Raw genomic sequence first — 115,343 nt, forward strand, 5'->3', positions numbered from 1 at the left:
GATGTCAGGCTGAAATTGGAGTATCTTCTGCAATGGCAGCGGCCGGACTTACGGAGATTCTGGGTGGAAGTGTCGGACAGGTATTGATGGCAGCAGAAATTGCTATGGAACATCACCTTGGATTAACATGTGATCCCATCAAAGGACTGGTACAGATCCCATGTATTGAAAGAAATACCATGGGAGCTATGAAAGCCATTACTGCCGCAAATATTGCCTTGGAAAGTGATCCTACCAAAGCAAAAGTAACATTGGATGAGGTGATTCTGACGATGTGGGAAACCGCTCAGTCGATGAGTGACCGTTTTAAAGAAACTTCGGAAGGTGGATTAGCCATTGCGGTGAACGTTCCGGAATGTTAATAGAAATAACACTGTTTTAAAAATATAAAAACCCTTAGACATTACTGACTAAGGGTTTCTTAATAAAATAAAAGTAAAAACCACTGGGCTTTTAGTATCATATAAAGAGATTTTATCTTAAAATTCCTCTGATCCTGTTGGCATTGGTGATCAGTTCTTCAAGGTATTCATAGTTCTCTTTTTCAAGGGCAGATTTGAATTTTCTAAGCTGGGAGATATGTTCGTTCAACACATCCAATACATTTTCTTTGTTTTGCTTAAAAATAGGAACCCACATTTCAGGATGCGACTTGGCAAGACGTACCGTACTTGAGAAACCGGAACTGGCAAGCTGGAAAATAGTTTCCTCTTCACGTTCTTTTTCCAATACGGTATTGGCAAGGGCATAAGATGTAATATGGGAGATATGAGAGATATAAGCCGTGTGAACATCGTGATCTTTTGCATCCATGTAAATCATGTGCATGTCAAGGGCATTGACTACCTTTTCAACAGTACTCAATGCATCGTCCGCAGATTCTTCTTTGTTGCATATCACGCCTGCTTTTCCGGAGAAACTTTCTGCAATGGCAGATTTTGGACCATTGTTTTCTGTTCCCCACATCGGGTGAAATGCCACAAACCTTGAACGTTTCGGATGGTCTTTCACAGCATTTACAATTCCTGCTTTGGTAGAGCCTGCATCCATTACGGTCTGCTGATCAGACACAAGGTCTAAAACAGTAGGCAGTAATTTTCTGGCAGCATCTACAGGAATGGCAAGAATAATCAGATCCGAATTTTTAATTCCATGTTCCAGATCTACTCCGGCATCAATTATTTTCAGGTCTAATGCGTCACTGATATGCTGTGTATTGTTATCGATTCCATAGATGAAGCTGGCGATGTTTTTCTCCTTTAATTTCAAGGCCATCGAACCACCAATTAACCCTACTCCAATAATACTTATTTTCATCTTTCTCTATTTTTTAAAATAAAAAAACCTCGTCCCTAGGACGAGGTTTTAAATTATATTCATAAGAATCCCTATCCCAGAGCTGAGGTAAAAATTCTATAATAATATGTTCCGTTGTTAAAATTCACAAGGCAAAGGTAAAAATATTTTTCAAATGAAACGAAATTTCTTTTCTAAATTATATATAGATGATGTTAATTGATGTTTTGGGAGTTAAAAAAAACAGAATTACATTAGGATTGGAAGAGGCTTCATCATTTGCTAGTATATTTATTCTGATTTTATTCTGCTTTTGTGAACATATCCCTTTTTACCTTCTTTAGAAACTACCAGCCACCAATCACCACTTTGGTCTAAAACCTCGACTTGTTCACCTGTGTTTATTTTTTGTAGAATTTGAGATGATGTATTTTTATCTTTTCTTAGATTGGTAAATCCATCGGGGTCTACTATTCTTGAATATACTTTTTCTTGATTATCTTCTTGAATAAGTCCATAATCTTTTGAGTACTTTTCAAGAGAAGGATAACCATAATATTTATTTTTTTGAAAAGAGTCTTTTAATTCCGGGTGAGAAACATAGACGTTGTTTAATAATAAATATGTTTTATCTGATTGTATATCAATATTTTCTTTGCCTTCGAATCCAAGTTGTAAAAGATAAGCAATAGCTTTTTGTAATGTTGAATCTGGAATATCATTCTTTTTGGTGATATTGTCTTTATTATCGGCAAGATAAGTTGTCAGTGCATATAAAAATGAATCTTTTGATTTTAGTTTTTCCAATAGCTTTTCTCTAATCTTAAATACATCCGTTGTACTATTGTAGAATATAAATGATAGTCTCGAACTTTGCTCAATATCATCCCAATTTTGAATATTTCTAATTGCAGAATTAAAAAGAGCTTCATTCTTTTCATAATTAAATAGAGTTACCAAATCAATTGCAAGATCAGGATTTTTAGATGCTACGTTCAAAATGGATGTTAAATCATCCTGATAAATAATTTTGTTCAGAGTTAATAATTCCTCAAAATAAGGATGTTTTTGATTACTATTTATACTTGCTTTGACATTATCTAAATCAGGTAAAATATCATTACCTATTTTAATATATTTTCCTTCCTTTGATATCTGATAATTAGTAGCTTCATTGAATATTAAGAGATTATTATATCCGTTTTGAAGCTTATCAGGTTTAATACCAAGTAGACCTTTGTTGATTTTATCAAAATTTTCCTCAGTATTATTGAATTTATGATGGGTGAAATAACTTTCGATTATTTCAGTTTCTTTTTCAGTTATCTTTTCCTTTTGTTTATATGAACATGAAAAAAATATGAGTGATAATGAAATTAAAAAAGGCTTTATCATTTGGTGTTTATTAATATTGACTTTCAAACGGTAAAAAAAGAGAATTATTTATTTTTTAATTTTTGTAAAGGCATTTCATTATTTCCAGGATTGATAAAATATATTGGATTCCCCGAAATAAAATAACTGTCATCAGATTTCTCAATATAAATAATTCCCATATCTTCAGAAGAATTATCATATTTTATTTTAATTTTTTGATTATTGACTTCTTCAGCTTTTAATTGGGAATATGTATTTTTGATTCCTTCTTCAGTAACATCTACAGAAATATCTTCAAGAGAATTTATTGTGATGTTAAAAATTGTTTTTGCTTCATCTCTATTTGATGCTTCAAAATGATATTCCCCTTTCCAGAAATTAATATCTGTTTTCGTAATATTATTATCTTTCGAGAAAGTTTTTTGTTGTACTAACGATATTTTGCCTAAAGAATTTATTTTATAATGTTCCCATTTTTCAACATTTGTTCCAGATTCATCTTCTACTATATCTAATAAGTGAATTTCACTTTTATCAAGGTAATAATACTTTGTTTTTACAGTTAATGCTTCTGAAAAATTAAAAGATTGGTAAATAACAATCGAGTCAGTTGTTGTTTTATTTTTTTCAATATACAATGTCGTTTGGTAACTTAAATCTGCATTATCACTTTTAGGGACAGTATTTTTAATAAATAATTCTATATTAGAAGCAATTTTTCCAATATTGCTTTTTTTATTTAAAGAGTTTAACTTTTCGTAATCGAATTTAATTTTAGATAAGGCACATTTAGAATCATCCTCTTCAACTTGTTTTTCCGATCTATTAAAAAAAGTAGTTTTTAATTTACAAGTAGGGTTTATAGATTTTACAAAATTCAAATCTGAAATTAACGCATCACCATTCCAATTTTTATCAATGGAAATTTCTTGGGAGAAAGATGGTTTTGAAATTTTTTCTTGCGCTTTTTTGCAAGAAAAAATACTTAAGAATGATAATAAAATAATTAGGTTTTTCATTTTTCTTTAATTGTTTTTATAACACTACTATTAAAATTTCCAGAATGTAAATGACTATTGTGAAGGGAACCTCCATTACCAGCTCTTTTTAGTTTTTGGCAGTAAGCATTTACTCCCTTTAAAACTTCTGTAAAATGGAAAAATATTGCACTGTCGATTACCTTTTGATCCTGTTCAACTATACTTAAATAAAGTGTATCTACACTTCTTCCATTACAATGTTCTTGACTGGGAAAGCTTGATCCTTCAGAAAAACAACTACCCGTTGTGGTTAGTTTGTATCCAGATTTAGCTAAATATCCAATAAATCCAGCAAAAGAATCAGCTCCAGTATATCTTCTTTGAGTTTTTGAAAAGCTATAAGCAATATAAACTCCATCTTTTTTATAATTTAAACTATCTGGCATTTTAATTAATTCAACATTATTTTTTCCTGCTTTATATAATAACCAAATAATTCCTTTTTTAGGATGAGTTCCATATTCTGCAATATCTCCGTTTTCATATTTTACACGTCTAGATGTATTTCCTTCAGAAACATTTTGATCAGAAAGAACTTTTGCATGAGTTGGTTTAGTTTTATAAACTTGTCCAACACCTTTTTCTCTAGTTGTATGCCAATCTACAGTAGTTATTTCATGCTCATTTCCTTTTGAATCGTGATAGACATATTTATATTTAGTTTCATTACCTTCTTTTATTTTTTTAGGTATATGTTTTTCAATTTTGTTATCATGATATATATGATAAGTGACAATATCTTTTGCACTAATATTATCATTTTTTGTACTATTATTGTCGCATGTGAAAGTCTTTGTTTTATTAGATTGTCCTAATTCCTCTACTTCTTTTAATGCCTCTTCGAATTCCCAAACATAAGATTTCCCTTCCTTACCCTTATAGTATTGTTTTTTACCAGCTTTATCAATCCAAAACTCGTGTGTCTCTCTTTTAAACATTGGGTTGTCATCATATGCATCTTTTGTGTTATCATAAACAACATAGTTTCTTTCAGATGCATGAGATGTAGAGTTTGGGTAATTTACAGCTAAGTAAAGTGCAGTTCTATTTTTTAATAAATTTTGATATATTTTCTTCTTAAAATGTTTTTCAACATAGTCTAATTGTTGCTCTGCAGTTAATGACATTAAATGGGTTCTTGTTGTTCCTATTTCCTCTGCAGCCGCTTTTCCAAATTGTATTAACCCAATATATTTATATTTACTATTTTCATCAGGATTTTTTCCAAAAGTTCCACATTTAGGGCTGAATGAATATGCCGATTCTAGAGCCATAATTGTCATTAACCAATTAGCCCCTTCATAATTTTTCTGTGGCAATTCCAAGTTTTTTGCGATTTGTATCACTTTCTTCCTAAACTCACAACTCACTTTTCCTCCCCAAACTAAGTCTTTATATTGTTCCTGGCAAATACAACTTCCTTGTTTTTCAGGTTTTTCCGTTTTCTGCACCCCCGCCGCACTCTTCACCTTCTCCACTTCCATCAAGCCCTCCGAATTTACCCCAAATTTCTGAGATTCAGCGGATAGTTCTTTAGAGATAATTTCTATAAAATAGTTTTGTTTATTTGCATCCGGATCGCCGATACGAGAGTCTATTCCTTTTCCAAAAATATCTTTGCTAATGACAAATCCTGAAGTGTCACATACATCGGCAGGAATTTTAATATTTCCACTTCTGTAGACTTCATCGTTGGAAGTAGTGTCATATTCCCAAACTACATACTGGATGTGTTTCCCCACCATATTTTTAGAGTGAATTCTTACCCTCACTTTATCTCCTACAGCGACTTTGGAAAGCTCTTTTCCGGTATCATCAATAAAAACAGCTTCTATAATATTTCCCTTAGGATCGGACTGTTTGGGTGCGCCTCCTTGTCCGGACGGGAATTTTGGAGTGTCTTTTTGAGGCTGAGGTTTAGGCTTTGGATTATTTTGAGGTTGTCCTTTATAATCCGGATTGGCAACATCTACATTCACCTGGCTGGCTCCCTGAATTTTCCCTGAGTAAGTTGCTGTAACATAGTATTCGTGATGGGCTCCTTCATTTTTATCACCTCTCATCATAAACTGATTGGCTATCTGACGAAGGATTTTTTCATCAGACATCAAAGGTATTTGTACTTCTGCAATCCCTTTTTCATTAACCCGGGCCTTATAACTTCGGGTATGGCGGTTATTTTTATTGATAACAGGGTCATGACCTTTTCCAGGCGCATCATCCTCCCAAAGATGGAATTCAATCTCTTTATTAAACATGGCGATGCAGTGAGCCTGAGCAACCAGAGTATCACGATAACTGGCTTTATTAACATTCGTTCCTTCTCTGTTAAAGAGCACTACTTTATCTATTTTTGAAACTTTATTACTGGTAGGTATTAATATGATGCTGGCAACCAATTCTTTAGTTGTGGAAAGTCCAGGTAAAATTCCTTTCTTAGTCTCGTAGACTTTCATTTGAAATTCTATTCCCAGTGCTATTTCTCCAAAGTTGTAGGTTACTTTTTCACCGGTTTTGGGTTGGTTGGTGATATCTTTCCAGGCTCCGTTTTTTTGTTTTTTATAAAGATGCCATTCATATTCTCCTTTCAACCCGAATGAGAGGCCGGAAGGTTGTATTTCGTAGGGATAGGTTTTTCCTACCATAGGATTCTGATTCCCGATAATATTTCCTGTCATGGCTTAGCTGTAATAAAGTTCGTCTATACCTTTTGTATCCTCCTTGAATGCATCAAAATCTACAACAGGGTTGTAGACTTGCTGTTCCTGCGTATTCGCTTTCCCCACCTGGCTTTTGCTGGTTTCACTTTGCTGCCCGTGCTTGAGAATCGTTATTTTTCCTCCTGTGCTGCACATCAGTTCTGAAATCTCCGTAAGGCAGCTTTTTCCCATGACTTTTACTTTTTCATACGTTTTCTGCCATTTTCCGGCAGGAGCGTAAGCACAGGGAAGATATCCTCCGGAAGTAGGCTTAAGTTTACACTGTCCGAATGGTTGTGCAGCAGGATCAAGCTGAAGATCATCTTCCGTTACAGCGAGATAGTCTACCTGTCCTTCCTCATCATTCCAGTAATGTTTCTGATGGCTGGTTACTTTAAATTTTGGAAATTTAAATCCCTGATTGCATTGCACTGTCCCTTTCTGCACGATGAAATATTTTCCTTCGTGAGGACTGGATCCACTGTCTTCTTTTTTATCTTTTTTTTCCTCTTTATCAGATTGCTGTTCCGTATTTTCAGATGTCTGTTCTCCGTCTTCAGGCTTCTCTTCTGTAGGGTTTTCTTCACTTGCGGACATTTCCTCTGCAGATTCCTGCTGTGAAGAGTTAGACGTGTTTTGAGGTTCCATTTCTTCAGCCATAAGCTGAGGATCTTCCGGAATTAAAATCGTTTTTCCTGGAACAGCTTCCTGCATAACGTCTTCCGGTGGGCAGTGAAGATTATGATAGGTTTTCAAAATGTCCTCATTTTTCAGCTTAAACTGCCGGGTCAGAGAACTGAATGTATCGCCTTTCTGTGTGACATAATTTTTCATATTATCCTTGTGTTATATTGATGTGATGTTGGTGTATCAACCCTTCTTCATGACTGAGTACAACAGATGCTTTCGCCTGAAGTAGGGTCTTATTTTTGGTGTGTGTGGTGTATTCTAATATAGTAGTTCCTGAAGCCGCTTCAGCCACAGAATCTTTAAACTTAATGCCGCGTATAATCTCCTGTGAAGTGCATCGTTCTGTGATTTTACCGTTTAAAATAGTCAAAGCAGAGTTTTCATCATCGTTTGACTGTTCAATATTAAGTTCACATTGTACAGGAAAAGAGTTTTGTATTAAATAGAAAGATTCTTTCCAGCTTGCCTTCTTCTGAAACCATTCTATCTTTGGAAACAGGGTCTGAAACAGGAGTGTACTCTGAAACTGCTTTAATAAAAACATTTCATCGTTGATATTTCTTTCAAACGTATTCATATAGTTTTGAAAAATTTCACCTACATAAAATTCCTCAAGTTCTTTACGTTGTTCGAAAAAAGTGTCTGTCATTTTCTTATGGTCTGCAAATCCGGTGATCTTACCCTGTTCATTGATGACAAATTCAAGAGGCATAATACTTTGCATGCATACAATGGAAATACTGCTTACCTTATCATCAGGTGTATTTCCGTCAGATTTAAAATCGCTTTGAAGATAACTCAGAATATACCGACCTGTATTTTTATCTTTGCGAAGATTGAGCTCAATGGTATAACTGATGTTGACCGAAGATTCATACGGACTTTCAAAAGTTTCGTTTACTGTATATCTTTTAGCAAAAAAAGAATCAGACCACAGAGAAGGAAAAGTATTTTTTCTTTCCTGCTCTTTTTGTTCCTTGGTTTTAAAATTTGTAGGAACAAAGATGTTTTTCACTTCATTGAGGCTTTCAAACCAGACTGTATCCATCTTTTGACAATGGGAATTGTGAAAGAGTTTTAGCTCCTCACTGGTCATGCCAAGCCGGGAAGCGATAGAGGTCAGCGTGTCTCCATTTCGTACCTGATATTGTAAGAAATCAATTTCCATCCAATGTGAATTATCTGATAAAGCTATTAAAAAACTCTATTGGAAATTCATTTTTGAGGTTAAATTTTAGAAATTGTCGTAGAATTACGACACGAGATTGATGTTGTACAGAAAACCACCCCGTCAAAAATTCTTTGAATTTTTGCCACCCCTCCGGAGGAGGGGAATTATAACGTCTTCAGTTGTGGTTTTAGTCAGGATTGGAGTTTTTGTTGAGGCTTTTCTTGTTGTTTTAATGCGGCTGGATTCCTACGGAATGATAAACTGTAGGGATAAACCATCATTCAATTATGTCATTCCATAGGAATCTAAGCGCTTATAATAGTTTTCAAAGCTTGAGTTGTAACTTAAAATAAGCAAATAAGAAACTTTTGTGACTTTTGTGGTTTCATGATATACAATACAAACAAAAGTTATTATTAATTTTAAAGCTATAAAAAAGCAAATATGAAGAATAGATTTTTATACGGAGTTTTCATTGTATTGACTGGTTTAAGTTTGGGAAATGCTCAGGAATTTAGAGAGAAGTCTTCTGTTTTTTTCACCACTAAAGCAAAAGATACGGTAAAGATTAAAGAAACATTCAACGAAAAAGATACTGCCAAAACTGAAGATTTAAAAGACCGGTTGAAACCTATTCAGGCTAATTTTAAAAGAATCAATTCCATGACAAAATGGACTTCTGTCAAAAAGAAGGATATTGAAGGGGAATCAGCAGAAGGTGGGGAAGCTGTATTTTATTACACCCATAAAAAGCTGGAAAAAGTGATTGCCAGACATTACGGAGAAATGGGGCAGGTACTGATCGAATATTATCTGTTAAATGGACAACTATCTTTTGTTTTCGAGAAAGAATACAGGTATAACCGACCGCTTTTTTATGATACCAAAGCAATGAAAGAGAATAAGGATACGGAAGCCTTTGATTTTAAAAAGTCAGAAATTACTTTAACCCGGAATTATTTTGAAAACGGGAATATTATTTTCATCAATAATACTGCTGGGCGCGGATTTACTATCAGTGCGGATTATCCGGCTGAACAGGAAAAAAAAATAAAAGAGGATTTTAAAAGGCTTTTGAAGTTGGCCGAATAATATGCAGATTATTTCTGTTGATCTGCCTTGATAATGTTAAGTCTTTCTTCCACTTCATTAATCCTTTTAAGCCAATAATTAATTCCTTCCTGATTGGTTACCGTTTCTTTAAAAGCATTATGATTGACCGTCCATAGATGACCTCTGTTTTTTTGATAATCCAGTTCGCGTTCTTTTTTATTTTCGGGTTCTATGCGGTATCTCCAGAATACCAATGCATGCATATATTCTGAGCGGATTTTTTCAAGATAATTAATAATAGCTTTCCTGTCCTGAGGAATATACCCTGGTCCGGAACATCCACAGGAATGGAAGGTGATTCCAACCGTATACAGATCTTTGATGTGCGCCCATTGTTTATCATCATTTTTTGCCGGCGATTTAAAGTCCAGTCCCATATTAGCCATCAGACTTCCACATTCCGGGCATTTGGCTTCTACAGAAACCTGAGCATCACGGTCCACATCTTTCAGATGGCGTCGTTTGAATGTTTTCTGGCAGTTGAAACAGGCATAATGACCTTTGTAAACCATCATGGAGTATCGGCACATAGTATTATCTTATTCTTTGGTTATAAGTTATTTTTTATTTGTTTTTTCCTCTTCATTAAAACTGATTCCCATAAAGCTGCTGGCACTTCGCGGATCGTAGACCGACCATACATTTCCCCAGGGAAAGTTGAAGGTGCAGCTTGGGTAAGGTGTTTTCTTTTTTTGGGTGGGTGATATTCCAAGGACTTTGGTCAGAAAAGTATTATTCCGACGGAAAACATTCATTTCTTTTTCCTCTGTCCATTCATTCCAGTCTTTTGCATCAGCCTTTTCAGAGGTGTTCATATGGATGATATCCAATTGATCTCCAAAAAAGCACAAACTGAAAGCTAGCTGGTAGCCCGATATTTCTATATTCTTAAAATAATACCAATAAAATCCGGTTTTTACATCCCAGAGAGTATGATACTTTTCTTTATAAAAATCAGACTGTTTCAGCTGATCAAGACTCATTCCTTTATAAAGTGTGGTAGCAAAGGCTTCCAGCTCTATAACTCCATTTTCACTGTTAATCAGCATGTCCCAAAAAATTGAAGCTATAAATATACCCGTTTTTTCTTTACAGACAACGAATAATATTTACAGCTTCAATAGAAATAGAAATATCGGTGTGTGTTATTGTGTTATGGATTTGATATTATTAGTGTTGATGGGATATCAGACAGCCAAAGACTCTTGGTATCGATCAGATTTTTCCAGCTTTTACTACTGATCAGCATCAGGTCCTGAGAGTTCAGAAACTCTTTTTCAATCTTTTTCTCATTATACAGCGTAATATGATTAGGAGCTACCTGTTCAATACTTCTGATGAGTTCTTTCACCTCAATATTATTTCTGATCTGTCCTGCAGCATCTAAAATAATAACCTGAGAATTATTATTGTTGATCAGCCTTTTCGCATATTCAAGAAGGTAAAAGTCACTTAGATTAAAAATCGGAACAAAGATCTTGTCTGCTGTTTTAAATTCTTTATCAACAAGGATTCCCACAGGAATGGTTGCTTTATCTAAAACCTGAAGCGTAAGATCATCAAAAGGAGAGTTGTTGAAAATATTACCTTTTCCTTTTACGGTGTTTAATAATTTTTCAGGATTAATAATTTTCGTGGTAAATCCAAGAAGTCTTCCCAGCAAACTTCCTTCATACATAGATTTTCCAAGCATGATAAGTAGAAGATCATAGTTTCCTTTATTGGTAATATTCGTGAGGTCACTTTCAACATCGGTAGAAGCTTTGAAAAGAGTAGTCACTTCAAGCTGAAGCTCATGGGAGGTTTCAATAACATTTTTAAACTGTTCTTTTTCAAAATTTTCAATATCAAAGGCATGTAGTTCATCCACAGGGGCAATGTTCATGGCTGTTACGCTTTTATTACCATTCATTTTATGGGTGAAATTGTCTGCAAGTTTCAATAGTTTGCTTCCTGCTTTTGCTGTTTCGAAAGAGAGAAGAACTCTGTATTTCGTATCGTTATCTTCATGTTCATCTTCTTCTATCATTGACTTCTTTCCTTTGAAAAGATAATTGATAAGATCCAAGCACGGCCCTGTCATAAACGTTGTAAATAAAGCCATGATCACGAGCATTGCAAAAAGTTCAGGCCCCAGTACTCCTAAGTCATAACCAATATTAAGAACGATAAGTTCTGTAAGCCCTCTGGTGTTCATTAAAGCACCAATGGTGAGGCTGTCCTTCCAGCTTATTCTCAAAAACCTTGCAGTAAGGGCGCTTCCAACGAATTTCCCTGTAACAGCTGTTAAAATAATCAATCCTCCGATTTTCCAAAGATGAGGGTCATTCAATAGCCCGATCTGGGTTCTTAATCCTGTAAACACAAAGAATAAAGGTAATAATAAAACCAGGGCAACATCTTCTACTTTTTCTATAAACAGGTTTCTGAATTTAATGTTTTCCGGCATGATCGCTCCGGCCATGAATGCTCCAAAAAGAGCGTGGATACCAATAACCTCAGTGGCATAAGAAGAAATAATCAGAATCAGGAAAAAGATAGCCACCAGCGATTTGTTGATAAAACCTTTACCTTTCTGAGACTCTGCAATTCTGTTCAGGAATGGTCTTACCGCTTTGATCATAATGAAAACATACAGAATAGCCATTAGGATTACGAATACTGATCCTGAGAAAGACCCTGCTTTCACCACCGCAATTACTGCTGCTAAAATACACCATGCCGTAATATCATCAGCGGCTGCACAGGTAATAACAACTGTTCCTATTTTTGTTTTATGAAGATTTCGCTCCTGAACGATTCTTGCCAGAACCGGAAATGCGGTAATACTCATCGCAATGGCTATAAATAAGGCAAAGGAACTGAATTGAATTCCTTCCGGTGCAAATTCTTTATAAATAAAATAAGAAAGCCCAACTCCCAGTGCAAAAGGAAAAATAATACTCGCGTGGCTGATCACCACGGCATCATGTGCTTTTTTTCTCAAAACGCTCAGGTCAAGCTCCATTCCCACAATATACATGAAGAGAATCAGACCGATCTGGCTCAAAAACTGCAGATTGGGAAGTGATTCTTTAGGAAAGATAAAAGCAGAAAGTTCCGGGAAATACAATCCGAAAAGTGACGGCCCTAAAACAATACCTGCAATCATTTCACCAATTACGGAAGGTTGTTTCAGTTTTATACAGATCCATCCGAAAAGTTTAGCGACGAGTATAATGGTTACAATTTGGGCAAGAAGAAGTGCTAGAGGATGATGAAGATTGGTAAGAAAAGAGTCCTCAAAATTTTCCCACATTGTAGTCCCTGTAGCTTTGCTCGGAGTAATGTTTTCCCCAATTTCCAGTGTTTTTCCCTGGATAAAAAACCAGTACATCAGGCAAGAAAAGAAGGCGATGGTACTGATGTAAAAAATAATATTTTTGTATTTCCCCAAATTCATGATTCCAATATTTTATGCAAATTTGATAAGAATATAGTTATGTTAAATACTCTTTTTTTTTAAATGTAATGAATGTTCTAAAAAATGTAATAAAATCTATTTGAATGAATAACCCATTCCAAAACCTATTTTCCAGTTCCCATTCTGATCCGCTGTCTTGGTATTGTAATAGGCAGGGATCTGGAAGGCTATCTTTTTATATACTACTGTAAGACCTGCTCCCAGCGTAGGCATAATAGGGCTGTTTTTGGTTCCGGAAGAGTGGTCTTCTTTAATTCTCAGGGAAGGAAGCATTCCTAGAATGAATTTTAGATTTTTGTGGGTAATATTTACATTAGGACCTGTAAAGTTGAGGTAAGCACCATGATCTAAATATCCGCCTACTGCTATTCCGTCAAAAAAAGAGACCTTCAATTTTGAAGAGGTTTCCTGGGAAAAACACAAGCCGGATATGAGAAGTCCTGCAGCATAGAAAAAGTTTTTCATTATAAAATCAATTAATTCCATACAAAATTAACGGGATTCAATACTGAAAAAGGGGAGTTGTAATGAAGGACTTATATTCTGTAACGAAACCGGAAAGATTTGAAAAAGATCTATTTTCCGAAGAGCTCCATCAGGGAATTTTTATAAGCATCTCCAATCTGAAGTTTCAGAAAAGAGTGATCTTCCGTAGGAATTGTAGTGATAATTTCGTTGGTTGAAAATATCTTAATGGATGACAGTGCAATAATCTCTTTTTTGTTGACCTGAGCAAAATCTTTTGCAGGAAGCATTTCCAGAAGGTTTTTAAAATTCAGATTTTTTAGTACAATAGTAGTTCCGTCACTGAGGATAATATCTTTGTCTCTGCTATCAATTTCAGAGGTTTTGATGTAGGAAATCTGTTCTGTGAATATAACCGTTTTTCCAATATTCGTATTCCACTCGATAAAAGTTTTTTTAGGGGTGTTTTCTACCAGTTCTTTAGCTTTTTCGAAGGCTTGAATCAATCTTTCTTTTTTGATGGGTTTTCTCACATAATCCACTACATTCAAATCGAAAGCTTCGGCTGCATATTCTTTATAAGCTGTTGTAAAAATGATTTTTTTAGAACCTGAGATAATCTCAGCCACCTGAAGACCTGTCATTCCGGGCATTTCAATATCCAGAATACACAGATTACAGTCGAGGCTGTCTATTTCATTCAGAAAGATTTTAGGATCATTGAATGCTTTTACCACTTCTACATTCTCAATCTGCTCGCATAGAAGTTTTAAATAGCTGATGGCCAGCAATTCATCATCCAGAATAACGCATTTTATCATAGAATTCTCCTAAATTGATTTTTAATTCTGCAGTAAAGATTCCATTTTTTGAGCTTCTTTCCAGCTGATAATAGGTGCTGTAGATCATTTTAAGCCTTTGATCAAAAGACTGGCTTCCAAAACCGCTTTTCTCTTTTTCCAGAATATTTTTCAGAGAAGCTTTATTGCTGACTTTCATAGTGAAAATTCCACCTTCAAGCTCCATATAAATAGAAATGAAAGAGTCCTGAGCAAGGAAATCTGTATGTTTGAAGGCATTTTCAATAAGATCCACAGAGATCAGCGGAGCAAATACCTTCTCTTCATACAAAGCATCCAATTTATTAATCTTTGATTTGATTCTGAAGTCAAAAAGTGGATTGATCTTGATTTTATTAATCTCAATAAGGCTTAAAGCAAAACTAAGCTCTTCTTTCGGGCTTACATACTTATTGTTGCTTTCGTATAAAATATAATCCAGCACATTCGCCAGCTTATCCAGTGACATATAGGTCTGATAGGCATGAGACTGTACTGAATTCAGAATGTTTTTAAACAAATGAGGATTCAGCTTTGTGCCAATATGTTCCAGACGAACTTCATTCAGACGCTGCTCAATAAGTTTATTGGTTTCTGTTAGTTTAGTATTTCTCTGTTTCAGCTTTTGATTCTGGCTAAAAAGATAAATGCTGACTGTCAGAAACAGGAAAATGGCAAAAACTCCGATGAATATCAGATAATCATGAATCATGTAGTAATTGCCGTCCATAGCTTGTGGTTATTGAAAACTATTTAAGTTTTTTAAGACCGTTTACCGTCACGGCTTCTTCACACTTTTCAAAAGTGATTTCGTAAGACGGATTTTTTTCAGGATAAGTGATAAGATAATCCGGACATGGTTTTTTCTGTGCATGGCTACGGTCAAAGTCTACTTTTCCGTTGGTAATGATGCTGTCTTTTATAAATTTCTCATCAATCTTGTAGGTCGTCATTGCATTTTTAGCCTCTTCAGAATATTTGAATTCTTTGGAAAGACTTTCAGCAATCACACGGCTGTTCGGTAAATATCCGCTGCAACTTGCCCCTTTTTTGTTTAAAATAAAAAATACGATCAAAAGCCCCGGAACGAAGCCTATTGCATAAAATTTCAGTTTTTTCATTAGAAAATTAAAAGATTGATATCGTGGTACGTAAGTCCGAAACGGTCGCAGATGATCTTTTTGGTATGTCTTCCTTTGTACATATATAAGCTCTGCTTCATTTCGTTTTTGCGGATCAGCATGTTTTCAAAGCCGCCCTCTTCGTCATAATTTAAAATATAGGAAAGGAAGAAATTCGAGATGGCCTTGGTGGTGGTTCTCGGCATTCTTGAGGTAAGGTTTGGAAGTCCGCAATGGATAACACCGTGTTTGATGATGTAAGGATCTTCCATGGTTGTTAATTCGGAAGTTTCAATCACTTTACCATTATCTATCGTGATATCAATGATGACACTGCCTTTTTTCATTTTCATGACCATATCTTCAGTAACGATAGGCGTCATGTTTAATCTTGGAAGAGCTCCGATTACTACATCAGCACGTCTTAAACTTTTGCTGAGTTCTTTAGGATCAATAATAGAAGTGGGTACACGGCTGTCAACAATCGTATGAAGCCTTCTAAGCTTTGATAAAGAGTTATCGAAAACCTTTACACTGGCTCCTAAACCAATGGCTGCTTTTGTAGCAAATTCTCCCACAATTCCAGCGCCAAGGATCACAACTTCTGCAGGTCTTACTCCTGTAATTCCTCCAAGCATTAAACCATTTGATAAGGCTAATAATTCAGAGGCATATAAAATAGAAACGGTTCCTGCAATTTCACCGACTAATCTTACCAAAGCCAATTGCTTGTATTCATCAACGATAAATTCAAAAGCGATGGCATTTATTTTTTTCTCTGCAAGCTTTAAGAAATAATCTTTATCTCTGAGATTAATCTGAAGTGCAGAAACCAGATATGTATTCGGTTTCATGTACTCAATTTCATCTTCTGTAGGAGGATTCACCTTCAGGATAAGATCCTGCCCGAAAGCTTCTTTAGGATCATTGGTGATCTTCGCTCCAGATTCCGAATATTGTAAATCTGTAAAGAATGAACCTTCTCCGGCCCCTGCTTCAATTATGATCTCATGGCCGTGCTCTACCAACACCTGTACGGCGTCGGGAGTAATGCAGGTTCTCCTTTCGTTGAGACAGGTTTCTTTAGGAATTCCAATACTGAATTGTTTTCCTTTTTTTATAACATCCAATTTTTCCTCTTTCGGCATTAATTCTTCTTCTGTGAAAGGAGTAAAAATATTTGTACTCATCCTTAAATTAAATTATGTCTTACAGATTGTTTTTTACACTCAATTAATGAGCAAAGATACATAATATTTAATCGAATGAAATTTCTCTGTTTTCACCCGTATTCACTATGCTCATTGTATGGTAGTTAAGGCCGTAAAGCTCCTCTTCATAGACTTCCGGCCATTCGATGATGCACAAATAAGAGTTATCCAGGTATTCTTCAATTCCGATATCATACACTTCTTCAATGTTTTTCAGACGGTAAAGATCAAAATGATAAACTTTTCCTTTTTCTGTATTGTATTCATTCACAATAGAATACGTAGGAGAGTTTACTTCATCTTTGCTGCCCATGTTTTTAAGCAGAAATTGTGTGAAAGTAGTTTTACCTGCTCCCAGATTTCCTTTTAATAAAAGAATATTATGTTTTAATTGAGGAATGATGCTGTCAACAACTTCCTGCCAGTCTTCGATTGTATTGATAGTGAACTGCATATACTAATTTGTTTTGCAAAAATAATGATTTATGAGTTTTTAATGAGAGATTAGAAGATAGAAATTAATAATTATAGGCTGGAAGCCAGACGCCAGAAGTTGGATTCTAAATGAGCCCTTTTAAACCTCAAATACTCTCTAACCCTCAAACCTCCCGACTCTCAAACTCCGAAACTCTTCCAACTTCTCCATAAAATTACTTAATTTTACAGCATGATTTCCAAACAGACCATTGATAAGATATTCTCCACAATCCGCGTTGAAGAGATTGTGGGTGAATACGTGCAGTTGAAAAGAGCAGGGTCTAACTTTAAAGGACTCAGTCCGTTTCATGAAGAAAAGTCTCCAAGTTTTGTTGTTTCACCAAGCAAACAGATCTGGAAAGACTTTTCAACAGGAAAAGGGGGAACAGCGATCTCTTTCCTTATGGAAATTGAAAATTTCACTTACCCTGAGGCACTTCGCCACGCTGCCAAAAAGTACGGAATTGAAATTGAAGAAGATCAGCGTGAAATTTCTGAGGAAGCAAAAAATGCCCAGACAGAAAAAGATCTTTTATATAAGATTCATGAGGTTGCCAACACTTATTTCCAGGAGATTCTTTGGGATGATCATGAAGGGAGGAGCATTGGACTTTCTTATTTCAAAGAAAGAGAGTTGAAAGATGATATTATCAAGAAGTTTCAGCTTGGGTATTCTCCTGAGAAAAAGAATGCTTTTACAACTTATGCTCTGGAAAAAGGATATACGAAAGAAATTCTTGAAAGGTCGGGGCTTTCTATTTTTCCTGAAAATACTCCGGCAGGTGTTGACCGTTTTAGAGAAAGGGTAATTTTCCCTATTCATAGTTTTTCCGGCAGAGTTTTAGGTTTTGGAGCAAGGATTCTGAAGAATAATGTCAAAACTGCGAAATATCTCAACTCACCGGAAACGGAGATTTATCATAAATCCAATGTTCTTTACGGATTAAACCAGAGTAAGCAGGCTATTTCCAGAAAAAATGGCTGTCTTTTGGTGGAAGGGTATATGGATGTGATTTCACTTCATATGTCCGGAATTGAAAATGTAGTAGCAAGTTCCGGAACGTCTTTGACAACAGAGCAGATCAAGCTGATTAAAAGGCTTACAGAAAACGTAACCATTCTTTTTGATGGTGATAATGCCGGGATTAAAGCCAGTTTCCGAAGTATTGATATGCTTCTGACCGAAGGAATGAATATCCGTGTTTTACTTTTTCCTGATGGAGACGACCCGGATTCCTTTGCCAGAAAACATCCGCAGGAATACGTTGAAAAGTACATCGAAAATGAAGCGATGGATTTCATCGACTTTAAGGCGGAAATTCTGTTAAGAGATATCGGAAATGATCCTATCAAAAAGGCAGAAGCCATAAGGGACATTGTAAAATCGGTTTCCTTTGTACAGAATGCCCTGAAAAGAGAGGTTTATCTTAAAGAAGTTTCCAACAAGTTCGGACTTTCCGAGCAGAGTCTATTCAATGAACTGGATGTTCAGAAACAGATCACACAGAATCAGACCCATCATGTTCAGCAGCAGCAGAAGGAAAAAACAGCTGCTCCCAAGATGGAGGTTGTACCTTTGGATCAGGAAAAAGAAGATCCTTTTCTCTATGATGTATTGTTCATGGAGAACAAACTTGTTGAACACATGCTGGCATTTGGAGATATTATTCTGAAACGTAGAAATGAACAGGGGGAAGAATATCAGATTACAGTCATTGAGGAAATTCTTCATCATTTTGAAGAAGAACAATATGCATTTTTAGTCAAAGGTAATGAAATCATTATCACTCAGGTAAGGGAAGGGATTCAGAAAGATGAGCTGAGAAGTGGAAACTTTTTTGTATCTTTTATGGACGAAGAAATTACTACTAAGGTTGTAGATGCTCTGATCCCGTTGGATGAGCTTGAAAACTGGGCTTCCAGAAATATTTATCCTCCCAATTATGGTGATAAAGTGGCAGATCAGATTAAGGGAGATGTTTTGCTGCATAAATACAGATATATTGACTATCTGATTAAGGAAACGGCTAAAGAGCTTGATCATTACAGCAATACGGATGAGGTAAAATATTATGAGCTGATCAAAAAGATTACATTGTTAAAGCAGGCTTCTATCCGATTGAATAATATTATCGAGTATTCACCTATTAAAGGGATTTATGTAGATAGGAAAAGATAATTTGACGTCAGATTTTTGGGTATTCTGTGACAAAAAGTCCTATAAAATTTTAGGAATAAATATTGTAATTTAAACTTCGAGAATATTTAAAAAATAATACATAATAGAAATATGGACATTAAAAAAGAATTCAGAGATTTCTCTGTAAAACATTTAGGAAACAACGGTTTGGTTACCGATCAGTATATGGGAATGTATGGGCCTACGAATCTTACTCCGTACATCATGGAAGAAAGAAGATTAAACGTTGCTCAAATGGACGTATTCTCCCGTCTGATGATGGACAGAATTATCTTCCTTGGAACAGGTATTGATGATCAGGTAGCAAATATTGTTACGGCACAGCTTTTATTCCTAGAAAGTGCTGATCCTTCAAAAGATATTCAGATCTATATCAACTCTCCTGGTGGAAGTGTATATGCAGGTTTAGGTATTTATGATACCATGCAGATCATTAAGCCGGACGTAGCAACAATCTGTACAGGTATGGCTGCTTCAATGGGAGCGGTATTATTGGTTGCCGGAGAAAAAGGAAAACGTTCTGCGCTTAAGCACTCAAGAGTAATGATTCACCAGCCTTCAGGAGGTGCTCAGGGAGTTGCTTCTGATATGGAGATCAACTTGAGAGAGATGTTGAAATTGAAGCAGGAGCTTTATGAAATCATCGGTCATCACTCAGGACAAACATATGAGTGGGTAGAAAAATCTTCTGACAGAGATTACTGGATGACTTCTGAAGAAGCTAAAGGTTACGGAATGGTAGATGAGGTTTTACAAAGATCTACTGAGAAAAAATAATTGATGGTAACATCATCAGAAACCGCACCAGATAGGTGCGGTTTTTTTTGTTGGATTATAATATTGTAATCACTCATTTTAATTTATTTACCATATGCTTAGATTCCTACGGAATGAGACAATTGGAATGATGGTTTATGCATGCAGTTTGTCATTCCTCAGAAATCCACCCATAATAATCCAAGAATAGATGTGAGAGAAAAATTACAATCCCAATCAAAGTTTCAACTGAAGACGTAAGAATTCCCCTCCTCTGGAGGGGTGTTAAAAATTCTTTGAATTTTTGACGGGGTGGTCTTCAACAGTATATTTTACCCACATCCTCACAAAAAAGCGCCTCATGGCACTTTTTCTATTTCTTAACAATCTTATGGATCGTCGTATTTTCAGATGTTTTAATCTCCACAAAATAAACTCCTGAGTTTAAAGAATGAATATCAATCTTAGTAACCTGAGAAGTCATTATCTTCTGTCCTGTCACAGAATAAATATTCACTTCTTTCAGTTTCTCAGTCGTTTCAATCTGAATAAAATCACTTGCCGGGTTTGGATAAACACTGAATTTTTTCTTTGTAACTGAAGACACTCCTAACGTTAGCTGTGCTTCGGTTGGAGTAAATGGCCTTCTTTGTCCAAAGCTCAATCCAAGCCAGTCATTATTGTTTAGTTGGATCTGAGAAAGATTGGTTTTCGCTTGCCAGCTTGACAAATCTTTTCCCTTATACAATTTCCAGCTGTCTGATCCCGAAGTATTTCCAGTAAATGAATTCAATGCTAAATTAGCAATCTGATTGTTTGCTGATGTGAAGTTAAAATAAGAAGCTTGAGACTGAATCAGTTGTAACGCCTGTTCAGCTGTTATATTTCCGTTATATTTAATTCCAAAAACAAAAGAATTGGCATTTCCGTTGGCATTATCAGTTCCGAAATCAATAACGACAAGACTTTTATTAGTTCCGTTTCCCAACCAGTTAGTAACCTGAGATGGAGTAAGCCAAGCAGAACTGTAGGCTGGAACGGGAGGAGAGGGAGGAATATCATAATGATCAAGGCCGTATGTAACCCCATACCATTTTCCGTCCACCAAAGGAGTATAGCCTACACCATTGTTCCATGTCATGTTTGATGAACTGGATCCAGACCATGTTATCCAGCTGTCATCAGTAGTGGATGTGTGATGATTATAATTCAGAATAGAAAGATATCCTGTAGGAATGTCAACCTGCATTTTGGATTCTGCTGCCACAATTGCATTGATAAGATCTTCCATCATCAGGCCATCGCCGTCAAAACGATATCCCCATGCATAAGAATTGGGAGTGCTGTCATCATTAAAATCTGCAATGAAATACGCTTTTTTAGAACCTGTTCCTACCCAAAATTTAATGTCGTTTTCTGTGAATTGGGCTGACAATAGCTGCATGCAAAGCAGTAAGAAAAAAAGATAGATTTTCCTCATGATATAATTAATTTAAAGTTTTATTCCCGAAACTTATCTTCAGAGGAGAAATAATTCTTTCTCTGAATCTGGTGCTTTACGGCAGGTCTCCTGGCTCACATCTTACAGCTTCCTTCCCGGATTTTCAGGTCCAGTGGTATTTTTTGCGGTAAGTTTGAATAGTTTACAGTTGCGGGTACAGCTCAAGATTTGAATGGTATTCTCACCTGATTCCCTATTAATGAACATTGTTCAGCCCTAAAACGCTGCAAATATATCATATAAATTGGTGAGTCCGTTTTGCGAATTATTATTTTTTAAATATTCTTAAAAAGTTGATTTTCATATTGATTGGTTATTTAATCGGATTGTTGGTTTTTTATTTTTAAATCTGTTGTTTTTCTGTTTATCTTCTAATTATATTACCTGTTCCATTGTTAAAAAACAATTATCATTCTATTCAAGATCAGTTTACAATCAAGTTCTATTTTCGCAGCCATAAAATAGCATATGAAAAAATTACTATGGTCTGTGGGTATACTGGCTGTATTGGCATCATGTAAAAGTGATGACGATACCACAATGATTAATCAGGATATCAATTATTCCAAACTCCCTCAGGAATTTCCATTTACAAAACTGGCTACAATAAACGGTGTGGATGTTATTAACGGTGGCTTTGGTTCCGGAGCTGCGGCTCATCCTACCAGAAAAGGCGAATTCTATGTCATTACGGATAGAGGTCCTAATACTGACTTCCAGAATGGGAAAAAGTTTCTTGCTCCTAATTTTACTCCAACCATTATGCATTTTAAAATCAATGCTGACGGAAATGTAGAGGTAATCAAATATATTAAACTTAAAAATCCATCCGGACAACCTATTACAGGACTGCCAAATCCTGTAGGAATGGGAAGTACAGGAGAAATTGCTTATGATGCTTCCGGGAATGTCTTAGGTACTGATCAGTATGGCCTTGACAGTGAAAGTATTGTTGCAGCTGCTGACGGCACATTCTGGGTTTCTGATGAATATGGCCCACACATCGTACATTATAGTGCTGATGGAATGGAGATGGAAAGAATAAGCCCTGTTGGCATAAATACAGGACCAAGAAAACTGCCTGCTGTTTTAGCCAAAAGAAGAGCAAACAGAGGAATGGAAGGACTTTGTATCACTCCGGATGGAAGAACATTGGTAGGTACTATACAATCCATGATGTTTGTTCCTAGTAAAGCGTTGGCTACCAATACTACTTTAACGAGAATTGTCACTTTTGATATTATTACAGGGCAAACCAAGCAGTTTTTATACAAGCAGGATGGTGGAGCTTCTGACTCGGTATGTGATATTACAGCCATTAACAACAATGAATTTCTGGTGATAGAAAGAGATGGAAATTTCGGTTCTCAGGGAGGAATCAAAAAAGTATACAGAATCAACCTGAGCAATGCTTCCGATGTGAACGGAGCAGATATTACAGCGGTGGACGGGATGAAAATTAACGGAAAAGCTTTAGAACAATGTTCATGGGATGAAATTACCAATGCCGGAATAAAAGCTGTTACCAAAATATTAGCAGTAGACCTGGTAGCAAAACTGGGTTATGAACATGATAAATTTGAGGGAATTGTTTATTTGGGAAATAATAAACTGGCTGTTTTCAATGATGATGACTTTGGAGTAGTGGATGATGGAAACGGAAATCCCAAAGCTAAAATTTTACCTAAAACGGGTAAAGTAGACAAAGGAACAATGTATGTAGTTGATATTCAATAATTAGATTTTTTTTAACGAAAAAAGCGGCGGAATCGAAGATTCCGCCGCTTTTTATTGAATGATATAAAAATCCTTTATATTAATTAAAAGCTTCAATAATCTTAGAGAAATCCTCTAATTTCAAAGCTGCTCCTCCGATAAGACCACCGTCGATATCCGGCTGAGAGAAAATTTCTTTAGCATTGTCTGGTTTTACAGAACCTCCGTAAAGGATTGAAACCTCGTCAGCAACTTCCTGTCCGTATTTTGAAGCGATAATATTTCTGATGTGAGCGTGGATTTCCTGAGCCTGCTCCGGACTTGCGGTTTCTCCTGTTCCGATAGCCCAAACCGGTTCGTAAGCAATTACTACTTTTTTGATCTCTTCAGCAGAAAGCGTGAAAAGAGCTACTTCAGTCTGATTTTTTACTACCTCAAGGTGTTGTCCTGCTTTTCTCTGCTCAAGAGTTTCTCCATTACAGTAAACAGGAATAAGACCTTTATCAAGAGCTAATTTGATTTTTCTGTTACAGTGAGAATCTGTTTCTCCGTGATATTGTCTTCTTTCAGAATGTCCGATTAGTGAACCGGTTGCATCAATAGATTCCAGCATATCTGCAGAAATTTCACCAGTATAGGCGCCGCTTTCATACTCGCTCATATCCTGAGAAAATACTCCGATTTCATCCTTTTCAAAAACATCTTTTGCCATCATCAAATACAATGCAGGTGGAGCAATCCAAACCTCACAGTTCGTAGCATTGTTGTTTTTATAGCTTAGTAACTGAATCATTAATTGTTGTGCATCAATTACATTTTTGTTCATTTTCCAGTTTCCTGCAACTATTTTTCTTCTCATAAGATTTAAATATAGATTTATTTATTTTTTAATTTTTCTTTTTGGATAATCTGCGAGACTCCTTATTTAGTAATTCCTTCCAGTTTAAACATGAAAGCATATACCAACGCTACATCCTTCAGATAATCAAACCTTCCGGAAGCACCACCATGCCCATAGTCCATATCTGTTTTTAATAACAGTACATTTTTGTCCGTTTTCATATCTCTTAGCTTGGCAACCCATTTCGCAGGCTCAAAATATTGTACCTGAGAGTCGTGTAATCCTGTTGTTACCAAAAGATTCGGATAGTTTTTCTTCTCTATATTTTCATATGGAGAATAAGATTTCATATAAAAATAAGCTTCCTTATTATTGGGATTTCCCCATTCATCATACTCATTGGTAGTGAGTGGAATACTAGTATCTAACATTGTATTCACCACGTCTACAAATGGAACCTGTGAAATAACTCCATTCCATAAATTAGGACTCATATTAGCTATGGCACCCATCAATAAACCACCCGCACTTCCTCCCTGAGCGTAAAGATGCTTAGGTGAAGTATATTTTTCTTTAACCAGATATTCCCCGGAATCGATGAAGTCGGTAAATGTGTTTTTCTTTTTCATCATTTTTCCGTCTTCATACCACTGTCTTCCCATTTCCTGACCTCCGCGGATATGGGCAATTGCAAAAGCAAAGCCTCTGTTCAAAAGGCTCAGTCTGGTGCTGCTGAAACTGGCATCCATAGAACTTCCGTAAGAACCGTAAGCGTAGAGTAGAAGTGGGTTGTTTCCATCTTTTTTGAACCCTTTTTTATAAACAATGGAGATTGGAATTTTCGTTCCGTCTTTTGCTGTGGCAAAAAGTCTTTCCGTTGTATAATTGTCTTTATTGTAACCTCCCAAAACTTCCTGTTGTTTTAAAAGAACTCGTTTTCCGGTTTTTAAATCCTGCTCATACTGAGAACTTGGTGTAATCATAGAAGTATACCCAAAACGGAAATTATCCGTATTATATTCGGGGTTATCCAGTGAATAAACAGTATAAGTTGGTTCATCAAATTTTAGAAACTCCTTTTTTCCTGTTTTTCTATCATAAATTACCAGTTGGGAAAGTCCGTTTTGTCTTTCACTGAATATCAGATAATTTTTAAATGCAGTAACATCCTCCATCAGAACATCTTTTCTGTGCGGAATAAAATCCTTCCAGTTTTCAACTCCCGTTTTATCTAAAGGAGTTTCTACAATCTTAAAGTTAAGAGCATCTTTATTGGTTGTTACCAAAAATTTATCTTCAAGTGAAGTTACATCATAAAGTACATTATTTATTCTAGGCTGAAAAATTTTGAAATTTCCGTTAGGATCATTAGCATCCAGATATCTGGTTTCAGAAGAGGTCGTAGCACGGGAATCGATCAGGATAAACTTATTGTTTTTTGTTCTTCCTACACTGATATAGTTGGTTTTATCTTTTTCTTCATATACCAGAATATCTTTACTGGAATCTGTTCCCAGAGCGTGTCTGAAAATTTTTTCTGTTAAAAGAGTCTCAGGATTTTTTGAAGTATAGAAAATAGTTTTGTTATCATTGGCCCATGTTGCAGAACCTGTTGTATTTTTAATACCAAGATCCGTGATTTTCCCTGTAGAAAGATCTTTTAAGAATAGCTTGTACTGCCTTCTGGAAACATCATCCACTCCGTAGATCATTTTGGTATTGTCCAGGCTGATGCTGAAACCTGCAGCCGAATAGTATGGATGACCTTCTGCCATTTTATCTACATCCAGAAGAACTTCTTCCGGAGCAGTAAGGCTGCCTTTCTTTCTGCAGTATTTAAAATACTGTTTCCCGGCCTCTGTACGGCTGTAATAGTAATATCCGTTCCTAAAAACAGGTACAGATTCGTCCTTTTCCTTGATTCTGGCTTTCATTTCCTGGAAAAGCTTTTCTCTGAAGGGTTCTGTGTCCTTCATCATACCTTCCCAATAGGCGTTTTCAGCCTTTAAATAATCAACAACTTTGGTGGAATCTTTTCCTTTTTTAAAATAATCAATCATCCAGTAATAAGGATCATTAACCTTATCACCATGGATTTCTCTGATATGTTCCTGCTTTTCTGCAACAGGAGTCTTCATATTGGGAAATGTCTGAGATTGAAATGTAGATGCACTCATTACTAATAGTCCTAGATAAATTTTTTTCATGGTATTTTTTTTGGCTTGGATCTGTTCTTAGGTTATAGTCCCCAAAGGTTTTTCAACAGTACGTAGAACGTATGTTCCTCTTCCGTTACTTTATTGTCAGCTTTGATCAGTGATTTTGCAAACTGAACAAATTTCACACGCTCGTCCTCTGTAGAATCTTCGTGGAAACATCTTGCATGGAATTCAAAATGATCTTTCCATTCTTCAGGCTGCAAAAGAGCCAATGTTTCAAGCTCGTTGTCAAGATTCATTCTGAAAGGAAATTCCTCCGCCATGTATTGCTGTACCAGCATTCCTTCTTCAGGAGCAAACTCTCCGTCTACAGAAGAAAGGATCATAAGTAAATGATAACCGGCGATTGATTTATTTGATTTTTGCATGAGTTGTTGTATGTTTAAGTTTAGTGTTTAGATTTGATAATTGATAATTAATTCACGATTATTTCTGGTCAAAGAAAGATCATTTATAATTAATTAACGTAGTCCTTTGCAGGCTGTTTGTCTATAATTTTTCCGTTTTCAAGAATCAGTACAAATGGGTTACTTCTCGCTATTGTTTTGATAGCAGTTCCATCCATCAGTACATTTTTGATGGTTTTAAAAGTATTAGGTTCTGTAGAAATTCCGTAGATAAGAGCACCTTTCTGTGCATTTATCTTCGTTTCCACTTTCTGAAGCAGGTCTGCAGGAACATCTTTTGGATGATATGAGAAAACAAGAACGGCTTTTGGAGCGTTGATGATTTCCTGGGTAACTTCCATACCTGTAGGATCTTCAATCTTGAACTTTACAATTTCAGATTTATAGCCTTCTTTGATCAGGACAGATTCATTCTTTCCGTCTTCAATTTTCCATGGAGAGCCTTCTGCCCAGTATTCTGTTTTTTTGATATAATCATCCTGATTTACTTTTACAACAGCTCCTGTCTTCTGATTTTTCAGCGTGTAGAAAGTCTTATATTCTGAAGGATTTTTATCAATTTTTGCTTTTTCAGCTTTAATGTCTGTTCCTATTTTATAATCACGGAAATCTATGATTGGTTCGTGCATAATTCCTTGAGCCATAACATAAATCATCCCTAAAGAAAAGACTGTTAAAAGGATATATTTAAATGTATTGGACGACTCTTTCTGAGTAATTCCGTACTCATCTTTTTTACGGAAATCTTTTCTGTACAGAACAAAAAGGATAATCAATCCCACAAGCAGTATAACATCCTTAAGGAAGCTCTGCCAAGGAGTGAATTTGATAGCATCTCCAAAACATCCACAGTCTGTTACAACATTGAAATACGCGGAATAAAACGTGAGAAATCCGAAGAAAATACAAAGCGCAATTAATATGGATAAGGTAAATTTGAGCTTTAATTTAAGCAGCAGCATAAATCCTAAGAAAAGCTCCAGTACCACTACAATAATGGAGAATAACAGGGCAAACTTTTCTAAAAAAGGCATGTTGAAAACCGGCGGTGCAAAATATTCTTCCATTTTGAAAGAAAAACCTACCAGATCCACGGCTTTTACAAAGCCTGAAAGGATAAAAATAACAGCAATAATAAAGCGTAATAAACCTTTGAGCATATTAAATATTTTTGGGTTCGAATTGATTTTCTTTTTCTGAGAATTTGATCAGACAGAAGACTGCATAATTCAGCATATCGAAATAGTTGGCATCAAGCCCTTCCGAAACGATTGTTTTTCCCTGATTGTCCTCAATCTGTTTAGTTCTTAATACTTTCTGATAAATAAGATCTGTAATTGAAGAGATTCTCATATCTCTCCATGCCTCACCATAATCATGGTTTTTTCTCTCCATCAAAGCCTTTGCTTCATTGGCATATTTGTCATAAAGTCCTAAAATTTCTTCTTTGTTTTCGTTGAAATCATTGGAAAGACCCTTCTCTAGCTGAATAAGCCCAATGATAGAATAGTTCACAATGGCGATAAATTCATCTTCCTCACTTTCATCCACCATTTTTTTATCAGTCATCTGCAGCGTACGGATCCTGTTGACTTTGATATAAATCTGATCGGTAATGGAACTCGGTCTTAAAACCCTCCATGCTGCACCATAATCCTGTAATTTTTTACCGAAAAGATCACGGCACTGACTGATAATTTTTTCGAACTGTACTGATGTTTTTAGCATAAATTTTCTTAATCTTCCAAATATACGAATTCAGTTTTAGATTTTTGAATTTGATGACCTGAGTTTGTGTGTGAGAAGGTTTGAAAGTGGGAGAGTTTGAGAGTTTCGGGATTCGAGTTATTGGGTTTGAGAGTAAGAGGGGGTTAGGGTTGTAGAGTAGGAGAGTGTGAAAGTGTAGGAGTTAAACTCATAATTTATAATTTCTTCTCATTAAAAACCCATAAATCACTAATTTTGCACTACAGAAATCATTCATCAATTATCAACTATCATTAATCCGTCATCATCCAACTCATGCTCTCAAACCCTCCAACTCTCCAACCCTCTGACGCTCCAACCTACTCTATCAACTGCAACGGCCGTTTAGTACAACTGGACACCCCAAAAATCATGGGAATCCTCAATATGACACCGGATTCTTTCTCTGACGGCGGAAAATTCAATAATGAAAAATCAGCATTGAAACATGCAGAAAAACTTTTGAAGGACGGAGCTGAAATATTGGATATTGGTCCTCAGTCTACACGTCCCAATGCTGAATTTTTAAGCACCGAAGAGGAAATAAACAGAATAGGAAATCTGATTTCTCTGATCAAAAAAGAATTTACGGAAGCATTGATTTCTCTGGATACTTTTTATGCAGAAACAGTAAGATTCGGATTCAATGAAGGAATTGATCTGATCAATGATATCTCTGGCGGCCAGTATGATGCCAATATGTTTGATACCGCTGCTGCAACGAAACTTCCTTATATCCTGATGCATGTAAACCCTTCCTACGAAACCATGCATGATAAGATAAAGTTCGAAGATATTACACTGGAAGTGAATCATTATTTTGCTAAAAAAACAATAGAACTTTTAGAAAAAGGAGTGAATGATATCATTCTTGATCCTGGTTTTGGTTTTGGAAAAACAGTAGAAGATCAGATGAAAATGATCCATGAAGTTGAATATCTGGGATTTGGAAAATTTCCTCTTTTAATAGGTATCTCCAGAAAATCATTTATCTATAAACCTCTTGGGAAATCCCCTTTGGATATTAATGAAGAAACACAAAAACTTCACATGAAAGTTTTGGAACAGGGTGCAAAGATTTTAAGAGTTCATGATGTGGCTGAAGCAAAGAAAACATTGAACCAATTTTTACAAAAAAAATAAAAAGTGCAAAAAAACTTGTGAGTAATTAAAAAGTTTATACATTTGCAGTATGAATTTTACGAATCAGAAAAATATTATTGTCATTTCTATTATTGCTGTTGTCATTAACAACAGGAAGGAAACGGCATTTTAAATAGATTTTAATTTAAATTATATATAAAACCGTTTCAGATTATGAAACGGTTTTTTTTGTTTTTAATTTTTTATAGTATAAGAATATGTATCAGTTATTATCAGTAATTATTATCGTCATTATTATTCCCTTGCGTCTGTGAGAAGGAAGGTGTATGACTGTACATATATTGAGCCCTCTCACACTGTGAGAGGGCTTTTTTTATTCTCATTTGTTAATTTTTTAAACCTCTATAACATGTATTACAACGACGACACGACCATCTATTTTGACGGAAAATTTATGAAAGCTAAAGATGCCGGAACCGATCTGTATGGACAATCTCTTCACTATGGTTACTCTGTTTTTGAAGGAATTAAATCCTACAGCACAGATCATGGAACTCAGATTTTTAAAGCAAAAGAACACTATGAAAGACTGAAAAGATCAGCAGAGCTCATGCATATTCCTTTCGATTATTCGGTAAATCAGCTTACAGAACTTACCTATGAACTTCTGGATCGTAATGGATTTACAGATGCTTATATCCGTCCATTGGTTACGTGTTCTCCCAATATGTCTCTCTCAAAAGGACAAAAATCTTACCTGTCACTTCTTGCCTGGGAATGGAATAACGGCTATCTGGCAGATAAAATGAAAATTATGACTTCCCCTTTTCAACGTCCTAATCCTAAAGCTTTCAAGGTGGAAGCCAAAGTAGGAGGACATTATGTAAACTCAATATTAGCCTGTCAGGATGCCAAAGATAAAGGTTATGATGAAGCGTTGGTTCTGGATGAAAACGGAAATGTTGCTGAGAGTTCAGGTGCTAATGTTTTCTATGAAAAAGCCGGGGTTTTATATACCCCGGCCAAAGGAAGTATCCTTCCGGGAATTACAAGACAAACCGTGATGGAGATCTGCGGCGAGCTTGACATTCCTGTAAAAGAAACCTTTTTTAAACCTGAGGAAATGCGGGGTGCAGATGCAGGTTTTTTCTGTGGTACAGCAGCAGAAATTGTTGCCCTGGATTCACTTGATGATGTTCCTTTTACCAAAGACTGGGAAAACACTGCAAGTGGGAGAGTACAACAGGCATATTTAAAATTAGTAAGAGTTCTGTCATTGTAAATATTTTGAATTTAAATATTTGATTATCAGTTAAATGATTCTGTTTTCTTAATAATTGAATATTGTAATTTTTAGAAAAAACAAAAATGAAAAGAATATTACAAAATGTAGTTTTGGATCAAAATTTAGTAAAGAACTCTATTTGAAGAAGATGAAAAGAATAGAAAATGTAGGAAAAGTATGTTAAATAAATATTCAAAAACATTCACGCAAAATAGCGAACAACCCGCAGCCAAAGCCATGTTGTACGGGATAGGATTTACAGAAGAAGATATGCATAAGGCTCAGGTCGGAATTGCCAGCATGGGCTATGACGGTAACACTTGTAATATGCATTTGAATGATCTGGCTCAGGTGGTAAAAAAAGGGACATGGAATCATGGATTAGCCGGATTGATTTTTAACACCATCGGAGTAAGTGACGGAATGAGCAACGGAACAGATGGAATGCGCTATTCTCTGGTAAGTCGTGATGTAATTGCAGACAGTATTGAAGCCATCTGTGGAGCACAATACTACGACGGATTGATCGCATTACCAGGCTGCGACAAAAATATGCCGGGAACCATCATCGCAATGGGAAGGCTGAACAGACCATCCATCATGGTATACGGAGGAACTATTGCTCCCGGCTGCTATAAGGGTGAACAGCTTAACATTGTTTCTGCTTTTGAAGCATTGGGGAAAAAGATAGCCGGAGAAATCACTGAAGAAGATTTTGATGGAGTTGTGAAAAATTCTTGTCCCGGAGCAGGCGCATGTGGCGGAATGTATACAGCCAATACAATGGCTTCTGCCATAGAAGCATTAGGAATGAGTCTTCCGTATTCTTCTTCCAATCCTGCTTTAAGCAAAGAAAAACAGGAAGAATGCCTTGAAGCAGGAAAATATCTGAAAGTGTTACTGGAAAAAGACATTAAACCTTCGGATATCATGACCCGAAAAGCTTTTGAAAATGCGCTGCGAATGATTGTTATTCTTGGAGGAAGTACCAATGCCGTTCTGCATTTTATAGCCATGGCAAAAAGTGTAGGAGTGCCGCTTACTCAGGATGATTTCCAGAAGATGAGTGATAAAACTCCGGTGTTGGCAGATTTAAAACCAAGTGGAAAATACCTGATGCAGGATCTGTATGAGCATGGAGGAATACCATCAGTCATGAAGTATCTTTTAAACCAAGGATTATTACACGGTGATTGTTTAACAGTAACCGGAAAGACTTTAGCTGAAAATTTAGAAAATGTTCCGGATCTGGATTTCAATACTCAAAAAATTATTAAACCATTATCAGAACCTGTAAAAGAAACAGGACATCTGAGAATATTATACGGAAACCTCGCTGAAAAGGGAAGTGTAGCCAAAATTACAGGAAAGGAAGGCGAACGTTTCGTAGGTAAAGCCCGTGTATTTGATGGTGAAAAAAATCTGATCAGAGGAATTCAGGATGGAACCGTACAACATGGTGATGTTATCGTTATCCGTCATGAAGGTCCGAAAGGAGCTCCAGGAATGCCGGAAATGCTGAAACCCACCAGCGCACTGATAGGAGCAGGACTAGGAAGCAGTGTAGCCTTGATTACAGACGGAAGATTCAGCGGAGGAACCCATGGTTTCGTAGTAGGACATATCACTCCTGAAGCTCATGAAGGAGGTCTGATTGCTTTTGTAAACGATGATGACCTGATTGAAATTGATGCTGTCAACAATACCATACAGCTCAAAGTTTCAGAAGAAGAAATAGAAAGAAGAAAGAAAGGATGGCAAAAACCAGCCCTTAAAGTACAGAAAGGATTGCTTTATAAATATGCATTAACAGTATCATCAGCCGCAGAAGGCTGTGTAACAGACGAAATCACTCAATAAAAATATGGAAAACCTTAATCTATCAACAGAAATACAATTGAGCGGAAGTCGCATTATTCTTGAAGCATTTCTTCAGGAAGGGGTGAAAACCGTTTTCGGATATCCGGGAGGTGCTATTATTCCTATTTATGATGCCCTTTATGATTATAAAGAAAATCTGAAACATATACTTGTACGTCATGAGCAGGCAGCAGTACATGCAGCACAAGGTCTGGCAAGAGTCTCAGGAGAAGTCGGGGTTGTATTGGCAACAAGCGGCCCCGGAGCTACCAATCTTGTAACAGGTTTAGCGGATGCGTTATTGGATAATACACCTTTGGTCTGTATTACAGGACAGGTTTTTGAACACCTTCTCGGAACCGATGCCTTTCAGGAAATAGATGTAATGAATGTCACAAGCCCGGTTACCAAATGGAATTATCAGGTAACCGATGCCAATGAGCTTCCTGAAGTATTGGCAAAAGCATTTTACATTGCAAAATCTGGTCGTCCCGGTCCCGTACTGATTGATGTGACTAAAAATGCCCAGCTGCAGTCTGTTGATTATAAAGGATATTCTCCATGCCATTCATTGAGAAGTTATAAACCCGATCCTGATCCATGTTTTGATAGCATCGAAAAAGCGGCAGAGCTGATCAATAATGCAGTAAAACCATTTATCATCGCAGGACAGGGGATTATGCTGGGGAAAGCAGAAAAAGAGTTTCTGCAGTTTGCTGAAAAGTCAGGAATTCCGGTAGCATGGACTGTTTTAGGGATGAGTGCTATTCCTACTAACCACCCGCAAGCAGTAGGAATGGTAGGAATGCACGGAAACTATGGACCGAATATATTAACCAATGAATGCGATGTCTTAATTGCGATCGGAATGAGGTTCGATGACCGAGTGACCGGTAGACTGGATCAGTATGCAAAACAGGCCAGAATTATTCATCTGGATATTGATAATGCAGAGATCAATAAAAATGTAAAAGTAGACGTTCCGGTTCTTGGAAACTGTAAGCATACGCTTCCTCTGCTTACAGAAAAAATTATAGAGAGAGAATATCACCACTGGCATGAACGATTTAAAAAATGTCATGAAATTGAAAGCATCAATCTGATCCATACAGAACTGTATCCTGAGGAAGGTGAGATCACGATGGGAGAAGTTATCCGCCATTTGAATGAGATGACAGCAGGTGAGGCAATTATTGTAACCGATGTAGGACAGCATCAGATGGCGACGTGCCGCTATTCGCAATTTAAACATTCCCGAACCAACGTTACAAGTGGAGGATTGGGTACGATGGGATTCTGTCTTCCCGCGGCAATAGGAGCGTCTTATGCAGAAACCAACCGCCCTGTGATAGCAGTGATGGGCGATGGAGGAGCTCAGATGAATATTCAGGAACTGGGAACTATTATGCAGTATCATCCGGAAGTGAAGATTTTAATCCTGAATAATTGCTATCTGGGAATGGTAAGGCAGTGGCAGGAATTGTTTCATGAAGAAAGATATTCCTCAGTAGATATTCAGAGCCCTGATTTTGTTCAGGTAGCTAAGGGATATAATATAGCTGGGAAGAAAGTATCCGAGAGAGAAGAACTTAAGTGGGCACTTCGTGAAATGCTTGATCATAAAGGATCTTTCCTCCTTGAAGTGATGACAGGAAAAGAACACAATGTATTTCCGATGATTCCCCAGGGAAAAAGTGTTTCGGAGATTGTATTAAATAATAAAGTTTAAAAATATAAAAGATGAAAACAGATCATAAAGAATATACCATTACAGCGTATACAGAAGATTATTTAGGATTGATCAGCCGCATCAATGCTATTTTTTCAAGAAGAAGAATTTCTATGGTGACCTTCAATGTAGGACCCTCAGAAATAGAAAAAGTAAAAAAGTTTGTCATTGTAATCCGGGAAACAGAAGATTCTGTTCAGAAGATCAGCAGACAAATGGAAAAACAGGTTGACGTTCTGGAAGTACATTACCACAGAAATCCATACCTGAAGGCAGTAGAATATGCCAGCTAAATGTAAAAATTAAACATCACAATCAATAATAAATAAAATCAAAAAAAATGGCAAAATTGAATTTTGGAGGAGTAGAGGAGAACGTAGTAACAAGAGAAGAATTTCCGTTGGAAAAAGCTCAGGAAGTATTAAAGAATGAAGTCGTAGCGGTAATTGGATATGGAGTACAGGGACCGGGGCAGGCTTTAAACCAGAAAGATAATGGAATTAATGTAATTGTAGGACAGAGAAAAAACTCCAAATCATGGGATAAAGCAGTTGCAGACGGATTTGTACCAGGGGAAACTTTATTTGAAATCGAAGAAGCACTGGAAAAAGGAACTGTCATCTGCTATCTTTTGAGTGATGCCGCACAGATAGAATATTGGCCGAAAGTAAAACAGCATCTTACCCCAGGAAAAGCATTATATTTTTCTCATGGTTTCGGAATTACTTTCAGTGAGCGTACAGGAATTGTTCCTCCTGCCGATGTAGATGTATTTCTGGTAGCACCAAAAGGTTCAGGAACTTCATTGAGAAGAATGTTTCTGCAGGACAGAGGTTTGAACAGCAGTTTTGCCGTATATCAGGATGCTACAGGAAAAGCCAGAGAAAGAGTAACCGCATTAGGAATTGCGATAGGAAGCGGATATCTGTTCGAAACTGACTTTAAAAAAGAAGTATACAGCGATCTTGCCGGAGAGCGTGGAACATTGATGGGAGCTGTTCAGGGAATATTTGCAGCCCAGTATGATGTATTGAGAAAAAACGGACACAGCCCTTCCGAAGCATTTAACGAAACCGTAGAAGAATTAACCCAGTCATTAATGCCGTTGGTAGCAGAAAACGGAATGGACTGGATGTATGCCAATTGCAGTACAACCGCTCAAAGAGGAGCTTTGGATTGGTGGAAGCGTTTCAGAGATGCTACCTCGCCTTTGTTTGAAGAACTATATGACAACGTAGCTAAAGGAAACGAAGCACAACGTTCTATCGACAGCAACAGTAAACCGGATTATCGTGAAAAATTAGAAGCTGAACTTACAGAGCTGAGAGAAAGCGAAATGTGGAAGGCTGGTAAGACGGTACGAAGCCTGAGACCCGAAAACAATTAATTACTAAACAGATAATGAAAGAGGAAGTAAGTTCCTTCGTTTTAGAGAATGTTTATAAAGCGGAGGAACGATTAAAAGATGTAGTGGTAAAAACACCTTTAGCTGTCAATAATAATCTGTCAGCCATTTATGAATCGAATATCCGTTTTAAAAGAGAAGATCTTCAGAGAGTAAGATCCTATAAAATAAGAGGAGCCTATAATAAGATGGCTACCATGTCTGAGGAAGAACTTTCAAAAGGTGTTGTTTGTGCCAGTGCAGGAAATCATGCTCAGGGTGTTGCTTTTGCATGTCAGAGCATGAAGATTAAAGGAACTATTTTCATGCCTTTGCCAACTCCCGGACAAAAGCTTGAACAGGTAAAAATGTTTGGTGGAGAATACATAGACGTTATTCTTTTCGGAGATACTTTTGATGCTGCGAAAGATGCTGCGATGAGGTTTTGTAAAGATCACAACAGTGTATTTATTCATCCATTTGATGATCCTGCTATTATTGAAGGACAGGCTACAACGGCACTTGAGATTCTGGAACAGTCAGAAGGTCTAGTTGATTATCTTTTTGTTCCGATAGGTGGTGGTGGACTGGCAGCAGGAGTCTGTACTGTATTTCAGCATCTGTCTCCGCAAACAAAAATTATTGGTGTAGAACCCTCCGCAGCAGCAAGCATGAAAAAAGCCCTTGAAAAAGGGGAACCTGTTCTTCTCGAAAAGATAAGCCGTTTTGTAGACGGTGCAGCCGTACAACAAGTGGGAGATCTTACTTTTGAACGCTGTAAAAATATCCTGTATGATATGGCTACTGTAGATGAAGGACTGGTCTGCGAAACCATATTGTCGTTATACAATAAAGACGCTATTGTGGTGGAACCGGCGGGAGCCCTTTCAGTGGCTGTATTGGAAAAATACAGAGAGGAAATAAAAGGTAAAAATGTAGTGTGCATCATCAGCGGAAGCAATAATGACATTACCCGTATGGAAGAGATCAAAGAGAAAGCATTATTACATGCAGGATTAAAGCACTATTTCCTGGTCAGATTTCCACAGCGTCCCGGGGCATTGAAAGCTTTTGTAATGAATGTACTCGGTCCTGATGACGATATTACTTATTTCGAGTATACCCAGAAAAACTCAAAAGAAAAAGGAATTGCAGTCGTAGGAATTGCTCTGAAACAAAATAAAGATTTCACGACATTGATCGATAAGATGAAGCAGCATGATTTCTTTGTCAACTATCTGAACAATGATCCTTCTCTGATGAATTTGCTTATCTAAAATTTTTTTAATAGTTCCAAATCATATTCAATATTAAAGTATTTCGTATTTCAGATTCTAAAAACACAATGATGAAAAAAGCTTCACACTCTGTGAAGCTTTTTTGTTTTTAGCACTGTCAAATGACATAAGAAACTGAAGCGTTAAGAAAATGAATCCTGTGAACGTTAAAAAAATCTATTGTTTGAGTATGGGGCAACCTGTAATTCTAAACATAGACCGTTTCCGCACGAGTTTAGAGTTTTTAGAAAACAGATTTCATTTTTAGCTGAAGTTTCTAAATCTTGAATTTTTGATTCTTTTTATAGATTATCTTTCAAGCGAAAAATTCGAAATTACTTTCGGACGTTCGGCTTCATTAGCCACTTTCCAGGATGTTCTATACATCCATTCAGTCATTTTATAAAGCTTTTTATAATTGATATTTTCAGATTCATCCTGTGGAGTATGATACTGATCGTGCAATACACTGGTGAAGAATATGGCAGGAATCCCTATTTTAGCATACGGAAGGTGATCACTCCTGAAATAAAAATATTCAGCATGGCTTGGAGAATCCCAATCTTTCAGATATTTGAATTTTGTACTTTCATTATTGGCATCTTCAGCCATTTTTACCAGCTCTTCAGAATTTTTGTGAGGAGCATTTCCTCCTAATAAGGCAGCTTCATTATTGTCATTTCTTCCAATCATATCACCATTCAGAACAGCTACTATTTTCTCTTTTGGAACTACAGGGTGTGCTGCATGCCATCTTGAGCCCAGCAATCCTCTCTCTTCAGCGCCATGGAAAACAAACAGGATACTTCTTTTTCCCGGTTGTTTTTTATAAGCTCTGGCCATTGCTAACATAGCAACGCAAGTACTTGCATTATCATCAGCACCGTTGTAGATGGTATCGTTCTTTACAGGATGTCTGATCCCGTCATGATCCTGATGTCCGCTCAGCAAAACATATTCATTTTTAAGAACAGGATCTGTTCCTTCTATTTTTCCGATAATATTTACTGAAGGATATTTATAAGTTTCAGTGATCAGGTTCAGAGAAGCTTTAGGATTGTTTTTTACCCAGCCTGAATTTTCTCTTTTGATCCACAAAACAGGGATATTATTTGTGATTTTCTCTCTTAATCCTTCTACGCCGTAGCTTCCTCTTGTCATTTGAGGCAATACTTCTACCCAGCTTTGTTCGGAAGTATCATCGGTGATGAAAATAATTGCTTTTGCTCCCAGCTGAAAAGCTTTATCGTAATATTTATTTCTTACAAATCCGGGATATCTTCTTACAAAAAGGGTCATATCTTTTGAAATGTTTTTGTCAGAAGCATTTACTGCAAGAACTTTTCCTTTGATATCCAGTTTTGCAAGATCTTCAGGTTCTGCGTTTCCGGCATATACAATTTCAGCATCTAATGAAGCGTTTACAGGTTCAGCGACAAGGAAATCTTTCCATAATTTCAAACTGGTATTTCCAATTTTCAGATTACTTTGTGGAATCACCTGATGTCTGTACATATCGAAGAACTGGAAAAAAGTTCCGTTATCTCCGGCGGGTTTCATTCCTGCTTCTTTGGCTTTGTCAGCCAACCACATAGAAACTTTCAATTCATCCAGAGTTCCGGCTTCACGGCCCCAGAACTGATCGGCAGCAAGCTGATACATATCGGTACGAAGATCAGATTCTTTGATGGCAGAAACCAAAGGTTTTTTATAATTCTGAGCATTTCCAAAGGCAAATAAAAAAAGCCCAAGGAGAGAGAGAACGTAATTTTTATTCATAAGAACTCTTAATTGAAGTTAGCTAATTTCTCTGAAAATTGTTTTGAAAACTCCTTTCTGTCTTCTTCCAGTTTTTCCTGTGTAGAAGGTAAAATATAATTAAAAAGGATTTTGTCTTCATTGTCCAAAAAGATAATTTCCTTTTCATTTCCATCAATCATCTGTGAGAAAATCTCCCACATCGGAGTGTCTTTTAATTTTAATAATTCAAAAAACTGTTCTGCTTTGATTTCGATTTTCTGCATGTTCTTTTTATATATTGTCGTTGAATATTTCTGAATTCTGATTCAAAAATAAAGATTTTGTATGGTAAAGAGCATTAAAACTCAAGAAACTTCAGCTTAAACTGGATGGCAAAGTTTTCTTTGAAATGCGGAGTTGCATAATAACCCACTCTGTAGAATAAGCCCAGATTAAAATAACTGGAAAGGAAATTGTTCCACTCCAGCCCAACTTCCTGATAGAGATGATCTAATTTTCTGAACTTAAACTGGTGGTATTCCGGATGTTTCATATCTCCGATAGTTCCTCTTAAGACAAAATCAAAACTGGAAACATTGTGTCCGAAACTTTTGAAATACCAGGGAAGTTTGTGCGTAAAGTAGTACGCGACGAATCTGTCGTTATAATATTTTCCTCCCTCCAGGGTTGCAAACCCAAGGTAAGAAGTAAGGTTAAAATTAAAATCTTTACCCGGAGAAGCCAGTCCGTTCATCGTAAAGTTTTTCCAGATAGGTGCTCCACCCAGAACAAGACCTCCGTACAATCTGAAACCTGTAGTCCCGATTGGTGTTTTAAAATTATGAACAAATAAGGCGTCAAAACGGGAGTAATTAAAATCTCCCTGCAGTATTTTGTAACTCTGCTCATAATTAAAATACAGCTCAGGATATTTCTGATCAATCAGAGATTTCCCCTGCGGAGTCATAATATTGGTAGAATTCGGGGAATATTTTAAGGTAAAAAGGGTATTGAAATTTCGGTACGAAGTTCCTCTGTCTCTGAACTGATAATCGAATTCAGCCTCTTCTGTATTTCTTCTTACAGCAAGGGCCACGGTAAGTCCGTTGGTGACATCGTTCAGATAAGATAATGACATTCCTTTAAAGTGAAAATATCGGTCATTATTTAAATTATTCCCGAAGTTCATCATTCTCATCTTAAAATTCCACAGCTTTCGGTTGAATTCTCCTGAAGCCGTTACATCATCATACACCTCAAATCTGAAAAATGAGTTTTTCTCCAGAGTGGTTTTCATGTCAAGACCCATTCCATACTTCCATTTTCTGTCTTTCATACCGTATGCAAAATAGTAGTCTGGTGAAAAATAAGGGTTGAAATTTTCATTCAGCTTGGCTTTTAAACCTAATCTGAAACCTTCGTAGGAGTTATAGTTTACAATTTCATCTACAGCAAAGTCTACAGAACCTACTCTGATCTGTCCGTTCAGTAATCCCGATAAAATCTGGGCTTTGCTGTCTATTTTATATTTTTTTCCTAAACTGTCGATCGTTGTATAGGTATTTTTTTCCCTTTCGGTAAGAGGATCGGTTCTATATTGGTCCAGAGAATGTCCGTCAATATTTTTTACAGAGAAAGTATAGCCTTTGAAGTCTTTTGGGTTCTCTTCAATAGGAGCCTCGAAATCAAAATATTTTGAGGTAAGAAAAGCGTAGGTGCCAAAACTTTTTTTGTCTTTCTTATCATCAGCATGCACTTTGTCGTCCATAGCCATTTTACCCATTTTAAGCTTGGCTTTTTCGTGGGCAAGGAACCATTTGTTATTATAAAATACCCAGGTACTGGTGATAATTCCGTCGTTTTTGTTTTTACTGAAATTTTCAATTTTTTTGAGCCCGTACGTTTCGGTATCTACATAAATAGCACCGTTGTACTTTCGTTTTCTGTCTGGTTTTTTGTAATTCACCTCACGAAAACGGATCACAAAGTTTTTTCTCCCGTCCAGAGTAACAGTATCTGAAAGAAAAAATCTGTACAGTCCTCTGTTTTCTGGTTTTATCTGTTCCGGAACAACATCCCTGTTACTTTGCTGAAGAGCGATCATTTCATAGATAGGCTGCTTCAGTCCGGAAATTCTGTTGTCCAGAATATTGATCTTTTCCCCATACTTTTTGGAATATAAAAACTCCTGGGCTCTTTCCCAAAGGAAGAGCTTACTTTTTGAAAATATCTTTCTTGCAGTGATGTTATTCAGAGAGTCTTTTTCTCTTTTTTTCTTGAAAATATTAAGATCATTAAAATACTGATTAAACTGAGAAAGACTGTCTTCATCAATATCCAAAGAAATTTTTTCGTAGGATTTATAAGAATAAGATCCTAAGCTTTTGGGTGAGTTTTCGTTAAATAGTTTATTGACTTTTCTTAGAATTTCCAGAGCTCTGGGATCACTTTTATCTTCAATAACAACGGCTTCAATATTGGTGGTCTTTGAAGTTTTTTTAAGCAGGGAAACCTCCATACTGCTTTCCACGGTAATGGTTTCTTTCTGATAAGAATCAGCATCTATATCAATATTTTTACATCCTGTTTTAAACTCCAGAATACCTTGTTCATTGGTATATCCGATAACTGTATTGTCACAGGATACTTTTGCTTTAAAGACAGGTTTTTGACTGGCGTCATCCACAATCTTAATTTTTGTTTGTGAATACCCCAAAAAGCAGATCAGAAAAAATATTAACAGTAAACCCCTTTTCATGTAAAAAAACTACGTCAAAAATAATGATATTTATTCTTGTAGAAAAGTTTTTAACAGAGTATAACATTGATTTAATCTAATGTTTCTATGGATTTTTTCCAAAGCAGCTCAAAGGATAAAATTGTTCAGATAGTCTTTCTGTATTTACGGATATTTACCAATAGAAAAACTCCTGAAGGGTTCATATTCAGGAGTTTTAATTGTTTTTTCTTTTTGTGTTTTAGAATCGTCTTTTACTGATCATTGAGCGCTTTCATGAATTCAATGATATCATCTATTTCTTTATCGGTAAGCTGTAACGGAGCATCAGAAAGGGTCTGGTTTTCTACTTTAAATCCAAAAGCTTTTCCGCCACCTTTGTTGTAAAAATTCATCACTTCTTTCAATGTTTTGTACCCTCCATTGTGCATATAAGGAGCTGTTTTTTGAATGTTTCGAAGAGTTGGTGTTTTGAAGGAATGCTGTAATGAAGAAACCGTTTCATGGAATTTTCCTCTTCCAGGATCATTATCAAATGTTTTATTCTCTGTATTCACTGCCACACCCAATATTTCCTGCTCAGTTTTTTTGAAATTCGGAGGCACTGTACCATTGAATAAAGGAAGAAAATGACAGATCGCACACTGGGCTTTTCCAACAAAAAGATTAAATCCTTGCTTTTGATTTTCTGTCATTGCTGATTTATTCCCTCTCATGTATTCATCAAAATTAGAATTGAATTTTGCCAGCGAACGAATATAGCTTGCCAATACATTTTGCAGCTGCCAAACCTCTGTTTTTTGAGAATGATAAATCTTTTTGAATGCTGCCAGATAGTTTTTATCCTGATTAATTTTGGTAAGAATGACATTCAGATCACCGTGCATTTCTTCTTTATTGGAAATCACATCCGAACTCTGTCCTTCCAGGTCATCCTTTCTCATATCCCAAAACTGGCCATGCTGATACCCAGCATAATTGAGTGAAGGCGTATTTCTCGCCAGTTCTGAATTTTCAAGGGACATGGCTTTGGCAAGTCCGTCTGTAAATGCTTTCTCGGGAATATGGCATGTTGCACAGCTTCGGTTATTGCTGTTGGATAATATTTTGTCATTAAAAAGCTGATGTCCAAGAGCTGCCTTTTCTTTAGAGTAGGCATATTCTTTTCCTGGAGTGAAAGCATTAGGATTAAAAGCATTTTTACTAAAAAAAGTAGCTGCATTTTTGTTTAAAGCAGTGGTTACTTCAACATCCGGAATGTTCTCCTGATCTTTAAAATCAAGCATCAAAGCGGTGATCTTGTTCAAATGATCCGGAATGAAATTGACATAATCAAATGTATTTTTGTCTGTGCTTTTCTTCAGAATTTCAATGGTTGAACTGATCTCTGCCACGATACTTTTTAAGGCTTTATTTTCCGAACGGTCAGTAGAGATCTGTTCCAAAGTTTCTTTTATTCCTTGCAGAGAAGAAGGCATTTCCTCTAAAAATACTCCTGAGATTGGTGTGTCAAAACCTGAAATTCCTAAGCTGGAAATTCTGAAAGCTTCCTGTCTTAAGGCATCAAAAACCTGATCTCTACTGATCGTAATAACCTGAAAGTTAGTTTCTATAGTATTGCTTTTATTGATGAGCTTATTGAGCATTCTGATCACTTCCTCTTTGTTCGTTTTGTCATAAGGATAAAACATCTCTTCCAAAACCTGTAATCCTTCCGGTTCTATTTCGGTGTGTTCATCCATTTCTATTTCAGGAAGGGCAGGCCCGTTGATAAATCTCGCAGAGTGGGGCAGGAAGTATTCTACAGCCCATTCCATTGTTTTGTAGGTTTTTCGGATATCATGAAATTTTTCCTGAAGAAGTTTTCCATCAGCATTTTTAGAAACCAGAGTTTTCAGTTCGTTAATTTGCTTTTCGAAATCTGCATTGGTTTTGATAATCCTGTTTTTGACAGAACCAAGATCTTCGTATACCGGCTGCGGCTTATCGTTTTTACAGTAATAAAGGGTAAAAAGTGCTGCTGCACAGTATAGAAAAAGAAGTATTGGGTATTTTGAAAGCTTATTCATAGGTATGAAAAAGTATCAACAGAGATTTTCTATTGATACTTTAATTGGATATGAAGGAATTAAAACTATTTTTCTACGTTTCTGATGATTACAATCTGTCCACCTTCTTTATTGGTGTTGATTCCTGAACCGTCAGGATTTTTGAATTTATCCAGTTGCCATGTATGAGAATGGATATTCACAGAGAAAGTATTCGGAATTCCGATGATGTCTGAAATATCAACCATTGCCCCAAATTCCCATGAACCAAACTTCTGAAGATCTCCGGATTGGTTGTAAGCCGTCTGCCATGCAGTATCACTTCTGTTGTGTCTCATATTCAGCCATGGCTTGTATTGTTTTGTAGCAATATTCAGCTGCCAGATATAAGAATCATGGTTGGCATTTTTGTAATAAGAATCTCCGTCTTCCTGGATGTACACAAAGTTTTCAGTTACACATAGGTTGTCCGGGTTGATAAGGTTATTTCCAGGATTGGAATCTCCTTCTGCTACCACCTCTAATTTTCCTGTCAGCATATTGTTAGAGTTCAAAACAAGTTTGTAAACTCTTCCCCACATGGTTAATCCTGCTTTTGGATTCACACCATCAGAAGATTCTCCTGTAGCGGTAAAGTAAATTTCTCTTCCCTTTCCTGCTCCTTTTCTGTAATCAACATCTTCCACTCTTGAAAAACGAATGGCATTATTATCAATATTTTTCTGATTGATCTGAGCTCCTGTAAGGTTTTTAGCATTCGGAATTTCCACGAATTCTACATCGTAGCTGCTTCCTTTTGTCATATCGGTTTCAGTATAGTTGCTGTTGGTTCTTTTCAAAGAATACAACTTACCGTTATCCAAATCTCCCTGCGTATCGGCTACATACATAATCAATTGTCCTGCAGACTGGTGAGAAGATGAATAAGACTGATCTTCACCAATGATGATATAAGATTTTCCGTTAGAAACATCTTTAGGAAGCGGAACTGCATTTTCCATTGAAGCCTTTCCTAAAGCTGGTTTTACTCTTGTTTTATCTGTTGCCTGAGATACTGGAGCCAGTGGATTCAAGGCATGAACCATACTTTCTTCACCTGATTCTCCTGCTGTAAGGAATGCACTGAAACCATGAATTTCAGGAGTGGCCAATGTAGCAGAACATAATCTTGTCATTCCTCCTGTTCCGTTTAAAATATATTCTCCTTTTACAGGCTTAAACGTTTTGTCTAAATATACTCTGGATACCGATTGCTTGATCTCGTGGTTAGTGATCATCAAGTAGCCATCAGAGTTGGGATCTTTCATAAGACCCATTCCGTCCGGCTGACCTCCGAAAACGAAATCCGGAGAACCTGAAAGAACATCAGAACTTGAGATAAGGGTTGTAATATTTAAATTTTCAAAACCTTGCATTCCATAAACGAAAGCAGGCTCTTTAGAAAAATTTTCAATCTTGATTTTGTCATTGGTTGGGGTGTTGGAATCCCCGTTATTGTCATCATTACAGCCTTGAAAAACAATCGCTGTAAGGAATAGAGCTCCAATAGTTTTGTTAATTTTCATAATTATATTTTTTGAATTTCGATTACGACAAAACTAAAGGTCTAGTGTTAACTAAGCTTTAAGAAGACAAAACAAATAGTTTAAGATTAAGTGATGATTTGTTAAGGTAAGGTCAATAATTAGAACGGATATAAATAAAAAAAACTTTGATGAAAATCTGAGTCATAAAGAATGGGATTTTATAAAGCAGAGACGCTAAGGTTTCTGTCCATCTACTTTTTCGTTCGCAAAGGCATTCTATAGCGAAAAACGAAATCATTTCATAGCTGAGTGTAACGCCTTTGCGAACGTAAATATTGATGATAGCATGAGCGTTTCTTTGTGATCCTTAGCATTAAATAAAACATATATTTGGTTTCCTAAATTATTTTAATTTCCCACAGATTACACGAATTACACAGATGTTTATGGAAAACTAGATCGGAGTATGATTTGTACACAAGCTTCGTCAGGATCAATGAAGTTGATTCCAATCTTTGCCTCCTGAAATATAAAGTAATATAGAAAATACTTTGCATCGAAAAATATGATATACAATAAAAACAACCCCGGCTGTCTCAATTCTGAGACAGCCGGGGCTAAAATTTATTATAGAGCTTTCTATTTTAGATATTCAAAGCTTTCTGGTAAGCGTTTTCTATACCTTCAAGGTTTTTGCCACCTGCCGTTGCAAAACCAGGGTTTCCTCCACCACCACCTTGGATTTCTTTTGCAAGGTCTTTTACGATAGCTCCAGCCTGATAATCTGCTGCAAGATCATCAGAAACCCCAACGGTAATCATTGGTTTTCCGTCTGCATCAGAAAGAATAATCGTCACTGAAGACGGGATCTCTCTCTTCAGTTGGAATACGATATCTTTTACAGAACCTGCATCCAGAGAAGTTTTCTTTACAAGAAGCTGCTTGTTGCCTTTTTGCTCATAAGCATTCTTCCATTCTCCGATTTCTCCTTTTGCTTTCTCCTTTTTATGAGCATCTACTTCAGCTTTCAATGAAGCATTTTCTTCGATGAGTTTCTCGATAGATCTTACTACATCTTTCGATTTTAGCAGTTGAGAAAGTTCAATGATCTGCTTTTCAAGATTGTTGAAATATTCTTCAGATTTATCTCCTGAAATAGCCTCAATTCTTCTGATTCCCGCTGCTGCAGAACCTTCAGAAGTGATTTTGAAATGACCGATTTCGCTGGTGTTTTTCACGTGAGTTCCTCCACAAAGTTCTTTTGAACTTCCAAATTGGATCATTCTCACACTGTCACCATATTTTTCACCAAACAAAGCCATTGCTCCTTTTTCCAGAGCTTCCTGAATCGGAATATTTCTGAACTCCTGCAAAGCAATACTTTCTTTGATTTTTTTGTTTACTTTTTCTTCAATTAATGCCAGTTCTTCCTCAGTCATTTTGTTGAAATGAGAGAAGTCAAAACGCAAGTAATCAGGACCTACATAAGAACCTTTCTGCTCTACGTGAGTTCCTAAAACATCTCTTAAAGCTTCATGCAAAAGGTGAGTCACAGAGTGGTTAGCCTGAGAATTCTTTCTGTCAGAAGCATTTACTTTCGCATAGAAAACAGCACCTGCATCCTTTGGAAGTCCACTGATCAATGAAATAATCAATCCGTTTTCTTTTTTAGTTTCCAGTACTTCAAAGCTTTCAACAGCATTTTCAAGAACACCTTTATCTCCAACCTGTCCACCTCCTTCAGGATAGAAAGGAGAGTTGCTTAATACCACCTGGTAAAATTCTCCGTCTTTGTTTTCTACCTTTCTGTATCTTGTAATATAGGTTTCAGATTCAATCTGGTCATATCCTACAAATGTTTCAGGTTTTGATTCAAGGTTTACCCAGTCATATACTTTCTGAGCAGAATCAGCTTTTGAACGAAGCTTTTGTTTCTCCATTTCAGCTTTGAAACCTGCTTCATCAATCGTTAATCCTTTTTCTTCAGCAATAATTCTTGTTAAATCATCAGGGAAACCATAAGTATCATACAATTCAAAAACTTCTTCGCTAGGTAATACTTTCTGATTATCTGCAATAGTCTGCTGGATTAGTTTTTCTACTCTGATCAGACCATTTTCAATTGTTTTTAAGAATGAATCTTCTTCACTTTTGATCACTTCAGCAACCAGTTTTCCTTGTTTTTCAAGTTCCGGGAAGAAAGCTCCCATTTGTTCCTGCAGAACAGCAACCAATTTGTAAAGGAAAGGTTCTTTCATTCCTAAGAATCGGTAAGAATAAGAAATTCCTCTTCTTAAAATCCTTCTAATTACATAACCTGCACCTCCATTGGATGGTAATTGTCCGTCTGCAATAGCAAAAGAAACTGCTCTGATGTGGTCTACCACAACACGGATGGCAATATCTTTTTCGTCTTCTAAAATTCCCGTATATTTTTTACCTGAAAGTTCTTCAACTTTAGAAATAAGCGGAGTGAAAACATCGGTATCATAGTTGGAAGACTTCCCTTGAAGTGCCATACACAGACGCTCAAAACCCATTCCCGTATCTACGTGCTGAGCAGGAAGTTTCTCTAAAGATTTATCTGCCTTTCTGTTGAATTCCATGAAAACCAGATTCCATACTTCCACAACTTGCGGATGGTCGTTATTTACCAACTCAAGTCCTGAAATTTTAGCCTTCTCTTCCGGTGTTCTCAAGTCAACATGGATTTCTGAACACGGTCCGCATGGTCCGCTTTCACCCATTTCCCAGAAGTTATCTTTTTTATTTCCGTTGATGATTCTGTCCTCTGAAATGTGAGATTTCCAGAAGTCATAAGCATCCTGGTCTCTTTCCAGATTTTCTGAAGCATCCCCTTCAAAAATCGTTACGTATAAATTTTCTTTTGGAATTCCGTATACTTCAGTCAGTAATTCCCAGGCAAAAGCAATAGCCTCTTTTTTGAAGTAATCCCCGAAAGACCAGTTTCCCAACATTTCAAACATAGTATGGTGGTAAGTATCTCTACCTACATCATCCAGGTCATTGTGCTTCCCGGAAACTCTCAGACACTTTTGGGTATCGGCAATTCTAGGGGCGGTAGGTGTTTTGTAGCCAAGGAAGAAATCCTTGAACTGCGTCATTCCGGAGTTGGAAAACATAAGGGTAGGGTCGTCTTTCAGCACAATAGGAGCTGAAGGAACGATCAAGTGCTCCTTACTTTTAAAATAATCTAAAAATTTTTGACGTATCTCTTGTGATGTCATAGTATTGCTTTTGCTTTTTTAAATATCAAATTTTTGATAAGATGCAAATTTAAGATTTTTAAGCGATTTGTAATAATTTTATGCTATGTTTTGAATGATAACGAGTTTAGCTAATGGATGTGTGGTAATTCTAAGTTTTCAAAACCTAGAAGGTTTGTAATGGCAGTTTTGTAATGACTGTAATCAAATAATAATCTATCTAATTTTGTAATTTCCCATTTAACTTCCTACCTTCGTTGCGATCTGAAAAAAGACAAAAAACACTTCCAATGACTAAAGATGAAGAATTGAAAAACTGGATAGAACAATATTCAGGACCGCTTTTGAAGCGGGCACTGTACGTTCTTTCAAATAAAGAAGATGCACAGGATGTGGTTCAGGAAGTTTTTCTTGCAGCTTACTCAGCTTATGATTCTTTTGAAGGGAAAAGTCAGGCATTGACCTGGCTGATGGGTATTCTGAACAGGAAAGTTGCAGATTTTTACAGGAAAAAATATAAATCTGAACCGAATATCAGGCTCGATCATTTTTTTGATGAAACAGGATCCTGGAAAAATAATGATGTTTTAAATGACTGGAATGTCTCAGGGGATGGAGATGAGCTTTTAGACAGTGCAGACTTTAATAAAACATTGGAGGAATGTATCGAAGAATTGCCCTCCAGATGGAAGATCCTGCTTAAAATGTATTATATCGAAGAAAAAAAAGCACCGGAAGTCAGTCAGGAATTAAAAGTTTCTACGACTAATCTTTGGAAGATTTTGCAAAGAAGCCGAATGCAGTTGAGAGAATGTCTGGAGTTTAACTGGTTTTCAAAATCATAAGAGAAATGATAAGAAGAATACTACATAAATTATTTTTACCATGCAGTGAAGCTACTTTACTGATGGAAAAAAGGAACGCCCAATCCATTTCTTCCAGAGAAAACAGGATGCTGAGCATGCACCTGATGATCTGCAAATGGTGCAGAATGTACAATGAAAAGCTGGCACTTCTGGATAAAGTGTTTAAAAAGAAATTTTCTGAAGAGAAAACCGAAATTAATGATTCTGAAATTCAGGACTTTAAAAACAAAATGATCGATAAATTAAATTTCTAAAAAAATTTCTGTCAGGATTTTAAAAATGCTCCGACTATACTTTTGAAAACAATAAAGTATTCATTTAAAATCTTAAAAATATGGTCGGAACAGTACAGGAATCTAAAAATCAATTAACCCGAATCGGGTATTATATCTCGCTTTTCGGAGCAGCACTTATTTTACTGTGGATTGGCATCTTCAAATTTACCCCTACAGAAGCCGCTGCGATAAAACCTTTGGTGGAAAACCATTTCTTAACTTTTTTCGTATATAAGATTATGAGCGTCCAGGCAGTGTCAAATCTTATCGGAACGATAGAAATTATCATTGCATTACTCCTGATATTTAGTGCGAAATTTGCTGTATTAAAAAAGTATGCAGGGATAGGAATGATGGTAACTTTTCTAGTAACATTAAGCTATTTATTTACAACACCGGGAATATGGAAAATAGTGGACGGAGTGCCTGTGACGGATTTCTTTATTTTAAAAGATCTCATGCTTTTAGGATTTGGATTCATGATCGTTCAAAATAATAAGTAATGAAAAAAAAGGTAAATATGAAAAATATATTCATTGTACTCGGAATCATTCTGGGTATAGCAGTATTTGCTGCGGGATCAGGGCTTTTTAAGAAAACTAAGCCTAATGTAGTGGAAATTAAAAAAGAAAATGAGAAAATTATGGATAACAAAAACGTTAGAGAGATTTATTTTGCAGGTGGATGTTTCTGGGGAACAGAACATTTTTTTCAACAAATTCGTGGTGTTGTAGGAACAGAAGTGGGTTATGCCAACGGAAATACCCAAAATCCTACGTATGAAGAGGTGGTAAGCCATACAACAGGTTTTGCAGAAACCGTAAAAGTAAAATATGATCCTGAACAGGTAGATCTGAAACTGTTGATTGATTTATATTTTAAAACTATTGATCCTACAAGCAAAGATCAGCAGGGAAATGACAGAGGAAACCAATACAGAACGGGAATCTATTTCACCAATAAAACAGATGAAGCTGTGGTAAAAGATGAAGTTCTGAAACTGGCAAAAAATTATAACAAGCCATTGCTTGTAGAAACAATTCCATTGAAAAATTTCTACAAAGCAGAAGATTATCATCAGGATTATCTGGATAAAAATCCAGGCGGATATTGTCACATTGAACCAGGACTTTTTGAAATGGCGAAAAAAGCCAATCCGCTTCCAAAACCAGCTTATCATAAACAGGATAAAAAAGTTTTAAAGGAAAAACTGACTGCAGAGCAATATAATGTCACTCAGGAAAACGGTACAGAAAGACCTTTCCAGAATGAATACTGGAATGAAACCCGTGAAGGAATTTATGTAGATATTACCACCGGAGAACCTTTGTTTATTTCTACTGATAAATTTGAATCCGGATGTGGATGGCCAAGTTTCTCAAAACCTATTACAAAGGCTTTGATTGACGAAAAACTGGATCGTACCCATGGTATGGATAGAGTAGAAGTAAGAAGTAAAACAGGTGATGCCCATTTGGGACATGTCTTTACAGATGGACCGCAGGATAAAGGAGGACTTCGCTACTGTATCAACAGTGCTTCGCTGAAATTTATTCCTAAAGCCGAAATGGAAAGTAAAGGATACGGAAAATATCTTCCGTTGTTAGATAAAAAGTAATGTGAAAGGAAGGCTGCCCAATGGCAGCCTTTTATTTTTAAAACTAATGATGCAGCTGAAATCGTTCTTTAATGCTGAGCATAGAAATATTCACAAATAATAGAAAGCCAAAAATCACATAAAATGACTGTTTGGGAAGATCAGGCAGATATTGTAAAGTATCGAATCCCTTATAATTGCGTTCTTCTTTAGAATAGATGGTTTCAGATTCAGTTCCACAAATATTATCATAACCTCTTTCAATTTTATTCGCGTCTTTATAAAAATGAAGTGCAAAAAAATGACCTGTTTTCTCCATATCAACACTAAATGCATCCTGTTTTGAAATTGACATAGCATCCATTAAAGCGATGAAATCCTGATAGCTATTGTTATCGTTAATGATAAATTCTATTCCAGATTTTTCCTCATTTCTTGACTGCAATTTTTTAAGTTCTGAGACATACAATTTCTGATTTTGCAGAGCCGTATTAGGGGAGACAATTATCTTTTTATAATTCCAATTTCTGTAAGGCTCAAAAGTATTGTCAAAAGGTCTATTGGGTCTGACTTTCGACGGAAGCCCAAGATCCATTACACTATAGGGTGGGTGAACCCTCTGATTTCCATAATACCAGAATAAAACAGGAATCAGCACGGCACTGATTAATCCGGGTACGTAGAATATTTTTTTCATGGTTAGTTTTTGAAAAAGCAGAATGAAAATATTAAGCCAAAAAAAGTGATCCGAAACCGAACCACTTAAAAAGAATCTTTAAATATTTTAATTTTTAAATCTTTACATTCTAAATATCACCATCTACCAATCCCTTTTTCTAAGAATCCAGTACGATACGAATATAAAAATAACACACCACACCAGGCAAGCGATAAGGCTTTCTGTAGGGTAGTGGAATTCATATTTTAATCCCATCATTTTTGCCATATCCAGTCTGATCATTGGATTGGGAATAAGGTTGGACATACTTTCCAGCGGTAAAAGATGCGAAATGAAAAAATCATTCTGAAGAACCTCATTTCTTTGAGGTCCCTGCATTCCTTTTACTTTTGAATAGACTTCAAGAGCCTTTAAAATTCCCTCACCAATCCAGAAAATAAAGAGAGCAAGAAATACAAAGACAGATTTTCTCAACAAAATGGAAAGGAACATGAGGAAACAGAAGAACGTAAATAATTTTACCAGATAATTTCCAATGAAGAAAATCTCAGCAAAAACTTTTGTAGATTCCGTTGTATTCGAATATTGATATCCCAGAAACAAAGTAATTCCCAATACAATTGCCGTTGAAACAATGGTGAAAATACTTATCGTCAGCAATTTTGAAGTGATGAATTCCTTTCTGCTTAATCCATCAATTGTATTCTGTTTGAACATTCGGTTGCTGAATTCCTGCGAAATGGAAAAAACAATAATCAGTCCCAGGAAAATTTTCAACAAAGCAACAATCCATGTCGTAAAATTCCAGATTTCCGGGAAATTATAAATACCCTGTTCTTTTAAATTAATCGTTCCTCCGAAAATATCAAAGTCAACCAATCCAATGAAAAGCAGCGCAATAAGAATGGCGAAATAGAGTATGGTGAAAACCTTAAACGGTTGGTAGTTCAGGTTTTTGTAGTATTCCAGTTTTAATAATTTGATCATGATTAATTAGTGTTTTTTACAAGTTCAAGGAATTGAGATTCAAGAGATAGCTTTTTCTTGGTCAAATGGGAAAGATAGATTCCTTTCTCTGCCAGTTTCTGGTTCATGGCTGAAGCAGAAACAGAAGCATCATCACGGATCTGAGCTTTGATAAGATCACCTTCCTGATTGATGGAAGAGAACCACTGAAGCTCGTTAAGAGCACTTAAAAGCAGTGTGTTATTATCTGCTTTTAGTTCAAAATACCCATTATTGGAAGTCATTTCATCCACTCGGCCACAGTAAATAGAATTTCCTTCTTTTAATACAATGACATGGCTACAGATTTTTTCAATTTCATCTAGAAGGTGGCTTGCAATGATAATGGTGATTCCCTGTTTGGCAATATCGCTGATGATTTCTCTGATCTGAATGATGCCTTCAGGATCCAGCCCGTTAGTCGGTTCGTCCAATATCATTACCTCAGGATTATTCAGCATAGCAGAAGCAATAGCCAAACGTTGTTTCATTCCCAGGGAAAAGGTTTTGAAAGTATCTTTTCTCCTTTCGTACAGATTAACGGTTTTCAGAACGTCGTCAATCCTTGAATAGGGAGTATTTTTAATTTCTGCCACAATTTTAAGATTGGTCTCGGCACTTAAATAAGGATAAAAGTTAGGCTGTTCGATAATTGCTCCGATCTTTTTCAAGGTATCAGGATCAGTTCCTTTTTTGCCAAACCAAAACCAGTCTCCGCTGGTAGGATTGATGGTTGAAAGCAGCATTCCGAAAGTAGTGGATTTCCCACTTCCGTTCGGACCTAATAGGCCATAAACATTTCCTCTTTCGACATCAAAAGAGATATTGTTGACCACAACTCTTTTGAATTTCTTCGTCAAATTTTTTACTGATAAAATCTTTTCCATGTAATTTGTTTTACATAGTAGTAGTCTATATAAATTAGAGAATGTTACAGAATTATCATAAATCAATATTAATTTATGTACAAATACATTAAATTTGATAGAATTAATCAACAGTTATGAAGCTAATTGAACTGGCAGAAGAATTAAATGTATCTGCAGAAGCCATAAAACAGTTTATTCAGGATTTTGATCTTGAACTGGTAGACTGTGTCAGTACAAATTTTGATGTAAAAGAAGATTTCGAAAAGTTTGCCCGCGAAAATGTAGATTTTTTAAGGTTATATGAAAAAGATCTTGATAAAAATAAAACACTGGAGCAGATTGCCGAAGTCATTAAGCAGCCAAAAGATAAGGTTGAAAAGGTGATTAAAGACAATAATCTTAATATTTTCGATAATGGTTTTTTCAAATCCTCTATTTCAAGTTATGGAATTGATAATAAACTGGGAGGGAATTATCAGTTTGTCTATGATTATTTCGGACATAAAACCAGCCTTAAACAAAGAGATTTTATAGGATACAGAGATTTGTTTTTTTATACTTCTACTGTTTTGGAACCCTTCCTTAATCCACAACAGATCAAAGATTGGGGCATCAATAAACCTGCAGGCATTATTCTCTACGGACCTCCGGGAAGCGGGAAGATATTCTGGGCTAATAAAATTGCTGAAATCATTGGCTATCAGTTTAAAGAAGTCAAAAAGCACTATTTAGGAACTTCGTTGATTGACGGAAATGAAATCAACTTCAGTGATTTTCTGCTGAGTATGATGAAGGAAAACAAAATGCTGCTTTTCATGGATGATTTTGATGAAATTATGATGCAGAGAAGAGCTGAAAACGATATTGCATCATGCAACCTGGAAGCTCAGGAGCTGATTCTTCATTACATCGGGAAATTTGAAAAAGAAGGTGTTCTGATGGTAGGTTCGGCTAATTCCGTTTCAGAAATTGACGAAGAAATTCTTGCTCCGGGAAGATTTGATGTGATGATACCGATCTTTCCACCGAATGCTTCTGAGCGTTCAGAAATTATTCTTTATGCCATGACCAGAGGACTTGAGGAAGATTCTTTACTCTATAAAATACTTAAAAATAACAAAGCGGATAAAATTCCTTTCTGGCATGAAATCTCTTCAAAGATGAAAGCATTCAGCAATACGATGCTAATAGATTTTACCCAAAGCCTCAAGAAAAGGATTAAAAACCTTTACCAGAGAACCAGAAACGAAAAACTGAAAATTGATCAGAAAATTTTAGAAAGTGCACTGAGGGATGCAGGATCAAAGCTTACTGAAGAATATCTTGATCAGGTAGCGAGATTTCTTGCGGATGCCATTATCAATAATTTTGATGACTTTCGATTCAGAATTGAGGCATTGAAAAATGAACTGGAAACCTACAGAGTTGTTGAAGAACCGCAAAGAGCCATAGGATTCCAGCATAATGAAAATGAGGAAGTAGATAAAGGGTAGACTGTTTAAAATTCAAGGTTTAAAGTTTAAGGCTTTATAAAAATTACTCATCACTCATTACTTATTACTCATTATTTATGAACAGCGTCTGGGAACTGGATACATTCTACAGAAAAAGAGATATCATCATCATTGGTGCCGGATTTTCCGGGCTGTGGACTGCCCTATCCATCAAAGAGAAATATCCTGAAAAATCTGTTCTCATTATTGAACGGAATGCCATTCCTTTGGGTGCTTCCACAAGAAATGCAGGGTTTGCGTGCTTTGGAAGCCTTACCGAGGTTATTGCCGATTCACGGAAAATGGGCTGGGAAAAAACATTGAAACTGGTTAAAATGAGATTTGACGGGCTTCAGAAAATTCAACATTATTTTAAAAATGATGAAATTGATTTCGAACTTAGCGGAGGGTATGAAATTATAAATAACGAAGAACCTCTATCCCACATTGATGCAGTCAATGAAAAGCTGAAAGCAATAACCGGATTGGATCATACTTACACTTTGAAACAGGATAAGATAAAGGAATTCGGACTTGGAAAATCTGAATTCCTGATTGAAAATCCCTGCGAAGGAAGTCTTCACTCAGGAAAGTTAGTACAGAAACTGCTGGAGAAATGCCACGAACTGAAAATCGAGTTTTTATTTGGAACGGAAGTTCAAAATATTGAAGAGACAGGCAAAGTTGAGGTTCAGCTTTCAACTGATCTGTCTGTAATAGCTGATCAGCTCATCTATTGTACCAATGCATTCACTTCAAAGTTTTTGAAAAAAGAAGATGTTATTCCAGCCCGTGGACAGGTTCTTCTGACAGAACCTATAGATGGATTGAAACTTAAAGGGACATTTCATTATGACGAAGGCTATTATTATTTCAGAAATTTAGGAAACCGAGTATTGTTGGGTGGCGGAAGAAAGCAGGATTTTAAAACAGAAGCAACAACGGCTTTTGAGACAACAGAATTTCTGCAGAATCATTTAGAAAACTTTTTGAAAGAAGTCATTCTGCCTCATCAAAATATTAAAATTGCCCTCCGTTGGTCAGGAATAATGGCTATGGGAGAAGAAAAGTCGCCTATCGTAAAACAAGTTTCTGAAAGACAGTTTTGTGCGGTAAGACTTTCAGGAATGGGGGTTGCTCTGGCTCCTAAAATTGGGGAAATGATAACGGAAATGATTTGATGAATGATTTTAGAAATTATAGGCTGGAAGCTGGAAGTTGGAAATTAAATACACGCTCTCAATCCCCAACCCTCTAAAACCCTCTTAGTCTCAAACTCGCACCTAAAACTTTAAATTCGGAACTTTAAATCCGCACCTCTCCACTCTAAAAGAATTCCTTATTTTTGCAAAAAAGAAACATTCGTGATTAACAACGACCAGATAAAAGAAGTTCAATCCAGAATTGAAGACTTACACAGATACCTCCAGATTGAAAAAAAGAAGATTGAAATTGCCAATGATGACGAAAAAACTGCGGCACCCGAATTTTGGGATAATCCAAAAACTGCTGAAGCATTTCTAAAACAGCTTCGTTCCAAGAAAAAATGGGTAGAAGGCTATGATGAAATTCAGACACAGTTTGAAGACTTACAGGTTTTAGCTGATTTTGCTAAAGAAGATCCTGATTCTGAAAAAGAACTGGATGAAACCTTCCCGCAATTGGTGGAAAAAATTGAAGATCTGGAATTCAAAAATATGCTTTCCAACGAAGGGGATGAACTTTCTGCAGTGCTGCAGATTACAGCAGGAGCAGGAGGAACAGAAAGTTGCGACTGGGCAGCTATGCTAATGAGAATGTATACGATGTGGGCAGAAAAGCAAGGCTATAAAATCCGTGAACTGAACTTCCAGGAAGGTGATGTGGCAGGTGTGAAGACTGTTACCCTTGAAATTGAAGGAGAATTCGCTTTTGGATATTTAAGAGGTGAAAACGGAGTACACCGTTTAGTAAGAATTTCCCCTTTTGACAGTAATGCAAAACGCCATACAAGTTTTGTTTCCGTATATGTGTATCCTTTGGTGGATGATACGATTGAAATTAATATCAATCCGGCAGATATCAGCTTTGAAACCATGAGAGCTTCCGGAGCTGGAGGACAGAACGTAAACAAGGTAGAAACTGCTGTACGTCTTCGTCACGCACCTACAGGAATTATTATTGAAAACTCAGAATCCCGTTCTCAGCTTCAGAACAAAGAAAAGGCCATGCAGCTCCTTCGTTCAAGACTTTACGAAATGGAATTGGAAGAGCGTATGAAAGCCAGAAATGAGATTGAAGCCAACAAAATGAAGATTGAGTGGGGAAGCCAGATCAGAAACTACGTTATGCATCCATACAAACTGGTAAAAGATGTACGTTCAGGTCATGAAACTTCAGATGTAGATGCCGTAATGAACGGAAATATCACTCCATTCCTGAAAGCATTCTTAATGGCCGATGGAACGGCAGTTTCCGATGATGATATGGACTTATAAAAATCATGTTTGAATTTTAGTTAAAATCTTATAATTAATTTTTGTTTCAGACATTTTAGGCTTACTTTTGTTGTTCATCGATATTTATGGAAGATTTCAATAGCTGGAAGGATTTATTAAACCCGGAGTTTTATATAAAAATGGGAGGGTTTTGGCTGATTTTGTTTATTGTTTTTGCTGAAACAGGTCTTTTTGTAGGATTTTTTCTACCTGGAGATTCACTACTGTTCGTTTCGGGAATTTATGCTGTTGAAATCATCAAAGAGACTTTTGGCTCTACAGGGAGCGATTTCTTAGATACCACATTGTTAGCTTCAGGAGTAGCTCTTGCAGCTATTATTGGAAATGAAGTTGGATACTACTTCGGAAGAAAAGCAGGACCAGCTTTATACAAAAGACCGGATTCAATGCTTTTCAAGAAAAAATACCTTTATCAGGCACACGATTTCTTTGAAAAACACGGTGCATTAGCTGTTATTATGGCAAGATTCTTACCGGTTGTAAGAACTTTTACCCCTATTGTAGCAGGTATTGTAAAAATGGATAAAAAAGAGTTTTTAAGAGATAATATTATCGGTGCTGTATTATGGTCATTCATTTTGATCTTTGCAGGACATTATCTGGATAAACTTTTCATGGAACAGTTTGGAATCAACCTGAAACAAAAGCTGGAATACATCATTATCGTCATTGTATTAGTGACTACACTTCCGGTGATCTTCAAGTTCGTTTTCGGAAAAAAAGAAGATCTTGCTAAAAAATACGAAGATCAGGATTTTGAATAAATAAGAAATTCAATTAAAAAAATATAGAGCCGTCTCAACAATGAGATGGCTTTTTTATATAGAAGAGATGTTTTTACCACGCAAAGCTCGCAAGGTTATTATTATGGTCTGTTATTTTTTAGTTCGCAGAGGCGTTTCACTTAGCTAAGTCACCTGCCTAGCTGAAAGAAGTGTCTTTGCGACCGAGAGATATAAGCATTAAAATTCTTTTGCACCCATAGCGTTTTTAATACATCTACCAGGCAAAAATTGTTTTTTTATACTGGATATTTAAAAGATTCTTATGAACGAATTGTTTAAAATAATAGTTTAATTATTTTTTGCATTAAATAATAGCTATTTTTTAATCCATTCCAGAATATTTGGGTAGATAATACTGTCTCTTTTTCTTTTACTGAAAAACCTTGGTGCATGTCCCGCTCCTTTCATGAAAATGAATTTGTGTGGAACATTCATATTGGTAAGTGCAGAGTCCATCGCGATTCCCTGATGTTGATTCACCAGTAGATCATTATTTCCCTGAAATAACAAGGTCGGAACATCTGTAATATTGGCAATGGGACTTGCTTCTTTAAAGGCTTCCGATATTTTTTTCCGGTCAAACTTAGTCCCTACTACCTTTTGAAAAGTAGGAGAGGTGTATTTGGAATAAAAAGATTTAAGATATTCAGAGCTGTAAAAATCTGTAGGTCCGCTTAAAGAGATGATTTTTTTGATCTGTTCAGGATGTTGATATCCGTAAAGTAAGGCGAGATGTCCACCGGCACTTTCTCCCAGTAGAATATAATTGTTAGGTTGCACCTCTGCTTTTTCTGCTAAAGAATTGAATTTTTCAATGGCCAGAGCAATATCCTCAAGTTGCTGTTTGTAAGTGATTTTTTCCTTTGTAGAAACCAATCTATAATTCATGTTAATACTTGGAATTTTGTTTTCAAAGAGCATTTTCTGAACCTGAATCATATGTTCCTTTTTACCCAAAGTCCAGGCTCCACCATGAACGATAAGGACTACAGGAGAATCTACAGCATAATCTTTGGGAAGAAAGACATCCATTTTCTGTCTTTTATGCTCACCATATTTCAGATTGTAAATCTTTTGCTGGCCTCCGGTACCCACCCAAACTCTGAATTTTGTGTTGCAGGACTGCAGGAGAAAACCAATGCATCCCATGACGAAAAAATGATACCTGAGAATGAGCTTTTTCATTACTTAAATTTACGAAAAATTCTATTGATTATGACGTAATCAATACTTAATTAAAGCTTTTCTGCGGTCTTTGATGAAAGTCCTTTTTTGATGGTAATAATGCCTTTTTCACCTTCTTTGAAAATAAAAGAAATCTCAGTGTCATCATCTTGCAGGAAAAATGCATCTTCTTTTTCAGCAAAAATTCTGACCTTAGGATCTTTATTGTTCTGCATAAAAAGCTGTCCGTTTTCGTACAGAATATGAATAATGCTATCATCGGGAAGCTGATAATCTCCCACATATTTTTTTAGTACATCTGCGTTCAATATTACTTCTTTTTTGGGTTCTGGAAGTGTGTATGGCTGTTCTAACAGGGCTGCTAAAATAGTATTTCCAGCTTTCTCCAGCTTTTTACTTGTAATGTTGTTCAAAAGGATAATGCAGAGGTCATCTTCAGGAAGCATGGCAAAATAGCTTGTAGAGCCTTCTATATTTCCGCCATGGTTAATGAGTTTTTTCCCGTAAAGATCATCAATAAACCAACCGTAGCCATAACCGCTTAAATATGGTGTGGTAGCTTTTTTAAAAGCTTCTTTGGATACAATTTTATAATCTCTCAATCCGATATAGTAATTGTACAGGTCTTCGGCAGTACTATATATTTGTCCTGCTGGGCCCGTTAATGTGGAATTCCATACTTCAGTTTTTTCCTGTCTTGTCTTTGAAATATAAGAATAAGGAACTGTTTTGTGCGGACTTTTCAAAGCCATGTAATTAAATCCGGTATGATTCATCTTCAGAGGATTTAAGATGATTTTTCTTACAGCATTTTCATAGGAAAGTCCTGTGAGTTTTTCAATAATGAGTCCCAATATAATATAGCCTGAATTGGTATAAGAAAATTGAGTGCCGGGCTCAAAATCCAATGGCTCATTTTTAAAATATGAAAGTTCTTTATCTTTTGGTATAGACTTTCCGGTGTGAAGAAGATTGAAATACTCTTTATTTCTCAATACTTCATAAATTCCGGAAGTATGAGTAAGGAGATGTTCGATAGTAATTTCATTTCCTCTAGGATAATCAGGAATAAACTTTGAGACAGGATCTTTAAAAGAAAGCTTTCCTTCTTCGCTTAGCTTTACAATGACCAGGGCTGTGAAAGATTTGGTTAAAGAAGCAATCTGATATATACTTTTGTCCTGATTGGAAATCTTTTTTTCCGCATCTTGCCAGCCGTATGATCTTTCAAAGATGTTTTTATTCTGATAATGAATCAAAGCAGTTCCATTAAATTTGTTAATTGCAGCAAATGCTTTTATAATGCTGTCTATTTCCTCTTTCTTGCTTCCCTGGTTAATAGTGGTGAGATGATCTTCTGTCTGAGCTTTCAGAGTAGATAATGTACTGAACAAACAAAACACGCATCCTAAAACTAAAATATGAAATTGACGTTGCATAGGTATCAGATTTTAAAAACGATTAAAATTACAGGTTTTCAGCGTAGCGGCTCAAAGAATTATTGTATCTGGGCAAATGTTTTGATATTGCTTTCAATGCTAAAGACAGTGCTTCTTTGTATTCTCCTGCTGAAGAAAGGGAAAGGGCTAAAAAAGAATCTACCGCATCATCCAGTTCATCAGAATAATGGGCTTTTTCTTCCCTTAAAATATGGATACTTTCTTCTATTTTTCCATTATTTCTTAATGTACTAGCCAGCTGAATTCTTGCTCTTCTTCTTCGTAAGCCAGTTAATCCTTTTTCTAATGCTGATCTGTACAAAGGTTCTGCTTCCTTTTCATGTCCGGTGGAGTCAAAAGCGCAGGCTTTTTCAAAATCAGCAATAGCCTGGGAATCCGTTTCCGTAAGTAATTCTACATGATCTTTAATTTGCCCAATAAACTCTTCACTGCTTATAGTTCCAAGTTTTAGCCATATACGTTGTAATTGGTTTTCCCAGTTTTTATCCATCGAATAGATTTTAAACAAAGATATAAAATATTGAAAGTGAAGGATTGTTGAAAGATTCTTATAATTTTGAAAATTATTGTTAGATTATGAATCTAAAAACGGAATTAAATAATTATTTTTGCTGAACTTAACAAAGATTAAAAAATTATTAAAATATGGCATCAGGCTTTTTTGCAATTTTGGATGATATTGCAGCATTGATGGATGATGTAGCGGTTACGAGTAAGGTTGCTACCCAAAAGACAGCAGGAATTTTAGGAGATGACCTGGCTGTAAATGCAGAAAAAGCCACTGGCTTTCTTTCCTCAAGAGAAATTCCCGTTTTATGGGCAATTACCAAAGGATCATTTATCAATAAGCTGATTATTCTTCCTGTCGTTTTTTTACTTAATTGGTTGTATGCTCCGGCTATTAATTATGTATTGATTCTTGGAGGATTCTACCTGGCTTTTGAAGGCGTTGAAAAAGTAATAGAATTTCTTTTTCACCGTGACAAAAAGGGTCATGAAGTGATAGAGGAAATTGAAGAAGACGAAAAAAGTTCTGAAGAAATTGAAAAAGAGAAAGTAAAATCGGCAATTACAACAGATTTTATTTTATCAATTGAGATCGTTATTATTGCTTTAGGAACTGTATTGGAAGAAAGTCATCCTTTCATTACGCAGATTTTAGTAACGAGCCTGGTTGCATTTATCGCTACTGTCGGAGTTTATGGAATTGTAGCTTTGATCGTAAGAATGGATGATGCAGGGTTTAAATTAATAAAGAAAAGTAATGATAAAGGGTTTTTCGGAAGGCTTGGACATTTATTAGTGAAGGCTTTACCTATTGTTATTAAAATATTAGGAGTCGTAGGAACAATTGCTTTAATTATGGTTGCTGGTGGAATTTTTCTACATAGAATTGAATTTTTCCATGGTATACTTCCAACCTGGCCAGATGTGTTGAAAGAGCTTACGCTTGGCGTTGTTGGCGGATTGGCAGCGGTTGCCGTATTTACTGTAGGAAAGGGAATCTATTCCTTAGCGACAAAAAAATAAAACAGAATTAGAATTAAATAACCAAAAAATCCTGTAATCGTGAGAGTGCAGGATTTTTTATGATTAGATTTAAACCTTGAATATAAAACTTTGAACTTTAAACAAAAAAAAGAGACTTTTTACAAGCCTCTTTTTCTATATTAATTGAATAAATCTTTTACTTTATCAAAAAAAGTTTTTTCCTTTCCGGATGGTTCTGCAACCATTTCTCCGCTGGACATCTGCTTTTCAAAGAATTCTTTCTGGTCTTTAGTAAGCTTCTGTGGAGTCCAAACATTGATGTGGATAAACATGTCTCCTTTACCATAACTATCGATACTTGGAAGTCCTTTTCCTGCCAATCTTAAGATCTTTCCGGATTGAGTTCCCGGATCAACGGTAATTTTTACTTTTCCACCTACGGTAGGAATTTCTTTCTTAGTTCCTAAAGCAGCTTCAGCAAATGAAACATACAGTTCCTGATGAAGATTATCGCCTTCTCTCTTGATTACCTGATCTATTTCTTCTTCAATGATCACCAATAAATCTCCAGGAACACCTCCAAATGGAGCGTCATTTCCTTTTCCTCTTACATTAAGCTGGATACCATCTCTTGCTCCTGCCGGAATGTTGATCGTGATTTCCTCTTCATCTTTGATAAGACCTTGTGCATTGGCTCCTGCAGGAATTTTGTCGGCAACTTTTCCAATTCCCTGACAAGTACTACATGTAGTTTGAGTCTGCATTTGACCGAACATGGTATTCATTACTTTTAACTGAACACCGGAACCATTACAGGTAGGACATGTTTTTGAAGTGGCACCTTCTGCCATCTTCATTTTCTTTACTTTGATGGTTTTCTGAGTACCATTTACCATTTCCTCAAGGTTCAGCTTGATTCTGATTCTTAAATTAGAACCTTTCACCTGCTGACGGCCTCCACCGCCACCACCGAATCCTCCGAAACCACCACCGAAAATATCTCCAAACTGACTGAAAATATCTTCCATGTTCATTCCGCCTCCGAAGCCACCGCCTCCGAAACCGCCATTTCCACCTACTCCGGCATGACCGAACTGATCGTATCTGGCACGTTTCTGATCGTCGCTCAGAACTTCATAAGCTTCAGCAGCTTCTTTGAATTTTTCTTCAGCCTCTTTATCTCCTGGATTTTTATCCGGGTGAAATTTGATGGCCATTTTACGGTATGCTTTTTTTATTTCGTCGGCAGATGCAGATTTGCTGATCTCAAGAACCTCGTAATAATCTCTTTTTGACATGACAATTTTATAATTGATTGTTGATAAATGATAAAAGATATTGTAAAGCTAATAAGTGAAACATTCATCAATTATCACTCACCATTTATCATTTATGAATTTTAATTTCCTGTTACTACTTTTGCAAAACGGATTACTTTATCATTTAAAGTGTATCCTGTTTCAATAACGTCTACGATTTTTCCTTTCAAATCTTCCGATGGAGCAGGGATCTGAGTAATCGCTTCATGGAAATCAACATCAAAGCTGTCTCCAGCCTTTACTTCCATTGTTTTTAGTCCTTTTTCGGTAAGTTTATTCTTGAATTTCTGATAGATAAGCTCGACACCTTGCAGGTCAGCCGGATTTCCGTTTTTAGCGATTTCTTTTAAAGCTCTTTCAAAATCATCTAAAACTCCTAACATTGAAACCATCATTTCCTGGTTAGCATACTGGAAGAATTCGATCTTCTCTTTGCTCGTTCTTTTTTTATAGTTTTCGAATTCAGCATACAATCTGATGTAACGATCTTTCTCTTCTGCCAAAAGTTCCTCTGGAGAAGGAGTAGCTGTCACATTGTCCTGAGACGTTGCGTCATTCTGAACGTTGTTTTCTTCCTGATTATTGATGCTTTCTTCGTTAATATCCTGGTTTTCCATAATTCAATATTTATTTACTGATTGTTTGACAAAGAGCCTGCCAAATCTAAAATCTGGACATTAAGGCAGAAAAATGAGTAGCGGTGAATCGTGAATACGTCAATGCCTTCGCTTGTGAATTTATCGGGATAAAGTGTAGTTTAAAAATTGACTTTGCGCAGCAAAAATTGGCCATTGCCTACTCACCTTAATAATAGTAAAGATGTCAATCCGCTTCGCTTGTGAATTTTGAGTAGCATAAGTTTAAAAATTGACTTTGTGAAGCAAAAATTGACTATTGACCATTCACTCAAGAATGTCCAATAGTCAATTTTAAAACTATAGTTGTATTTTTTATTCTCCTGTAAACGTCTGGTACAATAGGTACAGATTTAAAACAATGATGATGATGGAAATAATCCATACACAGATTTTAAGGAAAGGCTTATTGGCAAATTCACCCATTTTGGCTTTATCATTGGTAAACATTACCAATGGAACAACAGCGAAACTCAACTGCATGGATAGAATTACCTGGCTTAAAACCAATAATTCGGTGGTTCCCTGTTCTCCGTAAAGAATGGCAACAATAAGTGCCGGAATTACAGCAATAAGTCTGGTGATCAACCTTCTCAGCCATGGTTTTAATCTGATGTTCAGGAAACCTTCCATTACGATCTGTCCGGCAAGAGTTCCTGTTAATGTTGAGTTTTGCCCGGATGCTAATAAAGCAATGGCAAACGCAATGCTTGCCATAGAAGCTCCCAGAATAGGCGTTAACATTTTATAGGCATCATGAATATCCGCCACATGTTCGTTACCTGTAGTATGGAATGTAGCAGCTGCCAGAATAAGGATTGCCGCATTGATGAAAAATGCCAGCATTAATGAAACTGTACTGTCTATAGTAGCAAACTTTATGGCTTCTTTTTTTCCTTCGGTATCACGGGTATAATCTCTGGTCTGTACAATACTGCTGTGCAGATACAGATTGTGTGGCATTACGGTGGCTCCTAAAATTCCGATTGCAATATAGAGCATGGCTGGATTCTGAATGATTTCTTTTTGTGGAACCAAACCTCCCAGAATCTCATTAAAAGCAGGTTGCGAAATGATAATTTCATACACGAAACACGCCAGAATTATGAAGATAAGCCCTCCTACAATACTCTCAATCCATCGGAAACCTTTAGACTGAAGTAAAAGAATGATTAAAACATCCACTGTTGTAATGACAATTCCCCAGGTTAGCGGGATATGGAATAGCAGGTTCAGTGCAATGGCTGAACCAATAACCTCAGCAAGATCACAGGCGGCAATAGCTATTTCACAGAATACCCAGAGAATAAAATTAGTGGTAGGACTGAAGTGGTCTCTACAAGCCTGAGCAAGATCTCTTTCTGCAACAACTCCCAGTTTTACGGACAAGTGCTGTAAAACCATTGCAAAAATATTGGAAATAAGGATAACCGAAAGGAGTGTATACCCAAATTGAGCTCCCCCGGCAATATCTGTAGCCCAGTTTCCGGGATCCATATAGCCTACTGCAATCATCAGTCCTGGTCCTGCAAATGCAAGATATTTTCTCCAAAAAGTTGCATTTTTAGGGACTTTGATTGATGAATAAACCTCTGATAAAGAATGGTTGGTTTTATCTTTTCGCCAGGCGCTTTTTATATTGAAATTCATAAATGTTAGAATTGACTAACAAATTTAATTAAATAAATGTAAACAGAAAAATCATGACCTAAAAAAATCCCGGAAATTGCTTTCCGGGACCTAATTTTTATTGACTCTAAAGATTATTTTGCAAATCTTACAGCCATTTTTCTGTCGGCAGCTCTTTCAGCATCAGAAGCTTTTGCATCTACTTTAGCAAATTTGCTTCCATAGCCTTCAGCTTCTAAGACCTGAGCACCAACTCCTGCTTTTACTAAAGCAGCCTTGATATATTCAGCTCTGGCTTTTGATAGTTTTACATTGTTGGCTTCGTTTCCGGTTTTGTCTGTATAACCTCCGATTTTGATTTTTGCATCAGGGAAAGCTTTAAGGATAGCCACTAAGTTATCTAATTGCCCTTGTGAACCTGCTTCAAGTTCAGTAGAACTTCCCATTTTGAAATTTACGTGATCGAAATCGTACCACTTATCTTTCAATGCTGCATCATCAGCTGCATTTTTGTAGTTTCCGGATTTCAGGAATGTAATCATCTGATCTTCCATTCCTCCCTTGTAACCTTTTAACATCACTCCATTAAGATCAATGTCTTCATCTGTTTTAGCTGTTGCAGGAGCAGGTGTAGCTGTAGCTGTTCCTGTTGTAGCAGCCGTATCTGTAGTTGAGCTGGTTGCTGCAGAATCAGATGTTGTGGTAGTGGTTGTAGTGGTTTGTTTTTTCTCACACTGCTTCCATAAGAAATAAGCAGCAGCGATCAATAATAAAAGCGGAAGCAACCATTTCCAGATTGATCCTCCGCCTTGATTATTATTGTTATTATTTTCAAACCTTTCTCTTACTTCTCTTGCTCCTTCTGAAACATTTTCTCTTGCTGTAGCCACACCTTCAGCGATGTTATCTTTAGCAGTAGAAGTTACCGAAGAAACTGTTTCTTTTGCCTGGCCAAACCAATTTTCAGCACCTAATCCAAAGGAAGCTAAAGAAAGACCTGCAGGCAATAAAGAAGAAATAATGCCTTTCTGATCATTCAGTAAGCTGGAAATACCTGAAGCACCCAAGTTATTGTCTGCTGCATATTTTCCTACAGTGCCTACTGTAGCCCCAGTCACCAGGTTTAACAAAGAACTTGCAGAGGTATTGCTTACTCCTGAAAAACTGGCAATAGAATTTACTAATGCACTTACTTTATCTCCAAAAATTGAAGACAACAAGTTTGAAATAATAGGATTACTGGACGAACCACCTAATAAATTTCCTAAAATTCCACTTGAAGAGGCTTGTGTAATAGCATCCACAACGCCAGGTTTATCTGCATTATTGGCTAATCCACCTACTACAGCAGGTAATAATCCGCCAATTGCTTTAGAAATACCGGATTCACTTTCTCCAAACTGCGATGCAGCCTGTGAAACCAATGCGGGACCTAATTGTCCTTTAATTAAATCAATGACATTTAAAGACATAATAATAAATTTTTTTGATTAATGTTGAGATAAATTTAAACAAAAATCCGTCCAAATGTCATTTTTTTTTGAATATTTCTTTAAAAATTAACGATTTTTTTCTAAATCGTTAAAATTTTTAATAAGCTTTTGCAAATAATACACGTCTCTTAGATGGTTTTCCTGAAATCAAAGAAATTCCTTCTTCTACATCATTATCCAGAGGAATACATCGGATCGTAGCCTTCGTTTCATCCTTGATTTGTTCCTCTTCTTCAGCTGTTCCATCCCAGTGAGCATAGATGAATCCACCTTTCTCTTCAAGAACTTTTTTGAATTCTTCATAAGTATCCACTTTCGTGATATTATTTTTTCTGAATTCAAATGCTTTGTTATAAATATCCTGCTGAATCGTTTTCAATAGATCTTCAATATAAGAATCAAGTCCATCAATAGAACGAACTTCTTTGGTCAGATTGTCTCTTCTTGCAATTTCTACAGATTTATTTTCAAGGTCTCTTGGTCCCATTGCGATTCTTACAGGAACTCCTTTCAACTCATATTCTGCAAATTTCCATCCTGGTTTGTTCTGAGTATCATTGTCAAACTTCACAGAAATACCTTTTGCTCTCAATTTAGCCTGAATATCTAAAGCCACTTCACTGATTTGTGCCAGTTGTTCTTCTCCTTTAAAGATAGGAACAATTACCACCTGAATTGGCGCAAGGGTAGGAGGCAATACTAATCCGAAATCATCAGAGTGCGTCATAATTAAAGCACCCATCAGACGGGTAGAAGTTCCCCATGATGTAGCCCAAGCATGTTCTATCTTTCCTTCCTTGTTGGTGAATTTTACATCAAATGCTTTTGCGAAATTCTGACCTAAGAAGTGAGATGTTCCAGCCTGTAAAGCTTTTCCGTCCTGCATTAATGCTTCAATACAATAAGTCTCATCAGCCCCTGCAAATCTTTCAGATGGAGTTTTTAACCCTTGAATTACAGGAATAGCCATAAAGTTTTCTGCAAAATCTGCATATACTTTATTCATTTTTTCTGCTTCTTCAATAGCTTCATCTTTTGTAGCGTGAGCGGTGTGACCTTCCTGCCATAAGAATTCTGCTGTTCTTAGGAAAAGACGGGTTCTCATTTCCCAACGAACAACATTTGCCCATTGGTTGATTAATATCGGTAGGTCTCTGTAAGACTGAATCCAGTTTTTGTAGGTATTCCAGATAATTGCTTCTGAAGTAGGGCGAACAATAAGTTCTTCTTCAAGTTTTGCGTCCGGATCCACAATCAGTTTGGAAGGGTTGTCCGGATCGGTTTTTAACCTGTAGTGGGTAACAACAGCACATTCTTTTGCAAAACCTTCTGCATTTTTTTCCTCAGCCTCAAACAAGCTCTTGGGCACAAAAAGCGGGAAGTATGCGTTAACGTGACCTGTTTCTTTGAATTTTTTATCCATTTCATCACGCATTTTTTCCCAGATCGCATAGCCATACGGTTTAATTACCATACATCCACGCACGCCTGAGTTTTCAGCTAAATCAGCTTTTACAACCAGCTCATTATACCATTTGCTGTAATCTTCGCTTCTTGAGGTTAATTTTGCCATTATTTTTTAAAATTTTTTTAACTTTTGTACATTATTGTTATCTAAAAATAAAAATCTATTTTTGATAGATTTTTTTACCAGTATTTTGGTACATTTTTGGTACAGATTGCAAATATAATTTAAATTAAAAATTTTTACGTTATCATGAAAAGAAATATACATAAAAATTTGCTTGGTCTGCTAAGATCCAAAGGGATATTGGCTATATCGGGCGGATTATTACTTGTGTCTTGTGGTGCTCAGATGGGAGGGTATAGCGAGACAGATGGGGTGTATTACGACCCCAATAAGGATACGCTACCTGAAGGAGTTATCATTAATGATAGCGGAAACAGAGTAGGAGAATACTATGATTACTATCAGGATTCTAATGTAATTCAGAATGCACAGACGAATTCCAGAGAACAGCAAAACAGATATAATGACTGGAGTGGCACCAATACAAATTGGAACTCTAATGCTACAGACTCCGACTGGGGACTTTATTCAGGGTCTCAGACTAACTACTATGACAACTCATGGGGATGGGGATCTCCTTGGGGATGGTATGGCGGTTACAGCCCGTATTGGGGCTGGGGTATGAACCGTGGCTGGGGCTGGGGTGCAAGCATGTCCTGGGGTTGGGGCGGATCATTCGGTTGGGGCTGGGGAGGCTCTTACGGATGGGGAAGTCCATACTGGGGATACGGCTATGGCGGATATTATGATCCATTCTGGGGTGGATACTACGGAAATCCTTACTGGGGTTACGGAGGTGGTTACTGGGGTGGTGGCTACTACAACAGGCCTGTTTACAGAAGAAGTGGTATTAGTGGAGGTGGATTCCAGAATACAGGGGTAGCCAACGCAGTTTACAGAACGAATACAAATAATTCAGGTTTCAGAAACACTAATAATAATGGTGGTTTCAGAGATACTAACTCAAACGGAGGTTTCAGAAATAGTAATGGAGGTTTCAGAGATGGTAATTCTGGAGGTTTTAGAAACGGTAATTCCGGAGGCTTCAGAAATACACAATCTAATGGTGGATTCCGTAACTCTGCGCCACAAACTAGACCTAATTACAATTATCAGCAACCACAACCAAGATATAACAACAATAACGGAGGCTTCAGATCTAATGATTCAGGAGGTTTCAGATCTAGTGGTGGTTTCAACTCCGGTGGAGGCGGCTTCAGAGGCGGTTCTTCAGGAGGCGGTGGCGGAATGAGATCCGGCGGCGGAGGCAGAGGAGGCTTCAGATAATTTTTCAAATTAATAAACTATTAAAAAATAATGTTAAAAAAATCTTTAGTATTAATGAGCATTTCTGCTGCATTTTATGCACAGGCTCAGGATGTTTCTGTAATAAGAAATACAGTAGAGGTTTATTCAAGTACTCCTATGGTGGGATCAGCTAAGTTTAATGCGATGGCTGGAGCTAATGGTGCGCTGGGTGGTGATGCAAATTCTTTGCTTACGAACCCTGCAGGTTTGGGAGTCGCTATTTCAGGAGAGGTTTCAGGAACTTTATCTATTTTAGGAAATAAAAACAAAAGTTCTTTAGGAGGATCTACAATCGATTATAGTAAAACCAAAGGTGACCTTGGGAATGCAGGAGGAGTAATTGCTTTTCCTTTGATGACAGAAACCGGATGGAAGTTTATCAATATTGGTATTAATTTTTCTAATCAGACTCTGGACAATGTAATTCAGTCTCCAGGAAATAATAATGTTGTTTATGCTTTTGATAAAGCTGATCCTACCAAGGATGCTGCATTGGCGGGGCATATGTATGAAAGATACGGTAACTTGTCAAAGATGAGTTTTGGAGTTGGAGCCAACTATAATCATAATTTATATTTAGGAGCAGGTTTTAACTTTTTCAACACTTCATTGGATCAGTATGATACTTTGTTGTACCGAAACATTGCCAATGGTTCTACAGAAGCATTCAGTAAGCAGGATACTCCGTATTCAGAAAGATCTTCAGGTTTTTCTGCGTCATTAGGGGTAATTGGAAAGTTGAGCCCTAACTTCAGGGTAGGAGCATCTCTTGAAACTCCTACATTCTGGACAATAGACAGAAATTATTATTTCTATAATGATCCTGTTTATGGAGACGATATGGGAGCTGAAAACAGAAAATTTACTTCACCTCTTAAAGCAACGGTGAGTGCTGCGTTTGTAGCAAGTAAAAACTTCTCTTTGAATGTAGACTATACGCTTGGACTTACAAAACCTGATTATAAAGTATATGGAGGAGCAGAAAGAGAGTTGAATGATTTCTTTAAAGATAATTACAAGAATCTTTCAGAAGTAAGAGTAGGGGCTGAGTACAGAGTACAGCAGTTCAGATTGAGAGGAGGATATTCTTACCAGTCAAGTCCTTTTGATGCACTTACAATCAGTAGATTTAATGATGCAGGTACTGTGGGAGATGAGTCTTACGACAATCTTATGCTAAGTGATAGAAATACACTTTCTTTCGGTATTGGATATGATTTCAAATCATTCTATATCGATGCATCTTATCAAAATATCTCTTCCAAATATGTAAATCCTTTTATGAGAGGATATATGGGAGATAATTTTGATTCATCATATTATTCTTCAAGTAAAATTATTGAAAGTCAGGATTATGCTGTAAGTAATGTGAAAAACAACAGAAATAATTTCTTCCTTACTTTAGGATGGAAATTCTAGTCTGATGCTTTAAAAATATCAAAATATACAAAGAGGCTACCCGAAAAGTTTGGGCAGCCTCTTTTTTTGTTGATTTTTGTCTCATACTAATATACAATAGAAGTATATGTATATTCATTTTTTAATCCGGATTCTGCACCAGATTTGGCTGGATCTGGATTTGCTGTTCTGGAATATATTCTACCACTCTGTTATGGGTGTAAGGTACAGTATAAAATACATTACTTCCACTTAAATGGGTGCCGGGATATTGTCTGTCGAGATCCCGTTTGTTTCTGAATACATCGTATTTTCTATGTCCTTCAAAAGCCATTTCCAATCTTCTTTCCAGTAAAACAAGGTCAAGAGCAGTTTGTCCTGCAGGAACTGAATTATATACAGGTATTCCAGCTCTTGTTCTGATGGTGTTTACGTCTGCGAGTGCTGAAGCAGTATTTCCTTTTTTTGCAGAGGCTTCGGCTCTGTTCATGTATATTTCTGCCAGTCTTATAACAACCGGAGACCACAATTGCGGAATCCCTTCCTGTAATGAACATTTTAAAACATAAAATTTAGGATATCCGTTTCTTTTATCCATATCATTATCCAGGTAAACATAAGTTTTTCCACCGGTTGCATTTACAAAATAATAATTTGTTTTGTTGGGTGTTACTTCAGATTGTACCTGATAATTGATATTATTCATGGTAAAATAAGTATTTCCATTCTGCTGGAAAGTCTTTTGAAATTGATAACTGTAGGTGGTGGCACCGGATGAGTTGGTTCCTTTTTGTACCCAATATGCTACTGGAACTAACGGACTGCTGTATTTAGGAGAAATAAATTTCAGTCTTGCATCCTGAGGATTCTGATTGATAAGATCCAGATAAGAAGAAGATGCATACATTTCACCCCAGCCCACATTCTGTATAGTGGCATACATAGAGCCTATAGTATACCAGCCATCACTATAGTCTCCATCTTTATTATATTTAAATGCAAAAATGGTTTCGGTATTCGATTCAGGAGTTTTGGTAGCATAAGCAGGTAATTCTGTTTTAGACAGAAGGGTATATTTCCCGGAATTGATGACTTTATCTGCATATTCTATCGATTTATCATTATTTTCCATGTATAAATAGACTCTGGAAAGTAAAGCCTGTGCTGCTTCTTTGGATGCATATATGTTGTTTTTATCCAGAGTCATCAGTTTTTCTGCTTTCAGAAGATCGCTTACCACTTGATTGTATATTTCTCCCACAGTGGCTCTGGCAGGCAAATCGTTGACGTCGTCAGATAGTTTTAAAGGAACTCCGGAATTGCCGGTCCCTTGATTATATGGTCTTCCAAATACATTCACCATAGAAAAGTATACATAAGCTCTTAAGAAATAATTTTCGCCTATGAGCTGATCTGTTTCTGTGTCTTTTCCTTCGGCAACCTTTGATATTACTCTGTTACACCCAATAATAGCCTTGTATCCGGAGTTCCAGATCGTATTGGTGCGGGCATTGTTTTTAATACTTTTGTAATTATAATAATAAAAGAATGAATCGGTGGTAGTTCCGCTGATATCAATATTATCTCCACCATATTCACTGATCCTGTATAGGTTGTTGTAAAAGCCACCGCCATCAGCATCGCCTTTAAGCAATGCATAATTTCCTAGTGTTATGGTTTTCAGTCCTGTAGCATCCGACAGGATAACATCAGACTCTTTTGAATCATATGGTGAACGGTCTATATTACATGCCGTTAATGATACTATAAGAATGGGAATAAGTATTTTTTTCATAATTATTTTTTTTAAAAAGAAAAGTTTAAGCCTAAGGAAAATCTTCTCGGAATAGGGTAGATGGCTCCTGCATTGCCTGAATAGACACTTTGGCTGTCTGCATTACCAACTTCCGGATCTACTCCAGAGAATTTGGTGATGGTAAATAAATTTTCTCCCATGATATAAATATTCGCTGATTTTATTTTCATCTTTTCTGTTAGAGATGCCGGTAAATTATATCCTATTCTCAGGGATCTTAACTTGACAAAGCTGGCATCCTCAAGATAACGTGACGAAGGCTTATTTGTTAATGAATTATTGTTGTATAGTGCAGCCGGATGGGTTGCGATATCTCCCGGCTTTTCCCATCTTGTCCATCCATCTTTTAAAACCATCTGGTTGTAATAAGGATAGGCACCGTCTGAATCAAATAATTCTCTGTAGGAGTTATACACTTGTCCACCTTGAGAGAAATAAATATTTGCGGCAAGGTAGAAATTTTTAACATTCAGATTAGTGCTTACAGAGCCGTAATAATCAGGTGTGGAAGCTCCTACTACTTGTACGGTAGCTAGGTTGTATTTTGAGGTTGCACTTCTGCTTCCGTCCGGATTAATTACCTCCCATTGTCCTTCACCATTGTCAGGATTTACACCTAACCACTTTCTCATATAGAAAGAGTTAACATCATATCCTTGTATAGCTACATGATAATTCTCTAATACCTGTGTACTGTTGTTTCGGGTAGAAAGTACACTGTTTTTATAGGTGCTGATATTGAACCCCAGATCCCAGTTGATATCTTTGGAGCGGATAATGGAATAATTGACATTGAACTCCCAGCCTTTGTTTTTTACATCGCCGATATTTAGATACTGTCTGTCAACCCCTGTCAATGATGGTAAGGGAACAAGCACCAGTAAATCTTTTGTTTTATTATTAAAATAATCAATATTTAAAGTCAGTCTGTTGTTAAATGCCCTGATATCCGTACCGATATTATTCTGATAGATTGATTCCCAGGTTAGCCCAGGGTTTCCGAGCTGGTACCATGTGGCTCCTATCTCTCCGTTATACTTCTCTGTAAGTCTATATAGGTCCTGCCATCCGTAATCCGGACTGGGTGTATTTCCTACAAGCCCTCTGCTTGCTCGTAATTTCCATTCATTAACAGGTTTTACTTTGAAAAAATTTTCTTTATGAATATTCCATCCCACACTATATGCATAGAATAAACCGTTTCTTTTGTTAGCACCGAATGCAGAAGATGATTCGCTTCTTAAAGACCCCTGGATAAAATATTTTTTATCATATACATACTCTGTGTTAAACAGGAGTGCATTATAAGCGCGGTCAAGCTTTCGCCCTGTTGGCTTTTGTCCTGTGGTTGCTCCAGTATTAAAAACATCTGTACCAGGTACTACGCCATAAACACCTGCTCTTGATGACTTATAGAATCTGTCGGTGTATTCATACGCAGCTAATGCGTTGATGTTATGATTTCCAAAATCTTTGTCAAATCTCAGCATCTGGTTGAAAAATTTGCTGATATCTCTTTGATAGTTTTCTGTTAGCCCCCCTTTATTACTTGTTCCACTGATCGATCTGGGATCGGTATAGTACATGTCATCATAGTTTTTGTAGGTAACATTGTTGGTACTGATGAATTTTAGATAATCAGTAAACCTGACTTCAGCATCCAGATTTCCTATGAGATCCAGTTGATTACTTTTGCCATAGTTCCATTGAAGGTCATAAAGGTAACTGCTTTTATCTCTTCCATACCAATCTGCGTAATCCTCATCCACCCGGATCAGATTTCCATTGGCATCTCTGGGATTGTCCCATGGCATATTAAGGTACATCTGATAAAGAGAAGCCTGAGTATCTTTTCCTGTGGTATATGATAAGCTGACTTTGGGTTTCAGTATCAACCAAGGCTTTATGGTCTGTTCATGGTTGATTCTGAATGAGAGTCTATTGTATTCATCTCCTTTTATTGTTCCGGTTTCATTATAATAATTTCCTGAAATATAGGTTTTGGAATGGTCTGATCCACCTCTGAAATCAATAGTGTAATTTTGTACAACTCCTGTTTGTGTACCGCCTTTCAGCCAGTTGTAGCCATCGTTTCTAAGGGTTTTAGGGATTTCAGGTGCTCCTTTTAATGAGGTGAAATAATCATACAGCTGCGTTCCGTTCATAAGCTTGAAACGCCCGTTGTTAAACACATTAAAAGAATTATTAAGAGATGCACTTAATGTTCCTTTTCCTGAATTTCCTGATTTGGTAAACACCTGTACAATACCATTTGCAGCTTTAGAGCCATACAAGGCTGTAGAAGCGGCATCTTTTAAGATATTGATACTTTCAATCTGATTGGGGTCCAGATTGGGGGCATAGGGCATTACTACGCCATCCACTACCCAAAGGGCAGAACTAGGGCCATTGATCGTAGAAGTACCCCTGATTTTTACAGTGGCTACAGAACCTGCAGAACCTCCGCCAGGTAAGATTTGAACGCCAGCGGCTTTTCCCTGCAGAAGACCTGATACGCTGGGGGTATTGGAATCCTGAAGTTTTTTGTCGGAAATAACAGAAACGGCAGCTGTAAGGCTGGATCTTTTCTGTGCCTTGTAGCCGATAATTACAATGTCATCAATTTTTTTTTCTTCTAAAGAATCTGTTTTCTTTGTGGTTTGTGCTGCTATAAAACCCGTCATTAAAAAAAAACAGACTGATGTCGTTAAGCTTTTTTGTTTTTTCATACATATTTAGGTGATGGTAATGTCGCTAATGTACAAAAAACAATGTATCGGTGCTGTGTGTGTGTTAAAAAATGTTAAACAATGTGTTTTGTTTTATTTTTGAATGTAAATATTTAATTTTTATTTATTCTTTTATGTAAAATATTTTCAAAAAAACAAATTTTAACTTATGAATCTAAAGAAGAATGAGTATAACTTAACGAGAATGATTGTGAAAAACATGGATCATCACTACAAGTACAATAAAAAAAGCTCCGGATTTCGGAACTTTTTTATTTTTAATGAGAATGAGCAGCGGCAGGATGTTGATGGAAAACATGCATCATGAGTGCAAGTGAAACTCCTAAGACAACCAGTCCGATCTTTACCCAATCGATATTGTGATTTTTATTGCTTTCAAAAATGATTACAGATGAAATATGAAGGAAAATTCCTCCTACGATAGCCAGAAAATAGGGCTGAAGATTTGGATTGAAATAATTTCCTAACAACATTCCCATTGGAGAAGCCAAAGCAAATAAGGCTACAATGAGAATAGAGGGATAAGATGAAGAACTTTTAGATTCTCCCTTTCTGTTAAATAAAAATGCTCCCAGAATAAATGAAATAGGGAGATTATGAAATACAATTCCCCAAAGGTAAGGTGACATTTCATGCTGCTCATTAGCCAAAGGAATCCCTTCAATAAAAGCATGAATGAATAGTCCTACCATTAAAGCAACGGGAAGAATATTATGTTCACTATGATGATGGAAGTGTCCGTGTTCAAAACCTTTGGTAAGTGCTTCCAGAATCATCTGGAGAAGAACCCCTGCAATTACAAATATCCCAAGATTATTGCTTCCCGCAGAAGTGTAAACCTGCGGAAAAACTTCGTTGAGACATATCGTAATCAAAAAACCGGCACTTAATATCAGTAAGTTTTTAGCCAGTTTTTCTTTTTTACCAAAGTGTTTTCCCAGGAATACTCCTGTTACGACACTTAAAATCAGTAAAAGTACTGTTGTCATTATTTTTTCTTAAATAAATTGATGCATCGCGGGGAATTTTCTTTCCTAAATTCATTTAGCTGATAATCTCCCCAGATTTTTATTCTTTCAAATCCACATTCAGACGCATAGGCATGAATGGCTTCTAAGGTATGAAGTTTTACTTTTTCAAAAAAATGAAACGGCTTACCGTCAGCCTCAAAACGAATATCTTTAATGATATGCCTGCCTTCAATCTTTTTTAAGATTTTGAACTCAATATCGCCGCGGGTTATTGTGGTTTCAGGAACTAAGGTATTTCTTACAAATTCTTCATTCAGATAATCCAGTACAAAATATCCTCCTGGTTTTAAAGCATTGTAAACCGATTGGAATACTTTTTTATCATCGCTTTCATTGTCAAAATATCCAAAGCTTGTAAATAAATTGAATACAGCATCCATTGGATCCGCATCAATAGGGTTTCTCATATCATGAACTTCAAAAAGTAAAGTTTGATTTTCGTACTGTTTGTCAGATTCAATACTTTGTCTTGAAAGGTCAAGTCCTAAAACATCATACCCTAATTTATTAAGGAAAACAGAGTGTCTTCCTTTACCACAGGCAAGATCTATGATTTTCGACTGAGGCGGAAGCTGAAGGTCCGCAGTGAGCTTTGTAATGAAGTTTTCAGCTTCAGTATAGTCTCTGTTGCTATAAAGCAAATGATAATAAGGGGTATCAAACCAAGATTCAAACCATTCCATAATGCAAAAATAACTAAATTTGTGCGGTTAAAAGCAAAGTATTTTACAACATTAAGAGATTGAAAAATTCAATTGGACAAGAAGTTGGATGGCTAATCTTTTAATTTTTAAAGCTTTAAATCTTTTAATTCAAACTTATGGATACAGAAAATATTAAAATACAGATAAAAACATTCTTCGGATTGGAGCAGATTCTGGCGGAAGAAATCAAAAAATTAGGGGGAAGAAATGTTGAAATTAAAAACAGAGCGGTAAATTGTGAAGGAGATCTTGGTTTTCTTTATAAAATCAATTACTCTGCGAGAACAGCGTTGAAAATTCTGGTACCAATCCATGAATTCAAAGCTTTTAATCAACACCAATTTTATGACAGATTGTTCAAATTTGAATGGGAAAACTTTATGGATGTTGATCAGTCTTTCTCTATTGATGCTACGGTCAATTCTGAAACCTTCAAACATTCTCAGTTTGTAACTTTAAAAATGAAGGATGCTATCGTGGATTATTTCCAGGAAAAATTCAAAAGACGTCCGAATGTAGAAACAAGAAATCCGGATATCAAATTCCACCTTCACATAGACAGAGAATTGGTCATGATTTCAATGGATTCTTCAGGAGATCCTTTGTTTAAAAGAGGGTATAGAAGAGAGCAAGGTGAAGCTCCTATCAATGAAGTACTGGCAAGTGGAATGCTTCAGTTGGCAGGCTGGGACGGAAAAGGAAATTTCCTAGATCCAATGTGTGGTTCCGGAACATTATTGATTGAAGCAGCAATGATTGCGATGGATCTTCCGGCTCAGATTTTCAGAAAGAGATTCGGATTCCAGAACTGGAATAACTATGATGCAGATTTATTTGCAAAAATCAAAGAATTCAGAATTAACAGAGTAAGACAATTTGATGGAAAAATTGTTGGGTATGACATTGATGCAAGAATGCTGAATGCTGCAAGAATGAATGTAGAAGCAGCAGAAATGGAAGATGTTATTGAGATTAAAAAACAGAACTTCTTTGATTCTAAAAAAGAACTTTTCCCATTATTAATGGTATTCAATCCTCCATATGATGAAAGAATTTCCATTAATGATGATGATTTCTACAAGAAAATAGGAGATACTTTTAAAACGCATTACCCGAATACACTGGCCTGGCTGATCTCTTCTGATCTTGAAGCGGTGAAGAAAATCGGTTTACGTCCTTCAAGAAAGATCAAACTTTTCAACGGAAAACTGGAAACGAGATTTTTACAGTACGAAATGTATGAAGGAACAAAAAAGGTACATAAGTTAGAGGAGAATAAATAGGATTTAAAATAATAAACTGATGTTATTAGATCTATTGGGAATAATTGCAGACGCATTGGGATTGCTTAGCTCGGGCTTGGGCTCGTCAAGTTCAACCTCTGACAGAAAGAGTCTTAATTATGATGAAAAACCTCTAAAAAAGGAATCAAAAAGATCTAAATATTTTACTGAGAAAGTAAGTGCTGTAGCTTTGGTGCTAGCGGCATTTGGGCTTTTTATTGTTTTTAAAGATCCTTTACCGGTACAACACTATACACAAACCTTAGTGGTAGCTTGTTTAATAGGAACTGCTATTTCGCTGTTAGTGTTTTTTGTTCTCTATGTTTTGGAACTTTATTACTTTAAAACCTTGTTCGAATTGCTCTTTTTCAGTTGTTCAGTAATAATTTTCTTTATTTCTGTAATATTATATGTGTACTTTAAGTCAGGATGGTTTATATAACAGAACAAAACCGGAAACAGAATTTTTACCCTACGAAATGTATGAGGGAACGAAGAAAGTACATAAACTGGAGGAGAATAAGTAGGATTTAAAATAATAAACTGATGTCGTGGAATTTTTTTGACATATTTGATGTAGTTTTTGATTTATTCGGTCTGTTGGGTTCTGGATCAAAATCGTCACGTTCAAAATCACCTTCGAAACCTGAAAGAAAAGCTTTAAATCATAATGTAATATATCAAAAGAAGGATTCAAAAGATCCGGATAGTTTACCGAAAAAATAATTCCAATAGTTATTAAAATAAAAAAAATAGGTTGTACTCACGTGGTACAACCTATTTTGTTTTATCTTGCCAGTGAAGGCGCAAAGCCATACTGTTTTTTAAAGGCGTGTGAAAAATGGGAGAGATCTTCAAACCCTACTTCCAGAAAAACATCAGAAGGCTTTTTATTCTTTTCCGATAAATGATAATAGGCTAGTTCCAGACGTTTTTGAGTAAGCCAACGCTGCGGTGTGGTTTGAAAAATCCTTCTGAAATCACGATTAAAAGTAGATAAACTTCTCCCTGTCAGATACCCGAAGCGTTCTAATGGCATATTGAACATATAATTCTTCTCCATAAAGTTAATCAGATCTACTTTTCCGGGTTCATCAAAATCTGCAAGTAAAGTATCGATATCAGGATCAATTTCCCTTAAAATACTGATGGCTTCAGTGATCTTTAAATGGGCAATATTTTCAGGAAGTGAACCTTCAATTTCAAAATAAGGAACAAGAGAAGCAAGGCAACTGTTCAAAAGTGGATGTCTGCTAAAACTATAAATGCTGGATTCCCGATGTCCGTTTTTTCTTTCATAGTCAACAGAACTATAAAAATTTTTCAGTCGTTCTGTGGTAAGATGCATTACTACAGCTTTATGTGGGAGTCCGTCTTTGGGATAATTGATAATCGTGGCCAGATGATTCCTCGGGATCAGAAAAATATCTCCTGCTTTGAACAAATAAGTTTTGTCTGCCTGAATAATTTTCGTTTCTCCTGATATGAACCATACAAGCATATGGTATTCAAAAACCGTTTCCGTTTTGAACAGCTTGTCATCATAACTGGAAATTTTGATATCCGGAGTAAGGTATTGTATCTGGAAATCCATTGTCAAAAGTTTTTCATTACAAATGTATTTAAAAAACAGTTATTGGGTGTTAAATTCAAATCCCAGCATTTCTTCGCTTAATTTCCATAATCGTTCAGCATTGTTTTTGTCGACGGAGTAGGATTGTACTCCTCGAATGGTTGCCGGTTCATCAAATCTATGTTCAATTTGTCCTTTGTCTATTTCGGCAATATCACAGTTTTCACAATACACGCCGCCTATTTCGTTAAGTTGAGGGCTTACAGCGCACCAGATTGTTGTTGCAGCTCCTTGTGGAACGGTTTTTAATCGTGCTTCCACTTCAGGTTTGATATTTCCGTTTTCATCATGTGTTCCCAGTTGTTTAAAAAGTTCAATAGGTTCTTCTCTACCCAGATCAGTTCCGTATACAGAACCCGGATGAAGTGAATACGCTCTGATATTGAATTCTTTTCCTCTTTCATCAAGTTCTACGGCAAACAGATTACAAGCTGTTTTGGATTGTCCGTATCCGGAAAGGGTATCGTAATCTCTTTTTTCAAAATTAGGATCTTCAAAATGAAACGAAGCCATCTGATGTCCGTAGGAAGAAACATTGATAACCCTTGCACCATTGGCTTTTTTCAGAGCGGGCCATAATCTTGAGGTAAGATGAAATTGCCCAAAATAATTAGTGGCCAGTTGAGATTCAAAACCTCTGCTGTCTCTGCGGAGTGGTACCCACATGATTCCTGCATTATTAATGAGAAGATCAAGGCTTCTGCCTGATGCTACAAATTTTTCTGCAAAAGCATTTATGGATGCCGGATCCATCAGATCCATTTTTTCAAGTTCAAAATTTTCAATTCCCGTAAGATTTTTCCTCGCTTTTTCGATATCTCTTGCGGGAATAATAATATGCGCACCGGCTGAAGCAAGAACTTTGGTGGTTTCAAGTCCAATGCCTGCATAACCACCAGTAATGATGGCTGTTTTTCCGGTAAGATCGATTCCTTTAATAACTTCCTGAGCTGTTGAAGATGCATCAAAACCTGAGTGAATAGGTTGCTGGAATGTGCTGATTATTGTTTCCATTTTTTATTGGTTTAAATTTCTATAGCAAAATTAGGAGGGATTTTTCATGTTTATTTTGTTTAAAATGTCAAATGACTTGGCTCAGAATTTCATTTGTAATCTCCATGTATGAAGGCAGATAAAATTTTCTATCGTTAATTTATCTGAATAAGCTGTTAAACTGTTTGTAGGTTGTTCTGCGAATAAGTAATTTTGAAAAATTTTCAATTTGAAGCCTACTATTTCTATTGTCGTTGCCATTTACAACCGAAAAGATGAACTTTTTGAGTTGTTGACCTCTCTTACTCAGCAGACAGATAAGGAGTTTGAGATCATTATTGTGGATGATGGTTCTTTAATCGACCTGAAACCTACCATTGAAAATTTTGATGGAATCCTGGATATTAAATATTTCAGAAAGGATAACTCAGGACCGGGACTGACAAGAAATTATGGCGCAGCAAGAGCGGCTAACGAATGGCTGGTATTTGTAGACAGTGATGTCATCGTTGAAAAAGATTATATAGAACATATTAAAAATGATATCCTTACCATTCCTTGTGATGCATTTGGAGGGGCAGATAAAGCCCATAAAGGATTTAATCTGATGCAGAAGGCTATTTCGTATTCTATGACTTCTGTTTTTACAACCGGAGGAATCAGAGGGAGCAAGAAAGCTGTTTCGAAATTTCAACCCAGAAGTTTTAATATGGGCGTGAAAAAAGCTGTTTTTGAAAAAGTAGGAGGATTTTCAGAAATGAGAATAGGTGAGGATCCGGATCTTTCCATGACGCTTTGGGAAAATGGTTTTACCACTGCTTTTTTTGATGACATAGCTGTATATCATAAACGTAGGGTTGATTTTGGAAAATTCTCCAAACAGGTTTACCAATTTGGCTGTGCAAGACCGATTCTTAATCAGAGGCATCCGAACTATGTAAAGATTTCCTTTGCATTTCCTACTTTATTTATGTTGGGCTATGTGATGGGCTTTCTGGAATATTTTATTATGGGAAGAGGGATAATTCTTGCTTTCTACGGATTGTATACCTTTTTAGTATTATTCCATGCATTATTGTTGACTAAAAACATAAGTATTGCCGGTATGGCAGTTATTTCCACCTATATTCAAATGTTTTCTTATGGATATGGTTTCCTGAAATCCTGGATTTTGCTGAATGTTTTCAGAATGAAACCTGAGGATGCTTTTCCGCATCATTATTATAAAAAGTAATTTAAGTTTTGGCTAAAGCCGATCGAAAGAATTCTTTTTTGATAAATGGGCTAAAGTCCATTCCTATTGATTTTTTTGCTTGTAATTATACACAATCTTTGTCATTCCGCAGGAATCTAAGCGGCTGGAGTTATCAATTAAGAAAATAAAAAAAGGCTGTTTCAAACGAAACAGCCTTTTTTACAATAAATTTAGATGGTAGAAATGTTTTCATGGTGGTTAAGAACTCCTACTTTCAACATACATTCCTTCATTTTATGATAAGTTCTTTTGATATCGTGGTCTAGGCCAATGGAGAATCTGATCAGTCCGTCAGAAATCCCTATGGAAGCTCTTTCTTCTTCAGGGATTTCAGATGAGGTAGATTTTCCTGAGCATGAGAATAGGGTTTTATAGAATCCTAAACTCACGGCAAGATACCCCAGATTTTCTGTCTGCATCAGTTCCATCAGTTCATTTGCTTTTTCTGTTGTTCCGGCATCCAGAGTCAGTAATCCTCCGTATCCGTATTCTTCATGAATCATACTTTTCATTAATTCATGGTTTTTGTGTGATGGTAAACCTGGATAAGAGACCTTTAGTCCGTCTTTTTCGAATCTTTCTGCCAGATACATGGCATTGTGGCTATGCTGCTTGATTCTGATATGTAATGTTCTCAGGTTTTTTAAGATACTTGAAGATCTTAAACTGTCCATCGTTGGACCAAGAAGCATACACGCCCCGGAGTTTACATTTTTGGTGTCATCAATAAATGCCTGAGTTGCACAATATACTCCTCCTACGGTATCACTGCTTCCGTTGATAAACTTTGTTAAACTGTGAATCACCACATCAGCCCCGAATAATGTCGGAGAGATAGAAAGAGGAGAGAAGGTATTATCTACAATCAGTTTCAGGTTGTGTTTTTTACAGATTTCGGAAAGTTTTCTAAGGTCTGCTACTTCAAGTAACGGATTGCTCACACTTTCACAATAAATAACTTTAGTATTGGGAGTGATTGCTTTTTCTATAGATTCAAAATTGTTGATATCAACAAAAGTGGTTGCTACATTAAACTGAGGGAAGAAATTTTTAAGAAAAGCATAAGTTCCCCCGTAGATGGTTCGGCTTGAAATAATATGGTCTCCACTTTTGCACACCTGCATCAAAACGGAAGTAATAGCTCCCATTCCGGATGCCGTAACGTTGGCAGATTCTGTGTTTTCCATCTTGGCAAGAGCCTGGGCCAGATAAAGATTCATGGGTGATGAATGTCTGGAATACAGATAACACCCTTCCGCATTTCCTTCGAAAGTATCAAACATGGTCTTTGCGGAAAGGAATGTATAGGTAGAGCTATCAGAGATAGAAGGATTCACTCCTCCGAATTCACCAAAATACTGAAGATCCTGGATCTCATTGGCTGCGTTAAAGTTTTCCATAAATATTGTTTTATTTTATTGTTCCAATTTGCATTAATTTCATAATAATTACAATATAAATTTGAATTTATAGAATATAAAACTGTAAAATATTGTTTATTTAGAAAAAATATTTAGTATCTTCGATATTATTAAATTTTTACCAAAAAAATATCTATGGAACTTGACGAAACAGATAAGAAACTGTTACTTTTTTTACAGGAAGACTGTAAGCAAACCACCAAAGAGCTGTCCGGTAAGCTTGGATTGTCGGTTACAGCAATTTATGAGCGTGTAAAAAAGCTTGAAAATGCAGGGGTTATCTCAAAATATGTAGCCTTGCTGGACAAAAGTAAAGTTAAGAAAAATTTTATCGTGTTGTGTCATGTAAAACTAAGCCAGCATAAAAAAGAATTTGTACTGCAGTTTGAAAAGGAAGTGATGGATCTTCAGGAAGTAACAGAATGCTTCCATGTAAGCGGAGATTATGATTATATTCTTAAAATAGGAGTGAAAGATATTGAAGATTACCGCAGCTTTATGCTGACAAAACTAACAACGCTTCAACACATTGCAAGTACGCACAGTTCTTTTATGATCTCCGAAGTGAAAAATACGACGGCCATCATATTATAGATTATCAATGAGTTATTAGTCAGTTATTGGTCTGTTTTGGTTATTTTATCAATGAAATAATGAAGTCTTTTAATCTCTGTTCTTCCTTTGTTTTTACCATTCAAAAAACAGGTGGTTACAATCACCATTTTTAAATCAGGAATAACGCAGATAAGCTGTCCGCCATAACCGGTGGCTACAAAAGCCTGATGCCCGTTGGTTTTTCTTCGCCACCAGTAATAGCCGTAACCGTTGGCATTCGGCATGACATCCCAGGCATCCAGTTTTACCTGTTCAGAAGTAGATTCCTGAATCCATTTTGAAGAGACGATCTGTTTGCCGCTAAATTTTCCGTTGTTCAGGATCATAGTGCCGAATTTCAGCATGTCTTCAGGTTTCATAAACATTTCCGAACTTGCGATATTCCTGTTCATGGAGTCTGTATCCCATCTGGGAGTATTCATCTTTAATGGTCTGAAAAGATTTTCTGTAGCAAATTGCTTCAAATTCGTTTTTACGATTTTGGCTAATGCCGCACCGAAAAGATGGGTTTCACCGCTGTTATAATTAAATACAGTTCCGGGATATTCTTCAAAAGGAAGATCCAGTATAAATTTTACAGGATCACCGGAAAAAGACATAGCTGTCGAAATTTTTGAATTTTCAACCCAGTCAAAACCTCCCTGCATAGTCAGTAGGTTTTTTAAAGTTAGTGTATTTCTGATGGAATCATGAGCTACTTTTCCTTCAATATTGGAAATGTTTTTGAAGCTGCTCCTTGAAACATTGTATTCCGGAAGAATTTTTAAAACCGGAGTATTGAGGTTGGGAAGTATGTTTTTATCCTGTGCAATACCTGCCAGCACAGAGACAATACTTTTGGTGACAGATTTTATACTGAAGATGGTTTCTTTATTAGCGCCATGGAAATACTGCTCATAAATTACCTTATTATTTTGTGAAGCAATGAAAGATCCCAGAGAAGGAATACTATCATTAATTTCTTTGGTAAATCCGTCTGTAAACTCTTTGGGTAACTCTTTGTTGAAAGCTGCCTGTGATTTTACTTTAGGGCAGAATAAGGCAAGACATAACATTGTGATAGCCTGCAGAAGTTGCTTAGATTTCATTGTTTACAAAAGGAAGGATAAAATTATTAGTTGATGAAAAAAGTAAAAGCTAAATCGATTTGGATGAATCAATATAGCTTGTGCTTTCAATGCTTCTAAATTATGAAAAACAATGAAATTTTTGAATACGTTTTAAAGAATATTTTAAAGTTTTACAATGATTTTGATATAAAGTTTAAATTTTCAATATGCTTAAAGAAATTAAACCAAAACTCCATTTTTAGATGAAATAGGATCAGGAAGCTCTGTTTCTCCGCTCATCTGAAGAAGGTCTATTTCAATGGTTCTGCAGATTGAAAGCATCGGAACGTCAAACATTAATCCTGCAAAAGGATTTTCAGAATAATCTCCTACCAGTTCCATAATGATATAAATCCACCCGATGATGATACAGAAAGGAATAGAAGTCCATATTCCCCAATCGCCAAGCTTTGCAAACTCATTCACTAATCCTAATGGGAGAAGCATGATAAAGAGAATATTGAAAACAAAAGCTGTGCTGGCAAACTGTCTTGGAGATGGGAATTTCTTGATTCTTTCTGCCTGTCCCTGGAAATTATAGAATTCATTCAGGCTGTTTTGAAGCTGGGTCTGGTTGAATTCTGTGATGGCATTCATATTTTTCAGCTCATTGATGTCTTTTGCCTGCTGGGCAACTAAATAGGTGGCGAAGTTTTTATAATCGTTTTTAAGCTCATATTCTTCTTCAGAAAGATATTTGTGAAGGAAAATAGGGGCTCTTCCATAATCAGGAAAACCTGCCTTGATTAATCTGTTTCTTCTCAGGTTGATATTTCCGAATTTATTATTTTCAGTACTGATATGTTCCCATTCTGTAGGCACCAGAAGTTGTTCACGGAAAGTATATAGCCATGCAATATGACGATAAACGATTCTTCTCTTACGGTCTTCAAGATCAAAAACTCCAATTTCTTCATTTTTGGTATCGAAAGCATACACCATCGACGCAAATGAACGACTGGAATTCACAATTCCGCCCCATATTTTTCTGGCTTCCCAAAGTCTGTCATAGGCCTGGTTGTTTTTAAAACCCACAAGGAATGCTTCTGCTGTACCAATTAATGCTACAGGAACCCATGGAATTGTCATCCAGTGCCAGTTAAAGAAATAAAAGAAAACAGCAATCAAGGTACACCAGATAGAGATAAGGATAAGATGTACACCGGCTAGATTGAGGACCTGTTTATAATTGACGTATTTGGTTGTGATCATAAAGTTGCGTGGAATTTTTGGTGTGCAAACAAACAAAATAGATACCAAAATAAGGCATCCGTTCTGTTTATTAAAAATAATAAAAAAAACCTCTGATTTTTCAGAGGTTTCATATATTTAATATTTCAGCATTTCTTCGATCTTACTGCTAAGCTTTTCAGCATTTGGAAGCATCTCTTTTTCCAGCACCAGATTGATCGGGACAGCAGGTACATCCAGAGATCCCATCGTTTCTACAGGTGCATCAAGATACTTGAAGCAGTTTTTAGAAATACGATGCGCAAATGCTTCTGCAAAAGAGTTGTTGAGTTGCTCTTCTGTAAGAACGATACATTTTCCATGTGCTTTTACTCTTTCAAAAACAAGTTCTTCATCCAGAGGAATTAATGTTCTTAAATCAATTACTTCAACTCTTCCGTTGAAATTCTTGGCTGCTTCTTTAGCCCAGTAAACTCCCATACCGTAAGTAACTACTAATAAAGTTCTGCCTTTTTCAGTTTCATCTTTATCAGCTTCAATGATCACTTTACCTTTTCCGAATGGAAGAACATAGTCTTCAGCAGGTTCTATCGTTTTAGCATCTTCAGTTCCCGGAACTTTACTCCAGTATAATCCTTTGTGTTCCAGCATTACTACCGGATTCGGGTCATAATAAGCTGCTTTTAATAAACCTTTAAAGTCTGCAGCATTACTTGGGTAAGCTATTTTGATTCCTTTGATATTGGCAAGTATACTTTCAACACTTCCACTGTGGTAAGGACCGCCGCCGCCATAGGCTCCGATAGGAACACGGATGATATTGCTTACAGGGAATTTTCCGCCACTTAAATAGCTGGATTTTGAAATCTCTGTGATTAACTGGTTGATTCCCGGATAGATATAATCTGCAAACTGAACCTCAACGATGGGTTTCAATCCCACAGCGCTCATTCCGGCTGTAGATCCAATGATATAAGCTTCCTGAATGGCTGTATTGAATACTCTTTTGCTTCCGAATTTTTTTCCTAAAGTAACCGTTTCACGAAAAACTCCACCAATTCTTTCCCCTACATCCTGCCCGTAAAGAAGAGCTTCCGGATGTTTCCACATCAATTCCTGTATTGCATGGATGGCAGCATCTACCATTACAATTTTTTCTCCGTTGGCAGGTTCACGTGTTCCAGTTTCCTCAGTGATTGGAGTAGGAGCAAAAACGTGCTGCATTACAGTTTCAGGCTTTGGATCTTCTGCATTTTTAGCTTTTTCGAAAGCTTCTTCAGCTTCAAGACGTGCCTTTTTAGTTATTTGCTTTAAAAGATCCTCATCAACACCTGTTTCCAGTAAATGTTTTCTAAGGATTTCCCCCGGATCTTTAGCTCTGTGTTTTGTTAAGTCTTCTTCGTCTCTATAGAATTCTCTTCTTACTCCTGAAGTGTGATGTCCGATCAATACAGTCTTTGCACAGACAACCAACGGTTTTCTTTCTGTTCTTACAAAGTCTACGGCTTTTTTCATAGCTTCAAAACTTTCTACGAAATCAGTTCCATCTACTCTCATTCTGCTTAATCCGGTAAATCCAGCTACAAAATCATAAGCGTCACAGGTTCTTGCCTCGTCTTTTGTTACGGAAATTCCCCATTCGTTATCCTGAACCAGAAAGATAATAGGAAGCTGGTGTAAAGCGGCAAATTGTAAAGCTTCACTTACTTCACCTTCTGTCACAGAATTATCTCCAAGACTACAAACCACAACAGGATTGTTTTCAAAATTCTGAAGGTTGAAATCCTGAATGTATTTGATACCCTGTGCTACTCCTGTCGTAGGAATGGTCTGCATTCCTGTGGCAGAACTCTGGTGAACAATTTTTGGCTTGTTTTCATCCCTACTTGAAGGGTGTGAGTAATATGATCTTCCTCCCGAAAAAGGATCATCAGCTTTGGCTAGTAATTGAAGCATTAATTGATAAGGTTCAAAACCGATCCCTAAAAGAATACTTTCGTCTCTGTAATAAGGAGAAACCCAGTCTTCTTTCTTTAGCTGATAAGCTGTTGCAAGCTGAATAGCTTCGTGACCTCTGGAAGTACTGTGAACGTATTTACATACATTTCTGTTTTCTTCATAGATGTCTGCCATGGCTTTCGCCAGCATCATATGATTATACGCTTTGAGTAATATATCCTGAGAAACTTTTTCGTGAAGTGCATTTTCCATAGGAAGCAAATATACATAAAAAAACAAAATACTAACAACTGTTAGTATTTTGTGTAAAATCTTTGTTGATATAGGTTATTCCTTAATCACTTTTTTAGAAATAACATCTTTGTCTGTTTTTACTTCAATGATGTAAATTCCTTTTGTGTAAGTGGATAAATCTACTGCTTCTTTATCATTGTTAATGACACCTGTCTGTAATTTTTTACCTGAAAGATCATAAACATTAAAAGTAGACTTTTTAGGCGCTTTTAATATATTGGTAAAGTCTTTTACAACACTTGGAGCTACGGTTACAGCATCCATTGCGAATCCTGTTTCTTTAGTTCCTAATACTTCAGTAAATCCTGTTACGATAACAGAGTAGTTTTGAGGAGAAGTAACACTCGGAGAAGCGTTATTTTTTAATGTTCCTTTATGGGAAATTTCAATTCTATAAACAGCTCCTGGTGTCGGAGTATCAATAACTACCTGTTCAACATTGTCCACTGTATTGTCTCCTTTTGTTGCAGGCAACATTGGGTTATTGGCATCCAGTTTCCACGGAAGGTACGTTGTGTTGTTTGTTGTATTGATAATCTTTACATCTAAATCATTAATTAATCTTGAAGTTCTGTTGTTATATAGATTATCCCACTGATTTGTAATGTTAGTGTACTCCGGATCAATCCAGGATATGGTTACTTTTAAGGGTTCAGTTCCGGATGCTTTAACTGTCTTAGTATTAACCGTACCATTATTTAATGTTTCATCATTAAATATGATGGTGTTGTTGGATTTTCCTACAAGAAGTTCAGCACCTTTTTTTGCATTAATGTATCCCCATCCGTACCATGGATCTGGGCCTATCTGACCAGCTTCAAGAGCTGAATGTACCATTAAAGTTTTTGAAGCAGAAGCAATAAGCTGAGCATTGTTGAATAGGGATTTATAAATCTGCATCCAAAGTCCAATAATTCCGGCTACCTGAGGAGCTGCCATTGAGGTTCCGCTATTCACTTGCCAGGTTACACTTCCAGTTGTATTTTCTGCAGTAGATGCCATCCATACATCGGTGCCCGGAGCAGAAATATCTGGTTTAATACCACCGTCATCTCTTGGTCCTGCACTACTATAATCAGACTTTAAAACATCTGTAGCTGCAGTATATCTACTGCTATTTGTTGTAATAGGATCTGTTGCACCCACTACAATAATGTTTTTAGCTAATGAACTATACCCTATACAGTCATACCCTTGCGCACAGTTAGCAGGTGGTTCTGTACCTGTTGCATACGTAGAATACCCTGATCCGTTATAATAATAAGCTGTTGTAGGACTGCCTGAATACCCTGGTCCGAATCCGAAATAATTTCCGGCAGATTTCACGATAGTATACGTTGGGTTATTATAAACGATTGCATCATAAGCTCGGTCATTGGTATAATAGGTTCCCATTAGATCGTAATTAGTTCCGGAAATATAATTTCCTCCCCAATACCATCCGTTGGCAGGATATCCGTTTGCTGTAGTTTTATAATCCCAGGCAGCATTTATACCATAAGAGTGATTGGATATTTTAGGTTGAGCCAGCAAGATTTTATCAAATACAGTACTTGTGGCTGAGTTACCCGGTAGTGTTGTTGTTGCAAATCTGTAAGAATCCATTGTTGAGTTTAATGCGATTCCCATTGCATTTCCTGTGACTACGACTCCATTACTTGTGGCTGATAAAGGCGAAGATTTTGCACCGATAATACTTGCTACACCTGTTGAATGGGCACTATAAGCATTAGTGGCTGCCTCTTTGTTGGAAATTCTACCTGCAGCGTTATTAAAAGCGGTATGAGCTTCATAAATTCTACCTCCATCAAAAATTGCATATACAATTCCTTCACCTTTAAATGATCCGGCTAGTCCATTGACACCTCCGGCAGTTGTTAAGGCATCAACATTGTTATTTAAAATTTGAGTTTGATCTTCTGACTGGTAAAAGTTGGGAACATTTCCACTAAACCCGGCCAGATTTTCTCTCATTTCCTGAATTATTTTTTGAGTTTCAGGATTTCTATCACTACCAAATCTTCTAGAAACATAAGAGTCAAACTTTTCATTATTCTCTTTGTTTTGCCTTTCAAATTCTCTCTTTAAACCATCGTTGTTTTGTGCACTTACTAAAGCTATTGCTAATGTGCTGATGAGAAGTAGATGTTTCTTCATTTTAGTTGTTGAAATATTAAAATTGTAATTCATCAAATATATGGTAAATATTTAGTAATTAATTATTTTGAGTGAATAATTCTAATTTTTTTAATTGTATTTTAATATTTTATTTCAACATTGTTTGAGTTGGTTGTTTTTTTTACAAAATAAAACCGTTTAACTATTCTGAATATTGTACGTTTTTGTCTTTTATCATAAACTAATAATTGGAAAAAATGAAGTAACTTTACATTCTCTTTTTATAAAAAAGTTAGAACATTATATGTATTTAATTTTTGACACAGAAACAACCGGTTTACCAAAAAATTTCAACGCTCCGCTTTCAGATTCGGATAACTGGCCAAGAATGGTTCAGATTGCATGGCAGGTACACGATGATGACGGAAACTTGATTGAAAACCAGGATTATATTATAAAACCTGAAGGGTATGATATTCCCTTCAACGCAGCACGTATTCACGGAATTACAACCAAGATTGCCAATGAAGAAGGACGGGATCTGCAGGAGATTCTTGAAGAGTTTTCTAAAGTCCTTGAAAGGGTAAGGGTGGTTTCCGGACATAATGTAGAATTCGACTATAATATTGTAGGAGCAGAATTTTACAGAAAAAATCTGAAAGATAATCTTCAGGAAAAACCCAAAGCAGATACCATGATTTTGGGAACCGATTTCTGTCAGCTTGGCGGAGGACGTGGAGGAAGATTCAAACCTCCGAAACTTGAAGAGCTTTATGAAAAACTTTATGGAAATAAATTTGATGAAGCCCATAATGCTGCTGCCGACGTAAATGCTACTGCCAGAGCTTTCTTTGAAATGGTAAGAATTGGAGTAGTACCCGCTGAAACATTAAAGATTTCAGAAGATCAGCTTGCTTATTTCAGAAGTCTTTATCCGGATCCGATTAAGCCTTTCAATATAGTTATCAGAAGGCAGGTTGCTGATTTTCATAATAAGAAAAAGCAGCAGGATTTTGGAAGTATTGACGAAATTGATTTAGGTAAATATTTCAATTTTGATAATCACAGTGTTTTCTCTACACTTACCGCTACTTCAAGCATCAATGATTTGATTAAAAAAGCTTCTGATGAAAACTTCCCGGCCGTCGGTATGGTGGATCTGGGAAACATGATGGGAGCTTTCAAATTTGTTTCAGCAGTAGAGGGGGCTAATGGAGACAGGGCAAAGAAACATAAAGAATACCTTGCAAAAAAACAGGAAGCAGAAGAAAACGGAACAGAGTTTAATGAAACTGAGCCTGTTTCCGAACCACTTATACCAGTTGTAGGCTGCGAATTTTATATTTCGGAACGTTATGAACAAAAGCAGTTTACGAAAGATGATCCGGACAGGAGGACACAGGTGGTGCTTTTGGCGAAAGATTTTAATGGATATAAAAACCTGGCAAAGCTTTCCAGTATTGGATTTCTGAAAGGATTCTATTTTGGAGTTCCGAGGGTGAGCAGAGAGTTGATAGCCCAGTATAAAGAAGGGGTCATAGCTTTGACTTCTGGAATTATGGGAGATATTCCTGATGCGATTTTAAATACCGGTGAGCAGAAAGGGGAAGAACTTTTCAAGTGGTGGAAAGATACCTTTGAAGATGATTTTTATGTTCAGATTCAGAATCATAAACTGCCTGAAGAAGAGCATTTGAATGAAGTTTTGTTATATCTGGCGGATAAATATGAGGTTAAAATTCTAGCTCAGAATGAAACTTTTTATACCAATAAGGATGATTCTAATATCCAGGATATTGTAAGCTGTATCAAAGATGGTGAAAAGCTGACAACACCTATTGGTAAAGGATTCGGTAAAAGAAGAGGGTTGGCTACAGGTGAATATTTTATTAAAAATTCTGATGAAATAAAAGAAGCCTTTTTAGCTTATCCTGATGCTTTTGATGCTTATGAAGAGTTTACGGCAAAGTTTAAACCATATACTTTAAAAAGGGACGTTCTCCTTCCGAAGTTTGATATTCCTGAAGAATTTATCCATGCAGAAGATGAGGTAGACGGAGGAAAAAGAGGGGAGATGGCTTATCTTACCTATCTTACCTATGAAGGGGCGAAAAGAAGGTATGTCGATTCGGGGCTTATGAGTGAAATTTCTGCTGAAATTAAAGAACGTCTTGACTTCGAGCTTGAAGTAATTGCCAATACCGGTTATCCGGGATACTTCCTTATTGTACAGGATTTCTGTAACGAAGCTCGTAATATGGGTGTTTGGGTTGGCCCTGGAAGGGGATCTGCCGCAGGATCTGCTGTAGCTTACTGTATTGGAATTACCAATGTAGATCCGATTAAATATGATCTCCTTTTTGAGAGATTCCTAAACCCGGAAAGGGTTTCCATGCCCGATATTGATATCGACTTTGATGATGAAGGACGAGATAAAATTATCAAATGGGTAGTTGAAAAATATGGGAAAACTCAGGTAGCACAGATTATTACGTATTCAGTGTTGGGTGGAAAATCTGCCATTAAAGATGCCGGAAGAGTTTTGGATGTCCCAATTCCTGACACGAACAATATTGCTAAGTTGATTCCTCCGAGTCCGGGGATGAACATTGCGAAAGCGTTAGCAAAATATGATAAATTAAAGCCTGAAGAACAGATGCTCGTTGATGAGATGAGGTATGTTCTTGAGAGTCCTGATGATGCGAGACATGGTGTTTTGGCGAGTGCCAAAAAGATGGAAGGGTGTATCAGAAATACCGGAATTCATGCCTGTGGGGTAATCATTACACCGGAAGATGTGAGTAATCTGGTTCCTGTGACCATTGCTGCGAAAGATGCTGATATCTTAGTATCGCAGTTTGATAACTCCGTTGCGGAAAGTGCAGGTCTTTTAAAGATGGACTTCCTGGGGTTGAGAACTCTGACTATTATTAAAGATGCATTGAAGCTGGTAAAAGCTAGATATGATATAGATATTGATCCGGATCTTATTCCGCTTGATGATACCAAAACGTATCAGTTATTTAAAGAAGGAAGAACGGTCGGGATTTTCCAGTATGAAAGTCCTGGGATGCAAAAATACATGAGAGAGCTTAAGCCAACGGTTTTTGCCGATCTTATTGCCATGAACGCATTGTACCGTCCAGGTCCGATTAAATACATTCCAAACTTCATCAACAGAAAGCATGGAATTGAAGAAATTGTTTATGATTTACCGGAAACAGAAGAGTATTTAAAGGAAACATACGGGATTACCGTTTATCAGGAGCAGGTAATGCTTTTGTCTCAAAAACTGGCCAACTTTACAAAAGGTGAAGCTGATACTTTGAGAAAAGCGATGGGTAAAAAGCAGATTGATGTTCTTAATAAAATGTACCCGAAATTCATTGAAGGTGGTAGAAAAAACAATCTGAATGAGGAAAGGTTAGAGAAAATCTGGAATGACTGGAAAGCCTTTGCGGAATATGCCTTCAATAAGTCTCACTCAACGTGTTATGCTTTTATTGCTTACCAGACAGCTTATTTAAAAGCAAATTATCCCGCGGAATATATGGCAAGTGTAATGAGTAATAACATTAACAATACGGATTCTATTACCATGTTCATGGAAGATTGTAAGAGTATGGGAGTGGATGTATTAGGACCGGATGTAAATGAATCTCAATACAAGTTCTCTGTAAACGAAAAAGGGCAGATACGTTTCGGATTGGGAGCAATCAAAGGAATTGGTGAAGGACCGAGTGAAGGAATTACAAGGGAAAGAGAAAACGGAAGATTTAAAAATATTTATGATTTCTTTGAAAGAATAATGCCTTCCCAGATGAATAAGAGGGTAGCGGAAAGTTTAGTGCTTGCCGGAGCTTTTGATGAGCTTGATTCTTTCCATAGAGGACAGTATTTTGATATTGATATGGCTGGAAAGACCAACCTTGAAAGACTTATCAGATACGGACAGAGCTTCCAGGAAAGCAAAAACGAGATGGAACATTCTTTATTTGCTGATTTTGCAGAAGAAGTTCAGATTGAGCAGCCTAAATTAGCACCTTGTCCGGAATGGCCAAATATGCATAAGCTTAATAAAGAAAAGGAGATCATTGGTTTCTATCTTTCTGCGCATCCGCTGGATGAGTTTAAATACCAGTTCCAGTTTATGCAGGGGCAGCTTTCTAAAAAATCTGTTCTTGAAAAAAATGAGGAAGATAAAGTAGTTACGGATGAAGCGCCTGTATTGGAACAGGATGCTCAGGATGATGCTGTAGATCTTACAGAAATTGTCTCAGATGATGTAGTGGCTGGTGAAGAGGAAGTAGTGGAAGAGGTAACTAAAAAAGCAGAGCCCAAAGGAAATTTCTTATTCCTGAATCTGGATGAGGTTGATGCTTATAAAGAACAGGCTTTTTCCAATAAACAGGAGGAATTATTTGAAGAGAAAAAGAAAGACTGGAAAACGCTTCAGAAAGAGAGAGAAAATGGCGGCGGCGGGAAAGAATATACAGTAGCCGGTCTTATTACGGAATATAGGGTTCAGGATGGTTTTAGAAGTGGTGAGAAAGTGGCTTTTGTTACGCTGGAAGATTATTCCGGTTCGTACTCATTCAGACTCGGGGACAGAGATTATATGAGATTGAAGGAGAAACTGGAAGTTCAGAGGTTTGTTATTTTTAAAATAAAATTCGCTCAGGTAAAAGATGGAAGAGTCTTCGTTAATGTAAATGATGTCATAGAGCTTCAGGAAGCATTTGAACGTTTTGCGAAGAGTATATCTTTAGTAATGGATGTAATGGATGTAAGACCTGAAGATCTCGATTTTTTCAGAACGGTTCTCGATAGAAACAAAGGAAATCAAAAATTGAAATTCTTTATTAAAAATATCGAAGATGACTCTCATATTGAAGTGCAGTCTATGAAACATTCGGTGGATCTTAACGGAGATTTGATTAAAGAAATTCAACTTCTTAATAAATATGAGTTTTATTTAAACTAGAAAATACCTTATAATAAAAAAGAGTGGCTTAGGTCACTCTTTTTTTTGTTTACATATTGTCAATATTAGTGAAAAATTTTAAATATTTTTTTATGTTAAATAGAAAAATTTTCTGAAGTCTATTTTAGTTGTATAGTATTTAAATATTTGATTTTCAGTAATTTATTATTTTTCAATGTATTGCGAAATAATAGTTAAATTTAAATAAATGTTTAGTTTTATTGTGTTTTAATGGTATTTTTAAGTGTTTTTGTTTAATATTTTATGATATTTTAAATATTTAATTTAAATTTTAAATTAATATTTATACATTTACCGCCCTAACTTATATTATTACTATTTATGAAGAAATTACTACTATTAAGTCTATTTTTAATAGCTTCCATTATGAATGCCCAGGTAACACTCGGCAGTGGGACGTCCCAGGGCGGATACGTCCCGGTTGATGTCAACTACGGATATAACTACACCCAGCAGATTTTTACTAAAAGTGAAATTAATGCGAGTGCTGCAGGTACTATTACCGGGATGAAGTTTTATCTTCCGAACAATGCTGATATTTCAAAATCTGTAGATTGGGTAGTGTATGTAGCTCATACGACCAAAACTTCTTTTTCCAGTACATCGGATTGGATTCCTGTGTCTGGTATGACTCAGGTTTTTGCGGGTACTGTAAGTGCTTCAGGAGGAGAAGTGATTGTCAATTTTACAACTCCTTTTGCTTATAACAATACAGATAACCTTGTGTTTGCTATAGATGAGAATACTGCTGATTATACAGCAACCACAAACAAATTCTACACCTATACCGGACCTTCTAATTCAACGCTGTATAATAGAAGTGACACTGTAAACCCAGACCCGGCATCACCTCCAACAGGATCAAGAACAACAACAAAATCAGTTACAGGTCTGTTGGGACTTACTCCGGCAACAGCTCCAGCTTGTCCTGCAGTTTCTGCACCTGCTACTGCAGCAACCAATGTTTCTGTAATGCCTACGATTACCTGGACTGCTTCCAACTATGCTTCATCATATAAGATTAGTATAGGAACAACACCTGGAGGAACAAATGTTATGAATATGCAGGATGTAGGAATCACAAACTCTTACACTTTAACCAGTTCTTTGAGTTTCAATACTCAATATTACTATACAGTATATGCTGTAAATTCTGCAGGTACTTCTACAGGATGTACAGAAAGATCTTTTACCACAATGGCTACATTGGGATGCCCGTCTGTGAGCGCACCTACAAGTGCTCAGGTTGGTATACCTGTATTACCTACTTTCTCTTGGTCTGCTGTAAGCGGAGCATTAGGATATAGATTAAGTATTGGGACATCTGCGGGTGCTTCCAATGTTTTGAGTAATTTTGATATGGGAAATGTTACTGCTTATACCCTTACTTCTGCGCAGCAACTGAATCCGACAACTCAGTATTATTATACTGTTGTAGCTTATAACGGTGGTGTAGTATCAACAGGGTGTACTGAAAGAAATTTCACGACTACTGTAGTACCTCCGGCAAATGATAATTGTTCAGGTGCAGTGGATGTAACAGTAAATCCTTCTTTAACCTGTACTGCTACAACTCCTGGTAATACTTTGGGAGCTACAGAATCTATGGCTGCAGGTACTTGTTTCGGAGGCCCGAATGATGATGTATGGTATAAGTTTACTGCAACGGCAGCAAGTCATGTAATAGCGATATCTAATATAACTTCTACCGGAACTACAACAGGAACTACTGATATGTATTTCCAGGTATTGTCAGGAAACTGTGGTACTTTGACAAGTCTACTGTGTTCTGATGCTGAAACAAATATTGTTACCGGTCTTACTCCGGGACAGACTTATTATGTAAGAGTTTATACTTACTCTACTACGGTTACAGCTAATGCGAGCTTTAATATTTGTGTAAGTACGCCGCCACCGCCACCAGCAAATGATGACTGTGCTAATGCTGTGGCAATTACAATCAATCCTGATATGAGCTGTACAAGTATAACATCAGGAACAACATTAGGAGGAACAAGTTCAGGAGTTGCTCTTGGATCTTGTTCAGGAACGGCTGATGATGATGTTTGGTATAAATTTACTGCAACAGGAACAGGTCATACTTTTCAGTTGAAGAATATAGTTTCTGTTGGAACTGCTTCTACGACATCTTTGTATGCTCAGGTATTCAGTGGTGCTTGTGGAGCTTTGGTAAGTACTACATGTATCAGCTCAAATACAAACTTTACAAACTTAACAGGTCTTACAGCGGGTCAGACTTATTATGTAAGAGTGTATACGTATGATGCTAATTCGGGAGCGAGTTTTTATGCAAATTCTTTTGATATCTGTATGGGAACACTTCCTGCTGCTCCTGCTAATGATGAGTGTTCAGCTGCTGTTTCCTTATCAGTAAACTCTACTTTGACATGTGCTACACCTGTATCGGGAACAACTTTAAGCGCAACTAACTCAGGGTTGGCGGTAAGTCCATGTACAGGAACGGCTGATGATGATGTTTGGTATAAATTTACCGCTACAGGTACTGATCATGTAGTAATGCTTTCAAATGTTACTGCGGTTGGAACTTCTACATCAACGAGTTTATACACTCAGGTGTTCAGTGGTGTTTGCGGTACTTTGACAAGTATTAAATGTGGTACTTCTGTAAATACTCCACTTACTGGTCTTACTGCAGGTCAGACTTATTATGTGAGAGTTTATAATTCTAATACGAATGGTACTACGCTGTATGCTAATAGCTTCAATATTTGTATTGGTACGCCTCCGCCACCTCCTGCAAATGATGACTGTGCAAACGCTACAGTTCTTTCTGTGAGCAGTACTGATGCTTTCCTAAACGCTGTGAACGGTTCTACTGTAAGTGCTACTCAGAGTTCAGGAGTTACAGCTCCTACATGTAGTGCATCTGGAATCAATGATGATGTTTGGTATTCGTTTACTGCAACAGCTGCTACGCATCTTGTACATGTTTTATATACTGATAATGCAACAAGTACACAGATATATTCTGGAACATGTGGGGCTTTAACAGCTATGACTTGTTTTGATGGTGCTTATGGAAATTCCAACATATTGTTACAAAATCTTGCTGTAGGTCAGACATATTACGTGAGAGTGTATTCTTCTACAAGTACGGCAACTACAACATCTAATTTCCAGATTGCAGTGACTACTCCTTCGCCTGTAGTTAATGATACATGTGATACAGCTACTGCGATAGCTTGTAACGGAACAGTTCAGGGTGTAAATGCACTGGCTGGTGATGAAACTCTTCCTGCTTCATCATGTGGTAGTACAGGTTCTACTGCATCTTATAAAGGAGTGTGGTATACAGTAAAAGCTACTGAAAATGGGCCTATTACTATTGATGCTTGTGGTACACAATATGATGCATATCTAAGAGTATACACGGGTACTTGTGGTTCACTTACTTGTTTTAGTAATAGTTCTGGTGTAGGGTATGCTGATGCCGGATGTACAGTTTCTCTTTATAATGCTCCTACATTAACCTTTACAGGAGTTGCTGGTACTACGTATTATATCTTGCTTACAGGATATGCTGCAACCAGAGTTGGTAACTACAGTATTTCAGTAACTCAAGGCTGTTCTGGTCTTGCAACAGCTGAGGTTGAAAAGAAAAATAATGAGATTAAAGCTTATCCTAATCCATTTGTGGATGTTCTGAATATCTCAGATGCTTCTAAAGTAAAATCTGTTTCAATTGTTGATGTTTCCGGAAGATTGGTGAAAACCATTGATAATCCTTCTTCTGAACTTCAATTGAGAGACCTGAAACAAGGAATGTATTTAGTAGTATTGAATATGAAAGACGGATCTAAACAAACGGTTAAGGCAATTAAAAGATAAAATTTATTAATCATATCCTATGAAACGGCAGCTATTTGGCTGTCGTTTTTTATTATTATTTGTGGTGTAGATGCCTACAGATCTATCATTATTTCTTTTTTTTAAAACTTAAAAAAAGATGTTTCAAATTATTGTAAATTCGTGGATGTATTAATAACCAAAAACTTATACATGAAGAAAATCTTATTTTTATGCTTACTAATGGTAAGTATTGTACTAAGTGCTCAAATTAAATTAGGTGCAGGAAGTACAGACGTGGGTAATGCGCCAGTTGGTAATGCTTTTAGATCTTATTCTCAGCAGATTTATACAAAACAAGAGATCAATGCTGATGCTGCAGGTAATATTACAGGACTTAAATTTTATGTAGCGCCTTCTGCTAACATGGGGTATGCCGCACAATGGGATATTTATCTTGGGCATACAACGAAAACTACTTTTGCGGCTAATGATAACTGGATTCCAACAGGGCCGATGATAAAGGTTTATTCAGGTACGGTTGCTAATACAAATGGTGTGATAGATATTACTTTTACAACTCCATTCCCGTATGATAATGCCCAGAATTTAGTAATTGGAGTTCATCAAAAGATGTTTAATGATATTCCTCCTAATCAGTTTTTTGTTTATAGTACTACAGAAGGGGGAGGGGTTTTTACTAATTCTCCAGTCTATTCAGGTGATCCTTCAACGAGTTCAAATGGAACGCCTTTGCCTTATAAATCTGTAGTAAGCCTTCAGGGTTTGGTACCAAGTGTTTTACCTGTTTGCCCTGCTGTTTCTTACCCTGTTAATAATGCAATCCTTTTACCCACTTCTCCGGTTATTACCTGGGCTGCATCACCAGGAGCTACAGGGTATAAGGTTTCTATAGGGACTACTCTGGGAGGAACGGATGTGGTTGATCAGCAATCGGTAGCTACAACAAGTTTTACTCCATCATCTCCACTATCGGTTTATACAACTTATTATCTGAGTGTAAATGCTGTTGGGTTGGCTGGTGAGTCTTCCGGTTGTGTTAATATCAAATTTAAGACGGGAGCATTGCCTCCATCTAATGATGAATGTACAAATGCTGTGGATTTAGTTGTTAGTCCAACTATGGATTGTACAAATTTTACTCCTGGTACAAATTTAATGGCGTCTGTATCTAATCAGGGGCAAAATTCATGTATTAATTCTTATAGTCATAATGATGTGTGGTATAAATTTACTGCTATAGCTTCCAAACATATGATTAAATTAAGTAATATAACCTCCGTAGGAGAAGTAAATAATAAGTTTATATATTTTTCTGTTTTTAAAGGAAGCTGTGGTAACTTAACAACTATTGCATGTAGCGACGAACCTCAATATTATTCAATTGTAAGTAATCTTACCCCGGGTGAAACTTATTACGTAAAAGTGTTTACTCGTGCTAATTATGGTGCTGCTCAAAATTTTGATATATGTGTGGTAACGTTTCCGCCACCACCAGTCAATGATGAATGTGGAAATGCTATAGACTTACCTGTAAATCCTGATTTGAATTGTGCAAGCATTACTCAAGGAACTATTATATCCGCGACAGATTCCAGTCTGTCACCTGTTACTTGCTATAATAGTCCTAATTATGATGTATGGTTCAAATTTACAGCAACAGGTAATAAACATGTTATTAAATTAAGTAATATTATCTATAAAGTCCCGGTATTTTTTGCTCCTACTTTACGTTTTCAGGTTTATAAGGGGGATTGTAATAGTTTAGCTAGTCTTTCTTGTTCTTATCTGAATGCTTTGGTTGTAGATAATCTTACAGTAGGAGATACTTATTATATAAGGGTTTATAGTAGTTCGACGCAACAATCCAGTGCTATGGATTTTGATATATGTATAGGGACAGATAATACACCACCTCCTCCCAATGATGAATGTATAAATGCCATTACTTTGCCTGTAAATTCTGATGTGAATTGTTCCGTTGCAACAGCTGGTAGTACAATGGGGGCTACAGCATCGAATATATCAGCTCCTACATGCAATGGTGTTGCAAAACCGGGAGATGTCTGGTTTAAGTTTACGGCTACCGCAACAGGTCATTTGATTCAATTGAAAGATTTGGTTTCTCTTGGGGTGCAGTTCGGTAATGAAATCTACTTTCAGCTTTTTAGTGGTGATTGTGGTAACCTTACAAGTATTAAATGTTCCCATCGTATGGGCGGGGTTTCCGGGCTTACAATAGGCCAAACTTATTATATAAGAGTATTTAATACTAGATACCCAAGTGAAGTTGTCGGATTTAATATATGCATTGGAACATTGCCGCCGGTTCCAGTTAATGACAGTTGTTCCGGAGCTTTGGTTGCTTCTGTATTTCCTTATAGTTACACACAAACAGATGCGTTAGCTGCAACTAATAATAATGGATTTGTTACAACTTGTAGCCCGGCAATGAATGATGGTACATGGTTTACGTTTACAGGGGACGGTTCTACTCATAAAATTATAGTATCACCTATAGGAAGTGAATTTCCTAAGGTTGGAGTTTATAAAGGAGGGTGTGGAAGTTTAACTTGTATTACCATAGGTTGGCATTCTACACCAATATCGATTGATACTGTTCCGGGAACTGTGTATTATGTGAATGTTGGGAATGAAAGTTCAACTGTGGATTTTTTAGAATTTCCTTTTACAATTACTATTTCCAAAGGGACTTTGGGAGTTTCTGAAGTTTCTAAAAACGGAGAAAGTATAGAGGTTTATCCGAATCCATTTAGAGATACCCTGAATATTGCAAAACCAGATAAAGTAAAATCAGTTTCCATTCTTGATTCTGCCGGAAGATTGGTTAAAACAATTGAAAAACCTTCCTCTGAACTTCAGTTGAGAGATCTGAAAGAAGGAATGTATTTAGTAGTGCTGAATATGAAAGACGGATCTAAACAAACCGTTAAGGCTATTAAGAAATAAATAATTTCTTTTAAAAATAGAAAAAAGAGACTGTTCAATTGGAGCGGTCTCTTTTGTTTATAAGGGTAATTGTCTTTTGTTGAAAGAAAATTTGTATTTGTTGTCATATGATGAAAAAAATATTTTTTTTATTGTTGATTTTCACTAGATTTGATTAACTAATACTGATTTATATGAAAAACTTTTTACTCGTTGGTTTCTTAATAACTGGCTTTTTATCCTCTGCGCAAACCTATTGTACGCCTGCGTTCGCTAGTGGCTGTAGTGGCGGGGATGTGATAGATTCTTTTGCAATTCCGGGAGCGGGATTTGATCATCCGAATACAGGTTGTTCTACTGATGCATATGGAGATTATACTTCTATGACGATTAATCTCAGTGCAGGTTTAAGTTATGATTTTAGCGTTAAACATGATTACAGTGATCAGAATGTTCGTATCTGGATAGATTTCAATAACGATGGAACTTTTGATGATGCAGCTCCGGAGCTTGTAGCTTCTGCAAGCAGTACGCTTGTAGGAGGTGATAATATTACAGCAGGACTTATAACAATTCCTTCAACTGTAACTCCAGGTACTTACAGAATGAGATTAGGGGATAGATTCTCCGGAGATCCTATTCCTTGTAATACAGATGGATATGGAGAAGCTCATGATTATACAGTAGTAATTGGGGCGGTTCCGACTTGTTTTGCTCCGACTGCTTTAACAGTATCTGCTGTTACGGCAAATTCAGCTCAGGTAGGATGGACAGCTCCGTCTTCTGCACCAGGAAGCGGCTATGAGTATTATTATTCAACTTCCAGTACGTATCCAACTGCTGCAACAGTAGTTTCAGGGGCAAGCAGTGGATTAACTGCCAATCTGTCTACACTTGCACCAGCTACTACTTACCATGTATGGGTGCGTTCTGTATGTAGTTCTTCTAATAAGAGTGCATGGTCTCAAATGTCCACATTTATGACCTCGTGTGTTGCTGTGGGAGTACCTTATGCATTGGATTTTGAAAGTATAACTCCACCAGATATGCCAACTTGTACCTCGGTAGTAAATGATGGGGCAGGAAATATGTGGGAAACAGGTGATCTTGATGCTCAGGGATTTACAGGGAATGTTCTTCAGTATTCTTACGACTATGCAGAGAATGCGAATACCTGGTTTTTTACCAATGGAATTAATCTTACTGCAGGAGTGACCTACAGAATTAAATATAAATATGCCAATGCGGAAGGAACTGTATATGCTGAAAAACTGAAAGTTGCCTATGGAACTTCGGCTACAAGTGCAGGAATGACCAATACATTAGCAGACCACTCGGATATTGTTATCAGTACCGCAACAAGTGCTTTTGCGAACTTCACACCAACAACTACGGGAGTGTATTATTTTGGATTCCAGGCCTATTCTGATGCTAATATGAATCAATTATACGTTGATGATATTAATATAGATGTAGCACCGGCTTGTAGCGAACCTAATGCATTAGCTGTTTCTAATATTACCGCTGCAGGAGCTACAGTTTCCTGGGCAGCAGCCACTCCGGTTCCGGCTAGCGGCTATGATATTTATTACAGTACAACCAATACAGCACCTACAGCAACAAGTACCCCTAACTTTACAGGAGTTACTGCAACCACTTATAATATTCCAGGTTTAGCTGCTTCCACTCCTTATTACGTATGGGTAAGATCTGCATGTAGCGCAACAAGTAAAAGTATATGGAGTGATTCTGCTACCTTTACAACATTATGTTCAAGTACGAATATTCCTTATACAATAGATTTTGAAAACGTTACTGTTCCAGATCTACCTGGTTGCACAAATAATGTTAATGCGGGAACAGGAAACGATTGGGAAACAATGGATCCTCCTTCCGATAGCCAGGGATTCACTACCAATGTATTGAAATACCAGTATAACTCTTCCAATTCTGGTAATGCATGGTTCTTTACACAAGGATTGAATTTGACAGCAGGAGTGCAGTATACCATCAGTTATAAATATGGTAATAACTCATCAACCTATGTTGAAAAATTGAAGGTAGCATACGGAACTTCACCAGCTGCAGCAGCTATGACAGGTTCTATTGCAGATTATCCTTCAATTAATGATGAAATGGCTCATACAGAATCTATAACGTTTACTGTGCCTACAACAGGAGTGTATTTCTTTGGATTTAATGCGTATTCAGATCCAGACCAGTATAATCTGTATATTGACGATATCAGTATTAATAATGCGAACCTGGCAACAGCTGAAGTTGCTAAAGCGAAAAATAATATCCAGCTTTATCCTAATCCATTTACGGATGTATTGAATATCTCTGATGTGAAAAATGTTAAAAATGTAACGGTAACAGATGCTACAGGAAGATTGGTGAAAACTATTACCAACCCTGAATCTACAATCCATTTAAGAGATTTGATGCAAGGAGTTTATTTAATAACACTTGAAATGAAAGACGGATCCAAGCAGACTATTAAAGCTATTAAAAAATAATTCATCATTTAAATAAAAAAAGGGAAGGCGGGTCATTGATGATCCGTCTTTTTTTTATGAAGATTGAATAGAATTTGATTTGAAAAATATTGATGAAAAAAGATGAGCAAAATATTTTACTCATCTTTTTTATTTTATTCTGTGGTTGTTATTGATTATCAGATATTTTACATCGCACATTACCCATTGCTCAATACTCATCATTTATTGGGTACAGGCTGTATTTCTCCTTTATTCATAAGGTCAAATACGGTAGGGAAGAACATTGCTAATATAAAGTAGATGATGATCATCAGTACAATCAGTGCAAAAAGAATAATCACTAAGCTATTCGGTCTGTTTTTCTTTTTTGGTTCCATGATTTTGTGGTATTTTGTGAATAAATTTTACTTATACCAAATATTAAGCTAATTTCTTGCCACATTTCTTACAATACCTTGCATCATCATCAATATCATCATTACCACAGCGGTCACATACTATTTCCAGGTTCTGTCTTTTGTTTCTCATTTCGGCTGTTACAATTCCGGTAGGAACTGCAATAATGGAATAACCCGCCAGCATAAGAATAACAGCAAAGAACTTTCCTAAAGGCGTGATAGGCGATACATCACCATAGCCTACAGTAGTTACTGTAACAACTGCCCAGTAGATGGATTGGGGTATTGTTTCAAAGCCTTCTCTTCCGCCTTCTACCATAAACATAAGTGATCCTACAATGACTGAGAAAATAATCAGAAAGAGGAGAAAGATATAAATTTTCCTTGAACTGTTTTTTAATGCCCTTACAATAAAATACCCGTCATTCATAAAATCCAGCAAGTTGAAAATTCTGAACACTCTCAGCATTCTCAGCATTCTGAAAATGAGAAAATATTTAGTAACCGGGAAAATAAAGCTTAGAAAAAAAGGAACAAGAGCCAGGAAATCTATAATTCCGAAAAAACTGAATATATAGTTCCGTTTATTTTTTACCACCGCAATCCGCATAGAATATTCTGCTGTAAAAAAAATAGAGATGATCCATTCGAGAATCAGAAAGGTATAATGGAATTTTTTATCAAGCTTTGGTACACTTTCCATCATAATGATAGCAGTACTGGCAAGAATTAAAGACAATAATATGATGTCGAACAGTTTTCCAAGCTTCGTATCGGAGCGATAAATTATCCGGTAAAGGAATCTTTTCCAAAGTTTGTCTTCAGGAATCAGATTATGTTCTCTTTCCATTTATATAAGGTTATTTCACAGCGAAGTTAATAATTTCTATAATGTATACGGTAAATATATGATTGTTAAAAGAATCTTGCAAATGTTAAAGAAAAATCTATCATTAAAAAGTGAATTATAGTATGTTAATATTATGATTTTCAATGTGTTGTATTTAGTAAAATACGAATAAAATATGACATATAAAAATTAAATTTTTAACATTTTTTTGTCCAAGTTTGTAATTTTATTCTACAAAAGCTTTATATCATGAGAAAAATTTTAACCTTGTTTATTCTGTTTATAATAAGCAGTTTTGTTAACGCTCAGGTTGGGATTAATACTTCAGCACCGAATGGGGCTTCAGTACTGGATATAGTTTCCAACCAAAAAGGAATTCTTATTCCTCGTCTTACAGATACTGACCGGGATACTAACCTGGCAGATAACGACGTTTCCACAGTACCTCCTGCAGGTGTGGTAAACCCTAACCTTACTGCAGGAACCCTTATTTTTAATACGACAACGAATAATTTCCAGTATTGGGACGGTACCCTCTGGAGACAGCTTTTTGTTCCCACATCTTCTCAGGCTGGTAACGACGGTGTCGTTAAAATCAATTCTGGAAACGCAAATGTAAAACCCTCATTCAGTTTAAGTGCAGCAGGAAGCGGCTACGGACCAAGACAACAGGTACTGTATGCTACCCCGTTAGTCTTTGCCGCAAGCCCTACTACAAGCTGGCCGGAAACCACAGTTCCCTTTCCGGGAGTTACCAGTAATATCTATATTGCAGCCACCGGTAAATGGAGAGAAAATGAAATTAACGGGCAGGTTCACGTTTGGAGAGCAATTGCTACCATCACTCCGGGGTCTAACTCTTCAGGATCAATAAAGGCTACCTTAAAAAATCCCGATTCTGGTTTTGAAATTAACTCTATCCAGTTGGTACCGAGTGGTTCCAGTGGAACAGGGAATATTCTTACCTTTTATTTCTATACCATTGCAGACCCGGCGAGTCTTGATCCGGGAAGAGGATATCAACTTTTTATGGAATCCGATATCAACTGTAATGTAGTGGTAGAATCCTTTACAAGAGTATCTCTTTTCAAAGATTAACAGTCTTTTTTAATATCAAAATAAAACCGGTTTATGAAAGCCGGTTTTTTTATGGGTGTGGAAATTTTTCCCGTAAAATTAATATCTTCGCTGTAACTGTAAAATATAAAATTAATGAAGCTAAAAACTGTAATTGCAAAGATTGAAGAGGAAATAAGTATCAGACAGGCTGAAGATTTTGATAATGTAGGATTACTGTGTGGGGTTTATGACCGTGATGTATCAGGAATTCTGGTTTGCCATGATGCGTTGGAAAATGTGGTTGATGAAGCTATTGAGAGAAACTGCAATCTGATCGTTTGTTTTCATCCCATTATATTTTCCGGATTAAAATCTTTAACAGGGAAGAACTACGTAGAGAGAGCTGTTTTAAAAGCTATTGAAAATAAAGTAGCTATTTATGCCATCCACACCGCATTTGATAATGATTTCTTTGGAGTGAATCATGGGATATGCAGTCAGTTGGGATTAAAGAATATGAAAATTCTTCAGCCTAAAGAAAATAATTTAAAACAGTTGACGGTTTTTGTTCCCAAAGACTATTCAGAAAAAGTGAAAGAAGCCATGTTCTCAGCTGGAGCAGGAAATATCGGATTTTATGATGAATGCAGTTTTACAGTGAATGGTAACGGAACATTCAGGCCTGTAGAAGGTTCAAATCCGTTTTCAGGACAACAGGGAATTCGCGAAAATGCGGATGAAGATATGATCTCTGTGATTTTTGAAGGTTTTAAACAAGGGCAGATTGTAGGCGCTATGAAGACAGCGCACCCTTATGAAGAAGTAGCCTATCAGGTTTATAATCTGGATAATAAAAATCATCATGCCGGCTTGGGAATGTACGGTGATCTGGAAGAAGAAATGAATGAAAAAGATTTCCTTGGATTTGTAAAAGAAAAATTTGGTTTGGAAGTGATAAAACATTCCTCTTTTAACAATAAAAAAATCAAAAGAGTAGGGGTTCTGGGAGGCTCAGGAGCAAGTGGAATACGATCTGCAGCTGCCAAGAAATGTGATGCTTACCTTACCGGAGATCTTAAATATCATGACTATTTTCTCGCTGAGTCTAAAATGCTGATCTGTGATATAGGACATTATGAATCAGAACAATTTGTTACCCAACAATTATTTGAAATTTTATCACAAAAATTTAGTACATTTGCAATTTCAAAATCTATTGAAAAAACAAACCCAGTAAATTATTTCATTTAAATATGGCAAAAACCAACGATATTTCAGTTGAAGAAAAATTAAGAGCTTTATACGATTTACAGATCATTGATTCAAGATTGGATGAAATCCGAAATACTAGAGGAGAATTGCCAATTGAAGTTGAAGATCTTGAGATTGAGATTGAAGGTCTTGAAAAAAGAGCTGAAAAATTTCATGCTGATATCAAAGATCAGGACGATCAGATCAAAACAAAGCATGAAGTAATTAACCATGCTAAAACTTTAATTGAGAAATACAAATCTCAGCAGGATAATGTAAGAAACAATAAAGAGTTTGAAGCATTAGGGAAGGAAATGGAATTCCAGGATCTGGAAATTCAGCTTGCTGAAAAAAGAATTAAAGAATTCGGAGCTAAAATCGCTCACAAAAACGAAACTTTAAGCGAACTGAACTCTAAGATCGATGATTTGAAAAGCCACTTGAAATTCAAGAAAGAAGAATTGGATGGTTTGATCTCTGAAACGCAGAAAGAAGAAGAATATCTTTTAGAGCAGTCTAAAGAATTTGCAGGTAAAATTGATGAGAGATTATTAGCTTCTTACAACAGAATCAGAACTAACTCTATCAACGGTCTTGCGGTAGTAGGATTAGAAAGAGGAGCTCCAAAAGGATCTTTCTTCACTATCCCTCCTCAAAAGCAAATGGAAATTGCTCAGAGAAAGAAAATCATCATTGATGAGCACTCTGGAAAAATCCTTGTTGATGATGAATTGGTAATGGAAGAAAACGAAAGAATGAAATCTGTAATTAAATTCTAATTATTGGTTTTGAGTTATACGAAAGCTGTTTCAGAAATGAAACAGCTTTTTTGCGTTATATAGTATATTGTTTTGAAAATTTGATTAAAAAGATAAAATAGTATTTATTTTCATTATTTGTTGTTAATATTTTTAATTAAATGTTAAAATGTTAAATTATTAATAATGTATTTTATTTATTTGTATATTTGTTGTAATGAAAACTACTGAAGTGTTTTTTGTTTTTTTAATAAATAAATTTCAGTAGGAGATAAATAAGCAACTCAGTTTTATAGATTATTACAAAAGTAAAATACTTTTAATTATAGTTTCATTCATATAATCAAAAATGATTTTTTATAAATAATATCATTTGGATATTCTGATATTAATGTATGTAGAACCCAAAAAAATTATATGTAATGAAAAAATTATTGATGGGATTTTTATCTCTTTTGAGTTATTGCCTTTTAGGGCAGTTAGGGAATGTCGGTATTAATACATCTACTCCTGGAAGCACATTAGAAATTAACGGAAGTCTTTCAGCGCAATACCGTTTGATTTCTACGAATTACAGCATGGGTATAACGGATTATTATGTAGCTTATAACGGTAGCTCAGCGGGTACTGTAACACTGCCGGCTGCTACAGTTGCTTATCCTGCACAGGGGCATATTAAAGGACGCGTGTATTATATTAAAAACACGGGTACATCTAGTTTATCTGTAACGGCTAATGGAAGTGAGCTAATCGATAATCAGATGGGATTGCCTGTGTCATCCATTGGTTTAGGACAGGGTTGGTTTGTCATGTTAATCAATAATGGTGATACAGGCGGTGTGGTCACTTGGGAAGCAGTAGTTATAAACCCCAATAATACTATTAATACTATTATTAGTATGTCAACAAACTCTACTTATAATTTACCTTCTACAGCCAGTTTTAATTCTGGTATTCCACAGGTATTACCTTTTACTGCAGGTGAAGTGCAAATCAATCAAGGTTCAACAGCCTCATGGGATGCAGGGAACAATCGTTTTATCATTAATGAAACAGGTATCTATGAACTTGATGCCCTGTCTTATTTTGGAGCAGGAGGTACTGTAGGGACTAGTAGCTACATAGGAGTTAATCTTAGTATTACAAAAAATGGAACGGCTATAGCCAATGTTGTTGCCGGTACCCGTGCAAATATAGGGCAGCTTATTGCTGGAGCAGGAAATACCCCTATTTCATTCCATTGTCTGGTAAATTTAGCTGCTGGTGATGTTATTTATTTAACGATGTATAGGGGTACTTTTGACTCTGCTATAGGAACAGTACAGTCAGAGGCACCTTCGGGAGTGTCTGAATCTCGTCATTTCAGCCTGAAAAAATTATAAACTATCCGGGGATAGTTTATATATAAACACAAACCGCTTCAGAACGAAGCGGTTTTTATTTTATTGATGATCATACATCTTATTATAAAGGGCAATAAACTTTTCTTTTACCGCTTTTCTTTTCAGTTTCAACGTTGGAGTAAGCAATCCGCTTTCAATGCTCCATACTTCAGGAGTAAGCTCAATTTTTTTGATTTTCTCCCAGTTTCCAAGGTGCTCATTGATGCCGTCGATTTCTTTTTCAATTCTTTGCTTTAATTCAGGGCTTTTTGCAATCTCTTCCGGTGTAGCACCAATGTTCAGATTATTTCTTAAAGCCCAGTTTTTGGCAAATTCAAAATCAGGCTGTACCAAAGCACACGGCATCTTTTCACCATCACCTACAACCATGATCTGCTCTATGAATTTTGAAGCTTTTGCTAAGTTTTCAATAGTCTGTGGAGCGATATATTTTCCGCCGGAAGTTTTAAACATTTCTTTCTTACGGTCAGTGATCTGTAAAAATCCGTCACTGTCGATATGTCCAATGTCTCCGGTTTTAAAGAATCCATCCTCTGTAAAAGCTTCTTTCGTCATTTCTTCATTCTGGAAATATCCTTTGAATACGGAGGGTCCTTTTACCGTAATTTCACCGTCTTCCTGAATTTTAACTTTTAAATTATCCAATGGAATCCCTACGGTTCCCACTTTCATCTTATCAAAGCTGTTGACAGAAATTACCGGAGAGGTTTCTGTTAAACCATAGCCTTCCAAAATAGGAATTCCCGCATTCTGGAACATTAAGTTAAGCCTTGTAGACAATGCCGCAGATCCTGAAACCAATGTCACAATTTCACCTCCTAAACCTTCTCTCCATTTGGAAAATACCAATTTATCTGCAATGATTTCCTGAAGTCCGGATGGCTTTGAAATGGTTTTCTTCTTGCTGATTAAGTTCAGCGCCCAGAAGAATATTTTTGATTTTAATCCTCCTGCAGAAGATCCTGTATTGTAAATTTTGTCATATACTTTTTCTACCAGCCTTGGTACTACCGTCATATAATGAGGCTTCACTTCTTTTACGTTTTCACCCATTTTCTCAATGCTTTCCGCAAAATAAAGAGAAAAACCGTTGTACTGATACAGATAGAACAGCATTCTTTCAAAAATATGGCAGATAGGAAGGAAGCTTAATGCTCTTGTTTCCTTATAATCCAGACTTCTTTTCTTGGGAATTCTCGGAATGGCTCCCAATACGTTTGAAACAATATTATTATGGGTAAGCATTACTCCTTTCGGTCTTCCGGTAGTTCCGGAAGTATAAATAATGGTTGCAAGATCTTCTGTATTGATCGCATTAGAAAGGTCATCCACTTCAATTTGTGTAGATTCATCTTTACCCAGATCCAGAATTTCTCTCCAGTTGGCAGCACCACTAATATTATCAAAAGTAAAAATGCCCTGTAAACTTGGGATATTATGCTTTACTTTCATTACTTTATTCAACAGCTCTTTATCAGAAACAAAACAATACTGAATTTCAGCATTATTGAAGATGAATTCATAATCTTCAGGAGAAATACTTGGATAAACCGGTACTGAAACAACGCCGATCTGAGAAAGTCCAAAGTCCATAATAGCCCATTCTGTGCGGGAATTTGTGGTAATCAAAGCGATCTTATCACCTGGTTTTATACCAAGCTTCAATAATCCTCTGGATATCTTATTTCCCTCATTAATAAACTCCTGTGTAGAAGTTTTTTTCCACTCACCATGATATTTTGTTACAAACATATCCGTTTTAGGATATTTTTCTAAAGCATAGTGTGGAATATCGAATAATCTCTTGATCGTCATGATTTTTTACGTAATTTATAAAGAAATTTAAATATAAGCATTTTTTTTAATTGAAAACATTTGAATGTAATAATTAGGAATTAGTTAAATGCTTACCATAATATATGGAATCAAAAAGGAGGCCGGAAGCCCTGAAAAGGGGATTTTATATTTTGAACTGATCATTTGTGAATGTTTATGGTTCTGAAGGTATCCGGTATTGTTTTTATCTCTCACCATTTCGAATCCCAAAACACGCATTCACTGGCATTAAACGCTCTTCAACTTCCATTTTCTGTGCCTTTTTCCTGCTTTCAATTTAATTTTTTCAGATTTGCTTAAAAAGTGTAAATTTACGGCTATCTAATTATTTTTTTTATGGACTTTAATTTATCGGAAGAACAGCTGATGATTCAGCAGGCAGCAAGAGATTTTGCACAGAACGAACTTTTACCTGGAGTGATTGAAAGAGACCGTGACCAGAAATTCCCTGCAGAACAGGTGAAGAAAATGGGAGAAATGGGACTTTTAGGAATGATGGTAGATCCAAAATACGGAGGTGCAGGAATGGACAGCGTTTCTTACGTGCTTGCCATGGAGGAAATTGCAAAAGTGGATGCTTCTGCAGCTGTTGTAATGTCTGTAAACAACTCATTGGTTTGTGCCGGTCTTGAAAAATTCGCTTCTGAAGAGCAAAAAGTAAAATATCTTACTCCACTGGCTAGCGGTCAGGTTATCGGAGCATTTGCATTATCTGAGCCGGAAGCAGGTTCTGATGCAACTTCTCAGAAAACTACTGCTGAAGACAAAGGAGATTACTACCTTTTAAATGGTATCAAAAACTGGATCACTAATGGTGGAACAGCTACTTACTATATCGTAATTGCACAGACAGATCCTGAGAAAAAGCACAAAGGAATCAATGCTTTCATCGTTGAAAGAGGATGGGAAGGATTTGAAATTGGATTAAAAGAAGACAAATTAGGAATCAGAGGAAGTGATACTCACTCTTTGATCTTTAATAACGTAAAAGTTCCGAAGGAAAACAGAATTGGTGCTGACGGATTCGGGTTCAACTTTGCTATGGCAGTATTGAACGGAGGAAGAATTGGTATTGCTTCTCAGGCTTTAGGGATTGCTTCAGGTGCTTACGAACTGGCATTGAAATATGCTAAAACAAGAAAAGCTTTCAAAACTGAAATCATCAACCACCAGGCGATTGCATTCAAATTAGCTGATATGGCTACTCAGATCACTGCTGCAAGAATGTTATGTTTCAAAGCTGCTTGTGAGAAAGATGCTGGAAAAGATATTTCTGAAAGCGGAGCTATGGCAAAATTATACTCTTCTCAAGTGGCAATGGATACTACTATTGAAGCAGTACAGATTCACGGTGGATACGGATATGTGAAAGAATACCACGTAGAAAGATTAATGAGAGATGCAAAAATCACTCAGATCTATGAAGGAACTTCTGAAATTCAGAAAATCGTGATCTCCAGAAGCATCGCAAAATAACATTTTATAAAACACACTACCTATGAAAAAATCTTTGTGGATCACCCTTGGGGTT

At 36.5% G+C, this 115,343-nt stretch carries 89 protein-coding genes and 1 riboswitch (2 of these 90 cut by a window edge); of the genes, 37 read left to right on the plus strand and 52 right to left on the minus strand.

Annotation, left to right across the window (positions count from 1 at the left end):
- Window positions 1–362, plus strand: partial view of an L-serine ammonia-lyase gene (locus BUE84_RS06565; RefSeq protein WP_079240943.1) — the 3' portion only. 1,057 nt of this gene lie to the left of the window's left edge; 362 of the gene's 1,419 nt are visible here — the last part of the coding sequence; its start codon lies beyond the left edge, outside the window; its stop codon occupies window positions 360–362.
- A 112-nt stretch (window positions 363–474) separates the two neighbouring features.
- On the opposite strand, the gene BUE84_RS06570 is transcribed toward BUE84_RS06565, so the two are convergent.
- The 6 genes from BUE84_RS06570 to BUE84_RS06595 all read right to left on the minus strand — a co-directional run bounded on the left by BUE84_RS06570 (window position 475) and on the right by BUE84_RS06595 (window position 8,270).
- Complete coding sequence (locus tag BUE84_RS06570) at window positions 475–1,317, minus strand: prephenate dehydrogenase (RefSeq protein ID WP_079240944.1); 843 nt, start codon at window positions 1,315–1,317, stop codon at window positions 475–477.
- Between the two features lie 270 nt (window positions 1,318–1,587).
- Window positions 1,588–2,691, minus strand: a complete 1,104-nt coding sequence (locus BUE84_RS06575) for an SH3 domain-containing protein (RefSeq protein ID WP_079240945.1) — start codon at window positions 2,689–2,691, stop codon at window positions 1,588–1,590.
- Window positions 2,692–2,735: 44 nt separating this feature from the next.
- A complete protein-coding gene (locus BUE84_RS06580; RefSeq protein ID WP_079240946.1) occupies window positions 2,736–3,692 on the minus strand; it encodes a hypothetical protein in 957 nt (318 codons plus the stop codon).
- Entirely contained in the window at window positions 3,689–6,304 is a 2,616-nt protein-coding gene (locus tag BUE84_RS24625; protein WP_185117015.1) for a hypothetical protein, read from the minus strand. Before BUE84_RS24625 ends, BUE84_RS06580 begins: the two co-directional genes overlap by 4 nt.
- Before the next feature lie 90 nt (window positions 6,305–6,394).
- Window positions 6,395–7,246, minus strand: coding sequence for a DUF4280 domain-containing protein (locus tag BUE84_RS24630; RefSeq protein WP_185117016.1), 852 nt, complete (start codon window positions 7,244–7,246; stop codon window positions 6,395–6,397).
- A gap of 1 nt (window position 7,247) precedes the next feature.
- Entirely contained in the window at window positions 7,248–8,270 is a 1,023-nt protein-coding gene (locus BUE84_RS06595) for a LysM peptidoglycan-binding domain-containing protein (protein ID WP_079240948.1), read from the minus strand.
- Window positions 8,271–8,717: 447 nt separating this feature from the next.
- Here BUE84_RS06595 and BUE84_RS06600 point away from each other — a divergent pair, with 447 nt between their 5' ends.
- Complete coding sequence (locus BUE84_RS06600; RefSeq protein WP_079240949.1) at window positions 8,718–9,365, plus strand: hypothetical protein; 648 nt, start codon at window positions 8,718–8,720, stop codon at window positions 9,363–9,365.
- An 8-nt stretch (window positions 9,366–9,373) separates the two neighbouring features.
- Here BUE84_RS06600 and BUE84_RS06605 read toward each other — a convergent pair whose 3' ends face one another.
- The 9 genes from BUE84_RS06605 to tsaE form a co-directional block, all read right to left on the minus strand.
- Window positions 9,374–9,901, minus strand: coding sequence for a hypothetical protein (locus BUE84_RS06605; RefSeq protein ID WP_309522680.1), 528 nt, complete (start codon window positions 9,899–9,901; stop codon window positions 9,374–9,376).
- Between the two features lie 42 nt (window positions 9,902–9,943).
- Window positions 9,944–10,435, minus strand: coding sequence for a hypothetical protein (locus BUE84_RS06610; RefSeq protein WP_079240951.1), 492 nt, complete (start codon window positions 10,433–10,435; stop codon window positions 9,944–9,946).
- A gap of 104 nt (window positions 10,436–10,539) precedes the next feature.
- Window positions 10,540–12,828, minus strand: a complete 2,289-nt coding sequence (locus BUE84_RS06615) for a cation:proton antiporter (protein ID WP_238594379.1) — start codon at window positions 12,826–12,828, stop codon at window positions 10,540–10,542.
- 96 nt (window positions 12,829–12,924) lie between these two features.
- Window positions 12,925–13,314 (minus strand): hypothetical protein, encoded by a 390-nt coding sequence (locus tag BUE84_RS06620; protein WP_079243872.1) that lies wholly within the window; start codon window positions 13,312–13,314, stop codon window positions 12,925–12,927.
- Between the two features lie 110 nt (window positions 13,315–13,424).
- Complete coding sequence (locus tag BUE84_RS06625; protein ID WP_079240952.1) at window positions 13,425–14,135, minus strand: LytR/AlgR family response regulator transcription factor; 711 nt, start codon at window positions 14,133–14,135, stop codon at window positions 13,425–13,427.
- Window positions 14,110–14,883, minus strand: a complete 774-nt coding sequence (locus tag BUE84_RS06630; RefSeq protein ID WP_079240953.1) for a histidine kinase — start codon at window positions 14,881–14,883, stop codon at window positions 14,110–14,112. Before BUE84_RS06630 ends, BUE84_RS06625 begins: the two co-directional genes overlap by 26 nt.
- A 19-nt stretch (window positions 14,884–14,902) precedes the next feature.
- Window positions 14,903–15,274: a DUF4258 domain-containing protein gene (locus tag BUE84_RS06635; RefSeq protein WP_079240954.1), complete on the minus strand. Its 372-nt coding sequence runs from the start codon at window positions 15,272–15,274 to the stop codon at window positions 14,903–14,905.
- The gene (locus tag BUE84_RS06640) at window positions 15,274–16,464 is read right to left on the minus strand and encodes an alanine dehydrogenase (protein WP_079240955.1); all 1,191 of its coding nucleotides are present in this window, start codon (window positions 16,462–16,464) and stop codon (window positions 15,274–15,276) included. The genes BUE84_RS06635 and BUE84_RS06640 overlap by 1 nt, the downstream gene beginning before the upstream one ends.
- 67 nt (window positions 16,465–16,531) lie before the next feature.
- Window positions 16,532–16,939: a tRNA (adenosine(37)-N6)-threonylcarbamoyltransferase complex ATPase subunit type 1 TsaE gene (gene tsaE, locus BUE84_RS06645; RefSeq protein ID WP_079240956.1), complete on the minus strand. Its 408-nt coding sequence runs from the start codon at window positions 16,937–16,939 to the stop codon at window positions 16,532–16,534.
- Between the two features lie 213 nt (window positions 16,940–17,152).
- Here tsaE and dnaG point away from each other — a divergent pair, with 213 nt between their 5' ends.
- Window positions 17,153–19,141 carry a DNA primase gene (dnaG, locus tag BUE84_RS06650; RefSeq protein ID WP_079240957.1) on the plus strand — a complete coding sequence of 663 codons (1,989 nt, stop codon included), beginning with the start codon at window positions 17,153–17,155 and terminating at the stop codon, window positions 19,139–19,141.
- A gap of 111 nt (window positions 19,142–19,252) precedes the next feature.
- A complete protein-coding gene (gene clpP / locus BUE84_RS06655; RefSeq protein ID WP_027373257.1) occupies window positions 19,253–19,939 on the plus strand; it encodes an ATP-dependent Clp endopeptidase proteolytic subunit ClpP in 687 nt (228 codons plus the stop codon).
- 352 nt (window positions 19,940–20,291) lie between these two features.
- On the opposite strand, the gene BUE84_RS06660 is transcribed toward clpP, so the two are convergent.
- A complete protein-coding gene (locus BUE84_RS06660) occupies window positions 20,292–21,398 on the minus strand; it encodes a T9SS type A sorting domain-containing protein (RefSeq protein ID WP_079240958.1) in 1,107 nt (368 codons plus the stop codon).
- Window positions 21,399–21,460: 62 nt separating this feature from the next.
- Window positions 21,461–21,653, minus strand: a riboswitch (cobalamin riboswitch).
- Window positions 21,654–21,887: 234 nt separating this feature from the next.
- On the opposite strand from BUE84_RS06660, the gene BUE84_RS06665 reads away from it, so the two are divergent.
- On the plus strand, window positions 21,888–23,156 hold the full coding sequence (locus tag BUE84_RS06665; protein ID WP_079240959.1) for an esterase-like activity of phytase family protein: 1,269 nt from the start codon (window positions 21,888–21,890) through the stop codon (window positions 23,154–23,156).
- Between the two features lie 79 nt (window positions 23,157–23,235).
- Here BUE84_RS06665 and tpiA read toward each other — a convergent pair whose 3' ends face one another.
- The 5 genes from tpiA to BUE84_RS06690 form a co-directional block, all read right to left on the minus strand.
- On the minus strand, window positions 23,236–23,994 hold the full coding sequence (tpiA, locus tag BUE84_RS06670) for a triose-phosphate isomerase (RefSeq protein WP_079240960.1): 759 nt from the start codon (window positions 23,992–23,994) through the stop codon (window positions 23,236–23,238).
- A 62-nt stretch (window positions 23,995–24,056) separates the two neighbouring features.
- A complete protein-coding gene (locus BUE84_RS06675; RefSeq protein ID WP_079240961.1) occupies window positions 24,057–26,183 on the minus strand; it encodes a S9 family peptidase in 2,127 nt (708 codons plus the stop codon).
- A 32-nt stretch (window positions 26,184–26,215) separates the two neighbouring features.
- Window positions 26,216–26,563 carry a TerB family tellurite resistance protein gene (locus tag BUE84_RS06680; protein ID WP_079240962.1) on the minus strand — a complete coding sequence of 116 codons (348 nt, stop codon included), beginning with the start codon at window positions 26,561–26,563 and terminating at the stop codon, window positions 26,216–26,218.
- Between the two features lie 89 nt (window positions 26,564–26,652).
- The gene (locus BUE84_RS06685) at window positions 26,653–27,762 is read right to left on the minus strand and encodes a BT_3928 family protein (RefSeq protein WP_079240963.1); all 1,110 of its coding nucleotides are present in this window, start codon (window positions 27,760–27,762) and stop codon (window positions 26,653–26,655) included.
- 1 nt (window position 27,763) lies between these two features.
- Window positions 27,764–28,330 carry a DUF1599 domain-containing protein gene (locus BUE84_RS06690; protein WP_047432572.1) on the minus strand — a complete coding sequence of 189 codons (567 nt, stop codon included), beginning with the start codon at window positions 28,328–28,330 and terminating at the stop codon, window positions 27,764–27,766.
- A 390-nt stretch (window positions 28,331–28,720) separates the two neighbouring features.
- On the opposite strand from BUE84_RS06690, the gene folP reads away from it, so the two are divergent.
- From folP to ilvA, 7 genes are all read left to right on the plus strand, one after another.
- Window positions 28,721–29,491, plus strand: coding sequence for a dihydropteroate synthase (folP, locus tag BUE84_RS06695; RefSeq protein WP_185117021.1), 771 nt, complete (start codon window positions 28,721–28,723; stop codon window positions 29,489–29,491).
- A 370-nt stretch (window positions 29,492–29,861) separates the two neighbouring features.
- Window positions 29,862–30,734, plus strand: coding sequence for a branched-chain-amino-acid transaminase (gene ilvE / locus BUE84_RS06700; RefSeq protein ID WP_079240965.1), 873 nt, complete (start codon window positions 29,862–29,864; stop codon window positions 30,732–30,734).
- Between the two features lie 180 nt (window positions 30,735–30,914).
- Window positions 30,915–32,597: a dihydroxy-acid dehydratase gene (ilvD, locus tag BUE84_RS06705; protein WP_079240966.1), complete on the plus strand. Its 1,683-nt coding sequence runs from the start codon at window positions 30,915–30,917 to the stop codon at window positions 32,595–32,597.
- 4 nt (window positions 32,598–32,601) lie between these two features.
- The gene (gene ilvB, locus BUE84_RS06710; RefSeq protein ID WP_079240967.1) at window positions 32,602–34,326 is read left to right on the plus strand and encodes a biosynthetic-type acetolactate synthase large subunit; all 1,725 of its coding nucleotides are present in this window, start codon (window positions 32,602–32,604) and stop codon (window positions 34,324–34,326) included.
- An 11-nt stretch (window positions 34,327–34,337) separates the two neighbouring features.
- Complete coding sequence (locus BUE84_RS06715) at window positions 34,338–34,619, plus strand: hypothetical protein (RefSeq protein WP_079240968.1); 282 nt, start codon at window positions 34,338–34,340, stop codon at window positions 34,617–34,619.
- 47 nt (window positions 34,620–34,666) lie between these two features.
- Window positions 34,667–35,713, plus strand: coding sequence for a ketol-acid reductoisomerase (ilvC, locus tag BUE84_RS06720; protein ID WP_034692308.1), 1,047 nt, complete (start codon window positions 34,667–34,669; stop codon window positions 35,711–35,713).
- A gap of 14 nt (window positions 35,714–35,727) precedes the next feature.
- A complete protein-coding gene (ilvA, locus tag BUE84_RS06725; protein WP_079240969.1) occupies window positions 35,728–36,987 on the plus strand; it encodes a threonine ammonia-lyase in 1,260 nt (419 codons plus the stop codon).
- Window positions 36,988–37,296: 309 nt separating this feature from the next.
- On the opposite strand, the gene BUE84_RS06730 is transcribed toward ilvA, so the two are convergent.
- The 6 genes from BUE84_RS06730 to alaS all read right to left on the minus strand — a co-directional run bounded on the left by BUE84_RS06730 (window position 37,297) and on the right by alaS (window position 48,286).
- Window positions 37,297–38,766, minus strand: coding sequence for a M20/M25/M40 family metallo-hydrolase (locus BUE84_RS06730; RefSeq protein ID WP_079240970.1), 1,470 nt, complete (start codon window positions 38,764–38,766; stop codon window positions 37,297–37,299).
- Between the two features lie 8 nt (window positions 38,767–38,774).
- Complete coding sequence (locus BUE84_RS06735) at window positions 38,775–39,011, minus strand: hypothetical protein (RefSeq protein ID WP_034697514.1); 237 nt, start codon at window positions 39,009–39,011, stop codon at window positions 38,775–38,777.
- Window positions 39,012–39,085: 74 nt separating this feature from the next.
- Window positions 39,086–41,413, minus strand: a complete 2,328-nt coding sequence (locus tag BUE84_RS06740; RefSeq protein ID WP_238594380.1) for a hypothetical protein — start codon at window positions 41,411–41,413, stop codon at window positions 39,086–39,088.
- Window positions 41,414–41,718: 305 nt separating this feature from the next.
- Complete coding sequence (locus BUE84_RS06745) at window positions 41,719–43,533, minus strand: cytochrome-c peroxidase (RefSeq protein WP_079240972.1); 1,815 nt, start codon at window positions 43,531–43,533, stop codon at window positions 41,719–41,721.
- Window positions 43,534–43,598: 65 nt separating this feature from the next.
- A complete protein-coding gene (locus tag BUE84_RS06750) occupies window positions 43,599–45,077 on the minus strand; it encodes an alkaline phosphatase PhoX (RefSeq protein WP_079240973.1) in 1,479 nt (492 codons plus the stop codon).
- Window positions 45,078–45,682: 605 nt separating this feature from the next.
- Window positions 45,683–48,286, minus strand: a complete 2,604-nt coding sequence (gene alaS, locus BUE84_RS06755; protein WP_079240974.1) for an alanine--tRNA ligase — start codon at window positions 48,284–48,286, stop codon at window positions 45,683–45,685.
- A 269-nt stretch (window positions 48,287–48,555) separates the two neighbouring features.
- On the opposite strand from alaS, the gene BUE84_RS06760 reads away from it, so the two are divergent.
- The 4 genes from BUE84_RS06760 to msrB all read left to right on the plus strand — a co-directional run bounded on the left by BUE84_RS06760 (window position 48,556) and on the right by msrB (window position 51,024).
- Entirely contained in the window at window positions 48,556–49,110 is a 555-nt protein-coding gene (locus BUE84_RS06760) for a sigma-70 family RNA polymerase sigma factor (RefSeq protein WP_079243873.1), read from the plus strand.
- A 5-nt stretch (window positions 49,111–49,115) separates the two neighbouring features.
- Complete coding sequence (locus BUE84_RS06765; protein ID WP_079240975.1) at window positions 49,116–49,385, plus strand: hypothetical protein; 270 nt, start codon at window positions 49,116–49,118, stop codon at window positions 49,383–49,385.
- Between the two features lie 80 nt (window positions 49,386–49,465).
- On the plus strand, window positions 49,466–49,909 hold the full coding sequence (locus tag BUE84_RS06770) for a DUF417 family protein (protein ID WP_079240976.1): 444 nt from the start codon (window positions 49,466–49,468) through the stop codon (window positions 49,907–49,909).
- A 17-nt stretch (window positions 49,910–49,926) separates the two neighbouring features.
- Window positions 49,927–51,024 carry a peptide-methionine (R)-S-oxide reductase MsrB gene (msrB, locus tag BUE84_RS06775; RefSeq protein WP_099049876.1) on the plus strand — a complete coding sequence of 366 codons (1,098 nt, stop codon included), beginning with the start codon at window positions 49,927–49,929 and terminating at the stop codon, window positions 51,022–51,024.
- 43 nt (window positions 51,025–51,067) lie between these two features.
- On the opposite strand, the gene BUE84_RS06780 is transcribed toward msrB, so the two are convergent.
- The 3 genes from BUE84_RS06780 to BUE84_RS06790 all read right to left on the minus strand — a co-directional run bounded on the left by BUE84_RS06780 (window position 51,068) and on the right by BUE84_RS06790 (window position 53,574).
- Entirely contained in the window at window positions 51,068–51,700 is a 633-nt protein-coding gene (locus BUE84_RS06780; RefSeq protein ID WP_079240977.1) for a hypothetical protein, read from the minus strand.
- Window positions 51,701–51,823: 123 nt separating this feature from the next.
- On the minus strand, window positions 51,824–52,669 hold the full coding sequence (locus BUE84_RS06785) for an ABC transporter permease (protein WP_079240978.1): 846 nt from the start codon (window positions 52,667–52,669) through the stop codon (window positions 51,824–51,826).
- A 2-nt stretch (window positions 52,670–52,671) separates the two neighbouring features.
- Complete coding sequence (locus tag BUE84_RS06790) at window positions 52,672–53,574, minus strand: ABC transporter ATP-binding protein (RefSeq protein WP_079240979.1); 903 nt, start codon at window positions 53,572–53,574, stop codon at window positions 52,672–52,674.
- 116 nt (window positions 53,575–53,690) lie between these two features.
- Between BUE84_RS06790 and BUE84_RS06795 the strand changes: the two genes are divergently transcribed.
- The 4 genes from BUE84_RS06795 to BUE84_RS06810 all read left to right on the plus strand — a co-directional run bounded on the left by BUE84_RS06795 (window position 53,691) and on the right by BUE84_RS06810 (window position 58,311).
- Window positions 53,691–55,049: an AAA family ATPase gene (locus tag BUE84_RS06795; RefSeq protein ID WP_079240980.1), complete on the plus strand. Its 1,359-nt coding sequence runs from the start codon at window positions 53,691–53,693 to the stop codon at window positions 55,047–55,049.
- Between the two features lie 77 nt (window positions 55,050–55,126).
- The gene (locus BUE84_RS06800) at window positions 55,127–56,230 is read left to right on the plus strand and encodes an NAD(P)/FAD-dependent oxidoreductase (RefSeq protein WP_079240981.1); all 1,104 of its coding nucleotides are present in this window, start codon (window positions 55,127–55,129) and stop codon (window positions 56,228–56,230) included.
- A gap of 183 nt (window positions 56,231–56,413) precedes the next feature.
- Window positions 56,414–57,526, plus strand: a complete 1,113-nt coding sequence (gene prfB / locus BUE84_RS06805) for a peptide chain release factor 2 (RefSeq protein WP_079240982.1) — start codon at window positions 56,414–56,416, stop codon at window positions 57,524–57,526.
- Window positions 57,527–57,612: 86 nt separating this feature from the next.
- Entirely contained in the window at window positions 57,613–58,311 is a 699-nt protein-coding gene (locus tag BUE84_RS06810) for a DedA family protein (RefSeq protein WP_034697501.1), read from the plus strand.
- A 336-nt stretch (window positions 58,312–58,647) separates the two neighbouring features.
- Here BUE84_RS06810 and BUE84_RS06815 read toward each other — a convergent pair whose 3' ends face one another.
- The 3 genes from BUE84_RS06815 to BUE84_RS06825 are packed head-to-tail and all read right to left on the minus strand — an operon-like array spanning window position 58,648 to window position 61,467.
- Complete coding sequence (locus tag BUE84_RS06815; RefSeq protein WP_079240983.1) at window positions 58,648–59,517, minus strand: alpha/beta hydrolase; 870 nt, start codon at window positions 59,515–59,517, stop codon at window positions 58,648–58,650.
- Window positions 59,518–59,567: 50 nt separating this feature from the next.
- Entirely contained in the window at window positions 59,568–60,956 is a 1,389-nt protein-coding gene (locus BUE84_RS06820) for a serine hydrolase (protein WP_079240984.1), read from the minus strand.
- A 28-nt stretch (window positions 60,957–60,984) separates the two neighbouring features.
- Window positions 60,985–61,467, minus strand: a complete 483-nt coding sequence (locus BUE84_RS06825) for a tetratricopeptide repeat protein (RefSeq protein WP_238594381.1) — start codon at window positions 61,465–61,467, stop codon at window positions 60,985–60,987.
- A gap of 155 nt (window positions 61,468–61,622) precedes the next feature.
- Between BUE84_RS06825 and BUE84_RS06830 the strand changes: the two genes are divergently transcribed.
- Complete coding sequence (locus BUE84_RS06830) at window positions 61,623–62,507, plus strand: DUF808 family protein (protein ID WP_079240986.1); 885 nt, start codon at window positions 61,623–61,625, stop codon at window positions 62,505–62,507.
- A gap of 140 nt (window positions 62,508–62,647) precedes the next feature.
- On the opposite strand, the gene dnaJ is transcribed toward BUE84_RS06830, so the two are convergent.
- From dnaJ to proS, 5 genes are all read right to left on the minus strand, one after another.
- A complete protein-coding gene (dnaJ, locus tag BUE84_RS06835) occupies window positions 62,648–63,766 on the minus strand; it encodes a molecular chaperone DnaJ (protein ID WP_079240987.1) in 1,119 nt (372 codons plus the stop codon).
- Window positions 63,767–63,867: 101 nt separating this feature from the next.
- Window positions 63,868–64,407 carry a nucleotide exchange factor GrpE gene (locus BUE84_RS06840; protein ID WP_409993849.1) on the minus strand — a complete coding sequence of 180 codons (540 nt, stop codon included), beginning with the start codon at window positions 64,405–64,407 and terminating at the stop codon, window positions 63,868–63,870.
- Window positions 64,408–64,737: 330 nt separating this feature from the next.
- Window positions 64,738–66,072, minus strand: a complete 1,335-nt coding sequence (locus tag BUE84_RS06845; protein WP_079240989.1) for an Nramp family divalent metal transporter — start codon at window positions 66,070–66,072, stop codon at window positions 64,738–64,740.
- A 113-nt stretch (window positions 66,073–66,185) separates the two neighbouring features.
- Window positions 66,186–67,523: an OmpA family protein gene (locus BUE84_RS06850; RefSeq protein ID WP_079240990.1), complete on the minus strand. Its 1,338-nt coding sequence runs from the start codon at window positions 67,521–67,523 to the stop codon at window positions 66,186–66,188.
- Between the two features lie 118 nt (window positions 67,524–67,641).
- Window positions 67,642–69,117, minus strand: coding sequence for a proline--tRNA ligase (gene proS, locus BUE84_RS06855; protein ID WP_034695259.1), 1,476 nt, complete (start codon window positions 69,115–69,117; stop codon window positions 67,642–67,644).
- 144 nt (window positions 69,118–69,261) lie between these two features.
- Between proS and BUE84_RS24195 the strand changes: the two genes are divergently transcribed.
- Window positions 69,262–70,362: a prolyl-tRNA synthetase gene (locus BUE84_RS24195; protein WP_099049836.1), complete on the plus strand. Its 1,101-nt coding sequence runs from the start codon at window positions 69,262–69,264 to the stop codon at window positions 70,360–70,362.
- 54 nt (window positions 70,363–70,416) lie between these two features.
- Entirely contained in the window at window positions 70,417–71,802 is a 1,386-nt protein-coding gene (locus BUE84_RS06875; RefSeq protein WP_238594382.1) for an OmpP1/FadL family transporter, read from the plus strand.
- A 121-nt stretch (window positions 71,803–71,923) separates the two neighbouring features.
- Here BUE84_RS06875 and BUE84_RS06880 read toward each other — a convergent pair whose 3' ends face one another.
- The 4 genes from BUE84_RS06880 to BUE84_RS06895 form a co-directional block, all read right to left on the minus strand.
- Entirely contained in the window at window positions 71,924–73,576 is a 1,653-nt protein-coding gene (locus tag BUE84_RS06880; RefSeq protein WP_079240994.1) for a RagB/SusD family nutrient uptake outer membrane protein, read from the minus strand.
- Window positions 73,577–73,587: 11 nt separating this feature from the next.
- Window positions 73,588–76,326 (minus strand): SusC/RagA family TonB-linked outer membrane protein, encoded by a 2,739-nt coding sequence (locus BUE84_RS06885; RefSeq protein ID WP_079240995.1) that lies wholly within the window; start codon window positions 76,324–76,326, stop codon window positions 73,588–73,590.
- Window positions 76,327–76,604: 278 nt separating this feature from the next.
- Window positions 76,605–77,336 (minus strand): ZIP family metal transporter, encoded by a 732-nt coding sequence (locus BUE84_RS06890; protein ID WP_079240996.1) that lies wholly within the window; start codon window positions 77,334–77,336, stop codon window positions 76,605–76,607.
- Window positions 77,336–78,061 (minus strand): class I SAM-dependent DNA methyltransferase, encoded by a 726-nt coding sequence (locus BUE84_RS06895; RefSeq protein WP_079240997.1) that lies wholly within the window; start codon window positions 78,059–78,061, stop codon window positions 77,336–77,338. The genes BUE84_RS06890 and BUE84_RS06895 overlap by 1 nt, the downstream gene beginning before the upstream one ends.
- A 137-nt stretch (window positions 78,062–78,198) precedes the next feature.
- Between BUE84_RS06895 and BUE84_RS06900 the strand changes: the two genes are divergently transcribed.
- On the plus strand, window positions 78,199–79,365 hold the full coding sequence (locus BUE84_RS06900; protein ID WP_034695266.1) for a class I SAM-dependent RNA methyltransferase: 1,167 nt from the start codon (window positions 78,199–78,201) through the stop codon (window positions 79,363–79,365).
- Window positions 79,366–79,384: 19 nt separating this feature from the next.
- The gene (locus tag BUE84_RS06905; RefSeq protein WP_079240998.1) at window positions 79,385–79,807 is read left to right on the plus strand and encodes a branched-chain amino acid ABC transporter substrate-binding protein; all 423 of its coding nucleotides are present in this window, start codon (window positions 79,385–79,387) and stop codon (window positions 79,805–79,807) included.
- 345 nt (window positions 79,808–80,152) lie between these two features.
- Here BUE84_RS06905 and BUE84_RS06915 read toward each other — a convergent pair whose 3' ends face one another.
- Complete coding sequence (locus BUE84_RS06915) at window positions 80,153–80,959, minus strand: helix-turn-helix domain-containing protein (protein WP_079241000.1); 807 nt, start codon at window positions 80,957–80,959, stop codon at window positions 80,153–80,155.
- 39 nt (window positions 80,960–80,998) lie between these two features.
- The gene (locus BUE84_RS06920; RefSeq protein ID WP_079241001.1) at window positions 80,999–82,012 is read right to left on the minus strand and encodes an SDR family NAD(P)-dependent oxidoreductase; all 1,014 of its coding nucleotides are present in this window, start codon (window positions 82,010–82,012) and stop codon (window positions 80,999–81,001) included.
- 208 nt (window positions 82,013–82,220) lie between these two features.
- Here BUE84_RS06920 and BUE84_RS06925 point away from each other — a divergent pair, with 208 nt between their 5' ends.
- A complete protein-coding gene (locus BUE84_RS06925) occupies window positions 82,221–83,225 on the plus strand; it encodes a glycosyltransferase (protein ID WP_079241002.1) in 1,005 nt (334 codons plus the stop codon).
- A 191-nt stretch (window positions 83,226–83,416) separates the two neighbouring features.
- Here BUE84_RS06925 and BUE84_RS06930 read toward each other — a convergent pair whose 3' ends face one another.
- Window positions 83,417–84,646 carry an aminotransferase class I/II-fold pyridoxal phosphate-dependent enzyme gene (locus tag BUE84_RS06930; RefSeq protein WP_079241003.1) on the minus strand — a complete coding sequence of 410 codons (1,230 nt, stop codon included), beginning with the start codon at window positions 84,644–84,646 and terminating at the stop codon, window positions 83,417–83,419.
- 156 nt (window positions 84,647–84,802) lie between these two features.
- On the opposite strand from BUE84_RS06930, the gene BUE84_RS06935 reads away from it, so the two are divergent.
- Window positions 84,803–85,261 (plus strand): Lrp/AsnC family transcriptional regulator, encoded by a 459-nt coding sequence (locus BUE84_RS06935; RefSeq protein ID WP_034695278.1) that lies wholly within the window; start codon window positions 84,803–84,805, stop codon window positions 85,259–85,261.
- 23 nt (window positions 85,262–85,284) lie between these two features.
- Here the strand turns inward: BUE84_RS06935 and BUE84_RS06940 are convergent, their stop codons facing one another.
- From BUE84_RS06940 to BUE84_RS06955, 4 genes are all read right to left on the minus strand, one after another.
- The gene (locus BUE84_RS06940; protein ID WP_079241004.1) at window positions 85,285–86,370 is read right to left on the minus strand and encodes a serine hydrolase domain-containing protein; all 1,086 of its coding nucleotides are present in this window, start codon (window positions 86,368–86,370) and stop codon (window positions 85,285–85,287) included.
- A gap of 201 nt (window positions 86,371–86,571) precedes the next feature.
- Window positions 86,572–87,603 carry a bestrophin family protein gene (locus BUE84_RS06945; protein WP_034695280.1) on the minus strand — a complete coding sequence of 344 codons (1,032 nt, stop codon included), beginning with the start codon at window positions 87,601–87,603 and terminating at the stop codon, window positions 86,572–86,574.
- A gap of 117 nt (window positions 87,604–87,720) precedes the next feature.
- Complete coding sequence (locus BUE84_RS06950) at window positions 87,721–89,793, minus strand: thiamine pyrophosphate-dependent enzyme (RefSeq protein ID WP_079241005.1); 2,073 nt, start codon at window positions 89,791–89,793, stop codon at window positions 87,721–87,723.
- A 75-nt stretch (window positions 89,794–89,868) separates the two neighbouring features.
- Window positions 89,869–91,992: a S8 family peptidase gene (locus BUE84_RS06955; RefSeq protein WP_079243875.1), complete on the minus strand. Its 2,124-nt coding sequence runs from the start codon at window positions 91,990–91,992 to the stop codon at window positions 89,869–89,871.
- A 265-nt stretch (window positions 91,993–92,257) separates the two neighbouring features.
- Between BUE84_RS06955 and dnaE the strand changes: the two genes are divergently transcribed.
- The 4 genes from dnaE to BUE84_RS06975 all read left to right on the plus strand — a co-directional run bounded on the left by dnaE (window position 92,258) and on the right by BUE84_RS06975 (window position 106,275).
- A complete protein-coding gene (dnaE, locus tag BUE84_RS06960; RefSeq protein WP_079241006.1) occupies window positions 92,258–96,937 on the plus strand; it encodes a DNA polymerase III subunit alpha in 4,680 nt (1,559 codons plus the stop codon).
- A 342-nt stretch (window positions 96,938–97,279) separates the two neighbouring features.
- Window positions 97,280–100,828, plus strand: a complete 3,549-nt coding sequence (locus BUE84_RS06965) for a T9SS type A sorting domain-containing protein (RefSeq protein ID WP_079241007.1) — start codon at window positions 97,280–97,282, stop codon at window positions 100,826–100,828.
- 171 nt (window positions 100,829–100,999) lie between these two features.
- A complete protein-coding gene (locus tag BUE84_RS06970; protein WP_079241008.1) occupies window positions 101,000–103,777 on the plus strand; it encodes a T9SS type A sorting domain-containing protein in 2,778 nt (925 codons plus the stop codon).
- Between the two features lie 173 nt (window positions 103,778–103,950).
- Window positions 103,951–106,275 carry a GEVED domain-containing protein gene (locus BUE84_RS06975; RefSeq protein ID WP_079241009.1) on the plus strand — a complete coding sequence of 775 codons (2,325 nt, stop codon included), beginning with the start codon at window positions 103,951–103,953 and terminating at the stop codon, window positions 106,273–106,275.
- Window positions 106,276–106,475: 200 nt separating this feature from the next.
- Here BUE84_RS06975 and BUE84_RS24390 read toward each other — a convergent pair whose 3' ends face one another.
- A complete protein-coding gene (locus tag BUE84_RS24390) occupies window positions 106,476–106,634 on the minus strand; it encodes a hypothetical protein (protein ID WP_156106430.1) in 159 nt (52 codons plus the stop codon).
- Window positions 106,635–106,677: 43 nt separating this feature from the next.
- Entirely contained in the window at window positions 106,678–107,505 is an 828-nt protein-coding gene (locus BUE84_RS06980; RefSeq protein ID WP_079241010.1) for an ion transporter, read from the minus strand.
- A gap of 249 nt (window positions 107,506–107,754) precedes the next feature.
- Here BUE84_RS06980 and BUE84_RS06985 point away from each other — a divergent pair, with 249 nt between their 5' ends.
- From BUE84_RS06985 to BUE84_RS07000, 4 genes are all read left to right on the plus strand, one after another.
- A complete protein-coding gene (locus BUE84_RS06985; RefSeq protein WP_079241011.1) occupies window positions 107,755–108,603 on the plus strand; it encodes a hypothetical protein in 849 nt (282 codons plus the stop codon).
- Between the two features lie 114 nt (window positions 108,604–108,717).
- Window positions 108,718–109,815: a Nif3-like dinuclear metal center hexameric protein gene (locus BUE84_RS06990; RefSeq protein WP_079241012.1), complete on the plus strand. Its 1,098-nt coding sequence runs from the start codon at window positions 108,718–108,720 to the stop codon at window positions 109,813–109,815.
- A 2-nt stretch (window positions 109,816–109,817) separates the two neighbouring features.
- A complete protein-coding gene (locus tag BUE84_RS06995; RefSeq protein ID WP_034695298.1) occupies window positions 109,818–110,594 on the plus strand; it encodes a zinc ribbon domain-containing protein in 777 nt (258 codons plus the stop codon).
- 401 nt (window positions 110,595–110,995) lie between these two features.
- A complete protein-coding gene (locus tag BUE84_RS07000; protein ID WP_145953219.1) occupies window positions 110,996–111,955 on the plus strand; it encodes a hypothetical protein in 960 nt (319 codons plus the stop codon).
- Window positions 111,956–112,015: 60 nt separating this feature from the next.
- Here the strand turns inward: BUE84_RS07000 and BUE84_RS07005 are convergent, their stop codons facing one another.
- Window positions 112,016–113,791, minus strand: a complete 1,776-nt coding sequence (locus tag BUE84_RS07005) for an AMP-dependent synthetase/ligase (protein ID WP_079241014.1) — start codon at window positions 113,789–113,791, stop codon at window positions 112,016–112,018.
- 357 nt (window positions 113,792–114,148) lie between these two features.
- Between BUE84_RS07005 and BUE84_RS07010 the strand changes: the two genes are divergently transcribed.
- Together BUE84_RS07010 and BUE84_RS07015 are read left to right on the plus strand one after the other, a co-directional pair.
- Window positions 114,149–115,288 (plus strand): acyl-CoA dehydrogenase family protein, encoded by a 1,140-nt coding sequence (locus tag BUE84_RS07010; RefSeq protein ID WP_034695304.1) that lies wholly within the window; start codon window positions 114,149–114,151, stop codon window positions 115,286–115,288.
- Window positions 115,289–115,310: 22 nt separating this feature from the next.
- A protein-coding gene (locus tag BUE84_RS07015) for a hypothetical protein (RefSeq protein WP_034695305.1) crosses the window boundary here: on the plus strand, window positions 115,311–115,343 show its start. Its footprint extends 333 nt past the window's final position; 33 of the gene's 366 nt are visible here — the first part of the coding sequence; the start codon lies at window positions 115,311–115,313; its stop codon lies beyond the right edge, outside the window.

The sequence above is a fragment of the Chryseobacterium indologenes genome, from assembly GCF_002025665.1.
Taxonomy (GTDB): domain Bacteria; phylum Bacteroidota; class Bacteroidia; order Flavobacteriales; family Weeksellaceae; genus Chryseobacterium; species Chryseobacterium metallicongregator.

What these genes read in the sequence shown, in the direction of transcription:
- BUE84_RS06970 (WP_079241008.1), top strand. Translation starts at nt 101,000, where the DNA reads ATGAAGAAAATCTTATTTTTATGCTTACTAATGGTAAGTATTGTACTA.
- BUE84_RS06930 (WP_079241003.1), bottom strand. Translation starts at nt 84,646, where the DNA reads ATGGAAAACTTTAACGCAGCCAATGAGATCCAGGATCTTCAGTATTTT.
- BUE84_RS06605 (WP_309522680.1), bottom strand. Translation starts at nt 9,901, where the DNA reads ATGATGGTTTACAAAGGTCATTATGCCTGTTTCAACTGCCAGAAAACA.
- BUE84_RS06770 (WP_079240976.1), top strand. Translation starts at nt 49,466, where the DNA reads ATGGTCGGAACAGTACAGGAATCTAAAAATCAATTAACCCGAATCGGG.
- BUE84_RS06940 (WP_079241004.1), bottom strand. Translation starts at nt 86,370, where the DNA reads ATGAAATCTAAGCAACTTCTGCAGGCTATCACAATGTTATGTCTTGCC.
- BUE84_RS06965 (WP_079241007.1), top strand. Translation starts at nt 97,280, where the DNA reads ATGAAGAAATTACTACTATTAAGTCTATTTTTAATAGCTTCCATTATG.
- BUE84_RS06915 (WP_079241000.1), bottom strand. Translation starts at nt 80,959, where the DNA reads ATGGATTTCCAGATACAATACCTTACTCCGGATATCAAAATTTCCAGT.
- BUE84_RS06890 (WP_079240996.1), bottom strand. Translation starts at nt 77,336, where the DNA reads ATGACAACAGTACTTTTACTGATTTTAAGTGTCGTAACAGGAGTATTC.
- BUE84_RS06760 (WP_079243873.1), top strand. Translation starts at nt 48,556, where the DNA reads ATGACTAAAGATGAAGAATTGAAAAACTGGATAGAACAATATTCAGGA.
- BUE84_RS06625 (WP_079240952.1), bottom strand. Translation starts at nt 14,135, where the DNA reads ATGATAAAATGCGTTATTCTGGATGATGAATTGCTGGCCATCAGCTAT.
- BUE84_RS06570 (WP_079240944.1), bottom strand. Translation starts at nt 1,317, where the DNA reads ATGAAAATAAGTATTATTGGAGTAGGGTTAATTGGTGGTTCGATGGCC.
- BUE84_RS06845 (WP_079240989.1), bottom strand. Translation starts at nt 66,072, where the DNA reads ATGAATTTCAATATAAAAAGCGCCTGGCGAAAAGATAAAACCAACCAT.
- BUE84_RS06665 (WP_079240959.1), top strand. Translation starts at nt 21,888, where the DNA reads ATGAAAAAATTACTATGGTCTGTGGGTATACTGGCTGTATTGGCATCA.
- BUE84_RS06825 (WP_238594381.1), bottom strand. Translation starts at nt 61,467, where the DNA reads ATGGATAAAAACTGGGAAAACCAATTACAACGTATATGGCTAAAACTT.
- BUE84_RS06875 (WP_238594382.1), top strand. Translation starts at nt 70,417, where the DNA reads ATGAGCATTTCTGCTGCATTTTATGCACAGGCTCAGGATGTTTCTGTA.
- BUE84_RS06595 (WP_079240948.1), bottom strand. Translation starts at nt 8,270, where the DNA reads ATGGAAATTGATTTCTTACAATATCAGGTACGAAATGGAGACACGCTG.
- dnaE (WP_079241006.1), top strand. Translation starts at nt 92,258, where the DNA reads ATGTATTTAATTTTTGACACAGAAACAACCGGTTTACCAAAAAATTTC.
- BUE84_RS06610 (WP_079240951.1), bottom strand. Translation starts at nt 10,435, where the DNA reads ATGCTGATTAACAGTGAAAATGGAGTTATAGAGCTGGAAGCCTTTGCT.
- BUE84_RS06745 (WP_079240972.1), bottom strand. Translation starts at nt 43,533, where the DNA reads ATGAATAAGCTTTCAAAATACCCAATACTTCTTTTTCTATACTGTGCA.
- BUE84_RS07000 (WP_145953219.1), top strand. Translation starts at nt 110,996, where the DNA reads ATGAAAAAATTATTGATGGGATTTTTATCTCTTTTGAGTTATTGCCTT.
- BUE84_RS06800 (WP_079240981.1), top strand. Translation starts at nt 55,127, where the DNA reads ATGAACAGCGTCTGGGAACTGGATACATTCTACAGAAAAAGAGATATC.
- BUE84_RS06850 (WP_079240990.1), bottom strand. Translation starts at nt 67,523, where the DNA reads ATGTCTTTAAATGTCATTGATTTAATTAAAGGACAATTAGGTCCCGCA.
- BUE84_RS06935 (WP_034695278.1), top strand. Translation starts at nt 84,803, where the DNA reads ATGGAACTTGACGAAACAGATAAGAAACTGTTACTTTTTTTACAGGAA.
- BUE84_RS06715 (WP_079240968.1), top strand. Translation starts at nt 34,338, where the DNA reads ATGAAAACAGATCATAAAGAATATACCATTACAGCGTATACAGAAGAT.
- BUE84_RS06945 (WP_034695280.1), bottom strand. Translation starts at nt 87,603, where the DNA reads ATGATCACAACCAAATACGTCAATTATAAACAGGTCCTCAATCTAGCC.
- msrB (WP_099049876.1), top strand. Translation starts at nt 49,927, where the DNA reads ATGAAAAATATATTCATTGTACTCGGAATCATTCTGGGTATAGCAGTA.
- ilvE (WP_079240965.1), top strand. Translation starts at nt 29,862, where the DNA reads ATGTATTACAACGACGACACGACCATCTATTTTGACGGAAAATTTATG.
- BUE84_RS06810 (WP_034697501.1), top strand. Translation starts at nt 57,613, where the DNA reads ATGGAAGATTTCAATAGCTGGAAGGATTTATTAAACCCGGAGTTTTAT.
- BUE84_RS06795 (WP_079240980.1), top strand. Translation starts at nt 53,691, where the DNA reads ATGAAGCTAATTGAACTGGCAGAAGAATTAAATGTATCTGCAGAAGCC.
- BUE84_RS06830 (WP_079240986.1), top strand. Translation starts at nt 61,623, where the DNA reads ATGGCATCAGGCTTTTTTGCAATTTTGGATGATATTGCAGCATTGATG.
- BUE84_RS06620 (WP_079243872.1), bottom strand. Translation starts at nt 13,314, where the DNA reads ATGAAAAACTTTTTCTATGCTGCAGGACTTCTCATATCCGGCTTGTGT.
- tsaE (WP_079240956.1), bottom strand. Translation starts at nt 16,939, where the DNA reads ATGCAGTTCACTATCAATACAATCGAAGACTGGCAGGAAGTTGTTGAC.
- BUE84_RS06820 (WP_079240984.1), bottom strand. Translation starts at nt 60,956, where the DNA reads ATGCAACGTCAATTTCATATTTTAGTTTTAGGATGCGTGTTTTGTTTG.
- BUE84_RS06600 (WP_079240949.1), top strand. Translation starts at nt 8,718, where the DNA reads ATGAAGAATAGATTTTTATACGGAGTTTTCATTGTATTGACTGGTTTA.
- BUE84_RS06955 (WP_079243875.1), bottom strand. Translation starts at nt 91,992, where the DNA reads ATGAAGAAACATCTACTTCTCATCAGCACATTAGCAATAGCTTTAGTA.
- BUE84_RS06730 (WP_079240970.1), bottom strand. Translation starts at nt 38,766, where the DNA reads ATGAATAAAAATTACGTTCTCTCTCTCCTTGGGCTTTTTTTATTTGCC.
- BUE84_RS06920 (WP_079241001.1), bottom strand. Translation starts at nt 82,012, where the DNA reads ATGGAAACAATAATCAGCACATTCCAGCAACCTATTCACTCAGGTTTT.
- BUE84_RS06975 (WP_079241009.1), top strand. Translation starts at nt 103,951, where the DNA reads ATGAAAAACTTTTTACTCGTTGGTTTCTTAATAACTGGCTTTTTATCC.
- BUE84_RS06680 (WP_079240962.1), bottom strand. Translation starts at nt 26,563, where the DNA reads ATGCAAAAATCAAATAAATCAATCGCCGGTTATCATTTACTTATGATC.
- alaS (WP_079240974.1), bottom strand. Translation starts at nt 48,286, where the DNA reads ATGACATCACAAGAGATACGTCAAAAATTTTTAGATTATTTTAAAAGT.
- BUE84_RS06985 (WP_079241011.1), top strand. Translation starts at nt 107,755, where the DNA reads ATGAGAAAAATTTTAACCTTGTTTATTCTGTTTATAATAAGCAGTTTT.
- ilvB (WP_079240967.1), top strand. Translation starts at nt 32,602, where the DNA reads ATGGAAAACCTTAATCTATCAACAGAAATACAATTGAGCGGAAGTCGC.
- dnaG (WP_079240957.1), top strand. Translation starts at nt 17,153, where the DNA reads ATGATTTCCAAACAGACCATTGATAAGATATTCTCCACAATCCGCGTT.
- BUE84_RS06615 (WP_238594379.1), bottom strand. Translation starts at nt 12,828, where the DNA reads ATGAATTTGGGGAAATACAAAAATATTATTTTTTACATCAGTACCATC.
- BUE84_RS06690 (WP_047432572.1), bottom strand. Translation starts at nt 28,330, where the DNA reads ATGCTAAAAACATCAGTACAGTTCGAAAAAATTATCAGTCAGTGCCGT.
- ilvA (WP_079240969.1), top strand. Translation starts at nt 35,728, where the DNA reads ATGAAAGAGGAAGTAAGTTCCTTCGTTTTAGAGAATGTTTATAAAGCG.
- BUE84_RS24630 (WP_185117016.1), bottom strand. Translation starts at nt 7,246, where the DNA reads ATGAAAAATTATGTCACACAGAAAGGCGATACATTCAGTTCTCTGACC.
- BUE84_RS24390 (WP_156106430.1), bottom strand. Translation starts at nt 106,634, where the DNA reads ATGGAACCAAAAAAGAAAAACAGACCGAATAGCTTAGTGATTATTCTT.
- BUE84_RS24195 (WP_099049836.1), top strand. Translation starts at nt 69,262, where the DNA reads ATGAAAAGAAATATACATAAAAATTTGCTTGGTCTGCTAAGATCCAAA.
- BUE84_RS06630 (WP_079240953.1), bottom strand. Translation starts at nt 14,883, where the DNA reads ATGGACGGCAATTACTACATGATTCATGATTATCTGATATTCATCGGA.
- BUE84_RS06575 (WP_079240945.1), bottom strand. Translation starts at nt 2,691, where the DNA reads ATGATAAAGCCTTTTTTAATTTCATTATCACTCATATTTTTTTCATGT.
- dnaJ (WP_079240987.1), bottom strand. Translation starts at nt 63,766, where the DNA reads ATGTCAAAAAGAGATTATTACGAGGTTCTTGAGATCAGCAAATCTGCA.
- BUE84_RS06790 (WP_079240979.1), bottom strand. Translation starts at nt 53,574, where the DNA reads ATGGAAAAGATTTTATCAGTAAAAAATTTGACGAAGAAATTCAAAAGA.
- ilvC (WP_034692308.1), top strand. Translation starts at nt 34,667, where the DNA reads ATGGCAAAATTGAATTTTGGAGGAGTAGAGGAGAACGTAGTAACAAGA.
- tpiA (WP_079240960.1), bottom strand. Translation starts at nt 23,994, where the DNA reads ATGAGAAGAAAAATAGTTGCAGGAAACTGGAAAATGAACAAAAATGTA.
- BUE84_RS06815 (WP_079240983.1), bottom strand. Translation starts at nt 59,517, where the DNA reads ATGAAAAAGCTCATTCTCAGGTATCATTTTTTCGTCATGGGATGCATT.
- BUE84_RS06895 (WP_079240997.1), bottom strand. Translation starts at nt 78,061, where the DNA reads ATGGAATGGTTTGAATCTTGGTTTGATACCCCTTATTATCATTTGCTT.
- folP (WP_185117021.1), top strand. Translation starts at nt 28,721, where the DNA reads ATGGGAATCCTCAATATGACACCGGATTCTTTCTCTGACGGCGGAAAA.
- ilvD (WP_079240966.1), top strand. Translation starts at nt 30,915, where the DNA reads ATGTTAAATAAATATTCAAAAACATTCACGCAAAATAGCGAACAACCC.
- BUE84_RS06675 (WP_079240961.1), bottom strand. Translation starts at nt 26,183, where the DNA reads ATGAAAAAAATTTATCTAGGACTATTAGTAATGAGTGCATCTACATTT.
- BUE84_RS07005 (WP_079241014.1), bottom strand. Translation starts at nt 113,791, where the DNA reads ATGACGATCAAGAGATTATTCGATATTCCACACTATGCTTTAGAAAAA.
- BUE84_RS06995 (WP_034695298.1), top strand. Translation starts at nt 109,818, where the DNA reads ATGGCAAAAACCAACGATATTTCAGTTGAAGAAAAATTAAGAGCTTTA.
- BUE84_RS07010 (WP_034695304.1), top strand. Translation starts at nt 114,149, where the DNA reads ATGGACTTTAATTTATCGGAAGAACAGCTGATGATTCAGCAGGCAGCA.
- BUE84_RS06885 (WP_079240995.1), bottom strand. Translation starts at nt 76,326, where the DNA reads ATGAAAAAACAAAAAAGCTTAACGACATCAGTCTGTTTTTTTTTAATG.
- BUE84_RS06660 (WP_079240958.1), bottom strand. Translation starts at nt 21,398, where the DNA reads ATGAGGAAAATCTATCTTTTTTTCTTACTGCTTTGCATGCAGCTATTG.
- BUE84_RS06785 (WP_079240978.1), bottom strand. Translation starts at nt 52,669, where the DNA reads ATGATCAAATTATTAAAACTGGAATACTACAAAAACCTGAACTACCAA.
- clpP (WP_027373257.1), top strand. Translation starts at nt 19,253, where the DNA reads ATGGACATTAAAAAAGAATTCAGAGATTTCTCTGTAAAACATTTAGGA.
- proS (WP_034695259.1), bottom strand. Translation starts at nt 69,117, where the DNA reads ATGGCAAAATTAACCTCAAGAAGCGAAGATTACAGCAAATGGTATAAT.
- BUE84_RS06640 (WP_079240955.1), bottom strand. Translation starts at nt 16,464, where the DNA reads ATGAGTACAAATATTTTTACTCCTTTCACAGAAGAAGAATTAATGCCG.
- BUE84_RS06780 (WP_079240977.1), bottom strand. Translation starts at nt 51,700, where the DNA reads ATGAAAAAAATATTCTACGTACCCGGATTAATCAGTGCCGTGCTGATT.
- BUE84_RS06735 (WP_034697514.1), bottom strand. Translation starts at nt 39,011, where the DNA reads ATGCAGAAAATCGAAATCAAAGCAGAACAGTTTTTTGAATTATTAAAA.
- BUE84_RS06900 (WP_034695266.1), top strand. Translation starts at nt 78,199, where the DNA reads ATGGATACAGAAAATATTAAAATACAGATAAAAACATTCTTCGGATTG.
- BUE84_RS06950 (WP_079241005.1), bottom strand. Translation starts at nt 89,793, where the DNA reads ATGGAAAATGCACTTCACGAAAAAGTTTCTCAGGATATATTACTCAAA.
- BUE84_RS06635 (WP_079240954.1), bottom strand. Translation starts at nt 15,274, where the DNA reads ATGAAAAAACTGAAATTTTATGCAATAGGCTTCGTTCCGGGGCTTTTG.
- BUE84_RS06880 (WP_079240994.1), bottom strand. Translation starts at nt 73,576, where the DNA reads ATGAAAAAAATACTTATTCCCATTCTTATAGTATCATTAACGGCATGT.
- BUE84_RS06580 (WP_079240946.1), bottom strand. Translation starts at nt 3,692, where the DNA reads ATGAAAAACCTAATTATTTTATTATCATTCTTAAGTATTTTTTCTTGC.
- BUE84_RS06685 (WP_079240963.1), bottom strand. Translation starts at nt 27,762, where the DNA reads ATGCTCAAAGGTTTATTACGCTTTATTATTGCTGTTATTTTTATCCTT.
- BUE84_RS06980 (WP_079241010.1), bottom strand. Translation starts at nt 107,505, where the DNA reads ATGGAAAGAGAACATAATCTGATTCCTGAAGACAAACTTTGGAAAAGA.
- BUE84_RS06750 (WP_079240973.1), bottom strand. Translation starts at nt 45,077, where the DNA reads ATGAAAATTAACAAAACTATTGGAGCTCTATTCCTTACAGCGATTGTT.
- BUE84_RS06905 (WP_079240998.1), top strand. Translation starts at nt 79,385, where the DNA reads ATGTTATTAGATCTATTGGGAATAATTGCAGACGCATTGGGATTGCTT.
- BUE84_RS06990 (WP_079241012.1), top strand. Translation starts at nt 108,718, where the DNA reads ATGAAGCTAAAAACTGTAATTGCAAAGATTGAAGAGGAAATAAGTATC.
- BUE84_RS06765 (WP_079240975.1), top strand. Translation starts at nt 49,116, where the DNA reads ATGATAAGAAGAATACTACATAAATTATTTTTACCATGCAGTGAAGCT.